Origin of the sequence: Saccharospirillum alexandrii (assembly GCF_043641555.1) — a bacterium.
In the GTDB taxonomy this organism is placed as follows: Bacteria; Pseudomonadota; Gammaproteobacteria; order Pseudomonadales; family Natronospirillaceae; genus Saccharospirillum; species Saccharospirillum alexandrii_A.
The window spans coordinates 976,706-1,091,408 of the sequence record NZ_JBHZRJ010000001.1; the positions used below are offsets into that span (position 1 = coordinate 976,706).

General features: G+C 51.9%; 104 protein-coding genes, 1 tRNA gene, 1 pseudogene and 1 riboswitch (2 of these 107 cut by a window edge). Of the genes and pseudogenes, 50 read left to right on the forward strand and 56 right to left on the reverse strand.

The window, feature by feature from the left end; genetic code table 11:
* From hisA to hisB, 3 genes are all read right to left on the reverse strand, one after another.
* On the reverse strand, positions 1–42 hold the beginning of the coding sequence (gene hisA, locus ACHUE7_RS04205) for a 1-(5-phosphoribosyl)-5-[(5-phosphoribosylamino)methylideneamino]imidazole-4-carboxamide isomerase (RefSeq protein WP_394168887.1). The gene continues 693 nt to the left of window position 1, outside the view; 42 of the gene's 735 nt are visible here — the first part of the coding sequence; the start codon lies at positions 40–42; its stop codon lies off the left edge, out of view.
* Positions 43–75: 33 nt separating this feature from the next.
* Positions 76–726, reverse strand: a complete 651-nt coding sequence (gene hisH, locus ACHUE7_RS04210; RefSeq protein WP_394168888.1) for an imidazole glycerol phosphate synthase subunit HisH — start codon at positions 724–726, stop codon at positions 76–78.
* 76 nt (positions 727–802) lie between these two features.
* Positions 803–1,393, reverse strand: coding sequence for an imidazoleglycerol-phosphate dehydratase HisB (gene hisB, locus ACHUE7_RS04215; RefSeq protein ID WP_348476874.1), 591 nt, complete (start codon positions 1,391–1,393; stop codon positions 803–805).
* Positions 1,394–1,537: 144 nt separating this feature from the next.
* Here hisB and ACHUE7_RS04220 point away from each other — a divergent pair, with 144 nt between their 5' ends.
* Positions 1,538–1,918, forward strand: a complete 381-nt coding sequence (locus ACHUE7_RS04220) for an acetyl-CoA sensor PanZ family protein (RefSeq protein ID WP_394168889.1) — start codon at positions 1,538–1,540, stop codon at positions 1,916–1,918.
* Here ACHUE7_RS04220 and ACHUE7_RS04225 read toward each other — a convergent pair.
* On the reverse strand, positions 1,881–5,024 hold the full coding sequence (locus ACHUE7_RS04225; protein ID WP_394168890.1) for a diguanylate cyclase domain-containing protein: 3,144 nt from the start codon (positions 5,022–5,024) through the stop codon (positions 1,881–1,883). The genes ACHUE7_RS04220 and ACHUE7_RS04225 overlap by 38 nt on opposite strands.
* A 343-nt stretch (positions 5,025–5,367) precedes the next feature.
* Here ACHUE7_RS04225 and glnL point away from each other — a divergent pair, with 343 nt between their 5' ends.
* From glnL to ACHUE7_RS04240, 3 genes are all read left to right on the forward strand, one after another.
* Positions 5,368–6,447: a nitrogen regulation protein NR(II) gene (gene glnL, locus ACHUE7_RS04230; RefSeq protein WP_394168891.1), complete on the forward strand. Its 1,080-nt coding sequence runs from the start codon at positions 5,368–5,370 to the stop codon at positions 6,445–6,447.
* Entirely contained in the window at positions 6,434–7,861 is a 1,428-nt protein-coding gene (glnG, locus tag ACHUE7_RS04235) for a nitrogen regulation protein NR(I) (RefSeq protein ID WP_394168892.1), read from the forward strand. Before glnL ends, glnG begins: the two co-directional genes overlap by 14 nt.
* 191 nt (positions 7,862–8,052) lie before the next feature.
* The gene (locus ACHUE7_RS04240; RefSeq protein ID WP_394168893.1) at positions 8,053–9,276 is read left to right on the forward strand and encodes an argininosuccinate synthase; all 1,224 of its coding nucleotides are present in this window, start codon (positions 8,053–8,055) and stop codon (positions 9,274–9,276) included.
* Positions 9,277–9,339: 63 nt separating this feature from the next.
* Here the strand turns inward: ACHUE7_RS04240 and ACHUE7_RS04245 are convergent, their stop codons facing one another.
* Positions 9,340–10,500: a mechanosensitive ion channel protein MscS gene (locus tag ACHUE7_RS04245; protein ID WP_394168894.1), complete on the reverse strand. Its 1,161-nt coding sequence runs from the start codon at positions 10,498–10,500 to the stop codon at positions 9,340–9,342.
* A 72-nt stretch (positions 10,501–10,572) separates the two neighbouring features.
* The gene (locus tag ACHUE7_RS04250; RefSeq protein WP_394168895.1) at positions 10,573–13,218 is read right to left on the reverse strand and encodes an ATP-binding protein; all 2,646 of its coding nucleotides are present in this window, start codon (positions 13,216–13,218) and stop codon (positions 10,573–10,575) included.
* A gap of 241 nt (positions 13,219–13,459) precedes the next feature.
* Between ACHUE7_RS04250 and ACHUE7_RS04255 the strand changes: the two genes are divergently transcribed.
* Positions 13,460–14,155: a class I SAM-dependent methyltransferase gene (locus ACHUE7_RS04255; RefSeq protein ID WP_394168896.1), complete on the forward strand. Its 696-nt coding sequence runs from the start codon at positions 13,460–13,462 to the stop codon at positions 14,153–14,155.
* 95 nt (positions 14,156–14,250) lie between these two features.
* Here ACHUE7_RS04255 and ACHUE7_RS04260 read toward each other — a convergent pair whose 3' ends face one another.
* A complete protein-coding gene (locus ACHUE7_RS04260; protein ID WP_394168897.1) occupies positions 14,251–15,264 on the reverse strand; it encodes a D-cysteine desulfhydrase family protein in 1,014 nt (337 codons plus the stop codon).
* A 339-nt stretch (positions 15,265–15,603) separates the two neighbouring features.
* Here ACHUE7_RS04260 and leuS point away from each other — a divergent pair, with 339 nt between their 5' ends.
* Genes leuS through holA form a run of 3 tightly spaced genes read left to right on the forward strand, consistent with a single transcriptional unit; the run spans position 15,604 to position 19,689 of the window.
* Positions 15,604–18,183 carry a leucine--tRNA ligase gene (leuS, locus tag ACHUE7_RS04265; protein WP_394168898.1) on the forward strand — a complete coding sequence of 860 codons (2,580 nt, stop codon included), beginning with the start codon at positions 15,604–15,606 and terminating at the stop codon, positions 18,181–18,183.
* Positions 18,173–18,676: an LPS-assembly lipoprotein LptE gene (locus ACHUE7_RS04270; RefSeq protein WP_394168899.1), complete on the forward strand. Its 504-nt coding sequence runs from the start codon at positions 18,173–18,175 to the stop codon at positions 18,674–18,676. The genes leuS and ACHUE7_RS04270 overlap by 11 nt, the downstream gene beginning before the upstream one ends.
* On the forward strand, positions 18,673–19,689 hold the full coding sequence (holA, locus tag ACHUE7_RS04275; protein ID WP_394168900.1) for a DNA polymerase III subunit delta: 1,017 nt from the start codon (positions 18,673–18,675) through the stop codon (positions 19,687–19,689). Before ACHUE7_RS04270 ends, holA begins: the two co-directional genes overlap by 4 nt.
* A gap of 35 nt (positions 19,690–19,724) precedes the next feature.
* Here holA and ACHUE7_RS04280 read toward each other — a convergent pair whose 3' ends face one another.
* The 7 genes from ACHUE7_RS04280 to ACHUE7_RS04310 form a co-directional block, all read right to left on the reverse strand.
* On the reverse strand, positions 19,725–20,516 hold the full coding sequence (locus ACHUE7_RS04280; RefSeq protein WP_394168901.1) for an energy transducer TonB: 792 nt from the start codon (positions 20,514–20,516) through the stop codon (positions 19,725–19,727).
* 17 nt (positions 20,517–20,533) lie between these two features.
* Positions 20,534–22,357: a TonB-dependent receptor domain-containing protein gene (locus ACHUE7_RS04285; RefSeq protein WP_394168902.1), complete on the reverse strand. Its 1,824-nt coding sequence runs from the start codon at positions 22,355–22,357 to the stop codon at positions 20,534–20,536.
* A 135-nt stretch (positions 22,358–22,492) separates the two neighbouring features.
* A riboswitch (cobalamin riboswitch) is annotated at positions 22,493–22,674 on the reverse strand.
* A 107-nt stretch (positions 22,675–22,781) separates the two neighbouring features.
* Positions 22,782–23,915, reverse strand: a complete 1,134-nt coding sequence (locus tag ACHUE7_RS04290) for an acyltransferase family protein (protein ID WP_394168903.1) — start codon at positions 23,913–23,915, stop codon at positions 22,782–22,784.
* Positions 23,916–24,188: 273 nt separating this feature from the next.
* Positions 24,189–24,662: a Dps family protein gene (locus tag ACHUE7_RS04295; RefSeq protein ID WP_394168904.1), complete on the reverse strand. Its 474-nt coding sequence runs from the start codon at positions 24,660–24,662 to the stop codon at positions 24,189–24,191.
* A gap of 163 nt (positions 24,663–24,825) precedes the next feature.
* Positions 24,826–25,089 (reverse strand): hypothetical protein, encoded by a 264-nt coding sequence (locus ACHUE7_RS04300; protein WP_213679412.1) that lies wholly within the window; start codon positions 25,087–25,089, stop codon positions 24,826–24,828.
* 275 nt (positions 25,090–25,364) lie between these two features.
* On the reverse strand, positions 25,365–28,100 hold the full coding sequence (gene acnA / locus ACHUE7_RS04305) for an aconitate hydratase AcnA (protein WP_394168905.1): 2,736 nt from the start codon (positions 28,098–28,100) through the stop codon (positions 25,365–25,367).
* A 122-nt stretch (positions 28,101–28,222) separates the two neighbouring features.
* Positions 28,223–29,626, reverse strand: coding sequence for a glycosyltransferase (locus ACHUE7_RS04310; protein ID WP_394168906.1), 1,404 nt, complete (start codon positions 29,624–29,626; stop codon positions 28,223–28,225).
* Here ACHUE7_RS04310 and ACHUE7_RS04315 point away from each other — a divergent pair.
* Complete coding sequence (locus ACHUE7_RS04315) at positions 29,588–30,115, forward strand: hypothetical protein (protein WP_394168907.1); 528 nt, start codon at positions 29,588–29,590, stop codon at positions 30,113–30,115. The two genes, ACHUE7_RS04310 and ACHUE7_RS04315, sit on opposite strands and share 39 nt — an antisense overlap.
* Positions 30,116–30,203: 88 nt before the next feature.
* On the opposite strand, the gene ACHUE7_RS04320 is transcribed toward ACHUE7_RS04315, so the two are convergent.
* From ACHUE7_RS04320 to queA, 6 genes are all read right to left on the reverse strand, one after another.
* Positions 30,204–31,217 (reverse strand): tryptophan--tRNA ligase, encoded by a 1,014-nt coding sequence (locus ACHUE7_RS04320; protein WP_394168908.1) that lies wholly within the window; start codon positions 31,215–31,217, stop codon positions 30,204–30,206.
* A 141-nt stretch (positions 31,218–31,358) separates the two neighbouring features.
* Positions 31,359–32,327, reverse strand: a complete 969-nt coding sequence (gene secF, locus ACHUE7_RS04325; RefSeq protein WP_394168909.1) for a protein translocase subunit SecF — start codon at positions 32,325–32,327, stop codon at positions 31,359–31,361.
* A gap of 10 nt (positions 32,328–32,337) precedes the next feature.
* A complete protein-coding gene (gene secD / locus ACHUE7_RS04330) occupies positions 32,338–34,179 on the reverse strand; it encodes a protein translocase subunit SecD (RefSeq protein WP_348474149.1) in 1,842 nt (613 codons plus the stop codon).
* Between the two features lie 100 nt (positions 34,180–34,279).
* Positions 34,280–34,630, reverse strand: coding sequence for a preprotein translocase subunit YajC (gene yajC, locus ACHUE7_RS04335; protein ID WP_348474150.1), 351 nt, complete (start codon positions 34,628–34,630; stop codon positions 34,280–34,282).
* Positions 34,631–34,786: 156 nt separating this feature from the next.
* Positions 34,787–35,905: a tRNA guanosine(34) transglycosylase Tgt gene (gene tgt, locus ACHUE7_RS04340; RefSeq protein ID WP_394169154.1), complete on the reverse strand. Its 1,119-nt coding sequence runs from the start codon at positions 35,903–35,905 to the stop codon at positions 34,787–34,789.
* 14 nt (positions 35,906–35,919) lie between these two features.
* A complete protein-coding gene (gene queA, locus ACHUE7_RS04345) occupies positions 35,920–36,981 on the reverse strand; it encodes a tRNA preQ1(34) S-adenosylmethionine ribosyltransferase-isomerase QueA (protein WP_394168910.1) in 1,062 nt (353 codons plus the stop codon).
* Between the two features lie 144 nt (positions 36,982–37,125).
* On the opposite strand from queA, the gene pyrC reads away from it, so the two are divergent.
* The 3 genes from pyrC (at position 37,126) to ACHUE7_RS04360 (ending at position 39,755) form a co-directional block, all read left to right on the forward strand.
* Complete coding sequence (gene pyrC, locus ACHUE7_RS04350) at positions 37,126–38,163, forward strand: dihydroorotase (protein WP_394168911.1); 1,038 nt, start codon at positions 37,126–37,128, stop codon at positions 38,161–38,163.
* 99 nt (positions 38,164–38,262) lie between these two features.
* Positions 38,263–38,349, forward strand: a tRNA-Leu gene (locus ACHUE7_RS04355).
* A gap of 164 nt (positions 38,350–38,513) precedes the next feature.
* Positions 38,514–39,755, forward strand: a complete 1,242-nt coding sequence (locus ACHUE7_RS04360) for a tyrosine-type recombinase/integrase (protein ID WP_394168912.1) — start codon at positions 38,514–38,516, stop codon at positions 39,753–39,755.
* A 454-nt stretch (positions 39,756–40,209) separates the two neighbouring features.
* Here the strand turns inward: ACHUE7_RS04360 and ACHUE7_RS04365 are convergent, their stop codons facing one another.
* From ACHUE7_RS04365 to ACHUE7_RS04400, 8 genes are all read right to left on the reverse strand, one after another.
* Entirely contained in the window at positions 40,210–43,053 is a 2,844-nt protein-coding gene (locus ACHUE7_RS04365) for an ATP-binding protein (RefSeq protein ID WP_394168913.1), read from the reverse strand.
* Entirely contained in the window at positions 43,053–45,266 is a 2,214-nt protein-coding gene (locus tag ACHUE7_RS04370) for a GmrSD restriction endonuclease domain-containing protein (protein ID WP_394168914.1), read from the reverse strand. Before ACHUE7_RS04370 ends, ACHUE7_RS04365 begins: the two co-directional genes overlap by 1 nt.
* Before the next feature lie 8 nt (positions 45,267–45,274).
* Positions 45,275–48,178, reverse strand: coding sequence for a DUF1156 domain-containing protein (locus tag ACHUE7_RS04375; RefSeq protein ID WP_394169155.1), 2,904 nt, complete (start codon positions 48,176–48,178; stop codon positions 45,275–45,277).
* A gap of 2 nt (positions 48,179–48,180) precedes the next feature.
* Positions 48,181–48,984 (reverse strand): retron system putative HNH endonuclease, encoded by an 804-nt coding sequence (locus ACHUE7_RS04380; RefSeq protein ID WP_394168915.1) that lies wholly within the window; start codon positions 48,982–48,984, stop codon positions 48,181–48,183.
* Positions 48,981–50,363, reverse strand: coding sequence for an AAA family ATPase (locus ACHUE7_RS04385; protein WP_394168916.1), 1,383 nt, complete (start codon positions 50,361–50,363; stop codon positions 48,981–48,983). Before ACHUE7_RS04385 ends, ACHUE7_RS04380 begins: the two co-directional genes overlap by 4 nt.
* Positions 50,360–53,932, reverse strand: a complete 3,573-nt coding sequence (locus tag ACHUE7_RS04390) for a helicase-related protein (protein WP_394168917.1) — start codon at positions 53,930–53,932, stop codon at positions 50,360–50,362. Before ACHUE7_RS04390 ends, ACHUE7_RS04385 begins: the two co-directional genes overlap by 4 nt.
* Positions 53,929–54,879: a helix-turn-helix transcriptional regulator gene (locus ACHUE7_RS04395; protein ID WP_394168918.1), complete on the reverse strand. Its 951-nt coding sequence runs from the start codon at positions 54,877–54,879 to the stop codon at positions 53,929–53,931. Before ACHUE7_RS04395 ends, ACHUE7_RS04390 begins: the two co-directional genes overlap by 4 nt.
* A 592-nt stretch (positions 54,880–55,471) precedes the next feature.
* Positions 55,472–56,161, reverse strand: a complete 690-nt coding sequence (locus ACHUE7_RS04400; protein WP_394168919.1) for a hypothetical protein — start codon at positions 56,159–56,161, stop codon at positions 55,472–55,474.
* Positions 56,162–56,956: 795 nt separating this feature from the next.
* On the opposite strand from ACHUE7_RS04400, the gene ACHUE7_RS04405 reads away from it, so the two are divergent.
* The 3 genes from ACHUE7_RS04405 to ACHUE7_RS04415 all read left to right on the forward strand — a co-directional run bounded on the left by ACHUE7_RS04405 (position 56,957) and on the right by ACHUE7_RS04415 (position 59,932).
* The gene (locus ACHUE7_RS04405; RefSeq protein WP_394168920.1) at positions 56,957–57,916 is read left to right on the forward strand and encodes a DUF932 domain-containing protein; all 960 of its coding nucleotides are present in this window, start codon (positions 56,957–56,959) and stop codon (positions 57,914–57,916) included.
* 92 nt (positions 57,917–58,008) lie between these two features.
* Positions 58,009–59,040: a YqaJ viral recombinase family nuclease gene (locus ACHUE7_RS04410; RefSeq protein ID WP_394168921.1), complete on the forward strand. Its 1,032-nt coding sequence runs from the start codon at positions 58,009–58,011 to the stop codon at positions 59,038–59,040.
* A 13-nt stretch (positions 59,041–59,053) separates the two neighbouring features.
* Positions 59,054–59,932 carry a recombination directionality factor gene (locus ACHUE7_RS04415; protein ID WP_394168922.1) on the forward strand — a complete coding sequence of 293 codons (879 nt, stop codon included), beginning with the start codon at positions 59,054–59,056 and terminating at the stop codon, positions 59,930–59,932.
* Positions 59,933–60,161: 229 nt separating this feature from the next.
* Here the strand turns inward: ACHUE7_RS04415 and ACHUE7_RS04420 are convergent, their stop codons facing one another.
* From ACHUE7_RS04420 to ACHUE7_RS04435, 4 genes are read right to left on the reverse strand one after another with little or no spacing between them, the layout of a single operon-like run.
* Entirely contained in the window at positions 60,162–60,887 is a 726-nt protein-coding gene (locus tag ACHUE7_RS04420; protein ID WP_394168923.1) for a DUF6602 domain-containing protein, read from the reverse strand.
* Positions 60,888–61,835 (reverse strand): AAA family ATPase, encoded by a 948-nt coding sequence (locus ACHUE7_RS04425; RefSeq protein ID WP_394168924.1) that lies wholly within the window; start codon positions 61,833–61,835, stop codon positions 60,888–60,890.
* Positions 61,835–62,350 carry an HORMA-1 domain-containing protein gene (locus tag ACHUE7_RS04430; RefSeq protein ID WP_394168925.1) on the reverse strand — a complete coding sequence of 172 codons (516 nt, stop codon included), beginning with the start codon at positions 62,348–62,350 and terminating at the stop codon, positions 61,835–61,837. Before ACHUE7_RS04430 ends, ACHUE7_RS04425 begins: the two co-directional genes overlap by 1 nt.
* 5 nt (positions 62,351–62,355) lie before the next feature.
* Positions 62,356–63,321, reverse strand: coding sequence for a CBASS oligonucleotide cyclase (locus tag ACHUE7_RS04435; RefSeq protein WP_394168926.1), 966 nt, complete (start codon positions 63,319–63,321; stop codon positions 62,356–62,358).
* Positions 63,322–63,508: 187 nt separating this feature from the next.
* On the opposite strand from ACHUE7_RS04435, the gene ACHUE7_RS04440 reads away from it, so the two are divergent.
* The 3 genes from ACHUE7_RS04440 to ACHUE7_RS04450 all read left to right on the forward strand — a co-directional run bounded on the left by ACHUE7_RS04440 (position 63,509) and on the right by ACHUE7_RS04450 (position 65,651).
* On the forward strand, positions 63,509–63,832 hold the full coding sequence (locus ACHUE7_RS04440) for a helix-turn-helix domain-containing protein (RefSeq protein WP_394168927.1): 324 nt from the start codon (positions 63,509–63,511) through the stop codon (positions 63,830–63,832).
* Entirely contained in the window at positions 63,829–64,698 is an 870-nt protein-coding gene (locus ACHUE7_RS04445; protein WP_394168928.1) for an ImmA/IrrE family metallo-endopeptidase, read from the forward strand. Before ACHUE7_RS04440 ends, ACHUE7_RS04445 begins: the two co-directional genes overlap by 4 nt.
* A gap of 401 nt (positions 64,699–65,099) precedes the next feature.
* On the forward strand, positions 65,100–65,651 hold the full coding sequence (locus ACHUE7_RS04450; RefSeq protein WP_394169156.1) for an SOS response-associated peptidase family protein: 552 nt from the start codon (positions 65,100–65,102) through the stop codon (positions 65,649–65,651).
* Here the strand turns inward: ACHUE7_RS04450 and ACHUE7_RS04455 are convergent.
* The 9 genes from ACHUE7_RS04455 to merT all read right to left on the reverse strand — a co-directional run bounded on the left by ACHUE7_RS04455 (position 65,648) and on the right by merT (position 72,328).
* Positions 65,648–66,670 carry a DinB/UmuC family translesion DNA polymerase gene (locus ACHUE7_RS04455; RefSeq protein ID WP_394169157.1) on the reverse strand — a complete coding sequence of 341 codons (1,023 nt, stop codon included), beginning with the start codon at positions 66,668–66,670 and terminating at the stop codon, positions 65,648–65,650. The genes ACHUE7_RS04450 and ACHUE7_RS04455 overlap by 4 nt on opposite strands.
* Positions 66,671–66,715: 45 nt before the next feature.
* Complete coding sequence (locus ACHUE7_RS04460) at positions 66,716–67,675, reverse strand: arsenic resistance protein (RefSeq protein ID WP_394168929.1); 960 nt, start codon at positions 67,673–67,675, stop codon at positions 66,716–66,718.
* Between the two features lie 15 nt (positions 67,676–67,690).
* Positions 67,691–68,014 carry a rhodanese-like domain-containing protein gene (locus ACHUE7_RS04465; protein ID WP_127557132.1) on the reverse strand — a complete coding sequence of 108 codons (324 nt, stop codon included), beginning with the start codon at positions 68,012–68,014 and terminating at the stop codon, positions 67,691–67,693.
* A gap of 96 nt (positions 68,015–68,110) precedes the next feature.
* Entirely contained in the window at positions 68,111–69,469 is a 1,359-nt protein-coding gene (locus tag ACHUE7_RS04470) for a dihydrolipoyl dehydrogenase family protein (protein WP_394168930.1), read from the reverse strand.
* 169 nt (positions 69,470–69,638) lie between these two features.
* Positions 69,639–69,884 carry a mercury resistance system transport protein MerF gene (gene merF / locus ACHUE7_RS04475; protein WP_394168931.1) on the reverse strand — a complete coding sequence of 82 codons (246 nt, stop codon included), beginning with the start codon at positions 69,882–69,884 and terminating at the stop codon, positions 69,639–69,641.
* Positions 69,885–70,001: 117 nt separating this feature from the next.
* The gene (locus ACHUE7_RS04480; RefSeq protein WP_127557138.1) at positions 70,002–70,211 is read right to left on the reverse strand and encodes a hypothetical protein; all 210 of its coding nucleotides are present in this window, start codon (positions 70,209–70,211) and stop codon (positions 70,002–70,004) included.
* Between the two features lie 35 nt (positions 70,212–70,246).
* Positions 70,247–71,650, reverse strand: a complete 1,404-nt coding sequence (merA, locus tag ACHUE7_RS04485) for a mercury(II) reductase (protein ID WP_394168932.1) — start codon at positions 71,648–71,650, stop codon at positions 70,247–70,249.
* 5 nt (positions 71,651–71,655) lie between these two features.
* On the reverse strand, positions 71,656–71,952 hold the full coding sequence (merP, locus tag ACHUE7_RS04490) for a mercury resistance system periplasmic binding protein MerP (protein WP_394168933.1): 297 nt from the start codon (positions 71,950–71,952) through the stop codon (positions 71,656–71,658).
* A 25-nt stretch (positions 71,953–71,977) separates the two neighbouring features.
* Positions 71,978–72,328 (reverse strand): mercuric ion transporter MerT, encoded by a 351-nt coding sequence (gene merT, locus ACHUE7_RS04495; protein ID WP_127557144.1) that lies wholly within the window; start codon positions 72,326–72,328, stop codon positions 71,978–71,980.
* A 73-nt stretch (positions 72,329–72,401) separates the two neighbouring features.
* Here merT and merR point away from each other — a divergent pair, with 73 nt between their 5' ends.
* From merR to ACHUE7_RS04540, 9 genes are all read left to right on the forward strand, one after another.
* Positions 72,402–72,839, forward strand: coding sequence for an Hg(II)-responsive transcriptional regulator (merR, locus tag ACHUE7_RS04500; RefSeq protein ID WP_127557146.1), 438 nt, complete (start codon positions 72,402–72,404; stop codon positions 72,837–72,839).
* Between the two features lie 1,435 nt (positions 72,840–74,274).
* Positions 74,275–75,570, forward strand: a complete 1,296-nt coding sequence (locus tag ACHUE7_RS04505) for a peptidoglycan DD-metalloendopeptidase family protein (protein ID WP_394168934.1) — start codon at positions 74,275–74,277, stop codon at positions 75,568–75,570.
* Between the two features lie 85 nt (positions 75,571–75,655).
* Positions 75,656–76,600 (forward strand): cation diffusion facilitator family transporter, encoded by a 945-nt coding sequence (locus ACHUE7_RS04510; RefSeq protein WP_220432553.1) that lies wholly within the window; start codon positions 75,656–75,658, stop codon positions 76,598–76,600.
* A 180-nt stretch (positions 76,601–76,780) separates the two neighbouring features.
* Positions 76,781–77,200 (forward strand): copper chaperone PCu(A)C, encoded by a 420-nt coding sequence (locus ACHUE7_RS04515; RefSeq protein WP_281276799.1) that lies wholly within the window; start codon positions 76,781–76,783, stop codon positions 77,198–77,200.
* A gap of 45 nt (positions 77,201–77,245) precedes the next feature.
* Positions 77,246–78,085: a cytochrome c oxidase assembly protein gene (locus ACHUE7_RS04520; protein WP_394168935.1), complete on the forward strand. Its 840-nt coding sequence runs from the start codon at positions 77,246–77,248 to the stop codon at positions 78,083–78,085.
* Positions 78,086–78,217: 132 nt separating this feature from the next.
* Positions 78,218–78,706 (forward strand): SCO family protein, encoded by a 489-nt coding sequence (locus ACHUE7_RS04525; protein ID WP_220432554.1) that lies wholly within the window; start codon positions 78,218–78,220, stop codon positions 78,704–78,706.
* 125 nt (positions 78,707–78,831) lie between these two features.
* Positions 78,832–79,263, forward strand: a complete 432-nt coding sequence (locus ACHUE7_RS04530; RefSeq protein ID WP_342775637.1) for a disulfide bond formation protein B — start codon at positions 78,832–78,834, stop codon at positions 79,261–79,263.
* Positions 79,260–79,928 carry a DsbA family protein gene (locus ACHUE7_RS04535; protein WP_127557157.1) on the forward strand — a complete coding sequence of 223 codons (669 nt, stop codon included), beginning with the start codon at positions 79,260–79,262 and terminating at the stop codon, positions 79,926–79,928. Before ACHUE7_RS04530 ends, ACHUE7_RS04535 begins: the two co-directional genes overlap by 4 nt.
* A 168-nt stretch (positions 79,929–80,096) precedes the next feature.
* Positions 80,097–80,447, forward strand: a complete 351-nt coding sequence (locus ACHUE7_RS04540) for a DUF3703 domain-containing protein (protein ID WP_127557159.1) — start codon at positions 80,097–80,099, stop codon at positions 80,445–80,447.
* An 871-nt stretch (positions 80,448–81,318) separates the two neighbouring features.
* On the opposite strand, the gene ACHUE7_RS04545 is transcribed toward ACHUE7_RS04540, so the two are convergent.
* Positions 81,319–82,215: a cation efflux transmembrane domain-containing protein gene (locus ACHUE7_RS04545; protein WP_127557161.1), complete on the reverse strand. Its 897-nt coding sequence runs from the start codon at positions 82,213–82,215 to the stop codon at positions 81,319–81,321.
* Between the two features lie 96 nt (positions 82,216–82,311).
* Here ACHUE7_RS04545 and cadR point away from each other — a divergent pair, with 96 nt between their 5' ends.
* On the forward strand, positions 82,312–82,719 hold the full coding sequence (gene cadR / locus ACHUE7_RS04550) for a Cd(II)/Pb(II)-responsive transcriptional regulator (RefSeq protein WP_127557163.1): 408 nt from the start codon (positions 82,312–82,314) through the stop codon (positions 82,717–82,719).
* 258 nt (positions 82,720–82,977) lie between these two features.
* On the opposite strand, the gene ACHUE7_RS04555 is transcribed toward cadR, so the two are convergent.
* The 3 genes from ACHUE7_RS04555 to ACHUE7_RS04565 form a co-directional block, all read right to left on the reverse strand.
* Positions 82,978–83,526, reverse strand: a complete 549-nt coding sequence (locus tag ACHUE7_RS04555; protein ID WP_281276791.1) for a DsbE family thiol:disulfide interchange protein — start codon at positions 83,524–83,526, stop codon at positions 82,978–82,980.
* Positions 83,527–83,562: 36 nt separating this feature from the next.
* Positions 83,563–84,291, reverse strand: a complete 729-nt coding sequence (locus ACHUE7_RS04560) for a cytochrome c biogenesis CcdA family protein (protein WP_127557165.1) — start codon at positions 84,289–84,291, stop codon at positions 83,563–83,565.
* Positions 84,292–84,360: 69 nt separating this feature from the next.
* Complete coding sequence (locus ACHUE7_RS04565; protein WP_127557167.1) at positions 84,361–85,152, reverse strand: hypothetical protein; 792 nt, start codon at positions 85,150–85,152, stop codon at positions 84,361–84,363.
* A 628-nt stretch (positions 85,153–85,780) separates the two neighbouring features.
* Here ACHUE7_RS04565 and ACHUE7_RS04570 point away from each other — a divergent pair.
* The 14 genes from ACHUE7_RS04570 (at position 85,781) to ACHUE7_RS04635 (ending at position 95,671) form a co-directional block, all read left to right on the forward strand.
* Positions 85,781–88,237 (forward strand): heavy metal translocating P-type ATPase, encoded by a 2,457-nt coding sequence (locus tag ACHUE7_RS04570; RefSeq protein WP_394168936.1) that lies wholly within the window; start codon positions 85,781–85,783, stop codon positions 88,235–88,237.
* Positions 88,238–88,558: 321 nt separating this feature from the next.
* Positions 88,559–89,200 (forward strand): TVP38/TMEM64 family protein, encoded by a 642-nt coding sequence (locus tag ACHUE7_RS04575; RefSeq protein WP_394168937.1) that lies wholly within the window; start codon positions 88,559–88,561, stop codon positions 89,198–89,200.
* 80 nt (positions 89,201–89,280) lie between these two features.
* Positions 89,281–89,685, forward strand: a complete 405-nt coding sequence (locus ACHUE7_RS04580; RefSeq protein WP_394168938.1) for a heavy metal-responsive transcriptional regulator — start codon at positions 89,281–89,283, stop codon at positions 89,683–89,685.
* A gap of 56 nt (positions 89,686–89,741) precedes the next feature.
* On the forward strand, positions 89,742–90,251 hold the full coding sequence (locus ACHUE7_RS04585; protein ID WP_127557175.1) for a protein-disulfide reductase DsbD domain-containing protein: 510 nt from the start codon (positions 89,742–89,744) through the stop codon (positions 90,249–90,251).
* A 162-nt stretch (positions 90,252–90,413) separates the two neighbouring features.
* Positions 90,414–90,599: an urease accessory protein UreH domain-containing protein gene (locus tag ACHUE7_RS04590; RefSeq protein WP_394168939.1), complete on the forward strand. Its 186-nt coding sequence runs from the start codon at positions 90,414–90,416 to the stop codon at positions 90,597–90,599.
* On the forward strand, positions 90,596–90,874 hold the full coding sequence (locus ACHUE7_RS04595) for an urease accessory protein UreH domain-containing protein (protein WP_394169158.1): 279 nt from the start codon (positions 90,596–90,598) through the stop codon (positions 90,872–90,874). The genes ACHUE7_RS04590 and ACHUE7_RS04595 overlap by 4 nt, the downstream gene beginning before the upstream one ends.
* Positions 90,875–91,203: 329 nt before the next feature.
* Positions 91,204–91,461, forward strand: coding sequence for a hypothetical protein (locus ACHUE7_RS04600; RefSeq protein ID WP_394168940.1), 258 nt, complete (start codon positions 91,204–91,206; stop codon positions 91,459–91,461).
* A 49-nt stretch (positions 91,462–91,510) separates the two neighbouring features.
* Entirely contained in the window at positions 91,511–92,200 is a 690-nt protein-coding gene (locus tag ACHUE7_RS04605) for an SCO family protein (protein WP_394168941.1), read from the forward strand.
* A 55-nt stretch (positions 92,201–92,255) separates the two neighbouring features.
* Positions 92,256–92,696 carry a DUF411 domain-containing protein gene (locus tag ACHUE7_RS04610; protein ID WP_394168942.1) on the forward strand — a complete coding sequence of 147 codons (441 nt, stop codon included), beginning with the start codon at positions 92,256–92,258 and terminating at the stop codon, positions 92,694–92,696.
* 49 nt (positions 92,697–92,745) lie between these two features.
* Positions 92,746–93,267: a TlpA family protein disulfide reductase gene (locus ACHUE7_RS04615; protein ID WP_246026280.1), complete on the forward strand. Its 522-nt coding sequence runs from the start codon at positions 92,746–92,748 to the stop codon at positions 93,265–93,267.
* A gap of 73 nt (positions 93,268–93,340) precedes the next feature.
* The gene (locus ACHUE7_RS04620; RefSeq protein WP_394168943.1) at positions 93,341–93,619 is read left to right on the forward strand and encodes a hypothetical protein; all 279 of its coding nucleotides are present in this window, start codon (positions 93,341–93,343) and stop codon (positions 93,617–93,619) included.
* Between the two features lie 5 nt (positions 93,620–93,624).
* The gene (locus tag ACHUE7_RS04625; RefSeq protein ID WP_394168944.1) at positions 93,625–94,368 is read left to right on the forward strand and encodes a cytochrome c biogenesis CcdA family protein; all 744 of its coding nucleotides are present in this window, start codon (positions 93,625–93,627) and stop codon (positions 94,366–94,368) included.
* Positions 94,369–94,387: 19 nt separating this feature from the next.
* Positions 94,388–95,212, forward strand: a complete 825-nt coding sequence (locus tag ACHUE7_RS04630; RefSeq protein ID WP_394168945.1) for a WD40/YVTN/BNR-like repeat-containing protein — start codon at positions 94,388–94,390, stop codon at positions 95,210–95,212.
* Between the two features lie 15 nt (positions 95,213–95,227).
* Positions 95,228–95,671, forward strand: coding sequence for a c-type cytochrome (locus tag ACHUE7_RS04635; RefSeq protein WP_127557193.1), 444 nt, complete (start codon positions 95,228–95,230; stop codon positions 95,669–95,671).
* A gap of 365 nt (positions 95,672–96,036) precedes the next feature.
* On the opposite strand, the pseudogene ACHUE7_RS04640 reads toward ACHUE7_RS04635, so the two are convergent.
* The 5 genes and pseudogenes from ACHUE7_RS04640 to umuD form a co-directional block, all read right to left on the reverse strand.
* Positions 96,037–96,860: pseudogene (locus ACHUE7_RS04640) on the reverse strand (IS66 family transposase); the annotation flags it as partial.
* 530 nt (positions 96,861–97,390) lie between these two features.
* A complete protein-coding gene (locus ACHUE7_RS04645; protein ID WP_394168946.1) occupies positions 97,391–99,553 on the reverse strand; it encodes a tyrosine-type recombinase/integrase in 2,163 nt (720 codons plus the stop codon).
* The gene (locus ACHUE7_RS04650; protein WP_394168947.1) at positions 99,550–100,572 is read right to left on the reverse strand and encodes a tyrosine-type recombinase/integrase; all 1,023 of its coding nucleotides are present in this window, start codon (positions 100,570–100,572) and stop codon (positions 99,550–99,552) included. The genes ACHUE7_RS04645 and ACHUE7_RS04650 overlap by 4 nt, the downstream gene beginning before the upstream one ends.
* A gap of 55 nt (positions 100,573–100,627) precedes the next feature.
* Positions 100,628–100,843: a Y-family DNA polymerase gene (locus tag ACHUE7_RS04655; protein WP_463558204.1), complete on the reverse strand. Its 216-nt coding sequence runs from the start codon at positions 100,841–100,843 to the stop codon at positions 100,628–100,630.
* 26 nt (positions 100,844–100,869) lie between these two features.
* Entirely contained in the window at positions 100,870–101,307 is a 438-nt protein-coding gene (gene umuD, locus ACHUE7_RS04660; protein ID WP_394168948.1) for a translesion error-prone DNA polymerase V autoproteolytic subunit, read from the reverse strand.
* Positions 101,308–101,560: 253 nt separating this feature from the next.
* Between umuD and ACHUE7_RS04665 the strand changes: the two genes are divergently transcribed.
* Entirely contained in the window at positions 101,561–101,836 is a 276-nt protein-coding gene (locus tag ACHUE7_RS04665; RefSeq protein ID WP_394168949.1) for a transposase, read from the forward strand.
* A 411-nt stretch (positions 101,837–102,247) separates the two neighbouring features.
* Positions 102,248–103,198 carry a hypothetical protein gene (locus ACHUE7_RS04670; protein WP_394168950.1) on the forward strand — a complete coding sequence of 317 codons (951 nt, stop codon included), beginning with the start codon at positions 102,248–102,250 and terminating at the stop codon, positions 103,196–103,198.
* A 609-nt stretch (positions 103,199–103,807) separates the two neighbouring features.
* Here ACHUE7_RS04670 and ACHUE7_RS04675 read toward each other — a convergent pair.
* The 5 genes from ACHUE7_RS04675 to ACHUE7_RS04695 form a co-directional block, all read right to left on the reverse strand.
* Positions 103,808–104,704, reverse strand: a complete 897-nt coding sequence (locus ACHUE7_RS04675) for a protein rep (protein ID WP_394168951.1) — start codon at positions 104,702–104,704, stop codon at positions 103,808–103,810.
* A gap of 217 nt (positions 104,705–104,921) precedes the next feature.
* Complete coding sequence (locus ACHUE7_RS04680) at positions 104,922–105,101, reverse strand: AlpA family phage regulatory protein (protein ID WP_394168952.1); 180 nt, start codon at positions 105,099–105,101, stop codon at positions 104,922–104,924.
* A 194-nt stretch (positions 105,102–105,295) separates the two neighbouring features.
* A complete protein-coding gene (locus tag ACHUE7_RS04685) occupies positions 105,296–106,033 on the reverse strand; it encodes a YagK/YfjJ domain-containing protein (RefSeq protein ID WP_394168953.1) in 738 nt (245 codons plus the stop codon).
* Between the two features lie 83 nt (positions 106,034–106,116).
* Positions 106,117–106,335 carry an AlpA family transcriptional regulator gene (locus ACHUE7_RS04690; RefSeq protein WP_394168954.1) on the reverse strand — a complete coding sequence of 73 codons (219 nt, stop codon included), beginning with the start codon at positions 106,333–106,335 and terminating at the stop codon, positions 106,117–106,119.
* A gap of 93 nt (positions 106,336–106,428) precedes the next feature.
* Positions 106,429–107,646: a helix-turn-helix domain-containing protein gene (locus ACHUE7_RS04695; RefSeq protein ID WP_394168955.1), complete on the reverse strand. Its 1,218-nt coding sequence runs from the start codon at positions 107,644–107,646 to the stop codon at positions 106,429–106,431.
* Between the two features lie 238 nt (positions 107,647–107,884).
* Between ACHUE7_RS04695 and ACHUE7_RS04700 the strand changes: the two genes are divergently transcribed.
* Positions 107,885–108,490, forward strand: coding sequence for a hypothetical protein (locus ACHUE7_RS04700; RefSeq protein WP_394168956.1), 606 nt, complete (start codon positions 107,885–107,887; stop codon positions 108,488–108,490).
* A gap of 1,215 nt (positions 108,491–109,705) precedes the next feature.
* Positions 109,706–110,038, forward strand: a complete 333-nt coding sequence (locus tag ACHUE7_RS04705) for a hypothetical protein (protein ID WP_394168957.1) — start codon at positions 109,706–109,708, stop codon at positions 110,036–110,038.
* Between the two features lie 45 nt (positions 110,039–110,083).
* Here the strand turns inward: ACHUE7_RS04705 and ACHUE7_RS04710 are convergent, their stop codons facing one another.
* A complete protein-coding gene (locus ACHUE7_RS04710) occupies positions 110,084–111,010 on the reverse strand; it encodes a LysR family transcriptional regulator (protein ID WP_394168958.1) in 927 nt (308 codons plus the stop codon).
* Positions 111,011–111,166: 156 nt separating this feature from the next.
* On the opposite strand from ACHUE7_RS04710, the gene ACHUE7_RS04715 reads away from it, so the two are divergent.
* The 4 genes in view from ACHUE7_RS04715 to ACHUE7_RS04730 are tightly spaced (at most 2 nt apart) and all read left to right on the forward strand, a layout consistent with a single transcriptional unit that may run on beyond the window.
* Positions 111,167–112,501 carry an aminotransferase family protein gene (locus ACHUE7_RS04715; RefSeq protein ID WP_394168959.1) on the forward strand — a complete coding sequence of 445 codons (1,335 nt, stop codon included), beginning with the start codon at positions 111,167–111,169 and terminating at the stop codon, positions 112,499–112,501.
* A 2-nt stretch (positions 112,502–112,503) separates the two neighbouring features.
* Positions 112,504–113,199, forward strand: a complete 696-nt coding sequence (locus ACHUE7_RS04720; protein ID WP_394168960.1) for a CoA transferase subunit A — start codon at positions 112,504–112,506, stop codon at positions 113,197–113,199.
* On the forward strand, positions 113,186–113,833 hold the full coding sequence (locus tag ACHUE7_RS04725; RefSeq protein ID WP_394168961.1) for a 3-oxoacid CoA-transferase subunit B: 648 nt from the start codon (positions 113,186–113,188) through the stop codon (positions 113,831–113,833). Before ACHUE7_RS04720 ends, ACHUE7_RS04725 begins: the two co-directional genes overlap by 14 nt.
* Positions 113,830–114,703, forward strand: the 5' portion of a protein-coding gene (locus ACHUE7_RS04730) for an ArgE/DapE family deacylase (RefSeq protein WP_394168962.1). Its footprint extends 401 nt past the window's final position; only the first 874 of its 1,275 coding nucleotides appear in the window; the start codon lies at positions 113,830–113,832; its stop codon lies off the right edge, out of view. Before ACHUE7_RS04725 ends, ACHUE7_RS04730 begins: the two co-directional genes overlap by 4 nt.

Below are 114,703 nucleotides of genomic sequence, written 5' to 3' on the forward strand. Positions count from 1 at the left end.
GCACTGGCCGTCTTTGAGGTCGATGGCGGGGATGATCAGCATTGAGGGTGTCTCCAGGTGTACTGGGGCAGCCGCTTAGCGGCGGCCATCCCAGTCGACAAAGTTTTTCAGCAGGGTCAGTCCGGCCGGAAAGCTTTTTTCCGGGTGGAACTGGGTGGCAAAGAGATTGTCCCGGTAAATCATCGCGGCAAAGGTGGCATCGTAGGTGCAATTGGCCGCCGTGTATTCCGGGTGGGCTTCCACGTAGTAGCTGTGTACGAAATAGAAGCGATCGCCGTTGTTAATGCCTTGAAGCAAGGGGTGGTCGATTTGCAAATCTACGGTGTTCCAGCCCATGTGCGGCACTTTCAGGGCCAGGCCGCGCTCGTCGGACGCGGTGGTACTGAAACGGCGCACCTCGCCATCGAAATGGCCCAGGCAGTCGACGCCTCCGTTCTCGTGGCTGCGGGCCATCAGCGCTTGCATGCCGACACAAATGCCAAGAAAGGGCTTGCCGCTGTTTACCGCATCGGCGACCACGGTGTCGACACCCTGGCGGCGAATTTCCGCCATACAGTCGCGAATGGCGCCGACGCCGGGCAACAGAATATGGTCGGCTTCGGCGATGCGGTCTTTGTCGGAGGTGACTTCGATTTGGGTGTTCGGGGCGACGTGTTCCAGCGCCTTGGCGACGGAGTGCAGGTTGCCCATGCCGTAATCAATGATGGTCAGCAGTGTGCGACTCACGGAAGTATCCTGTTCTGGCTGAGGTTTGCATCAGGCGCCCGCTGTGGGCGCCGTTGGAGCGACCTTCCGGCGGGTATCAGAGCACGCCCTTGGTGGACGGAGTGATGCCAGCCATGCGTTCGTCCGGCGTTAGTGCCATGCGCAGGGCTCGGCCGAAGGCCTTGAACACCGTTTCGATCTGGTGGTGCGAATTATGGCCCTTCAGATTGTCGATGTGCAGCGTGACCCAGGAGTGGTTGACGAAGCCCTGGAAGAACTCATAAAACAGGTCGACGTCGAAGCCGCCGACGCTGCCACGCGTAAATGGCAGGTTGTATTCGAGGCCCGGACGACCGGAGAAATCGATCACGACCCGCGACAGGGCTTCATCGAGCGGCACATAACTGTGGCCGTAGCGGGTGATGCCTTTTTTGTCGCCAACGGCTTTCGCGAAGGCCTGGCCCAGGGTGATGCCGATGTCTTCAACGCTGTGGTGGTCGTCGATGTGGTTGTCGCCGCGGCAGACGATGTCGAGATCGATCAGGCCATGCCGGGCTATCTGGTCCATCATGTGGTCCAGAAAGGGCATGCCGGTGTCGAACTGGGCTGTGCCGGTACCGTCCAGATTGATACTGACCTTGATCTGGGTTTCGGTGGTGTTGCGTTCAACCGTCGCTTGGCGACTCATAGTACGACTCTCTGTTCTTGGTGATTCGAGTGATGGTTCGGGCAACGCATACGGGTGGTTGCAGTAAAGTAAACGGCCTGAAACCCGGTTGCGCAGGCGCATTATATCGGTATGCTGCGCCTCAAACCACCCGGACCGACGCCAATGCCTGTAACGCTGGATTTGCTGTCCCGAACACCGCTCTCAGACTTGCCAGAAACCGATGCGCCAGATTTGGCCCGTCTGGCGCAGGACATGCGTGCCTGCCCCTGCTATCAGTCTGCCTGGATTGCCTGGCAGGCCAGTGCCCCGGGCGTGAGGCTCCATGCCGCCCGGTTTAACGGGCGCATCGTCGGCGTTGCGTTTGTTGAGGGTGATTGTGTGTTGAGCCTGGGGGTTCGGGCGCTGACTCGCGGGCGAGGGGTTGGGCGGCGAATGGTGTCGGTGCTGGCGCAGCAGTACCCACTGCGCCTCTCGGCGCAGATCCATCCTGAGCTTGCGACCTTTGTCAGTGCCTGTTTGACGTCGCTGGCAGATCGGAAATAACAGCCTGGTTTTTACCGCGTGACTTGGCCTCGTACATGGCATGGTCGGCCAGGTTGAGCAACTGATCGACCAGTTTCGGCGCCTGCTCGCCGGTGACTTCAATGATCCCCACTGAACATCCCAGTTGCTGGCCTTCGGGCCAGGTGAATTCCTGTCCGGTAAAACGTCGCAGGAAAGCCTGGCAGCGAGCCGGAGTCGAGAAATCCTCAAGAATGCGCTGGGCCAGTTGCTGAACCGCCTGGCCTTCTTCATTAGGGAATAGAATGACGAATTCGTCTCCGCCCAGTCGCGCTGCCAGATCCTCGGTGCGGGTGTGCTCTTTCAATACCTGCGCAAAGCCGCGCAATACCTGATCACCCAGTACGTGGCCATAGTTGTCATTCAGGTATTTGAAATTATCCAGATCCAGAAATGCCAGTGAGAACCGGTAGCTGGCATTGCGGCGACCACGGGCCAGCTCTTCTTCCAGGCGAGGGTACAGGGCCTGCCGGTTCATCAGGCCGGTCAGCATGTCGGTAGAGGAGAGGTGATGCAGTTCTTTTTCGTGCGCCAGCCGTTGAATGGCGGCCGCCAGTTGCCCCGCCAGCATGGAGGCGGTGCGCAGCACGGATTCTTCAAAACCGGACGGGTTTCGGGTCATCAGAATCATGTCGCCAAAATCGTGGTGGGGCAGGGCGATGCGGAAGATGCAGACGTAGCCGCTGTCCATGCCTTCAAGATCGAGATTGTGCATACGGATCAGCAATCGCCCGCGCGTCAACCGTTGCAAAGACAGCGCCTGATGCAGCCGCTCAACGTCCAGGACGGCCAGCCCCCGGGTAACCAGGGTGGCCTCCATAAAGGGTTGCTGGGTCAGTTCGATGGCGACGTAGTCGCAATCGAGATGGGCCTTCAGTTGCTGACACAGGGTTTCGACCAGTTCCAGAGTATCGGTTGCTGCATTGGTTTGAGCACTGAGGTGTGACAGCAGGCGGGTGTCCCGCACCCGCTGTTGTATCTGTTCGAGCTCGCTTTCAAGATCGGCGGCTCGTAACACGGACATCACATCAATGTTGCTGTCGGTCAGCGGCTGGGTAACCGCTTCCCGGGTTTGCATCCATTGAATCTGATAGGCCGGTTTCAAGCTGGAGGGCAAGTTGTCGGGCCCCGCGGCATACCAGGCCAGATTCACCAGGGTATCCGGCAAATCCGGTTGAGCCTCCAGCGATGCTTTCAATTCCGCAATCAGGGTGGTTACGCCCTCGTAGTCGGCTTCTGCCCGGGCGAAATGCAGTTTCAGGCAGATGAGCAAAACCTGCCCCCGTGCCGAGCGTTGTTCTGGCCGCTGCCGATAATCCTGCAAGGTATGCTGGGCGAGAACGCTGTGCCCCAGATAGAACCGGTACAGTGCCTGTTGCAGCATAAGGTCATCGAGCGTGTAAAAAGGAATGGTCACGAACCCGCGAATGCGACACAAACGAATGGCAGTAGTGAGCAGCCGCAAGCTTTCCGGAACATTGCCGCTGATCAGATAAGCCCAGGACAGGTTATGCAACGTGACCGCAATTTCATTGTAGTGAGCGACCGTTTGCAATTTGTGCAGGGTGTATAAAAAGGTGTCTCTGGCTTCCTCTATTCGGCCCAGCCGCATCTGAATAATACCCAGGCCGTTGTAAAGAGGGGCTTCATGCCGAGGCGATGCCATCCGGCTGCAACGGCTCAGCGCCAGCTCCAGCAGGCGATGTGCCCGCTGAAACCGGTGTGCTTTGGTTTGCAGCAACGCCATGGCTTCAGTCAGCTTGACGGTGGCGATGTCGTTCTTCTGGGCTCTGGCCTGGCTGAGGCCCGTTAAAATGGCGCGCCGCAGAAAGAATCGCTCCCGATCTGTCATGGAGCCTTCCCAGGCTATCTGGGCCGTGCGCAGGGCGTAGCCATAGTCGTCCTGGTCCAGCATCGGCAGCAGGGCTTCGAGCCGGTGCATTACCGTGGCAGGCGGCCGTTCGTGAAACATGCTGCTGATCATGACCTGCATCAGCAGCCATTCGCGTTCGCGCAATAGCCAGGGGGCGTCTTTGGTCGTAATTTGTTCCAGCGCCGTCTGGGCGTGTGTGGCCATTTGCCGGGCTGTGCTTAGCCGGTGTTTGGTCAGCGCACACCAGCCGAGGCGCAGGTAAGCATCGAACATCTGGTCGTAAAGATGCTCCTGCCGGGCTTCTTCGAGCAGTTCCGTCAACAGGGTAATGGCCCCGTTATGCTGGTCTTTGTAGTACTGGGCCTCAGCTTCGATCAGACGCAGAGTGCTGCGATGTTCGGATAGCAGCAGTATTTGCCGTTCATCCAGCATCAGCCCGATTTTATCGCAAAGCAGGTGGGTTTCTGTATGGCACTGCAAGGCGTGGTTTCTCAGTGCATCCTGAATCAGCCGCGGAATGCTCTGGGCACTGAGTGGCTGCGGCTCTGGCCAGGGTAACGAGTCGGCGTTCAGTTCGGGCGACAGGTCTATCAGCCAGTTGGGCGGGTCAATGTCGTCGTCGGCGCTGCGCTGGGTGCTGTGCCAGTCCGGATCATGGGAGGCCATCAGATCGGTATCGGTTGAGGTGAGCAACAATACTCGACCGTTCAACTGCTGTTGTACGGTTCTAACCAGACGCTGCAGACTGAAACTGGCAAAATGGAAATGCGTAAGCGCCACAACAATGGGGCGCGTTTGCGACAGGGCAGCCAGCAAGCACAGAATGTCGTCCTGAAAGGCGATGGTTTTCTGAATGACGTGGTCTTTCAGTTGCAGCGGATGGCGCTGAATAAAATGATCGTCGAGCAATTGCTGCCAGGTATTGAGATTGGGGCCATAAACACCCTGTTCCTGAAGCCAGTGCCCGCAGTCGGCAATGCCCAGCCGGTCGTAGCCATCCTGAATGATGTCGACTAGCGGGTAATAGCCATTCAGCTGACTGTCGGACGTCAGTTGATAGCGAACACACTCAGCGGGCAGGTCTGCCATAAACGCATCCACCAGGCTGCTGAAGCGGCGGCCATCGGCATCGGCGAAGAGCAGGCACTGTCCCTGGCCTTTTAACGTCTGCTGCCATGCATTGTCCAGCAGCCTAAGCGGGTAGGTCTGATTCATAGTCCTTCACGATCTTGCAGCGTTTCGTCAGTATAAACCAAAAGTTCAGGTCATCATGCAGACGAATTGGCAACTTTGCGTATTTAAGGTCGTAACTGTGGACCTGAATCACAAACCCGGCAATGCACCATAATAGTGCTAATATGACGCCAGTGGTTCCGTTATGGTGCAATGATGCCAAAGTAAGCCCCGTAATCGTGCATTTCGGGCCTTAAATGACTGGCCTGCTTCTTGCGTATGCCATTTAAAGAACCACAGGGCAGGCCACGGCGGACTCACCGCTGACCCCATTCAGGGTCTGTTTGCTGACTTCCATTGCAACCCGGTGCACAGGAAACCTCATGTGACTGACACGCATTTTTTTCGCCAGTTGGTCGATCACCAATTCACGGCTGTCATTCAGCTGGACGACACGCTGGTTGTCGAGCACGTTAACCCTTCTGCTGAATTGTTGCTGGTGCGCTCGGGAAAGCAAATCATTGGTCAGGCGTTTTACAGTCTTTTTGTTAACCCGGCCGAGATCCGGGAGATGATGATGTCGGCCGTCTCCGGCGGCACGACGTTGTCCGTGCGCTCTGCGCAGTGGCAGCTGGCGCATCGGGATACTCTGACACTGGATTACATGGTCACGCCGTATATGGATGGCGATGAGCTGCATTTGATTGTCGAGATGTTGCCCGCCGACCGGGCGATGCGCATCAGCCGCGACGAGGGTCTGATTCAACAAACTGAGACCACCCGGCATCTGGTCCGCGGCGTGGCTCACGAAATCAAGAACCCACTGGGCGGCATTCGGGGCGCGGCGCAACTGCTGGCCAGTGAATTGCCCAATGCCGACCTTAAAGAGTATACCCAGGTCATTATTGAGGAAGCCGACCGGTTGCGCGATCTGGTAGATCGGATGCTCGGCAGCCACAAGGTGCCCACTCTGTCAGAAGTTAACATCCATCAGATCGTCGAGCGTGTCTACGCGCTGCTACGGGTTGAATGCGGCGACAAAATCAGGTTAAGCCGCGATTACGACCCCAGCCTGCCCGACTTCAAGGCCGACGAGGCGCAGTTGATACAGGCCGTGTTGAACATTGCCCGCAACGCGGTTCAGGCGTTGATTGAGAATAACGTTGAAGCGCCGGCCATTGAGTTTAAAACCCGGGCCGTGCGTCAGTTCACCATCCGTCAGAACCGGTACCGGTTACTGGTTAAGCTCGACATCATTGATAACGGCCCGGGCATTGCACCGGAAATGATGGAAAAGATTTTCTACCCAATGATTTCAGGCCGACCCACCGGTACGGGTCTGGGTCTGTCGATCGCTCAGCAAATCATTAATTTTCACAACGGCGTCATCGAGTGTGACAGCAGTCCCGGTGCCACCGTCTTTAGTGTCTATTTACCGTTGGAGGGGCTCAATGGCCAATCATAATTGCGTCTGGATCGTCGACGACGACCGCTCCATACGCTGGGTACTGGAACGTGCCTTCGAAAAGGAAGGTATAGAGTGCCGCAGCTTTGAATCCGGCGAGGCCCTGTTGCGCAAGCTGGATCAGGACCCACCCGATGCCATTGTCAGTGATGTCCGTATGGAGGGCATCGACGGCCTGGAGTTGCTCAGCCGAATTCATGACAATCACCCGCATTTGCCGGTCATCATCATGACGGCGCATTCAGATCTCGAAAGCGCGGTTGCCTCGTTTCAGGGCGGTGCCTTCGAATACCTGCCCAAGCCGTTCGATGTTGACGATGCGGTCTCCCTGGCGCTGCGTGCGATCGAGCATACCCGTCAGAAACAGAAAACCTCCGAACCTGCGGTGGCACCCCCCAATACCGAGATTATTGGCGAAGCACCTGCGATGCAGGAAGTGTTTCGGGCCATTGGCCGGTTGTCGCAGTCCAACATCACGGTGCTGATCAATGGTGAGTCCGGTACTGGCAAAGAGCTGGTGGCGCATGCTTTGCACCGTCACAGTCCACGCCGGGAAAACCCGTTCATAGCCCTGAACATGGCGGCTATTCCTCGTGACCTGATGGAATCTGAGCTCTTCGGTCACGAAAAAGGGTCGTTCACCGGCGCGCAGGGGCAGCGTCGCGGACGTTTCGAACAGGCAGACGGCGGTACGCTGTTTCTCGATGAAATCGGCGATATGCCGGCCGAGACCCAAACCCGGTTGCTGCGAGTGCTGGCCGACGGCGAGTTTTACCGCGTTGGCGGACACACCTCGGTACGGGTGGATGTTCGCATCATCGCGGCGACGCACCAGAATCTGGAGACTCTGGTGAAAGAAGGTCGCTTTCGCGAAGACTTGTTCCATCGGTTGAACGTTATCCGTATCCACTTGCCGCGCCTGGCCGACCGGCGTGAAGATATTCCCCGGCTGCTTGAATTTTTCCTCCACAAGGCAGCCGACGAATTGGGCGTGGAAACCAAAACGTTACGACCGGAGACCGAGGCTTATTTGTCTCGCCTGGCCTGGCCGGGCAATGTGCGCCAACTGGAGAACATCTGCCGCTGGATCACGGTGATGGCTTCTGGCCGGGAAGTGCTGGTGTCGGATTTGCCGCCGGAGCTGATGGACGAAGCCCAGACGCCAGTCACCAGCGAGAACTGGGAGCAGGCTCTGCGCAATTGGGCCGACCGAGAGCTGGCCCGTGGCGAGCACCGGCTCCTGGACATCGCAGTACCGAACTTCGAACGCATCATGATAGAAACCGCACTGAAGCACACCGCTGGCCGACGTCGGGATGCAGCTGAGCTGCTGGGCTGGGGCAGAAACACCCTGACTCGCAAGATCAAGGAGCTGGGCATGGAGCTGGAAACGGTGGCCGAGGACGAAGAGTAACCCGGGTTCCGGAGTTCAAATAGACGCCATAGCCATAAGGCCTCGCAGAATGGCAGAGCTGCTCCTGCGGGGTCGCCGTGGATACCCGGTAGCTGTTGCAGACTCGTGCCTCCCACTAGCATGGCATCTCCCGAGTCAAAGGCGTAAAATTCCAATCAGCCTAAAAACCCGCCAACTCGTTGGGAGACAAGATGTCAGATATTAAAAAAGTGGTGCTGGCCTATTCCGGTGGCCTGGACACCTCGGTCATTGCCAAATGGATCACCGAAACCTATAACTGCGAAGTGGTGACCTTCACGGCCGACCTCGGCCAGGGCGAAGAAGTTGAGCCGGCTCGTGCCAAGGCCAAAGCCCTCGGTATTCAGGAAATCTACATCGAAGATCTGCGCGAAGAGTTTGTTCGTGACTTTGTGTTCCCGATGTTCCGTGCCAATACCGTTTATGAAGGCGAATACCTGCTGGGCACCTCTATCGCCCGCCCGCTCATCGCCAAGCGTCTGATCGAAATCGCCAATGAAACCGGTGCCGACGCCATCGCTCACGGCGCTACCGGCAAGGGTAACGACCAGGTTCGGTTCGAGCTGGGTGCTTATGCGTTGAAGCCGGGCGTGAAAGTGATTGCGCCCTGGCGTGAATGGGATCTGACCTCGCGCGAGAAGCTGATGGCGTATTGCGAAGACCACCAAATTCCGGTCGACTTCAACAAGAAGGGTAAGAAATCACCCTATTCCATGGATGCCAACCTGCTGCACATCTCCTACGAGGGCGGCATTCTGGAAGACCCCTGGGCCGAAGCAGAAGAAGAGATGTGGCGCTGGTCAGTCAGCCCTGAAGCGGCACCGGATACACCGACTTATCTGGAGCTGACCTACGACAAAGGCGATATCGTTGCCATTGACGGCAAACCGACGTCACCGGCCGATGTGTTGGCGTACCTGAATAAGGTGGGCGGCGAGAACGGCATTGGCCGTCTGGATCTGGTCGAAAACCGTTATGTTGGCATGAAGTCTCGCGGCTGCTATGAAACACCGGGCGGTACCATCATGCTCAAGGCGCACCGTGCCATCGAATCGATCACGCTCGACCGTGAAGTCGCGCACCTGAAAGATGAGCTGATGCCGAAATACGCCGAAGTGATCTACAACGGTTACTGGTGGAGCCCGGAGCGTCTGATGATGCAGAAGATGATCGATGCCTCTCAGGAGCGGGTGAACGGCAAGGTTCGCCTGAAGCTGTACAAGGGCAACGTCATTGTCGCCGGTCGTCAGTCTGAAGACAGCCTGTTCGATGAAAGCATTGCCACCTTTGAAGACGATGCCGGTGCATACGATCAGAAAGACGCCGAAGGCTTTATTAAGCTGAACGCCTTGCGCATGCGCATTGCCGCAAGCAAAGGTCGCAGCCCGCTTAAGTAACACGGGGCACAAAAAAAACCGGGCTTTTAGCCCGGTTTTTTTATGGGTTGTGCAATCAGTGCCTCAGTTCGGGTTGCCATCCAGGTAAATGTCGGTGTCCCGGTTGAACAGGGCGCCGATCCAGATAAAGAACACCCACACCAGTGCTCCAAACGGCAGATACCCAAAATAACCAAGCAACGGCATTTCTGAGAAGATATGGATCACGTTGACGAAGGGAATGTCGTATATCCAGTAGTTCGGGTTGGTTGGGTAGCCGATGTCCGGGTGTTCGCTGCCGAAGTTCCACATTTCCCAGAGAAAACCGTTGAACATCGACGCCAGTGCGATCAGCACACCGGGTGCCCAGTTTCCCTGGGTCAGCGCCGTGAAGGGCGACCAGAGTGATTGCCGCAACAAAACGCCAATAATAACCGCCAGCGGACCGATCCAAATGCCCCAGAACATCAGGCGCGGAAAGAACACCAGGGCACCGATGATCAGGCAGCCCAGGATAATCAGCAGGTTTCCTGACAGCGGGATGGATAGGCCATTCTGGTAACGTGCGACCAGCTTGGGAAAGGAGTTCAGCAAGTTAAACCATTCGAAGATGGCCGGCCAGACAGTGGTGTAGGCGATCAGAAACAATACTACGATCACGCTGTGGGGCAGGGCGGCCATGTGACCGTTGGGGTAATACCAGTTGCTCAGTACAAAATAGTCGTAATACTCGAAATACCCCCAGCCAACCACGGAAATTACGGCGCTGAAAATCAGCAGGGACGGCTTGGTCGCCATCAGTGATTTGCCGTTGTTGCGGTGGTACACAATGCCATCGAGCATGACGATGAAGCCCCACCACATCGGGGAGAAGGCGTAGTAGACCAGGTCGCCCAGCCAGACCGGCCGGGCCCACATGACCCACCAGAAACACAGCATGAGGGCGGCACCGACCCAGAACCACCAGGGCAGTGGCTTTTTCGCCGGTTGTGGGGCGGGTGTGGCACCCTGAAAGCCAAACAGCTTTGGAAATAAAAGCAGTAATGTCACCAGAACGGCCAGCGCGGCGACAACCAGGAAGTAGAGCAGCGAAAAACCCGGTGCTGGCGAGGTTTGTATGGGTGGGAAAATACCAAAGCCGGGTGGCAAATGTGTGCTCGGGTAGGCAAACCAGGCGGCTACCAGAGGAATCAGCAGCGTCAGCAAGATAGGCCAGAGCAGAGCCCATTTATTGGTCGGGTTCATATCGGTGTCGGTTCCTTGTGTTCGTTTTTGGTTATTGTTTCGGGCAAGTTCCCTGACATGCGGTTTCGACTGCTAACGACCACCCCGGCTGTTCAGGGAAGACTGCTCGGTCCATTTGAGAATCATGTTCTCCAGTTGTGTCAGTTTGATGGGCTTGAGCAACACGTCATTCATGCCGGCTTCCAGGCAGTTGTTGATATCGCGCTGCGACGTGTTGGCCGTAAAGGCGATAACCGGGTTATTGAACTGGCGCTGTCGCAGTGTTCGGGTTGTCTCCAGGCCATCCATTACCGGCATCTGCATGTCCATCAACACCATATCGGGTTGCCGGTACAGTACGTGGTTTAAGCCTTCTTCCGCCGATTCAAACCCGCTGGCACTGACGCCCAGCCGGGTCAGCATCCCCAGTAGCACCTTGAGGTTCACCGGGTTGTCATCAATGGCAACAATATACAGCCGGCGCAACATCAGTGGGTGTTCGGCGGGGGCGGGGGCAGTGGCTGCCTGACCCAGCAGTCGCCGAAAGGTGACCTGTGTGCAGGGCAAAAGCTCCAGGCTAACCGGTGGTGTCCACAGCGGCAGGTCAGTCGGTACCCGGTTTACCAGCCAGTGGACTTTGGGGTGTTCGCTGAACCGGTTCGAGAGGTCGGGGTCGGGTTGATCGGCAACCAGAATCCAGTGATCTGCATCTTCTGGCAAGGGTGTTTTCATCGCCGCAGAATGCGTGAGGCTGTGTTGCAGAGCGATGCCGAGCCGATGCAGGCTGTTGTCGATCAGTTTTTTCAGATCCACATCATCACAGACCAGCCCCACCCGAACGGGCAGCATGGTTATCGGCTCGGGCTCGCCCTGCATTGGCAGGGTAAACTGGAAGTCGCTGCCCAGCTCCGGCTGGCTGAAGACGGTCAGCTTGCCACCCATCAGCGTTACCAGCTTGGAGGCGATTTGCAAACCCAGGCCCGTCCCGCCGTATTTGCGCGAAATGGTTGCATCGGCCTGGGTAAAGGCCGAAAAAACCGACTCGATTTTATTCTGGGCGATACCAATGCCGGTGTCAGTGACATGGAAAGTCAGGACGTTCGCATCCGGCTGAGAGACCGATAATTCAATGGAACCCTGTCCGGTGAATTTGAACGCATTGCTGAGCAGGTTGGCCAGAATTTGCTTCAACCGATTGACATCGCCGGTAACGCGATGAGGCACCCTGGGGTCTATATCGACCAGAAAACGTACCTGCTGCCGGTCGAACGCGTCTTTATAAATGGTACAGAGCTCATCCAGCGCTTCATCGAGGTCGAAGGGCTCCTCAACCAGTTCGAGCTGGTCGGCGTTCATTTTGGCCAGATCAAGAATGTCGTTGATCAGGAACACCAGAAAATTAGACGACGCATGGATGGCTTCCAGGTGACGGCTGGTTTCAGCAGGCATTTGCTGCTGACCCATCAATTCCACCGACCCCTGAATGGCGTTTAACGGGGTGCGCAATTCGTGACTGACATTGGCCAGAAAGCGTTCTTTGGTGTTCAGGGCATCATTGGCCGCCTGCAGCGCTTCCTGTGTGGCCAGCAGGCCGGCTTCCTTTTCCTTGTAGACCAGTCCCACCTGGTGGCTGATAACCAGTGACAGCAGAATAACTTCCATCGAGACGGCAAACATGCCCAGGTGTTCAAGAAATAAAGTATCGGCAACGGGCAAGCTGGACGCGCCAATGGAAATCAGGGCGGGAATGGCAAAGGCCGCGTTGGCAACCAGGTAATATCGCGCGGTTCTGTTGCCCTGCAGTACGCGGGTAAGGCCTGCTGTGAAGCCATAAATGGCAAACAGGCCTACACCTAAGCGGTCGATCTCCATCGACAGTTCGGGTCGAAGCAGCGCCACCACGAAGCCCAGCACAAAAAGGATGATCAGACCACTGCCAATGCGGTACAACCAGTGTGACGTATTGGGCTTGATGTTCAGCAGCACCATCACAAAAGCGATGTAGGCTGTGTTTGAAATAAGAATGGGGAAGCTGGTCAGGTAGAACTGGTGAATGCTGAGCAGATCACTGAACACCAGCAAGGAGGCGCCGGTAAAAAAGAAATTGCCGGTAATAAACAGGGCGTACAATAAGTCGGCCGCCCGGCTACGGCTGGTACCCAGCACAAAATAGTAAATACCCAGCGCCAGGAAAATCCCCTGGCAAATAAGGGTCAGTGCGTTACCCACCTTGATGCTTTGCTGGTACTCTCCCTGCGCGAAGACCGTTGGTTGTGGTTGCGCCACATAGAACGGGCTGTCCATTCGGGTAACGATTTGGTATTGGCCAGGTTCGAATACCTGATCGCGACCATGGCGCAGAAAGTAAGGGTTGTCCTGCTCCGATTCGATACCGCCAACCAGCCGGTTAATCAGCTCACCGCTGCTGCGATCAAAGACCCAATGTTCAAAATTGGCAATAACCGAGGAATTGCGAAAGTCGATAACCTGACGCGTCGTTTCATCAAAAGAGAGGTCAATCACATGCCAGTGATGACCGCCTTTTAACGAAATGCCCGTTTGCGACACGATTTGTGGCTGGCTCTGCTGGCGCGATTGAATGGACGGAGACCAGTCTGATGGTTGCTGCATCCAATAGCTGTCGATCTCGACAATGTCGGCGTATGCCTGGCTCGGCCAGACCAGCATCAACAACGGCAAGCTGGCAAAAAGCAATCCACAGGCGAGTCGATAAAGCACAGTGCTCGGTTCCCTTGATCAGTCTTATCGTTGGCCCGGCGCCCGCAGGCGGTTTAGTCAGGGCTGTTTTGTATTGTTCTAAGGTCTATCATTCGCCTGACAGGTCGATGAAGGTTGGCTGCCCGGTCTACAGACCCGTGCTGCCTGTCACATTCATCGCAGGCTCTACCATTGCTCCAAGAATAACTGATAGCATGAATGGCTGCGACCAACAAATAGGAACAAATAAGAAAGTGACCGGATGACCACCGACGTGCCCGAGAATCTGCCTGCTACACAGGCTGTGACTAATGGCTCGCCTTGCCCGTCATGCCCGTTGTGCCGTGCGCCCGACAGTCAGTGGTGGCACCGTCGCAAACATCGGGAATACTGGTGTTGCCCGGCGTGCCGGCTGGTGTTCGTTGGCGCGGACCAGCAGATATCACCGGCCGCTGAAAAGGCAGAATACGACAAACACCGGAACGACATCAGTGACTCCGGATATCGAACATTCCTGACCCGCCCCTGGCGCGCAGTGTGCGATAGGGTGCCCACCGGTTCCCGTGGTCTGGACTTCGGCTGCGGCCCTGGTCCGGCGCTAGCCAGCATGTTTGAAGAAGCGGGTTACCGTGTCGCCTTATACGATCTCTTCTATTACCCTGACAGTTCAGTTCTGACCGGTCATTATCACTTTATCTGTCTCACCGAGGTGATCGAGCATCTCGCTAACCCAGCCGACGTATTGTCTGACTTGTGGCGTCAATTGGAAGCGGGCGGCTGGTTGGTCATTCAAACGCAGAGGGTGCGCGACCGCGAAGCCTTTGCGCATTGGCGCTATGTCGATGATCCGACTCACATCGCCTTTTATGCAGAGGCGACTTTTGCCTGGTTGGCTGAGTATTTGGGGGCGCAGCACTGGGAGCTGGCTGATCGCGACGTTGTTGCGATTCAGAAGTGAGGTGTGCTGTTTGCATAAGCAACAGCGGATGTTAGTTGATAAACCAGTGCTTCATGCCCGGAACCTATTGTCGCCCGCTGGTCTGTTGAACTCTCTTACGGGGCCTTTGCGTCCTCAAACAACGCAGTTTCATACCCAAATAACGCTGGTGCGCCGCCGGTATGGATGAACAGAACCTTGTCGTTGGGCCCATAGGTACCGTTTTGGTAGCTATCGAACAGGCCGTGCATGGCTTTGCCGGTGTAAACGGGATCCAGTAATAAGCCTTCTGTTTCCGCGGTGACCCGCACGGCGTGGATCATGCCTTCGGTCGCTATGCCATAGCCCGGGCCGACGTAGCGGCCGTCTGTGTGAATACGCTCGGCCAGAGTAGCATGGGACAGCCCCAGACGATCAAACAGCGGTCGGGTCAGATTCAGTACCAGGTTGGCCTGGTCTTCGCTGGTACGGCTGACGCAGAAGCCCCGCACCTGAGCCGACAGATCAAAGAGGGCCGCGCCGGCGAGGAGTCCAGCCTGGGTGCCTGCGCTGCCCGTTGCCAGAATAATGTGGTCAAACTCGGTGTCCTGCTGATACTGCCAGTCGGCAATTTCGCGGGCGCATTGAACGTAACCGAGGGCGCCGGTGGTATTGGAGCCGCCAACCGGTATGCAATAAGGGGTGTAACCTTCCCCGGCAAGCGCTGCAGCGCGCTGATGCATCAGCTCAATGCCATCCTGGCCCGGCTTGGCCAGGGTGAGGGTGGCGCCGAAAAGTCGGTTCAACAGCACATTACCGCTGTGTTGATACAGTGATTCCGGGGTGCCGGCTACCGGTTCCAGTATCAGCTCGCAGTTCAAGCCCAGCCGAGCCGCCGCAGCCGCAGTCTGTCGGGCATGGTTGCTTTGCAATCCACCGACCGTCAGCACGGTATCCGCCCCCGTTTCCAGCGCTTCAGCCAACAGGTATTCCAGCTTGCGCGTTTTATTGCCGCCAAACCCGAGCCCGGTGCAGTCGTCGCGCTTTACCCAAAGATTCCGGGTGCCCAGCAACTCGCCCAGCCGGGGCAGGTAATCGATGGGGGTGGGGGCCTGTGCCAGGGGGAGTTTTGGAATGTTGCTGAAAGCCATAATCCGTCCAGAGTGACTGTTGAAGCACCCTGGCCACGAACATTAACGTCCCGGGTGCGCTATCGTCCTTGGTCTCCAGTGGTTCACGCGGGACTCTGAAGCAAGGCGTTGAATAGGACTACTGTTACCGATTTTGGCATCAAGGGCAAACGAACCTGATAACGAGTGCACATTCCTGGTGAGAATAGAGCTGCCAGGGTGCGGAAATCCGGTCGAAAACCCGTCGCTGGTCGGGTATCCTAGCGGTGCGAGCCGGGTCTGACGCCCGTCTCTGCAGAATTACTCCCTTTTATCATTCGTATTGTTCACTCACCAATCACCGCAAACAACAGGATTCCGATGGACGCGACCTATACCCCGGCCACCATTGAGCAGCAGGTGCAGGACACCTGGAACGAGAAGCAGGTCTTCAAAGCCCGGGTCGAACCCGGCAAAGAGAAATTCTACTGCCTATCGATGCTACCTTACCCCAGTGGTCGCCTGCACATGGGGCACGTTCGCAACTACACCATCGGTGATGTGATCAGCCGCTACCAGCGCATGCTCGGCAAGAACGTCATGCAGCCAATGGGCTGGGATGCCTTCGGCATGCCCGCCGAAAACGCCGCTATTCAGAACGGTGTTGCACCGGCCAAATGGACCTTTGAGAACATCGACTACATGCGCAACCAGCTCAAGATGCTGGGTTTCGCCTACGACTGGGACCGGGAAGTCACCACCTGCACGCCCGAGTATTACCGCTGGGAGCAGTGGTTCTTTACCCGCCTGGTGGAGAAGGGTCTTGCGTACAAGAAAACCTCGCCGGTGAACTGGTGCCCCGTCGATCAGACCGTGCTTGCCAATGAACAGGTGCATGATGGCTGCTGCTGGCGCTGTGATACCCCGGTTGAACGCAAGGAGATGGATCAATGGTTCATCAAGACCACAGCCTACGCCGAGGAATTGCTGGAAGAACTCGATAACCTGCCGGGCTGGCCCGATGAAGTGAAGGCCATGCAGCGCAACTGGATCGGTCGTTCTCAGGGTGTCACGCTTAAGTTTGGCCTGAAAGGCAGTGACGAGACGCTCGAAGTCTATACCACCCGTCCGGATACGCTGATGGGCGTTACCTACATGGCGGTGGCGGCCCAGCACCCGCTTGCGGCTGAAGCGGCCAAAACCAGCGACGAACTGGCAAGCTTTATTCTCGAATGCAAGAACATGACCACCAGCGAGGCCGATATGGCCACGATGGAGAAGAAAGGCTGCGATACGGGCTTGGTTGCGATCCACCCGTTAACCGGCGAAGAAGTCCCCATCTGGTCGGCCAACTTCGTGTTGATGGATTACGGCAGCGGCGCCGTTATGGCGGTGCCCGGGCACGACCAGCGCGACTGGGAGTTTGCCAGCAAATACGGGTTGCAAAAGAAACAGGTGGTCAAGCCCGAACCTGGCAGCGAAAGCCAGTGCGATCTGACTGAGGAGGCTTTTACTGAAAAAGGCATTCTGGTCAACTCTGGTGACTACGACGGGCTTAATTTCACTGAGGCGTTCGAGCGCATCGCCGGCGACCTGGAAGCCCAGGGCAAAGGCAAGGTGACCGTGAATTTCCGCCTGCGTGACTGGGGTGTGAGCCGGCAACGCTACTGGGGCACGCCGGTACCCATGGTGTACGTCGATGGCGAGGTCAAACCTTCGGAGACCTTTCCGGTCGAACTGCCATACGATGTCGTGTTCGACGGCGCCAACTCGCCGATCAAGAACAATCCAGAGTTCGAAAACACGACCTGGCAGGGCAAGCCCGCCAAACGCGACACGGACACTTTCGATACCTTTATGGAGTCTAGCTGGTATTACGCCCGTTACTGCACACCGGAATACGATGGCGGCATGCTAGAGCCTGAAGAAGCCAATTACTGGCTGCCGGTCGACCAGTACATTGGCGGTATCGAACACGCCACCATGCACCTGATGTACTCGCGGTTCTTTCACAAAGCCATGCGCGATGAAGGCCTGGTGAACTCCAGCGAACCCTTCACCAACCTGCTGTGCCAGGGCATGGTGCTGGCGGATACGTGGTACAAGGAAACCGACAGCGGCCGGGTCTGGGTATCACCGACCGCAGTCGATGTTCAGCGTGACGAGAAAGGCAAGGTGCTGGGAGGCGTTGAAGCTTCGACTGGAGATGCCGTGGTGTATGCCGGCATGGCGAAAATGTCCAAGTCGAAAAACAACGGCAAAGACCCGCAGCAGGCAATTGAACAGTATGGTGCCGATACGGTGCGTTTGTTCTCCATGTTCGCTGCACCGCCGGACCAAACTCTGGAGTGGACCGAGTCGGGCGTGCAGGGTGCCCAGAAGTTTTTGCAGCGGTTGTGGCGAGCGGTGCATGCCTTGCTCGAAGCCGGTGACTGCGACGCCTTGAGTGGTCAGGCGCTGAACGATGACCAGAAAGCCCTGCGCCGTAAAACGCACGAGACCATTGTGGGTGTCACCAGCGACTTTGGTGAGCGCAAAACCTTCAACACCGCCATCGCCAAGGTCATGGAACTGCTCAACAGCGTAAACCGTTTTGAAGCGCAGACGGCACTCGACCGCGCTGTCGTCCGGGAAGCGCTGGATACCGCTGTTCTGGTGCTTGCGCCCATCGCCCCGCACGTTACCCAGGTGTTGTGGCAGGCACTTGGACACGACGGCCTGGTCATCGATGCTGCCTGGCCGCAAGCGGATGAGTCGGCGCTGGTCAAAGACTCGTTGCTGTATGTGGTTCAGGTGAACGGCAAAGTGCGCAGCCGCATTGAAGTGCCTGCCAGTGCTGACAAGGCACTGATTGAAAGCACCGCTTTGGCGGATGAGAACGTCGTGCGCTTCACCGAAGGCGTGACAGTACGCAAGGTCATTGTTGTACCCAACAAGCTGGTGAACATCGTTGCCAACTAACGCTGGTATCTATCGAATTGGGCTGTGGCGAAGCCTGATCGTTGGCCTGTTGCTGAGCCTTCTGGTCGGCTGTGGCTACCAGTTGAAAGGGCAGTTCCGGTTGGCGGAAGGTTTGAACCCCCTGGTCTGGCAATCCCAGACCGATTCCGACGGGCTGTACCAGACGCTGCGCGGTACCTTTGCCTTGTATGGTCTGGTGCTGCAAACCGGCCCGGCCGATACGCTATTACGACTGCACCGTGAAACCTATTCAGAAGTCAGCCTGGATGAAACCATCATCCTTACGCTTGAAATCGAGTGGAGCCTGGTCAACCAGTATGACCGGGCAGTCATTAGCCGGCGGATCAGCCGAGTCGAATCGCGCTTAACGGAAGACGATGATGAGGCGCGTGAACAACGTCGCCAGATTCTACGCAACCGGATTGCCTTGCTGGTGCTGGACCAACTGGAAGCCGTGACCGACGATGACCTGTTGCCGGAGGCCGATGAGTGAAGCTCTCTCCCCAACAACTGGCCAAGCAGCTGACGCAACCTCTGCCGGCGATTATCTGGCTCAGTGGTGATGAACCCTTGCTGGTGCTTGAAGCCAGTGATCAGGTGCGAGCAGCGGCTCGCCAGGTGGGTATTACCGAACGTCAGGTGTTTCATGCCGATGCCCAGTTCGACTGGAATCAGTTGTACGAAGCGAACCAGGCCATGTCACTGTTCGGCGACCGCCAATTGCTAGAGCTGAGGCTGAGCGCCAAACTCAACGACGCGGGCCGAAAAGCTCTGGTGGCCTACGCCGAGAACGCGAACCCGGATAATCTGTTGTTGGTGGTGTCCGACAAGATCGAAGCGGCGCAAAGCAAGGCGAAGTGGTTTGCCGGTGTTACCGACGCGGCCTGGTGGGTTCCCATCTGGCCTGTTGAGCGGCATCAGTTGCCGGCCTGGTTGCGGGCCCGTCTGCAACAGCACGGTCTGCAGATAGATGACGATGCGCTGGCGTTATTGTCCGACCGGGTAGATGGCAATTTGCTGGCTGCTCGCCAGGAGATCGACAAACTCTTACTGGTGAGCGACGGCACCTCACTGACCCTGGAGACCGTTATACAGGCGGTATCGGACAGCGCCCGATTCACCATTTTCGATCTGGCCGATGCCGTGCTCAGTGGGGATCTGGCTCGCAGCCAACGAGTGTTGTCGGGTCTTTCAGCAGAGGGCATTGAACCGCCGATTGTGTTGTGGGTGTTGGCGCGCGAACTGCGGCATCTGGTGCAACTGGCCGAAGCCCAGGCCATGGGCCAACCGATGCCCGCTGTATTCAAACGATTGCGCATTTTCGATAAGCGACAGGGGCCGTATCAGGTAGCCTTGCGGCGTGGCGATGCGGGCCTGTGGCAGCGGTGTCTGATTCTATGCGGCGATATCGATGCGACCATCAAAGGGCGTGCCGCAGGTGACCCCTGGCACAAACTCAGCGCGCTGGTGTGTGAGATAGCGCAGCCCGGGGTGGTGCCGGTTTAAGTGTCTTTTGATTTGCAATAGCTGAATGAATACAGCTAGTCCAGTTGGAAACTGATAGTCAGTTCCAGTTGACTGTTTGAGTGCGCGCAACAATATCGACTGCTGGCACTGATGTCTGCCAATGCGGCCAGTGCTGCATCATCAAAGATTGATCGTTGTGCGGGTGTAAGAATCTCTGCGGTAAAAGCTCCGTCGGATTGCATTTCGATCGTGACCTCTACTGAATCTTCCCAACCACGCCGACGTGCTACAGGTGGGTAGTGCAGGTGTTCAGCCAGCGCCTGTTTAAACCAGACTTTTATGTCGCGTTGAAGCTGTTGCGTATCGACATTGTCAGTGGCCTGTTCTGAGGTATTCGAATCAGTCGCAAACTGTTTGCGATCATGGAGTGAAACCCGGGAGTTGACTGCCGTTTCAATGGGCTTAACCTGTTCCTGTTCCTGTTCCTGTTCCTGTTCCTGTTCCTGTTCCTGTTCCTGTTCCTGTTCCTGTTCCTGTTCGGCCGGTGGCTCAACCTGCGTAACCTGGTCTGGTTTTTCTACTGTAACGGGACTGACATCGGTTTCAAGGGGAGTGTCTATTGCCGGGGTTATCGGATTTGGAGCTATCGGCTCACTGGGTATAGGCGGCTGTTTTTGTTCGATTTTCACCTGATCGGGTGTGCTAGGGGCATTTTCGCCGTTGGCAAGCTGAGCAGTCTGCAAATCCAGTGAAATCGTGTTTTTTGTAATGGGTTCATAGATAGGTGTCTGGCCAGGTAACCAGCTAATCAGTGCTGCATGAGCCATCACAGATAGGGTGATGGCTACTGGCCAGACGGGTCTCATGAGTCCTTCACAAACACCTAGAAATGGTACTCAGCCGATACCTTGAAGGTACGGCCGGAGGTGTTGTAGTAGGAATCAGTAAAGCTGTCGTAGTTAGTGACGTAGTCTTCATCCAGTGCATTATCAACTCGGGCGCTCAAGGTACTGCCTTCGTTCCATTGGTAACGTGTTCCCAAACCCAGGATCGCATAATCACCCAGTGCAACATCACCATTAATCCGACCCGCCTCAGATTGCAGGTCGGTATTAAACAGCCACTGCCCATACTGGTATGCAAGTGCTGCAAAAGCAGTCCATTCCGGTCGATTGTTTAACCGCTCGTCATCCCCATCGCGTGCATCGGTCAGGGTCGTGTTAAACCTGAGGTTAAAGGCTCCTATTTGCTGGGCAAAGTCCAACTCCAGACCAAGAATGCGAGCTTCGTCGATGTTGGCAGCAGTAAAGGTGTTCGGGTCAGAGCCAATCAGATTGGTGGTATCGATACGGTAACCACTGACGCGCCATTCGCCACCCTGGGTAAACTGCCGAAGAGCCAGTTCAAAACTCCGCGATTCCTCGGGTTCCACGTTTTCATCGCCATAGTTCGGAAAGTACAATTCATTGAAACTTGGCGCCCTGAACGCTGTGCCAGCGGTACCAACAATCTCCAATGTATCGGTAATCAGGTAGGAGGTACCCAGGGTTCCTGTTGTATAGGTGTCGTAGGCGCTGTTGTTGTCGAATCGCAGACTGCCCTGCAGGCCGAGGTCGCCTGCGTAGGTTGACAGGCTTGCGAACACACCGGTGTTAGTGCGTTCGGTTTTGTCGTAGTCGGTGGTCGATTCCAGTTCAACCGTATCAACATCAATACCGACAGCGGCCGATACATCGCCAATGGTGCGTTCAGCCAGTGCTGTGGCGGTATAGCCTGTAGTTTTAAACTGGGTGTCGTTGGCGGAGTCATCTCCATCACTGTTGACGCTGTCGTCTACATACCGGCCCAGGCGAGAGCTCAGGTGGGTATTGGACGAAACGTCGTAATCGAGTGACAGGGAAGAATTGGAGAGATCGGTCTGTGTTTGCCAGTCAATGTCACTACTGCACGGGGTCTGTGTGAACCCGGCATAACAAGCAGAGTCATAGTCTGCAGTGCTGCTCGACTGAACATGATTGATTCCCAGCAGCAAGTCATCGCTTATTCGAGTATCTACAGAGAGGTTGCCCGAAAACTGGTTGAATCCATCATCATCTCTGTTCGAGTCAGACTCCAGAGTGGTGCTATCAAAACCGTCGGTGCCGGTGTAGAAAATGTCGGCTGCAGCGCGCGTTTTCTCGGTCGAGAAATCAAAGCCTGCGCCGAGTTTGTGGTAATTATGGCTGCCATAGCTACCAGAGACATAAACGTCGTCCTGTGAGGCATCAGGCGACTTGGTAAAGACCTGTATCACCCCGCCAATACCATTTGCTCCGTAAAGGCTGGAAACGGGGCCCCGGACTACTTCAATACGTTCGATATTGGACAAAGAAATGCCGGCAAAAGAGGTTTGTCCGGTGCTGGCACTGACCTGGGGGACGCCGTCGATGAGTACCACAACCTGACTGCTGGTCGTTCCTCTCAGTAAGACGTTGCTGGTAGAGCCAAGGCTGCCAGTGCTGACCAGACTGACGCCGGACAAGCGGCTGAGCAAGGTGCCGAGGTCACTGTCCTGATAGTGTTTCAGGTCTTCTTCGGTCAGTACCGTTACTGCAGACTGCGTCTGAGTAATTGGCACTGCGTATCGGTTGGCGGTGATCACAACGTCTTCAGCGACAGCCATGGTTGGCAGTAGCAAGACAGAGGCGGTTAACATAAAACGGTTCATTGAGGTTCCTTTCGTCATTCATATTGGATGAATAAACGAAGGGACAAGTCTAGCGGCTGACAAACGGAAACACGCACAATTGACTCTATGGTCTGACCGGATGACAGAAATCCACTTTGTTGCCCTCCGCAACAACAGGGTATTCAGTCAAAGGCCGGTCTCCGGGCTTAAGGATGCTAGAGGGTACAACTGACCCTCTATGACGTGGCGCCTTCCCGCTCGCGCAGTGGCTGAGTGCCTTGTCCATCCTGTTACCGTTGCGGGGGCAGCATCAGATTTTCACTGATTTCCCGTACACCAATAACTGTCTGTTTGGTGGCGGCATCATAGAGGGCTTTCTATGAGCAGGCAAGCCGCACCGACCCAACTGATGGCGCTGACCCTGCGTGATCAATGGTGATGCTTTAGGCTTGGTTGTGAAGGCTTAACTCTGGCCCAGATTCGATGACGGTTCTCGGGCTTGAGCCCAATGCCGAAACCGGGCTCGCCAGGGCTTTTCAATGAAAGTGTAAGTGCCATAGGAAAGGCCGATCACTACCGCCAGTGCCACCAGGTTTATCAAGCTGGCATAGGGGGTCTTAAATACCTGCAACCAACCCATGCCAGCCCGGTAAATCTCACTGGTGGGCATGCGCAGCACATACTCCGCGAGATTGTCGATTACGATAAAGACCAATGCATGGGTCATGTAGATTGAATACGACAGAGTGCCGATAAACAGCAGAGGCGCCGTAGTCAGCAAGGCACTGAACAGGCCCTCAGCCTGAACAGTGAAGACATAAATCATCAGGGCAAAGCTGGCGAAGGTTGCGAGTTGAATAACTTTGGCGTCATGAGACTGCCAGACCAGAACCAGGGTGACCAGCACCACCAGGCTCTCCAGTGAATGGCTGGTTATAGGTTTGAGCGTTAGCCGCTGCCCTTGTGTTTGAGTGAATACGAAGGCTCCCAGAAAGAACCCTCCCACGCAACGGGGGAACCCAAAATGATCTGCGCTGAGCAGCGAGGTTCCGGTCTGCACGTAGAGCAAGCCATATGAGAACAGGCTGACCAGCAGGTACAGTAGCGGTTTACGATCCTTGGGTGTGATGCCGATAAACGCGAAGAATACCAGGTAAGTGAAAAACTCCACACTGATGCTCCAGGCAGGGTAGTTCCAACTGAGTGTTTGGGTAGCGCCCATGCCGTTGATCAAAAGAAGATTGGCGAAAAAGTTGGACAGGCTGTTTTTATCAAAAGGGTCGCCGCCAAGGCCCATTTCAAAATGGGCATACCCTTTAAGCAGAATGTAAGGCAGCCACATCAGGAGCATAAACAGATGTAACGGGTACAGCCGGCCAAAACGCAACAGAGTGAAGGTTCTGAAACTTAAGCCCTGATCGATCTTTTCCGCATAGGCCAGCGCCATTACAAAGCCGGATAAGATAAAGAAAAAATCGACAAAGATGGAAGCCTGCTCAACCAGAGGTGGATAAGCCGCGACCACGAAGCTTGAGTGGATCAACGCAACCATGAGTGCAGCCAGGCCGCGTAACGATTCCAGAGACGGGTATTGCATGAGCTCACTCCTTTGAACACAACGATCCAAACCACAAAGAAAGACACCCTCAAGAAGGGGCCTTGTACGGTAGTGACAGGTTGGAACAGGCAGCTTCAGATCATAAGCAGAAGGGGTTTAGTGAGGCATCAACTCTGAGCCAGCTCCATGGCTTCCAGCGTGTATAGATATCAGCTTGTTTGAGCCTGATCAAGGTAAAAATAGAAAACCCGGACAGTGCTGCCCGGGTTTTTGGTTCAATGCTCCCGAGAATCGGGGGCATAGAGCATGGTGTTACTCGCCCAGATAGGACCGGTACATCCAAACATCCTTTTCCTGCTCGCGGATGTAGTCGCCCATCAGGGCTGCGGTGCCTTCATCGCTGGCTTCCTGCGCCAGAGAAAGCAGGGCACGCTGTTTTCCGATCATGGCCTGGTAAGACTCCAGAATGTGACCGACGGCGGCACGCCCGTCGCGAACCCGCGTTTGTTCTTTGATCGTCGCGCTTTCCAGGTACTTGCTGTAGCTGTGGACGGGCTCGTGGCCCAGTGTCTGGATGCGCTCTGCCACTTCATCGATCTTGGTCAGCAGGTTGGTGTATAGCTCTTCGAACTTGACGTGCAACTCAAAGAAGTTCTCGCCTTTGATGTTCCAGTGAAAGCCCCGGGCGTTCATGTAGAACACCTGGTAGTTCGCCAGTAATTCGTTCAAACCGGACGCCAATTTTTCTGCACTGGCCGTGTTCAATCCAATTGCGTTGGTACTCATGGGCACCTCCTTCTGTTAAGAATGTTCAGGACAAGTGTCTTACACAGATGTAGTGAGGGCGAATGAAAGGAGTTAAACCCTCTAATAGTTTAATAATATCAAAGGAGTGTTGTCGATTATTCTGAGCTATAGGATGAGTGATTCAGGTGGGGTTGCCGGAAAATCAGGCCCGGTCCTGGCCAGCCTGTGTGCGGGGTTCGTCGTAGATGAGGGCGCTGCCGATGCGGTGTTTGCCATGAAGTTCGGCAATGGCGTCATCGAGCAGGATCAGGTATTTGAGGTCTATCGGGTGAATATCGACACCCCGGCGCTGGCACTGGGCGGCAGCGTAGGCGTGCTTGATCACCATAAAAGGCGTGTGATCACGCTCGCGCAGGTGCACGGCGAGTTGGTGTTTTTCCTGCTCTGTGAGTCCGTCTATAAACATGAAGGTTCTGTCGACACCGTAATCGTAAAAAGCAGGGTATTATGTATGACGCTGGATGCCTAACTCTGTGATGCAGTCGAGGGTCAAAGTGTGATATGTCTCTAAAAACAGCTTATTTTCGTCAAAAATATGACCTGTTGGCCGCACCTTTCAAATAAACCTGGGGAAACGTCAAATTTTAGACTCATGTCGGTGTCGGAAATACCGAATGCATGGATGACCCGGGCTGAGCAGTCCAGCCCGGGTCATCCATGCATCAGCCTATGCTGCTGGTGTTAATTGGCCAGGTCACGCAGCACGAAGTGCAGAATGCCGCCATGGCGGTAGTAGTCCCACTCGACGGCCGTGTCGATGCGAACCCTGGCTGCAAAGCTGCGTTGCTTGCCTTGCGTGTCGGTCACGTGGACGGTTACTTGCTCTGGCTCCCCTTGCAATGCGTCGACTGAAAACTGCTCCTCACCGGTTAGGTCCAGGCTTTCAACCGACTCACCGTCCATGAACTGCAAGGGCAGTACCCCAAAGCCAACCAGGTTGGAGCGGTGGATGCGCTCGTAACTTTGCGCAATAACGACTTTAACACCCAGCAGGTTGGTACCTTTGGCCGCCCAATCGCGGGAGGAGCCGGTGCCATATTCCTTGCCGGCCAAGACCACCAGAGGGGTGCTTTCCTGCTGGTAGCGCATGGCTGCGTCGTAGATGCTGATGGTCTCATCGCTGGGCAGGTGTCTGGTCCAGCTGCCTTCGGTTCCCGGAGCCATTTGATTGCGCAGCCGAACGTTGGCAAAGGTGCCCCGCAGCATCACTTCATGATTGCCGCGGCGTGAGCCGTAGCTGTTGAAATCTTCCGTGCTGACACCTTGCTCCTGCAGGTAACGCCCAGCCGGGCTGTCGGGTTTGATGGCACCGGCGGGCGAAATGTGGTCTGTGGTGATCGAGTCGCCAACTTTTACCAGGCACCGGGCTTTGTTTACGGCGCCGGGCGCGCTGGGAGTCTTCGACATACCATCAAAGTAGGGAGGTTGTTTAACGTAGGTGGAATCCGGCCAGCTGTATATTTCATCCTGTGGGACCGGCAGATCCTGCCAGGCCTGGGTACCGGCAAAGACGTCTTCATACTTTTCCTGATACAGGCCCGACCCCAGCGCAGCTTGCACGGTTTCTGCGATATCGTGCTGGCTTGGCCAGACATCTTTCAGATAGACCGGCTGGCCATCCTTTCCGGTGCCGAGCGGTTCGCGGGTAAGGTCTACCGTCATTGAGCCTGCCAGGGCGTAGGCGACTACCAAAGGCGGTGATGCGAGGTAATTGGTGGGTACGTCCTGATGGATACGCCCTTCGAAGTTACGGTTGCCGGACAGCACCGACGAAACTTTCAGGCTACCCGCCCTGATTGCGTTTTGAATGGCCGGGTGCAGCGGCCCCGAGTTGCCAATGCAGGTAGTACAGCCAAAGCCGACGATGTTGAATCCCAGTGCATTCAGCGGCTTCATCACGCCGGCTTTTTCCAAATAGGCAGGTACAACCTGAGACCCGGGCGCCAGTGATGTTTTTACCCAGGGTTTAACTGTCAGGCCCCGTTCATATGCCTTTTTAGCGACCAGGCCGGCAGCGACCATTACCGCCGGGTTGGAGGTATTGGTGCAACTGGTGATGGCGGCGATGACTACCGCTCCATGTTTAAGCAGGTGTTTTTCGCCCTCTATTTCATATTCCACCGCGCCGCGATCGTGCAAATTAAGGCTATCGACTGCCGTTTGGCCACCTTCACCTTCGAAGCGACCCTGCTCCGGTGCTTTGTCGGTCGTGATGGTGTCGGCCTCTGCTTGCAGTATCTGATCAAAGGCTTTGCTGGCATCGCTGAGGGCGATTTTGTCCTGCGGGCGTTTGGGACCAGCGATGCTGGGTACCACGGTGCCCAGGTCGAGTGTGAGGGTATCGCTGTAGTCAGCTTCGGCGGCACCGGTATCACGCCACAGGCCCTGGGTTTTGGCGTAGGCTTCCACCCGATCCCGGACGGACTTGTCACGACCAGAGAGTTCCAGGTAGCGCACGGTTTCCCGGTCGATCGGGAAAATGCCGCAGGTGGCGCCGTATTCGGGGGCCATGTTGGCAATTGTGGCACGGTCGGCCAATGGCAGGTTGTCGAGGCCATCGCCATAGAATTCAACGAACTTACCAACCACGCCTTTTTGGCGCAGCATCTGGGTTACGGTTAATACCAGGTCGGTGGCCGTAGTGCCCTCAGGCATCTGGCCGGTGAATTTGAAGCCGATGACTTCGGGTATCAGCATGGTGATGGCCTGGCCCAACATGGCAGCTTCGGCTTCAATACCACCCACACCCCAGCCCAGCACACCCAGGCCGTTGATCATGGTAGTGTGCGAGTCGGTCCCGACCAGGGTATCGGGCAGGGCCCAGGTTGCGCCGTCTTTTTCTTCAGTCATCACCACATCGGCCAGGTACTCAAGGTTTACCTGGTGCACGATGCCTGTGCCCGGGGGCACCACGCGGAAGTTGGAAAACGCCTGCTGACCCCAACGAAGGAACTGATAACGTTCCCCATTGCGTTCGAACTCGCGCTCGGTATTTTTGGCCAGTGAATCGGTTTCGCCGTAGTAATCGACCATAACAGAGTGGTCGATGACCAGGTCGACCTGGCTGCGCGGGTTGATCAGCGCCGGGTCTCCCCCCAGTTCGCGCATGGCGGCGCGCATGGCCGCCAAATCAACCACTGCCGGTACACCGGTAAAATCCTGCAGCACGACGCGCGCCGGTGAGAAGCCTACCTGGTAGCTGGGTTCCGCTTTGGCATCCCACCGACACAAGGCTTTGATGTCGTCTGCTGTAACATTCTTGCCATCTTCCTTGCGCAACAGGTTTTCCAGCAGAATTTTCAGTGAAAAGGGCAGGCGGGCGATGTCAAAATCGTTCGCCAGCGCATTGAGGTTATAGAACTGATAGTGCTGATCGCCGACAGTGAGCGTATCCCGGGCGTTAAATGAGTCGGTCATGGCACCTCCAGAGTAAAACGGATTAATAACAGGCTCTAACCTTGGCACAGTCGGGCGGGATTTCCAGTGCCAGAGCGATTGAGTTTGGCTATTTGGTCTCAGTGCCCTGACCGTTGCGTGCGTTAAATGCGGTTTTTAGCTTCAATCCAACGGCTCATATACTCCGTTGCCCGGTGTTGCGATTGCCAGAGTATGCGCCCCCAGAGGTTGCGATGGCGTATATCGGTCAGGTTGTTTTGCAGGTGGTCTAATGCCTCGATAAACCCCGGAGCGTGGTCGTCTCTCAGAAAGCCGTTTTCCAGTGCCTGTAACCCATAAGCTTGTACCGACTTCCAGCTTTCCGCATTGCGATACAACTGAACCAGGGTGTCGGCGATGCGGTCGGGGTCATCGCTGAGCGGGTAGCCGAGCGCGTCATCTGCAACCATCGATTCAGCGCCGAAGGGCGTGGTGACGGTGGGGGTGCCGGTTAACCAGCCTTCCAGAATTTTGCCTTTCTGACCGGCGCCAAAGCGCAATGGGGCCACATTCAGGCGGTATCGAGACAGCGTCTCCAGTGCATCGTCGCACCGGCCTTTGATAACGAACCCCTGTTTGGGGGCATGCCACTGCTGAACGGTGTGGTCGGCGTAGGCACCGTAGACATGGCATTCAACACTGGGCAGCTGGCGTCTGACGAGTGGCCAGATGGTCTGCTTGAACCACAGGGCCGCATCCTTGTTGGGGGCGTGCTTGAACCCGCCGATCATCATCAGGTGCTGGCGGTCTTCATAGCCACGCCATTCGCGAGCATCCGGCAATGCGGGAATCAGAAAGGGAAGATACAGCAGGTGCTCGGCCGGGAGTTTAAACACCGACTGCAACAACTCTATTTCAACCTCGGAGATCATCAATACCCGGTCGCACCGTGCCATGGCGGCCAGCTCGCGCTCTGCTGTGGCGGTAAACAGATCGGCCGGCGGAAAGGGTGGCTGGGTGTTCTGCCGGTCGTGCTGGCGTACGGCGTGCTGTCGGGCCTCGCGCAGGGTGTGAAAGTCGCTGGTGTCGAGCAGGGTGGCGGCATTGGGGCAGTGTTGCCGCACTCGCCAGCCAAATTGTTCTTCCATCACAAACCGGTCGTAGATCACCAGTTGGGGCCCCAGCGAAGCAAGCCAGGTGTCGAAATGGCTGTCGTTAACGGCGATGGGGTGTGCCTGGTACCCGAGTTTCGAGAGGCTCTGTTGAAACGGAGAGGGCTCGGCTGGGCTGGCAATGTGTACCTGGTAACCGGCTTCTCGACACAGATCCAGAACGTCCAGCGTGCGGCGCCCAGCCGCGGTTGACGCGGGCTCTGGCCAGTTTTTGGCAATGAGCAGGGCGGTCTTACTTGAGAAACTACTTGAAGTACTGGTCATCTGTTGTGACAAACGCTCACCAACAAAAACGGAATCGCGAGGGTAAACGCGGTACAACCCTACGTCCAGCTCCGCGTAAGGATGGAGGTCGTTATGAAACGTCTCTATTACCTCACGGATGACATCGAGCACGCCGAACACATTGCCATGGAATTGGCCCACTACCCGTTGCACCACACCTATGTTCAGGTACTCAGCCAGGACGAAGTAGGGTTGTCTGTGCATCAGTTAAAGAGTGCTTCCTACCTGGCCCGCCAGGACATTCTGCACCGGGGCAGCCAGGGGCTTGTTCTGGGTCTGGTGCTTGGCCTGTTAACGCTGATGTTTATCAGCAGCCTCGGGCTGGCACCGGCCGATATGAGCGGCCAGTTAGCACTGGTGCTGTTGTTTGGTCTGTTGCTGGGCTGGGCGGGCTGTCTGATCGGGTTGAACCAGGAGAACCATCATCTGGCGGGTTTTCACGACGACATTGAGCGTGGCCGCACTCTGTTGATGATCGATGTGGCCCCCGCAGAAGTCAGCGAGGTGAAGGCCATCATCGGCCATGTGGCTCAGCGTGATCACACGGGCAAGTCAGCCTTGCCCGTTTATGCAGGAGAATCGAGGAGCCTGGCGCTCTAGCAGGTTGTTTCAACAGCCTGCTAGGGGTGTGATGCCCGGTTTGGCGGTTTACCTGTTGCCAGGGCCAGCCTTGCCGGACACCGGGCCATCAACCCGCGATAGGGCCAATCCCCACTTTCTTGCGCACATCGGCCATCAGGGGGGCTGAATAGTCGCGTGCCTTTTCCGCACCCCGGGCCAGTATGGCATCCAGTTGAGCCGGGTCGTCCATCAACTGATTGTAGGTGTCGCGCTTGTCTTTGAGTTCTTCGTTGAGCAGTTCAAACAGCACTTTCTTCATCTCGCCCCAGGCAATGCCGTTGGCATACTGGGTACGCATGTCGGCGACTTGGTCTGGCGAAGCAAAGGCTGAATAGATATCGAACAGTGCCGAATCGTTCGGGTCTTTGGGTTCGCCCGGTTCCAGCAGGTTGGTCTTGATCTTGTTGATCAGCTTACGAAACTTCTTCTCGCCTTCGAACAACGGAATGGTGTTGTTGTAGCTCTTCGACATCTTGCGACCGTCGAGGCCCGGCAGAATCATGCCGGATTCTTCAATGACCGCTTCTGGCAATGAAAAGGTATCGCCATAGAGGTAGTTAAAGCGCTGGGCGATGTCGCGGGCCATTTCGATGTGTTGGGTCTGGTCTTTGCCGACGGGGATTTTTTCGCCGTTGAACATCAGGATATCGGCCGCCATCAGAATCGGGTAGCTGAACAGACCCATGGTGATGCCCCGGTCCGGGTCGGCGTTATCGTCGTTGATGTTATCCTGCACCGCCGCCTTGTAAGCGTGTGCCCGGTTCATCAGGCCTTTGGCGGTAACGGTGGTCAGCACCCAGGTCAGCTCGGTAACTTCGGGCACATCAGTCTGGCGGTAGAAGGTCACCCTTTCCGGGTCCAGGCCGCAGGCCAGCCAGGTGGCGGCAATGGCCCGCACGGATTCTCTTACCCGCTCGGGTTCCTGGCATTTGATCAGGGCGTGGTAATCCGCCAGAAACAGGAAGGATTCGGTGTTGGCATCGCGGCTGGCTTCAATGGCGGGGCGAATGGCGCCCGCGTAGTTGCCCAGGTGCGGAATGCCTGTGGTGGTAATGCCGGTCAGTACGCGCGTCTTGCTCATGGGTGTCTTCAGTCGCCTTTGGGTGGCCGTTATCGGTGGTTATGGGAGAAAACGATAAGACTGGGAACCTTACCGAAACCGGTGGGGAAAATCGAGTTGGTGCGGTGAAAGCGCCCTCCTGGAACGAGGGCGCTGCAGACCTCAGCTTTTTTCTTTGCTGGTTTCGTCTCCGTCGACATCGGTCAGCCAGGCAGGAATGTCTTCCTCTTCCGGGTCGTCCGATTTTTCCGGTGGCATCAGATCCTGTTTGGTCAGATCCAGGGCCATCAGTACGTTGGCGGAAACATAAACCGAAGAATAGGTACCTACCAGAACACCGACAGACAGCGCCATGGCGAAACCGAAAATCAGCTCTCCACCGAAGATGCCCAGAGCAACCAGTACCAGCAAGGTCGTTAATGACGTGATCAGGGTACGGCCCAGGGTCTGGGTCAGCGACAGGTTGATCAGATAGTCGGTTTCATCGCGCCTTACCATGCGGAAGTTTTCCCGAATACGGTCGGCCACAACAATGGTGTCGTTCAGGGAATAACCGATGACCGCAAGAATCGCCGCCAGCACGGTAAGGTCGAACGCCATCTGTGTGATGGAGAAGAAACCGAGCACGATCACAACGTCGTGAACCAGGGCTGCCACAGCGCCGACCGCAAACTTGAACTGAAAGCGCAGTGCGATGTAAACCATCACCACACCCAGCGCGACCAGCATGCCAATGCCGCCGTTTTCACGCAGTTCTTCACCCACCTGGGGGCCGACAAACTCGTTCCGGCGCAGTTCTACGTCATTACGGGTTTCCGACAGCAAGGCGAGCACTTCGTCACCCAGGCGCGGGTTGTTGTCTTCCTGCATGCGGATCAGCACATCGGTGTTGTTGCCGAAATACTGCACCACCACGTCCCGGTAACCGGCTCCGTTCAAGGTATTGCGAATGACCTCGACATCGGCAGGTTCCTCATAACCGACTTCTATCTGGGCACCGCCGGTAAAATCGAGACCGAAATTCAGCCCCCGAACGGCCAGTGACCCCAGTGAAACAAGTATCAGCACCAGTGAAGCAACCGCCAGTGTCTTGCGGTGGCCCATAAAATTAAGCACTTTCAAATCAGACATAACGGGCTCCTTAAATGGGCAGCTTCTTCACCACCCGACCACCAAAGGTCAGGTTGGCCAGAGCACGCGTCAGCATGATGGCAGTGAACATGGAGGTAACAATGCCGACCGAGAGCGTGATCGCAAAGCCCTTAACCGGACCCGTGCCGATGGCAAACAAAATGACCGCCACAATCAGGGTGGTCAGGTTGGCATCGAAAATGGTCGAGAAAGCACTTTTGTAGCCGCCGTCTATTGCCGCCTGCGGGGAGCGCCCGTCAGCAATTTCTTCACGTATTCGGCTGAAAATCAGCACGTTGGCATCCACCGCCATACCGACCGTCAGTACGATGCCGGCAATGCCGGGCAGAGTCAGGGTCGCTCCCATCATCGACATGACCGCAACAATGAGCACCAGGTTGGCACTCAGTGCGACAGCCGCGAAGATGCCGAACACCTTGTAGAAACCGAGCATGAACAGAATCACCAGCGCAAAGCCGATGATGACCGACTGGGTGCCCATGCGAATGTTCTCGGCACCGAGGCTTGGGCCTACCGTCCGCTCTTCCACAAACTGCATGGGAGCGGCCAGTGCGCCTGCTCTTAACAGCAGGGCCAGGTCTGAGGCTTCCTGGGCGTTGTCGAGTCCGGTAATCACAAAGCTGTTGGAAAACGCACCGCGAATGGTGGCCAGTGAAATGATTTCACGCTCTTCGACCGAGTCGTAAATCGGCACGGGCTCGCCATCGACCTCTTCGTACCCTTCGAGAATGGATTTCTGCTCAATAAAGAGCACGCCCATAGGTACGCCGATGGAGCGACGGGTCGTCTGACCCATACGGGAGCCGCCGTCGCCATCGAGGTTCACCGACACCTGAGGCAAGCCGTTCTCATCATAGGAGGTGCGGGCATCGGTCACGTTATCGCCGGTGACGATGACATCGGTCTCCAGCATGGCGGTACGGTTGCTGTCGCGGAACGGGTACACCTCGCCCTGGCCATCGCGTGACTCGAGGCGAAATTCAAGGTTGGCGGCCTTGCCGATGATGTTCTTGGCCTGGGCTGTGTCCTGTACGCCGGGCAGCTCCACCACAATGCGGTTGCGGCCCTGGCGCTGAACCAGCGGTTCGGCCACACCCAGTTCGTTCACCCGGTTATTCAGGGTGGTCTGGTTCTGGCTGACGGCATAGTCTTCCAGTTCAGCGATGCGTTCGTCAGTCAGCGTCAGGATCAGGCCAGGCAGCCCGCGTGATTCGATGTCCGAGCGCTGGAATTCAGGCAGGTTGCGGCGTAGCCAGGTGTCGGCTTCGCTTCTGAAATCCTCATCGGCCAGCAGCACCTGGATGGAGCCGTCATCGAGCACATCGACGCCGCGGTAGCGGATGTTTTCATCGCGGAAGGTGGTGCGAATGTTGGCGGCGTAGCTGGCGAGCCGGCTCTCCAGGAAACGATCCATATCGACTTCCAGCAGGAAATGCACACCGCCGGAGAGATCGAGGCCCAGCGACATGGGCTGAGCGCCAAGAGCCAGCAGCCAGTTGGGCGTCGTGGGTGCCAGATTGAGCGCCACAATGTAGTTGCCGCCGAGGCCACGTTGAATAGCGGCTTTGGCAGCTAACTGGTCTTCGTTGCTGTTCAGGCGAATCAGCAGTGACTGACCATTAATTTCAGCGCCAAAGTGATCGATATTGGCGTCATCGAGCAGGCGTTCGGTGCGTTGTACGGTGGTATCGTTCATCTGCACGCCGGCTTCGGCGCCCTGAATCTGGATGGCCGGGTCGGCCGGAAACAGGTTGGGCAGGCTGTAGAGCACGCCTAACACCAGTACTGACAGGATAATGGCGTATTTCCACAGGGGGTATTTGTTCAGCATGAGGCCTTCCTGAGCTGGGTAGACCCGGCCATCAGGTCTGAATGCCTGAGCCGGGGCTACAAGTCGGTCGCGTCCGGGACGAGACCTGACGATGGGTCGATCAGATCGCTTTCAGCGTTCCCTTGGGCAGGGTTGCTGAAATAGCCGTTTTCTGGAAGGTCAGTTCAACATTGTTGGCGACTTCGACTGTGATGTAGTCGTCAGTTACCTTGGTGACCTTGCCGGTAATGCCAGCAGCCGTTACGACTTCATCGCCCTTGCTCAGTGAGGAGATCAGGTTTTTATGCTCTTTGGCGCGCTTGCTTTGCGGGCGCCATACCATCAACCAGAAAATCAGGAAGAAGATGCCGAGCATGATCGGCAATTGCCAGGGGCTGGGCTGACCAGCCGCCGGGGCCGCCAGTGAAAGTGCCGGGGTCATGGCCAGCAGAGCGGCGGACAGTTTTTTCATGGTAATACTCCAAATGGTTTATAAGTGTTGTAACGGTATTCGAATGACCAAAGGCGCCTTCGGATAGCCAGATTCAGTTCTGAGTGACGTTATGGGGGCACCTGAGACGGCCACAAGGCCTGTGCAGTGCCATTCCCATTCAATGCACCGGGTCGTTCAGTCTGCCAGTACCGGTGTTTCCAGGCCGCGGCGCTGGTAGAAGTCATCCACAAAGGCCGACAATTTACCCGCTTCAATGGCCGCACGCAAACCAGCCATCAGCCGCTGGTAATAGCGCAGGTTGTGCAGGGTATTGAGCTGCGCACCCAGCATCTCGCCGCACTTGTCGAGGTGGTGCAGGTAGCCCCGGCTGAAATTCAGGCAGGTGTAGCAGTCGCAGTCGGCATCCAGCGGGCTGGTATCGTGCCGGTGCCGGGCGTTGCGGATCTTGATGACGCCATCGGTGGTGAACAGGTGACCATTACGGCCATTGCGGGTCGGCATCACGCAGTCGAACATATCGACGCCCCGGCGCACGCCTTCCACCAGGTCTTCCGGCGTACCAACACCCATTAAATAGCGCGGCTTGTGTTCCGGCATTGATGGGGTGACGTGCTCCAGAATGCGCATCATGTCTTCTTTGGATTCGCCAACGCTGAGGCCGCCAATGGCATAGCCGTCGAAATCGATCTCGGTCAGCCCGCGCAGGCTGACATCGCGCAGGTCTTCGAACATGCCGCCCTGAATAATGCCAAACAGCGCCGATGGGCTGTCGCCATGGGCCTGTTTGGAGCGCTTTGCCCAGCGCAGGCTGAGTTCCATCGATTTTTTGGCCTCGGCGTGGGTGGCCGGGTGCGGGGTGCACTCGTCAAAAATCATCACCACATCGGAGCCCAGGGCGCGCTGTACTTCCATGCTGCGTTCTGGCGTCAGCTCGACCTTGGCGCCATCGACCGGTGAGCGAAAGGTAACACCCGCTTCGGTGATCTTGCGCATCTTGCCCAGTGAAAACACCTGAAAGCCGCCGGAGTCGGTCAGCATCGGCTTTTTCCAGCCGGTAAAGTCGTGCAGGTCACCATGTTCTTCAATGACCTGGGTGCCAGGGCGCAGCATTAAATGGAAGGTGTTGCCTAGAATGATGTGCGCGCCGGTTTCTTCTACCTGCTGGGGCGTCATGCCTTTCACGGTGCCGTAGGTACCAACCGGCATGAAAGCGGGGGTTTGTACCTCGCCCCGGGGAAACTTCAGGGTGCCGCGCCGTGCTTTACCGTCGGTTTTGGCAAGGTCGAATGTCATAAAACAGGTGCGGCTCATGCGTCGGTCTCTTGGTTGGTGGGTGCAGACAGGGGTTTGCGGGTAATGAACATGGCATCGCCATAACTGAAGAAGCGGTAGCGTTCATCGATGGCGGCCTGATAAGCCGCCAGCACCGCTTCTTTACCGGCAAAGGCGCTGATTAGCATGATCAGGGTCGACTGCGGCAAGTGAAAGTTGGTGATCATGGCATCGACGACCCGGAAGTCGTACCCCGGGTAAATGAAAATGTTGGTGTCGCCGGTAAAGGGTTGCAGGGTGCCAGATCGGGCGGCGGTTTCCAGCGAGCGCACGCTGGTGGTACCGACGGCGATCACCCGGTTACCCCGAGCTTTGGTGGCCGCGGCCGCCTCTACGACGTTGGGCGGTACTTCGATCCATTCGGCGTGCATGACGTGGTCTTCAATGCGCTCGGCTTTAACCGGCTGGAAGGTACCCGCGCCTACATGCAAGGTGACGAAGGCAGTCTGCACACCCTTGGCATGCAAGGCGTCCAGCAGGGCTGCATCGAAGTGCAGGCCGGCGGTCGGGGCTGCCACCGCACCCTTGCGCTCAGCGTAAACGGTCTGGTAACGCTCGCGATCGCTCTCGGCATCTTCACGTTCCAGGTAGGGCGGAAGGGGCATGTGACCGTGCAATTCAAGCAAGTCCACCAGGGGCTCGGGGTTCTGGCAGCTTACCCTGAACAGGTTTTCCTCGCGGCCGGTGACCTCCAGTTCAATGCCGCCTTCCATCGTCAGCCGGGTGCCAGGCTTACAGCTTTTGTTTGCCCGCACGTGTGCCAGAGCCGAGCTGTCACCGGTCATGCGCTCGATCAGCACTTCGACCTTGCCGCCGCTGTCTTTCTGGCCAAACAGCCGGGCCGGTATGACCCGGGTGTTGTTGAACACCAGCAGATCACCGGGTTCGATCAGCCCGAGAATGTCCGGGAACTGGCGGTGGGAGACCTGGCCTGTGGGGCCATCGAGTTGCAGCAACCGGCTGCCCGTGCGCTGTTCGGCCGGGTAGCGGGCAATTAAGTCATCTGGCAGGGTAAAATCGAAATCGCTGACGTTCATGGCCGGATGCGGGGCACCTGTTGATAAAAGGGCCGCTATTCTAGCTGAAAGGGCGGTCGGGCTCTATGGTCGGCGTCGGTTGTGTAAGACGGGATGTTAGCCTGTTAGACTATGGCCTCCGCATTTCCAGGCTCAGGATTCAGCATGAACGACTTATTACTGCGCACGCCCGACGACTGGCACCTGCATTTTCGCGACGGCGACATGCTGATTGAAACCGTTCCGGCTACGGCCCGGTGTTTTCAGCGGGCTATTGTCATGCCGAACCTCACCCCGCCAGTCACCACAGCCGAACAGGCGCTAGCCTACCGGGAGCGCATTCTGGCCGCACGGCCCGCCGGTAACCGCTTTGAACCGCTGATGACGCTGTATTTGACCGATACCACCAGTGCTGACGACATTCGGGCCGCCAAGTCCGCTGGCGTGGTTGCCGCGAAACTGTACCCGGCCGGCGCCACCACCAATTCCAGTGCCGCGGTTAGCGCGCTGAGCCGCCTCGACCCGGTGTTTGAAGCCCTGGCGGAGCAGGGCCTGCTGTTGCTGGTGCACGGCGAAGTAACCCACCCGGATATCGACATCTTCGACCGGGAAAAGGCCTTTATTGACCAGCACTTGGCCGGCATCGTAGAGCGCCACCCCTCATTGAAAGTGGTGTTCGAACACATCACCACCGCCGACGCGGCCGAGTTTGTCAGCCAGGGCCCGGACACCCTGGCTGCCACCGTCACGCCCCAGCATTTGTTGCTGAACCGCAACGATTTACTGGTTGGCGGCATACGGCCCCACAACTATTGTCTGCCGGTGCTGAAGCGTCGCAGTCACCAGGAAGCGCTGCGCGCCGCCGTTGCCAGTGGCTCACCCAAGTTCTTTTTGGGGACCGACTCGGCTCCGCATGAACAGCACAGGAAAGAATCGGCCTGTGGCTGTGCCGGCTGCTACAGCGCCTGGTCGGCCCTGGAGCTCTATGCTCAGGTGTTTGAGGAGATGGGTGTGCTTGAACGACTGGAAGGTTTCGCCAGCGAGCACGGACCCGATTTCTACGGCTTGCCGCGCAACGAAGGCACGGTGCGTCTGGTGCGCGAAAGTTGGACGGTGCCGGAGCGCATTACTCTGGGGCATGGCGAAGCCATTGTGCCGTTTTACGCTGGCGAAACCATCAACTGGCGCCTGCGCCCGGCCTGAATACCAACCCGGAAAGCGGCAGAGACGGGTGAATAGCGCAGAAACATCGCCTCAAACCATTGACGCGAAAGGAATTTTCGCTAGAATGCCTCCCACTCAGCCAGAGTGGCGAAATTGGTAGACGCAGGGGATTCAAAATCCCCCGGTGGCAACACTGTGCCGGTTCGAGTCCGGCCTCTGGTACCAAATCAACGTCTACGGAGTTCCGTAAACGTCCTCAAAGCCCCGTATATCGGGGCTTTTTTGTATCTGCAAAGTCCACGCTGTTCCATAGAGATTTATTCACTTCTCCACCTAAGTGGTGCTACAGTTGGTGCTACACCGGTTCGATTATTGGTTGGTAGCACCAAATGGCTCTGACAGACAAGCAAATCAAGGGTTTCCAGCCCGCTGAAAAAGATCAATGGGTATCAGACGAGCATGGCCTGCGGCTTTTGATAAAGCCCAATGGCGCTAAGTACTGGCGCTTGAAGTATCGCTTTGCCGGTAAACAAAAGACGCTCGCAATAGGAGTCTACCCCAAGGTCACATTGAAACAGGCCCGACTGCAGGTGCTTGATGCGAAGCAAAAGATCGCTACAGGCATAGATCCCTCTCAAGAACGCATACAGGTCAAGCTAGGCATAGGGCAGGCCAACGAAAACACACTTGAGCGAGTTGCCTTGGAATGGTGGAACCACCAAAAGGGAACCTGGACGGAGCACCATGCCGACCGGGTCTGGAAGCGACTGGACGACAACATCTTGAGTAAAATCGGCGGCCTTCCTATTGCTGAGGTAAACCCGGACCAGATCATCGCCAACATCCGTAAAGTGGAAGAACGTAATGCCTTGGATGTTTCAGAGCGTGTTCTTCAGGACGTTCGTCGTGTATGCCGCTATGCCGTCCAGGTGGGCATTCTAAAGGTCAACCCAGCCTCAGAGTTGAGTGGTGTGCTTAAAGCCAGGAAGCGAAGCCACAGACCTTCTATGCCTCTGAAAGAGATGCCCAAGTTCTTGAATGAGCTCGAAGACTATACTAAGCATGGTCGGCTACTGACCAAGCTAGCGTTAGAGTTATTGGTTCTAACCTTTGTAAGGCCAGGGGAGCTGCGCGGAGCTGAATGGGAAGAGTTTGACCTAGAGCAAAGGCTTTGGCGGATACCTGGCAAGCGAATGAAGATGGGGACCGACCATATTGTCCCTCTCTCTAATCAGGCACTGGCAGTTATTGAACAGGTTGAGCCGATCTCTGGCCAATATCGGCTTTTATTCCCATCTGAACGTGAGCGTTCGAGGGCGATGTCTGAGAATACCCTGGGCAAGGCGCTCCGGGTGCTGGGCTATGATGGCACAGTACAAGGTAAATCCAAGACAACGCCTCATGGTTTTAGAGCTACAGCCTCATCGGCGCTGAACGAGACCGGATTCAATCCGGATGCCATTGAGCGCCAGCTATCGCACATGGAGCGCAACGGCGTGCGGGCAGCCTATACCCATCACGCACAATACCTTGATGAACGTAAGGATATGATGCAAAAGTGGGCGGACTATATGGATTTGTTGAAAGCCAAGAAGAAACTAGTTCCTTTTAATATTAATAATAATCATTAGCATTTAGTGATAATAATCAATATTACTTATGATAGACTCGTTATCTTTGTTACCAATGCAAAGGTAAAGACGAGCGTAGTGGAGAACGAAGAAGATTTAAGCCTCTGGCGAACCCATCTTTGCTGCCTGGTTTGCATTTATCGATGGTAGGCCTGCACTACTTTCGACTAACTAGAACTGCATTGCGAGGCAGGTGCTGACGTATTGCAAGCTCCCGCCAGATAGAGTCTGTGATAAAGTGCGAGGGTGTTGTAAAGTGTCAAACAAGCAACAATGATCATAAATTCTAATAAATGAGCAAAATTAAATCGTTTTGAACTCTATGCGCACCTAAAAAAGTGCTCACCCACTTACCGATTTGGTAGGTGAGTAAGCGCGATGAACTGTTGTCATATGGCATACAATAGCGGTGTCAGGTGGATTAATCCTCATCTAACCCATTTAACAACATAAACTATTCATCAAACTCTGAGGAACTGAACTTCAACACATTACAGTTCTCTTTTACTGTTCGCTGTAATGACTCATCAAAACCGTCCTCCTTGCGAGCCTCAATCTCTACAGAGATAGTTACATCAACCCCAAGCTGGGCCGTAAATTGTTGTACGACTTCATCCATAATGGTTGCGAAGTCCATTTTCCCCTTTACGGCATCAAGGCTAATGGTTCCGTAGAAGTGGGTTTTAGGCGAACCAGAAGAGCTAGCAGGCACGGCTCCAATGGTTTTCGTAAGTTCATTGCTGTCAGCAGAATAGCTATCTGGATAAGCTGTAATACTGGTTCCCGGAAGGTTTGGTTCGATGCCTCCTGGTTGTGATGCTGGCTGATCAGACTCGCGCAGCTTCTGTGCATATTTGGCAGCCGCTTCTCGCTCGATGAGGATGGAGGACTCATCCAACGGAGCAATTGAGCTTTTACCAAAGCTGAATCCCAGGTAGCGACCGTCCTCTTTACCGGAGGCAAAACCAAAAAAATCCTCGGTTTCCACGCCCTGCCTAATAGCATTGCGAAACACTTCGTCGTTAATCAGCCTTGGAAGGTACAGGTAATGACATGTGTCCTGCCAAACTTTCAATGCACTGACTTCTGTTGTACTGTTTTTCAAGTACCAGTCCGCCAGTATTTTTCGCAGATGAATGGGAGACCATTCGTACACCATCCACTCCTCTTCCTTGAGCTTTTCTTCTATATTTTGAATGAGGTTAGGTGAAGTCGGCGAAACGGATACTACTTCCCATTTAAGCAACGGCCGGTTTTTCACAAAATCCTCAACAGGAGCCAGGAGCCACTTCCAGGTTTCTCGAATAAGCTGAGTAAGCGATTGTTCTGCTACGTCACGACTACGCTTGGCTTGATTCAGGTGTGACAGATCCTGATTGAGCGCACCACTCTCAATATCTACAACGATTGAACGCCAAGCCAGGAAAATCCGGCCTTGCTCCTTCAATCGGCTGACAACGTCAAAATCCGGCGCTAGGAAAATCAAACGATTCTGCTTCTGGCGCGGTTGCTCACCACGGTTGCGCAAAATCATTTCTGCTTCGCCAATGGCCTGGTTAGTCTCAGTGCGGCTATAACCAGCCTGAGTGGGCAAAATGACTAGGCGAGGGCCAGTGCCGTAGTCATCTGGAACATCCACTGAAGGTGTGAAGACATGAATGCCGCCGAAGTGGTGACTTTTACCAAACGACCGACTAACCCGCTCTTTTAACATGGGAATCAAGTCATCACGCTCACTGATATTTTGTTTGCGGCTTTCCATCTCCCGCCGCAGGTTGGGCTTGGTATCCAGCCAATAGCGGTCCTGTTCGGCGTATAGGTAGTGCAAACGATCCCGCAGCCGCTTTAGTACATCCTCGAAAACACCTATTGTCTGACCCGGTTGCACAGTACCCAGTAACACCCGCTCGGCTTGAATGCCGCGTATCATCTGTTCCTGACTGGAAGGAGCGCTTCCTAAAAAAATACAACGTGCAGTGCGCCGAGCAGCCTGGACGCCACCGAACAAAGTTTGGTGGCCGTCAATGTCAGCGGGGATAGAACGTTGGCCATCCACTTCCTTTTCAATAACCGGCTCCCAGCCCTGTGGCAGATAGTGAATGCTCTTGTTGCGCACATTGGTGTCTTCCAGTGGCAACGAACCAGGCATGATAAGCGCGTCCCGATTGTCGGAGTTCCACAGGCGATGTATCACGATGGCCATGTACTGAAGTACACCACGGGTTCGCTGGAATTTGTCCAGTGTGGACCAGTCCTCATAAAGTCTATCGAACACTTCAGGGTGTATCGGGTAAGAGGAGCAAAGACGTTCAAAGTATTCGTTCGATTGGGTCTCAACCGGGAACTTGTCAGCATGCTGCCGGTAAAAGTCCGAAAATTGTCTACTTATGCCTTCGACCTCGGCACGTTCACCGGAGCTTTCGAATAGCCGACGGCGCACGATTTCGAAAGCCTCACGCGAGCCCACGGGCTTCCACACAGACTCCACACGGGCGAAGTATGTCTCCAGCGATTCCAGAGCGCGTTGGCCCATGGTACCGCCCACCTCTAACTCAGATTCTGGTAAGGAGGCTAGTAAAATTGCATTGGGCACGGCCTTGAGTGCTTCGGTGAGGGCCTGAATAAAACTGATGTTGCTGTCGAAGGTGCCAGCTATATATTGCTTGCCCAGCTCTAGCTGCCGGGTAAAGGCCACCAACTCGTCGATCAGAATGACGCAGGGCGCGGCGCGGTTTAACAGTTCTTTAAGAACTTCCTTACCCGGTGATGTACCGTCGGTATCACTGTTAGCGACCAGGGCAAAACCTTCCTCGCCTAGCAACTGCCAGGCTAGTTCGCCCCAAAGGGTATTTACAGTTGTAGAGCCGTAGGTACGAGCTTGGCTGGGCGATAGGCGTATACCATCAATCACCGCCATACGCGCTCGGGGTAGCTCACTGATGCCAGCTTCATCTAACACTGGAGGAATGCCCATCAATTTATCGGTACTGACTTCACGGCTGGCAAGGTGGTAGACGGCCAGCATGGTATGTGTTTTGCCACCACCGAAAGCTGTTTGAAGCTGAACAACTGGATCACCACCATGACCTGCCAGACGCTGGGCGACGGAGATGAGCAAAAGGCGCATCCCCTCAGTAATATAGGTTCGTGAGAAAAATTTCTCTGCGTTCTGATACTCATCAGGCGCAGATCCACCGGAGACTTGTGAAATGTCGGCGGCAAATTCAGATTGTTTGAAGGAGCCTTCCAGAACATCTTTGTGTGGTCGGGCGATTTCTCGCCAGGGTTTCAGGCTCATTATACTGTTACCTCCGCATTCATAAGCTCGGCGTTACTGTACCAATTGATAAAATCAAGAAGCTCATCCGTGTCGTATAAGTGCCACACGAGCGCCGGATTACCAAGTTTCAGTGCTGGTGTATTTTTTCTGTTCAGGTTCGAGTTTCTTGGAGTATGGGGCTCATAGCTTCTCACGGGTTCAATTTCCGCCCCTTCTAGATCAACAGGTTGAGTCCATAGGGTAATTGTGGTTTTACCGCGCTCGTAGGCTATCTCTTTACCATCAGCCGTGCGAAAGCCAGCTATATATTTTGTCGGCGGAGCTATGGGTACCAAAATTTCTTCCATGAGCGCCTGGGTTGTCAAAGGTAAGTTTTCCGCATTTCTTGAAGACGGTTGCGATACTATCTCCTCTGTTCTCGTGAGCCCTACATCTACAGATTCCACTGTTGAAACCGTAGTCCGATCGATAACTTCTACCCTGGCGCTTGGCGTCTGATAGTTTTGATGTTCATCTTCTTGCTTCTCGTTTCGTCCGTCTAAGGCTTCAGCTTGCTCGTTCGCTCCGTCAAGTAGATGCTGGAACTTTTCTAGAATCAGTTCCTTCCGGGCTTCAATAAAAGCTTCATAGTTCGAGAACTCCCATAGTTGGGAGTGGCGCGGAATTAGATGCATATCGAGGTAAGACTCTGATTTATCAGCAAACCAGTCTGATGGGAAGGTATCGTTCTTCGCCTGAAAACCATTCTCATCTTTTGAAAGAAGCATGCAATTGGCAATCTGATCTCTTACTGCCGCAGGATACCGCATTAGCGACTGCCGCCCGGTTTCCGGATTGGCGTCCTTAACATCTTTAAGGCGGGACTGGGGGAAAATGTGATCTATCTGAGGCAGGTTACCTTCATAGGTTGGCGCATAATCAAACTGGCGATACCAGAGATTGAATATCAAATGGATCGTCTTAGATCCATAGCTCGCACCTAAAAGAGTATCTGCGGAAACATCCAGGTTACGGCCGTCATCATGGATCACGCCGAATATTTCCTTCACATCAAACTTGCCTTCTTCCTTAATCCCCCTTACGCACTTATCAATTAGTCCATCAGGCCGACCACTAAACGCACCACTTAGCAGTGTGCGTAGGAAATAAGTGTCCAATCGTCGTACGCTGGTCCACTTATCTGGAAAATGGTAGCGGAAGTAAATGACAGGAATCATACCGAGGTAGGAGGGCAGAGCATGATCGGTCCGTATGAACGTTTTACCATACAGAAAGTCTCGCACATCTTTGATTGCCGCCGAAATGTAGTCCCACTTATCAATAATTTGCTGGCGAGTTTCCTCATCCCGAAATTTCTTCACATCGTAAGCGGCACCCTTACCTAACAATACCAAGCATGTCTTCAGAATGAAGTCTCGCGTGAATTTGTACCCTGTGGCGTTTAGCTCGGAGAGCAGCACCTCCATGGCGTCATCAGCATCGTCCCAAGAGGCTGTCAACAGGGAAAACAAAAGATCGGATTTCCCCAATTTGGTACCGCCAGAGTTGGCCCGTATGAAAATTTCTACAACATCATCCTCCTGATAAAGGTCCGGATCATCGACACTGTCTAACTCCTGGTAGCTAACAGCTTCCTGCGCCACAAAAACCTGATGTACTTTCCAAACGTTGCGCATCAACTGCCGACGCTGATCATCCGATAGAGGCAGCTTTGCTAGCGCTTCAAGTTCAACAGCTACATCGTTGGGCATTGAATTGCTAAGAACAAGCTTTTTGAAGTTGACCCAGGGAAAGATAGCTTTGGATGGCAATAAAAATCTGAACTTGTAGCGCATCTCTTCGGCGGAAGTTGGTTGTCCACTGAACACATTAAAGTACAGTTCTTTCTTGTTGTAGCTACCTTTTAGCCCAATAAACAAGCTTTGGAGCCGTTGCTGCCCATCCAGTACTAGAAGCTTCGTCCGCTTGTCCTCCGGCACCTGGTACTGAGAGAGTTTCAGTCCATCCGAGTAGCAGTCGATAAACTTACGGCGTCTGATGGTGGAGTTAGTTCTCCAAACAAGAAGTGTACTAATAGGGTACTCACGCATGATCGAGTCAAACAACTTCTCTATCTGTTCGGTATCCCACACAAATGGCCGCTGAATGTTGGGCAACCAGAAGCCGCCGTCATACTCTTCATTGTTTAGGTAATTGACGACTTTTCGAATCGAGACGATTTTATTCTTCATGCCAGCTCCTAAAAATCTAGACCTTGCTGTTCTCTTGCATGACCGATGTCATGTGAGGCTACAACGATGGCGGGCCAGGAGGCAATTAACTCGTTATATGCTCGGGCTTCTTCGGCCCATTTCTTGCGCTCGCACAAGGTGTATAAGTGATAAGCCAGTTGACGGATGGCTTCACCTTTCTCCGGCATTTTTGCGAGCAGCTCGCCGGCAGCGGACTCACCGCTGTTGTTCAGCCGACGAATCATCTGATGGCAGGCTTCCCATACAGGCGTTCGGTCGTCTTTGGAGGGATCCCACTCGGACTCGTAATCGTTCCAACGTAGCAGGCGTACCTTGCCGCCGCCGGACTCGGCCACGCCGGCTGCTTTAACACCATCGACACTCGTACCCTTTGCACGAGCAAGAGTGTCTGCCTCGCCGAATTGGCCATGGCTCCAGCCGTATTGCTCAAACCAGCTTGAACAGAACTGAGTGTCAGCATCGAAACTGCCTGAGTCTGGGCTTAGATACTCGGTGATAGCGCGGTTGATCAACACCAGTGCATCGTGCACGCTCATGCTTGTGCCGTCTTGGTTCAGTACCGCCTCGTATTTGGAGTAGATTGCCATACCGGGACCGATTGCAGACTGAGCCAAATCTACCGGGGCGATGGGGGTTTGGCCGGTTTGACCTCCGATCATCGTTTCTAAGGCTTCAGGCATTTCATCCCGCAACTGGCGTTGGAAGTCGCGGCGAGAGATTGAATCGGCGTTTGATTCACGTTTGCGGCAGACCAGTACGATTGAGGACGCTAGAGCGTTGGTTCCTGAGCCAATCATACGGTTGGCCATTTCAGTTCGCATTGGCCAAGTGCCATCTATTGAAAAGCCTGCCTTTATCACTGCCTCAAGAAATGTTACCCACCCGGTGCTTGTAGTGCTGCCCTCTTTGGTTTCTGATTGCTTGAAAGCGTAATAGATGGAAACTGGGAATGCAGGATGTGCTTGAACAGCAAGATTGTGAATGGCACGAGTCATTCCATCCATAAAAAAGGTTTCGGCTTTCTCTTTGCTTTTGTGTCTGTACGGAGTGGCTACCAGTTCTTCAGCTTTAGGAACAGCCATGGTAGCGAACAACGCTGGATAAACCTTGCGCAATGAACGGCGCATCCAAACATAAAAGAAGTCCGACAAATCAGCATATCCAATATTGTCGTAATAAGGAGGGTCAGTTGAGATCAGTTTATTCTGACTAACAGTCTGCGTGGCTGCGTCATTCTGACCAGCATACCCTTCTGCAGAAGCAGGAAGCTTACCAACAACCTTGCTAGTCCAGTCAACATTGTTGATCCAGTTCCCGCTGGACCGCGAAAAAGGATTACCCTCTGCGAAGTCCCATGTCATAGGAATCGCCTGTCGCCCAAAGGTGTTTCGTAATGCTTCCATCTTCGGGCTAGAGTCCCAAGAACAGATCGTTGACCCTCTATCAGCGCTCCGACTTATTGCAAAGACAAGGTAAGCAACTATCGCTTCCCCATAAGCTGTAGTTCCTGATCCACCTTGTGCGAGGCCTAGATCGTTGTCTGGAAGGCCGAAGGCCTTAGCGTCAGAAATGACCTTTTCTCGGGCTTCCAGCACTAGATCGGAGAGAGTTGCTAACGTCACTAATTGGCGAGGGGTGAAAATATCGCCATATGTCTCCAGGCCATATGGAGGAGTCCATAATGCTCTGGGGTCAGGTGCTATAGGAGTGTCAGGCTTCCAATGCGGTTGGGCACTTTTTGCAACAGATTCAATTTCTTCGGTTGGAGCTAGGTAAACTCGACTACGTTTACCTTCTGCCACGATAGCCATGAGACGAGTACCCATCCGCTTAGCCTTTCCTTCTCCTTTAATGTGTTTTCCATCCATTGGAGACCCTGATAGTAAGCAGAAAAAATTTGCTCCTCTCGAAGTTTTTGTGCCATTTTTCGCCTCCTCAGGTGGAGTGCCTAACTTAATCTCAAAGCGATACTTATCACCCTCAACAACAGGTTCAATATATACACCCTTTTCCTTTTTGCTGGACAGCACAAAGCTGGACGCTAGTGGCACTTCCACATGGCTAAATGCTGGATTTGGACTCTTCACTGTTCTGGTCCACAGCCAGGCAATCACTGTCAGCTCTTCGTCTTCATAGGCTTTCAGATCAGGCCTTTTAACAACCATCTCATTGGTGATTCGAACTTTAGGATATAGGTGACCAATACGTTTGAAAGCTTCTTCTCGCATCCAGTGACCGTAGCGGCGGACATCTTCAGCCAATCCCTTGGCACCAGCCCAGTCTTCCATCATAGTCTGCTGCCTTTCGCCATCAGGCGGCGGACCCACTGGAGCTTTCCCGGAAAATTTGGGCGGGATCTCAATCATTGCCTTATTGATCATCACCGCCACTGGGTTTAAGTCGCTGGCGTAGCTTTTTAGCCCCAAACGTTGGGCCTCCAAAGGAATGGCTCCACCACCGGCAAAGGGGTCGTGGAAAGCGGGTAACTTATTAGGATTAAATAGCTCTGTCGCCTGTGGATGGTTGCGATTCAGGTGGCAGGTTTCACGCCAACTTTTCCAGATGGCCTCTCGGGCTCGGTTAAGAACTTCCTCATTGTTGGTATTTTCCCACTTCACCAGGTCGCGGGTTATCTGGAACAGTTTCTCCCGCTTGATTTCAGCCTCTTTTTTGTTGACGCCATACCCCAGTTCCCGCTGATAGCCCGGATCATTCACCAGCTGTGCAAACAATACAGCACGAGCCGCTGCCAATGGACGACGTGCCCACCACAGGTGGAGAGTACTAGGGTGGCCATGCCGAATGGACTTCTCGCGAGCAGCAGCGATGTTTATGTCATCCAGCGGAAGCGCAACTTCGATCAGTTTTTTTGGAGATTTTATTTGCTGCATGTTCAACCTTGAAATCCTGTGTCATTTAAGTACTGCTCAGCTGTAGTACCTAGGCAAAAACGAATAGTCGTAAAAAAAACTGGCCATTGCTGTCGAAAGTAGCGATTGGCTAATTCGTTGAGACTCTGCTCATGATTATTGCCTTGTTCACGCAATTTCTTTTTATTTCGTTCAATATTCCAAATTACTCTTAGACGTGCTTCACAAAGGCGGTCACAGTTTAAATTCAACATGTCGATGGTGTTTTGAACCAGTGAGCGAGTGTTTGGGTGCTGATTGTTCTCAATCTCAATGACATTGCATTGTTCATCATCCGGTAGCAGCCTTCCGGTACTCCTCTCTAAAAAGAATAGCCGCGGGAAGGCAGGTATTTCTTTGGGATTAATAATCCACCCTTCACATTGTTCATGGAGACTGCCGGACTGAATCATCTTGTCCTTGTAGGCATCGCAGCTCAGATTTTCTTCAAGCGGTTCCATCGTGTAGGGCCGAGCTTGATGACGCTGAGAACCACCCATGCATACTGCCAACATATTCTCCCAGTCTAGAGTCCAGTTATGTGCCACAGATTTGTCAGATTTTGGATGGAAGTGTTCAACCCTGCATCTGAGTGGTCCATTACTGTGAATTCCGACTTCGCAAAATGAACATAGGCCACCTTGTTCCTGACTCAGCCTATGTCGCACGATGTTATAAGCTATCCTGCCCTCTCCATCATCACGCATTTGTTTCCATGTGCTTAAGGGGTGTTTTCTCCGGAATTCTGTTAACTCTTGCGGCTCGCCTAAGATTGTTACACGCTTCACTTACCCAGCTCCCATTTGCGATTTTCTATTTGAAGATCCGCATCTAGCAGCGCAGGCTCATAGCCCTGATATCGTTCATCTAGCAAGTTTCTTAGCTCTACCGCACGAGGGCTACTCCATTGGTCCCGATCAACCAAAGAAAGATATTCCTTTAATTCCTTTGTAGCCCGGACTGCTGGGGGGCGGATTTCCTCTAGCCCAAGAACTTGCTTAAGCAGGCGCTCTGGTTCAGCTCCTTCGGTTCCAGGCGGAGCCCCATGGACCTTATTGTCTCGCAGAATTCGAATGTAATCAGACGGTACAGTTGTAAGCACTTGAGGGCTGTGTGTTGTTACAATAAATTGGATTTTCGGGAACGCTTCCCGAAACTGTCCAAGTACAACTTGTTGCCAGCGTGGGTGCAGGTGCATATCTACTTCGTCAATCATAATAACACCTGGAGTTTTTTGGGCCGCTTCCACTCCTAAATGGGGATTAAGTTTGATGCACCGGTATGCAATATCGCCCACCATAGCTAACATGCTGCGAATCCCGTCACTGAGCTGTTCGGCATCAAGAATACCATGGTCATCGTGATGTAAAATTAGAGACTTCTCGCGACTTACGCTATATTCAAGTGAATACCAGCCTGTCATAGGTTGGAGGAATGAATCAGTGGCCCTTTGTACTACTCGTATTCGGTCATGTGCTGCTTCTAATTCATTTAGATTGGAGCGTCCTTCCAGTTTGTTAATCTGCTGTTCACGCAGACTCTCGAAAGCCCAAGTGAACCACTCTTTAAAGTGCTTGTAAGAGGATGCTGGGTCAAGGCAATTTAAGTATGCGAAAGTGCGTATATAGAAATTTGGATCTCTAGTGTCATCTTTACCTTTCAGGTTATGCCTCAATTGTTTTTGTGCCCAGAGCCTTCCTGTGCCGTAATAGCCGAAAACCGGAAGTTCTTGACTTTGTGCTTTGTCATCACGAACTTTAGCTTGAATTTTGGACGCCCACTTTTTTAGCTTAGCAGTGTCTCCATCGTCTTTCGTTTTCGTTGCTCTAGCTTCTTTATCACGGTATCGAATCCACTTGGATGTCTCGCCATTCCCAAAATCTCCAGTGGCTTCAATTTTAGCAGGTAGTTGGCGTGCCATATCACTGCTTGACATGCGTTTCATTCTAACGTCGTTGATGGCAATAGCGTTACCTGGGTCATTAAAGGTCGATCTTGCTAAATCAAAACTGCTGACAAACGGCCACAATGCAATCCGGATGGCATCAAGCAGTGTTGACTTACCTTGACCATTCTCTGCCACTAGAACGGTAAGGTTCTCGTTGAGATCAATCTCAATATCTGAAAAACAGCGGAAGTTTTCTAAACGCAGTTTATCGATTCTCATGCGCCTGGCTCCAAGGGTATTGCTTTTGATATCAGAAATTTTAGTTCATAGTTAACAGAAGGAACACCAAAGTCGGGCTCAGTTGTAAATGGGTTTTTCACGTAGAACGGGCCTTCATAGCTGTTGCCGTCCACAATCACGATGGCGAGCCAGAACTTGTCGGCCTGATTTAGGGCGTACAGAATCTCATTACGGCTGACTGTGATGGTTTCCTGGCCTTTAGCACGGCCTTTGACTTCGATATGCCGGTCTGGCAGCAATGAGCCGTCTGAATTCGCCGGGAGCCTAGACGTAATGTCCCAGCCGCACTTCTCGGCGGAGACATCTTTGACTGTGTGACCCAAAGCCTGCTCATGATCTGTAACTGCTTTCATAGCTACCTGTTCGATACGAGCCCGAGCCTGTGCATCGACGGTGAAAGGGGTTTCGCCATTGCGCATGGCCAGCAAGCCTTGAGGAATGACCAGAGCACCGCCGATCACGACCGGGGTGCTGGACACCACGCTTTTCATTGCATCTAGTTCACTTTTTCGCTGGTTCAGGCGAGCTGTAAGCTCTTCCGCTCTACGTCGGAAATTCTCTGGTTGAAGGCGTGGTTGCTTGCCAGCTGCTACATCCTCGTCCAACTTTATAGCCTGGCCCGAAAGGTAGTTAATTTCTTTGACTAGCCGCTCATGAACTGCAGCATGGATTTTGTCAGCCTGTAGTTCCCGCCGGGTTTTCACTTCGTTGTAGTGCTCTGGCACAAGATTTTGAGAGGCGTGATTGAGAGCGAGACCCTCTAGGTTTCCAGTTATCCATGGAGCATTTAGAATATCCTGCACCACATTGAGATCTGATGCATCAATAGGCTGCAAGTCGAGATGAGGTGCCCACCCCCCATGGAAAGCTTCACCATGCTGGTCGATTTCCACAAACTGTAACCGACGAGAGGCGACGATTGATTTTCCGCTGTCTTTGTCTCCGCCGTCGCTCATGCCCTCGCGAATGGTGTGATCCACCATAAAGAGAATCTTCGGCTTAGTGCCCTCGTCATTCGGATCTACGAGCACTGCACCTTGCTTGAGTTTGCTGCGGTGCGCCTGAAGAATCAGGTCGGTTGCAGCGTGCATCAACGGGTGACTAGGGTGGATTAAATCGGCCATGGGCTTGCCCGGCACTCGGACAAGCTGCTTTTCGAAACAGATTCTTTCGTACTTCTTAAGCACGGGAGTACGGCTTTCGCCAATAATGCGGTCCCGTTCACGTATTGCTGCCGGTACATGACGGACCTCGTAACGGCCTGCTTCTCTGGATCGCATTTCTCCGCTCAGAGTTTGGAAGGCTTCAGTGAAGAAGGCGCGGATGAAGTAAGGCTGGAGCTTGCGGGCTTCGGCCTTTTCCATCTCCTCCTTCACAGCGTATAGGTCTTCCAGAGACATGTGCTGCTCTACAAGGGCATTACGGCGTATTATTTCCTTCAGATGCTCTGTGTCCAGTGCTCCGTCAATCACTTGGTTGAGTTTGTCTTTCACCTCGGGCGATTCGCCATAGCGAATAGCTTCGATTAGCAGTTCTTTAAGGGATTTGTTCTCGAAGGCTTCTCCCAGAATATCGAACACCTTGCCGCCTAGAGCCTGTTTCTCGATTTCTAGCTTGTCGAACAGCTTTTGGAATACATCGCCTTCCCGAGTCTCATTGGCGACCAGGTTCCACAGGTGACAGACTTCGGTTTGTCCGATTCGGTGAATCCGGCCAAAGCGCTGCTCCAACCGATTTGGGTTCCAAGGCAGGTCGTAATTGACCATGAGACTGGCGTTTTGCAGGTTCACACCTTCACCGGCGGCATCCGTTGCCACCAGTACTAACAGGTCAGGATTGTTGCGGAATTCTTCCTGGGCCCTGCGTCTAGCGTCGCGGTTGGTGCCACCATGAATGGTAAGGACAGCGCTAGGATCACCTAGTAGTCCGCCAATGCGTTGAACAAGGTAATTTAGTGTGTCTTTGTGTTCGGTAAATATGATGAGCTTGCGGCGGCTACCACCGGATGTGTACATCTCTGGTCGGTCTTGCAACAGGTGGGAAAGCTCTTCCCACTTTTTGTCGTTGCCAGACTGCACCACGGTCATAGCCTGATATTCCAGGTCTTGCAGAATTACGATTTCCGCTTCCAGTTCCGGAATGGTCTCAGCAGCAGTGGCTTGATCCACTACTTGGTCCACTACCATTTCATACTCTTCGGCACTGAGCTCTTCATCCATCTCATCAATGTTGTCAGGCACATCAATTTGCTTGGTGATCTGATATTCGCCCAGAGTTTCTGCTACGCTGTTCTGCCTAGTTTTTTGAAGGCCCTCACCTCGTGCGACCAATTTCATTTCGTCCAAGCGTGTTTCCAGGCGCTTGCGTCGACGCTTCAGCGACTGATAAATAGCTTCTGGACTGGAGGCCAGCCGGCGTTGCAGCATGGTCAAAGCAAATCCAACGTTACCCTTCCGCTTACCATCGAGATTGTCTGCCCGATTCATTTCGTTCCGGACATAGTTGGTGACCTCCGCATAAAGCTCGGCTTCGGCATCAGACAGTTCATAGTTTGCGGTGTATGCTCGTCGTTCTGGGAAAAGTGGTTTTCCGTCGAACTTTAGTAGTTCTTCTTTGACCATACGACGCATCATGTCGGAGACATCGACCTTGTGTGCACCTTCACGGAACTTGCCGTAGAAGCGGTCGCCATCCAAAAGGGACAGCCAGATCTGGAAGTCCTCTTCCTTGCCGTTGTGTGGCGTTGCAGTCATCAGGAGAAAATGACGAGTTATTGAGCCGAGCATTTCGCCGAGTTGGAACCGTTTGGTTTTGTTGACTTTATTGCCAAAGTAATTTGCTGAGAGCTTGTGTGCTTCGTCGACAATGATCAGGTCCCACTCAGTATTCTTGAGTTTTTCCTGGAAATCTTCGTTGCGAGATAGCTGGTCTAACCGGCATATAAGTTGGTCAGCTTCATCAAAGAAGTTACCAGAGGCACATTGTTCCTGCTTTTCACGGCTAAAAATCTCGAAGGCGACTCCAAACTTCTCCAGCATTTCGTCTTGCCATTGTTCGGTTAGACCGCCAGGTGAAACGATCAGGATTCGCTTGGCATCTGCGCGCATAAGCAGTTCACGGATCAGCAAACCTGCCATAATGGTTTTGCCGGCACCTGGGTCGTCTGCCAGCACAAAACGCAGGGGCTGCCGGGGTAACATGTGCTCGTAGACTGCTGAAATTTGGTGCGGTAACGGTTCGACGTTGGAGGTGTGTACGGCCATCATGGGGTCGAACAGTGCTGCTTGGGTGATTCGGTAGGCTTCCAGGCCGAGCTTGAAGTCAGCGCCCGGAGCATCAAAAGCCCACGGGCGGCCTGCTTCTGCCAGTTCCAGGCGAGCTTCGTCGGAACGAAAAAGCATCTGCTCGTTCAGGTGGCCCTGACTGTCCTTGTAGTAAATCGTGAGCGCATGCTCACCCACCATTTCAGTTTGTATAACCCGGACAACTTCGTTGCCCTGCACGCCGCGAATCTGGGCGTCTTTTTTGATGTCTTCAAGTTTGATCATTCAGCATCACTCCATTCCATGGTTGTCAGTACGGCTTCACCATGACCGCCTGTTGCTGTGTCCGTGATTCGCTTAAAGCCGGGCGCAATGACCAGGTTTTCCACACCATATAAAGTTTGATGATTTTTAAGCCAGAGATGGTACTCGGACCCGTTCAGTTCGTGGTTCTCTGAACAATCAATATTCCAGCGACGCAGGACGTAGCCAGCAACAGCGGCGCGCACCTGAACTTTTAGTATTCCCTTGTGCATGCCGTATTCATGCTGGATGGTTTCTGGGTGCTTGAGCTGTGGGTGGGGGACCAGGTGCATTTCCACGATGCGGTTCCACTGTATATCAGCTTCTTTGCTCTCGTAATTGCCCAGAAGTTTGTCTTTCACTAAACGCGGCTTGGTAATGCGATTAATGACGAAATCGGTAAATCGTTCCCGTTTTCGGTCGAACGCCCGGACATGCCACCGAAGGCCGTTGTCCACCAAAGCAAAGGGGGCGATCTCTCGGCTAGTTGGTCCGCTGGAGAGAGATCGATACTGAACATGCAGTACTTTCTTTCGATGAATCGCCTGGCTAACAGCCGCTAGAACATCAATTTGCGGAGGATTGAGTTGGGTGGGCGACTCTGCTGTAATCAGCGGGCGATGAGTGCCAACATAATCATCACCCAAACCCTGGCTGAGTGCAGCTAATACCTGGTTTTGAGAGCAACTGAATAGAGGCGTGAACCCCTGGGTAGGATTGTAGATTTTAGCTTTGGTGTCGTACTCAAGGTTGTTAGGCGCCAATTCCTTGTACAGCGAAAGATCTCTAGTTGCCGCAGCCGCCTTGACTCCAAACCGGTTAGACAGATCAGCACGGGACACCGCCCCGAGGAAACGGAGTTTGAAGTCGATGTGAAACAGGCGTTCTTTTTGAGCCTGGCTGATGTTTTCCAATTGGGTACTGGCCATGTGAGCACCTACAGAATATCTATTGCTAAGTTAACATGCTGGCAGATACTGTGCCACATAAGACCGAATTTGAACACTAGTCATCATCAAAATGAGGTTGACCAGCTCCCTTTTTAATGTTTTGAGGGTTTGAGTTGACAATAGCAGTTGTATATTGAACGAGGTGGGCTAGCTGAGAGTGGCTCATAGTGAGAATTTTTGCCTGGCAACGCGATTTTGACGAATCCACGGTAAGAGGAGGAAAATTCTGCGGTCTACCGCTTCGGGCCTAATGCTTGGCGCAAGTTAGTCTTTTTTTTGCAACTGCGGTCGAGAATTGGCAAAATCCATTGACGTTCTCGGCTGAACGTAAGCGAGTCAGTCTAGTTGTCTGAAAATGATCTGGAGGAGAAGATCTCCATTTTGAAGCTTACTGATCTTGTTCCTCGTAATTCCATATGGAACCAGCAAGGCCCTGAAGGTTCAAGCTTAATAGAAAAAACGAGATTGGGGCTACCCCTGAAGCCTCCAAATTCAAATTATCCATATTAAATAGTCAATGAATAGTGCGTTTTTAAACTTGCTATGCTAGCGGCCTAAATTTATGGCAATATCAATTCTCTTGATCGAATATTACTCTGCAAGATCTTCTGCTATAGCTTTCAAAGGAATCATAAATGTATTTAAAGTATAGTTTTGCATTCGACGCGTTCGCTACCCACTTGTTATCTGTTATTCCAAGACTGTATTCCCCGTATCTTCTTTGAATAATTACTTCTTGCAATCTATTTGGCAGGCTGTTTATCTCGCAGCCGTTATGAACATAAGAATTTCTTAATTGTGACAAATCGTTTAGTAACAGTTTGTCTGCTCGACTCTGGAAAATACCAATGTTCAAATTTTTTTTAGAGTGATTTTCAACACTTTCAATAAAGCTTTTTCTTGGCTCCTTTTTGAACTTTATTTTTCCTTTCTTGGTTTCAAAAAATTTGAAAATTTCTTGTATGCTACTTTCATACGTGGCGAATATGGATACAAGTACGCCACCCCAGATAGTGTGGGATAGGTATTCTAAGCCATCCTCTTCAGGTTGAGCTAACTCTCCTTCCATTTCTCCTTTCTCTACAGGATCTTCAATCGTTGGTATTTTTGCTTTAAGTCTCTGAATCTTCTGCGCATGCGTAAACTCTAGAAATTCTTCGATTTCATTTATGTAGTCCCGCATTGTCTTGAATCGATAGTCGATACTGGGGAAGCCATCCATTTTTTCCATTACGTGATCAAATATGTCTTCAAATTCCATACTAGACTCCAAATTCTCCAATGCATCGATACATGACTTTTTTCGATTTAACCTGAATTTTATTTGATAATGCTTTATGCAGTCATTAATATCACTTCTCATTGAATGTATTAGTTTCGTGAACTCTCGTTTTTATTCTCGCTTACTGTTCTTGAAATATTTTACTTAGGACAAGCTTAAGATCTTTGCCAGTATGTTCCTTAATAAGTGAATTATTAGATATTTTACCTCAATCATTGCCTAGCAGCACCTCATCGATTCAACGGATTAATAAGAATATATCACTAATATGAACCCGGTGTCCTTACATCGGTTTATTCACTTTTTAATAGGTGTATGCATATGGAGCAGGAATGTCCACGTTGCCAATCCACACACATTGGCACAAACGACTATGGCCGAAAGTCGGCAGGAGTCATCGGCACAGTAGCAGGTTCCATCGGTGGCTTCACAGCTGTTGTTGTAGGCGCTCGCACTGGTGCACAAGTAGGATTAATCATAGGGCCGCTTGGAGGCGCCTTAGGTGGGCTATCTGGTGCTGTCATCGGCGGCCTAATCGGGGGCGTTACCGGCGCTTCCGCAGGCTCAGCCCTGGGCAAGGTGGTTGACGACAGAATCCTTGATAACTATCGGTGCCTGAGCTGCAACTATCACTTCCGAGGTCCCGAGCCGGAGCCCATTACCTACACGCACTAGTCCTATCCCTTTAATCACTTTCTAACTTGATAGCATCGCTGGCTTGGGGGCTTAAATGGCCTCCTAGCTGGCGATGTCCATTTATCGAGGTATTTCATTATGGCGCACTTAGTTGAAACCATGGCCTACACAGGCAAAACCCCCTGGCATGGCCTGGGCAATTCACTGTCACCCAATCAACCACTGGAGGTCTGGGCTGATCAGGCGGGCATGAACTGGCAGATCAAGGAATCCGATGTCTGCTTCATTGCCGGCAACAGCGGGTACCTAGGCGAAATACACCCCTTCTCCGATAACAAAGTGCTCTATCGGTCCGACAGCAAGGAGCCACTCTCCGTTGTCAGCCAGCGCTATAAGGTTGTTCAGCCTGGTGAGATCCTGGAGTTCTATCGGGATCTTACCGAAAAGTCCGGATTTGAGCTGGAGACGGCGGGCGTGCTCAAAGGTGGCCGAAAGCTCTGGGCACTGGCCAGGACAGGGCAATCCGGCAACCTCAGAGGCGTCGATCAAACCGATGGCTACGTTCTGCTGGCCACTGCGTGCGACGGTTCCATGGCCACGACCGCTCAGTTCACGAGTGTTCGAGTGGTCTGCAACAACACTCTGGCCATCGCCCTTAAAGACAAAGCCGCCTCAGTGAAGGTGCGCCACAACACTCAGTTTGACGCCCAGCAGGTCAAGCAACAGTTGGGGATCTCGGTGTCTGCCTGGGATGACTACATGTATCAGTTGAAGGCACTCAGCGAGCGGAAGGTGAATGCACGGGATGTCACTGCCTTTCTGGAGGCTGTCTACAGCGATGTAGCTGAAGGCAACCGCACAACCGTCAGCGAACGGGCGCTTTCACGCTCTCTGGAGCTCTTTGAGGGCCGGGGCATGGGTGCTGAGCTAGTCACATCCAAGAACACCGCTTACGGGCTCTTGAACGCCGTTACGGAGTACGTTGACCACGAGCAACGGGCCAGGAACTCGGACTACCGTCTGGACTCAGCCTGGTTTGGGAAAGGTGCATCGACCAAGCAGAAAGCCCTGGACCAAGCCCTGAAACTGGTCGCGTGATCACCAACAACACCCGCTCAACGACCCAAAAACCATTATAAGCCCGCCGAGACGCAGTCCGGCGGGTTTTATTTTGTCTGGAGATTACCGTTATGACGACATCAACCTCAAAAGACCGTCTGTACCGACCACAATCCCGGCGCGCTGCCGTGCGCCTGGTTTCTACCAAGAACATGAGCCGAAACGCCTGGCTATCGGTTCGCAAACAAGGCATTGGTGGCAGTGACGCGGCGGCGGCCATGGGCCTCAGTCCCTACCAGTCTGCCCTGGAGCTCTGGATGAACAAGACTGGCCGGACTCCCAACGGGGAGAGCGAACGCGTTCTTGGCCGACGAGCCCCCATGTACTGGGGAAATGTGCTGGAGCCCATCATTGCCGAGCAGTACAGCAAGCTCACAGGGCGCAAGGTGCGCCGCGTGAACTCAGTACTGCAGCACCCGGATGAAGATAAGCGCTGGATGCTGGCCAACCTCGATTTTGCCATTGTCGGTAGTGAAGACACTCATATCCTGGAGTGCAAGACCGCTGGTGAATTCGGGGCCAAACACTGGCGCGACGGCGTCCCGGACTACGTGCAGTGCCAAGTGCAGCACCAGCTTGCCGTCACCGGCAAACAAGCAGCAGATGTGTGCGTGTTGATCTGCGGTCAGGAACTGCAGATTCACCGCATTGAGCGGGATGACGAACTGATCGCCGCGATCATCGTAATGGAACGGGACTTCTGGCAACACGTTCTGTACGACACACCGCCGGAGCCGGACGGCTCTGAATCAGCCGCTGAAGCACTGCAACGTCTCTACCCCTACGACAATGGCTCTACCCTCGACTGGCGTGATAATCCGGAAACTAACGGGCAGTTCACCCGTCTGGTTGAAACACGCTCCAAGCTGGAGACGCTCAACCACTATGAGGCCATGCTCAAACAAGCCCTACAGATGCAACTGGGGGAAGCTACCAAGGCAAATCTCGATGAGGGGCACGTAACCTGGCGGCGTAGCAAGGACAGCACCAGCTTGAACACCAGCAAGCTGCTGGAGAAGCAACCGGAACTGCTTAAGCAGTACCCGAAAACTTGCAAGGGTTCACGCCGGTTCCTGATTCACACTAAAGACATCACCCACTAAGCAGGAGGCCGTCATGATTAAAGGTCTGGCAATATCACCGCCCACTATCGGGCGTATATCCATTGGTAGGATGGTTGAGCACAATGGCAATCGCCTGCCCCAAAAGGACGATCAGTTCACCATCACTACCCAGATCCAGGGTAAGGAAGGCTGGTTGATTCACCCGGTAGATGCTGAGTTGCGTGAGCAGGGCAAGAAGCTTCGCACCATTCCGGTCCGGTTGCTGTTCAATGACCCTGCCTTGAACCTACGGGCTGATTACACCTTCTTTGACCGCAAGACGGGTCGGCCAGTGTGTATTGGTGATGGTCAGCAGTGTCGAAGGCTGACTAATGAGGGGATGGAGTCACTGCCCTGCCCAGGTCCATTGCAGTGTGAGTTCGGGAAGGGCGGGCTCTGCAAACCCTATGGCCGGCTGAATGTTCGGATTGGTGACGATGATGAAACAGGTACTTACATCTTCCGCACCACGGGCTTTAATAGCATCCGGACGCTGGCAGCCCGCCTACAATACTTCAGTGCCGTCTCAGGGAATCTCTTGGCTTGTATGCCATTGGCCATGAAGCTCAGGGGGAAGAGCACGACTCAGAGCTACCGTACACCCATCTACTATGCCGACATTACGACCCGCGAAGGCATGACACTCAGTGAAACGATAAAGGAGGCCCATGAGCTGCAAGTTCAGCGCCAGGCTATCGGGTTTGAACAGCAAGCACTGGACAATGCTGCTCAGCAAGGATTTGCCAATGCGGTATACGAAGATGATGAGGAGGATCTGGTGGACATCATTGAAGAATACTTCAACGTACTGCCTAAGGATGATCTGAAGAGCAAGCCGGTCAGTGTATCCAAACTTAAGGAAACCTTGGCGGCTTCGAGGAAGGCGTCTTGATTGATTAAAAGTGGCCCACATGGGCCACTAATATTATCAGCTTTAATTTTTTAATTTGGCTATAGGTCTATTAGCATAGATGCCAGCATAGTGCACTAATTACCAACCCGATTTTTGACAAATATTTGGAATTCTGTACTTCATTAGCGGCATAAAATATGAAATTTTTCTCGCTATGGATCCTTACATTTAAAGCAAATCAAGAGTATGACTTTCCAAGAAAACCGAGCTAGCGCGCAAGCCACTGACCGTATGCTTCTATGTCTATCATCGGTACTGTCCCACTGAACTGCAGTTTCGATATTAAATTAAATAGAAAGGCCGTTGCTGCTTTGTTACCTTTTACATAGTGATAGTCATTAGTAGTATCATCGAAGTAGAAATGACCATGAGCAGCCACACACCCTACGTTTAGTTTCCCATCTCCCTGATTCGCATTTAGTACACGATCTAAAGATTCCCCCATCGGTGGGCTCCATTGGCTCTCAAAAGTAAGCAATCCTCCGAGGATAGGAATAAGAGACTTAGAAGGGTAGGTTCCTCCCGCATGAGGAATCGGCAAACTAGTTCGATGTAATCGTCGGACGCTAGCAACTTTCTCCTGTGCGTATTTCACGATATCCGCGTCAGCCGTTTGCTTAGCCTCGAAAACAGCATAAACACTCTCCGCAGGGATGATCGTTTCATCTTCGTAGGTGAATATAAATGGAGAGTACTGCCGATCAAATATCACAACGTCGATCTGCTGACTGAAGTTCCCCTGGCTGTCTACTACATGAGCTTTGGCGGCTTGATATCGTTTCGGTAGATACGCATCCAGCATGCTAATCCAAACAGATTCACTCGCATCGCCTTTCGTTCCAGGATGACCGAATGATTTGCGAGTAGTAGCTAGGCGATGCTGTATATCATCATGCAATGATGAAAGTAACTGAGGGAGTGACCATCGAGTCATTTAATCTTTCCTCGCGACTAGGTCATTGAAAGGCGGTGTTGGTATTATTGTCATAGCCAACTCGATGGCTCGGGATGCTTTAATAGGTCCATGGGGATATGCATCCAAGACTATTGCAGGAAGAAGACGTTGCGTGAGGTCTGAGTATGTGTATCCGTACGGCCGTTTTGCTTGTTCACCCGTGACCTCGACTAAGGCCAATAGATCATCGTTGCTAAAGCCCGTCTCGTTCAAGCACTGTCGAAGGACCTCCAATCGCTGTATTTCGTTGGGGCGCTCGAACGCCAAAATATCAGCCGCGCGTCGGCGAATAGCTGGATCCAGAGCGTTCAGACGGTTCGTGCACATCAGCACTACGGCCGGTAAATGACTATTGGCAAGGCGATCAATGCCACGTATAAACGCATTCACACCTGCGCGGTCTTCGTGGTGCATTTGGTCGGCTTCCCTGGATTGTGCAAGTGCATCGGCCTCATCGACTAGCAAGATCACGCCGCCACGTGCTCTTGCGCCCATTGAAGATTTGAACTTGTTGGCCTCTTGGAAAGCATGTTCGAATGCTGCGGAGACCAGTTGAGTCATTTCGCCGACACGCCCCTGCCCGCGAGATGAAAGACTTAGCGGTAGCAGAGTGATATCGATATCTTCTTGCCGAGCCACCATGTCCCCAATCGTTTCAGCGAGTTCCGTTTTCCCGGAACCGACATCACCTGAGAGAACGACCAGCGGCGGTCGATTTAGCACAGCGTCGAGAAGTCCTGTTGCATGGGCATGATTCTGTTCCTGCCATTTCTGGAGACCTGCTGGATTGATCAGAACACTTAGAACATTGCTCAGGCGCCGAATCTTTTCGTCCATACCAACCAGTCGAGCAAGTCGACTTTGTGAGTCGGTATCGGGAAGAATGGTGGGGCGTTCGAAAAGCCCTGGTGTGCTGTTGGTAGTCATCAATAACTCCTGACAGTAGCGCGGCCCAATGCTCGGCCGCCAGATGAGTACGTCTTGTCGTCGGCGAAATAGCCTCCGCTAACCAAGGGCTCGGGTGCGCCCGTGCGTTGAACGGGCAGTTGCTTTTTGATCGCGGTTCGCTCCTCCTGATTTAGATGGTCCCAAGCAGAGTTGTAAGTGAGATAGCTGTAGAAGAACGCCCCTACAACGTTGGCCCCCGGCCGCACTCGACCTGGATCGTCATCCAATCCATCACCGACCAGCTCACATGCCTGATAACGCAGGGTTGGCTCAATCCAGTCACCATTACGCTTGAAGCCGTAAGTGACCGTGCCAAGATAACCTTGCCGTAGTAATTCCGTGATTTCGCCTTCGAGCAAAGCAATGTGGGCATCGTCTGGCGCACCGTAGAATCGCTGCATCCGCTTCAGATCGGCTGCTACCTTCGCCCCCAAGTGCCGGGCATGCGTCAAAGTGAATGTCTTGGTCTCGGTAGCGGTATAGGAATAACTCATGGTATTCACCCCTGGAAAGCGGAGCCGAAGACCTTCTGCCAATAACGCACGGTCAGCTCCTTGGTTGGTGCCCTAAGGGCGGCATCAATAGCATCGCCAGCGTCTAGCGCTGCATCTATGATCGCTTCTGCATTCTGGGAGGTATAGAGCTTTGCCACGTTGTTTGAGGCGTTGATTGGGTCGAGGATTTGCACACGATCTGTGCACGGAGCCACCGTCGATGCGCCGTAGTAGTCTTCGAATACGATCTGTTCTCTCAAGTTGCTCTCAGCGATATAGGTGAAGAACGACTGTAGCGCTTCAGGGTAATCGGAGATATCGGTACCGTTGTCGACTAGTTTGGCCAGGATCATTTCGATCATGAACGACTTGAAGCGGAATCCTTCCTGTTCCTGCTTCATGCGCCGTGCCCAATACTTGACCAGGCGCACGACCTGAGCGAAATGCGTGGGCTGTGCCTGCTTACGATTACGTGCAAACTCCAGGTGCAGCGGAATGCTAGTTTCCAGAAATGAGCCATCGTCCTGGCTAATGAGATTGCCGCGCCAATCGGGCAATCCTGCGTACAGCACGGGAACGAAGTCCACGTTCAACCCGGTTCCACGGAAATTCACCGATACAGAGTAAGTTTGAGGTTGTACCTGCTCAGGACTGAAGTTTGGGAATGCTTTACGAAGCTTTTCGGTAAGGTAGTTCAGAAGGGCCTGGAGATCATGAGGTGCATCGGAGCCACTGATATAAACGGCCATGTCGATATCGTTGAGTGAGCGCAGGGCCGTACCTTTGGCCAAACTACCTGATAACTGGATCTTTTTCAGCGCAAAGTCTGGATAGTCATTCAGATAGCCCTCCAGCTTATCGCGGAGTCGGCGCGCTTGTGCCCGAAACTCATCAGCCTTATCTTTGGGTAGGTTGACGCGCTCTTCGGCAAAGCGGACGATATCACGGTGATCGATGTGGTCTCTGGACATATGAACATGCTCCTACTGTAGTCAGGTAGGGCTGTCCGATTAGGTCACCTTGAGCGCGTTCAGAAAGCCCGAAAAGTTCGATATAGCGAACTTAATGACATTCTAAAGCGAATTCCTTGATTGTCAAACAAAAAGTTCGGAGTCGTGGTATTATTTGGATTCACATGACTTAATAGGAGGCGAGATTATGGCCACCCGTCTCGGGGAAAAGCTGCGCGAGTTAAGAAAGGAGCGCAAGCTTACCCTTGAAAAGCTGGCAATTACTGCTGGCTTAAGTAAGAGCTATCTCTGGGAACTTGAGAATCGTGAGTCCCAGCGGCCTTCCGCGGAAAAGCTCACTGCACTAGCCGACGCGTTGGGAGTGACTGTATCTTATTTCTTTGAGGAGGATGTTCGCGCTCCGGAAGAGCGACACTTGGATGAAGCGTTCTTTCGGGGCTATCAAAAGCTTGAACCAGAAGCCAAGGATCAGCTTCGTAAGATCCTCGACACATTCAAGAAGACTTCATGACAGGAGACATATGGACGCCACAGCGCGCGGCCAACCGCCTTGTCAGGGTCGTCGAGACCGTCAGCCAGGCCCATGGCATTAACCGGTTCCCTGTGGATGTGCCGCTGCTAGCGCTGGAGTGCGCTAACATTTTCAAATGGACAGACCCGATAACAAAAGTCCAAGCGGCGGCTATTAAGGGCTTTGATGGAGCCTTATTTCCAGGGGAAGGGCGGAAGGAATGGTTGCTCCTCTACAATGATGCAGTGACCTCTTCAGGTCGTGTGCGCTTTACTCAAGCTCATGAACTCGGGCACTACATACTGCATCGGATGAAGAGAGAATCTTTTCAATGCAGTGATGCAGACATGCTGAACTGGTCTCAAGATGATCGCGACATCGAAGCCCAGGCAGACTTGTTTGCCTCGTACCTTCTGATGCCTCTAGACGACTACCGCAAACAGGTCCCCACGCAAGTCGACGTAGACATCCTCAGCGCTTGCGCAGAGCGCTACGGTGTGTCACTGACGGCGGCTATCTTGAAGTGGTTGCAATACACTGATGTAAAAGCTGTTTTGGTGATGTCCAACGATGGCTTTATCAATTGGGCTTGGTCAAGCCAGTCTGCGGCACGAGCAGGTGCATTCTTCCGGACTCGTGGCAATGTTATTTCTCTGCCAGAAGGTTCATTAGCAGCTAACCAGGAAGTTATGCATGATCGACAAGGCACTAAAATTCCCGCAAATATTTGGTTTCCGCATGCCGATCCGCATATTCCACTACGTGAGATGAAGGTAAACGCAACACAATACGATGCTACATTGAGTCTTTTGTGCCTGCCTCGATCAGCTGAGGTTTGGCCGCCATTTCACAACGACGAGGAATAATGAATCGTAGCTTATTCGAGCTACGTCCATCCGTCAGAACATTGTTTGAAACGATGATTATGGATCGGTACTGCCGATACTCTTGCGGTTTTTAGCAATGGTAAAGCACGGGCTGGTATGCAAAGCCTTGTTACACTACATATCAACAAGCTTGGATTCTGGAAACTACGGAGTGAAACGTGATGTGCGGCGCAATCTACAACGTTAACGATCACCCTGCCTTACCCGGGATCCTTTCTGAGGCGGGCTACACCCGGGAAGAGATAGAAAAGATCCTGGGCACTGTCGTTAATCCAAAGCGCGAGTTGCGACCTACTGACCGGGTTCTAAGCATGGTACCCACTAAGGAAGGCCATCAGGTCATGTCCGCTGTGTGATGGCTGAAGCTCGACAAAGATACACTGCAGCCCGATACCCAATGGGCTTCATTCAATTGCCAGTCGCGCCGAATTCTGACATCAAAAATGCACACCATCCCGCCGCGTAGTTATCGGGCGATCGTGTTCGCACGTGCTTTCTTCGAGTGGCAGCCGATCTACCCCGGAGGGCGGCTCTACACGGCGCTGACTCCAGATGAACAGAAAAAACCACCACGGCCCATTGCCAAACACCGTTACCTGATTCACGACCCGGGCAAAATTATGATGCTCGGGGCCATGTGCAAGCACTGGATCGGGCCCGATGGGCAGCCGTTGGTGTCAACCGGGGTTATTACCTTGCCACCCCACCCTGACTTCCTGGACATCCACTACAAGTCGTTTCCTCTGGAGTTGCAACAGAACGAACTCAGCAGGTGGTTGGACAAGGGTATCCCGCATGAAGAATTCGAACCGATGTTTAATCTCACTGATTACAGGCGATCACTGGAGGCGGTTCCAGTAAATGAACCAGCGTTCGAACCTGTCGGAGATCCAGTTCCACTAGTACCAGGTGCTAAGACAAGCAATGGTTAATCCAATCGCGCCCTTGGTACCTCAGTGAAACGTGTGGTGAACCGGGGAGAGAGTCGATCCTGGCGCATATTCGTAGGCCCCGTCTTTGTACCTTCACTGGCGAAAGTTATCGCTCCACGACATTCACTATTCAGTCGGTCGACCAGGCTCAGCAGTGCCTGCCGCTTGGGTTGGTTACTCTCACCCTGAAACAGATCCGGCTGCCGGGCTGTCAATGGGTAAAGGTCCGTCAGCAGAACACCCGCTTTGGCGTACCTGAACCCATCTCGCCATATGTGGTCCAGTAATCGGTCGGCTCGGTTTAGCAGCACACTGGTATCGTCCGTTGGCCAGGGTAATTGCTCGCTTATGCTATTGGAGTAGAAAGGATCACCGGAGAACGGACTGGTTCTAATGAAGATGCTGTATTGCCCGGCCACCATCGATTGGGCGCGTAACCGCTGGCATGCATTGGCGGTATAACGAACCAAGGCCTCCCGCAAAGCGCTGCGGTCGGTAACCCGCTGGCCAAAGGAACGGGAGCACATAATCTGCTGTTGCTCTGGCTGGGCGGTCTCCAGCTCTATACAAGACTCCCCGTTGAGTTCACGGACCGTTCTGGCCAAAACCACTGAGAATTGAGAGTGAATCTGGTTCGGGTCGGACTGCGCCAGGTCCAACGCTGTGTGTACACCCATCTCCCTCAGTCGCTTGACCAGTCGGGGGCCGACACCCCAGACATCGCTCACATCCGTTAGCGCCAACAGTTTCTTTTGCCGCTGGGGGTCAGTCAGGTCGACCACCCCCCGGGTGCCCCGGTACCTTTTGGCAGCCCGGTTTGCCAGTTTTGCCAGTGTCTTGGTTGAGCTGGCCCCTACGCAGACAGGGAGCCCGACGTTCCGGTAGATGGTCTCCCTTATTTGCCGGCACACCGGCTCGACAGAGTCGATACCCGTTAGGTCCGCAAAGGCTTCATCGATGCTATAGACCTCAACCCGGGGTACCAGCGATTCAATTGTCTCCATGACCCGGGCCGACATATCGCCGTTTATGTGGAATAGAAAGTCAAACAATGTTTCAGGGGTCTATGAAGGCTCTGGTATCAATTTACTCGGTACCCAATGCAGGAAGGCCACCATCCCGAACAACTCCACCAACGACTGGAAGACGATAACCACTACGGCGACGTGCCAGGCCTCTGGAAGCGCCAGGGCGATGGGTAATACCACGAACGAGTTGCGCGTACCGAAGCTGAAGGTCAAGGCCCTTGCCGACGGCATAGGCAGTCGGAAAAGTTTGGCTAGGGTCTTGCCGAGAAAGGCTGCAAAAACTAGGTAGGCGATGAAAATCAATAGAACCTGAATCAATACGCCGCTGAGACTTGTGACCGTGGTTACCTGTGAAGCGGCGATTACAAAGACAACCAGTGCCAGTAACGGCACGGGAAGTACAGCCAGGCACTGCACCAGCTGTCTGGCGCGAGCACTTCGATGGCCTAGTCGTTCGGTTACCCAAGCCAGAACTAAGGGCGTCAAAATCAACCCGACGAAGGCGCCGATCAGGTGGCTGCTGAGCGCCGTTTCAAACTGATCCGTGCCGAGGAAAAGCCAAAGATAGAAAGGTAAGGCAAACAACTGGACCACCAAAAGCACGGGCGTGACAGCGATGGCCAGCGCGGCCTCCCCCCTGCCTAGATGCGTAAAGCTGATAAACCAGTCAGTACAAGGCACCAGCAACACCAGCATCACCCCCGCCTGTACCGCAAATGACAACGGCAGCAATGCAACAAAGATCCCCACTATAAGGGGAATAATCACAAAGTTACCAAGTAACAGTGCACTCAGAAAGCGCAAGTCCTTCAACGCTTCTCTGATTCTTGATAACGGGGTTTGAATGAAGGTCGCGTACAGCAGTACACCAAGTAACGGCCATAGCAAGGGTTCAAGCCAGGCCGAGACACCCGGCAGACCCATGCCGAGACCCATGCCCGCCAGAATGAACGAGAGATAAATCCAGGATTGCTGGCGTTCCATCCAGTCGCGCATGGATCTGTACCCGTCTCAGTGTTCCAGTGACAAGCCTGCGGCCTGCCACGCCTTTTTCCCGCCGATGTAATGGTAGACTTCGGTATAGCCGAGACTGTCCAAGCGTTTGGCGGCTCGGCCGGCGCGTTTGCAGTTATCGCTCGCACAGTACACGACGAGGGTCGCCTGCTTGTCGGGTAGTCGGCGGGGCGCCTCTTCCATGATGTCGTCGGAAACGATATTGATGGCCCTTGGCAAGTGCATCTTGGCGAACGCATCGGCGGGCAAAGTATCTATCAGGATAAAATCTAGGCCTCGGGACTGCCAATCGAGCAGGGTTGTGGTATCAATCGTTAACATGGTGAAACTCCTCCATATGACGTGGGACCACTTTTTACAATAAACGCGGTCCCACCCCACAGTGGTCGGGCAAAAATGTTACATACCTTAGGTACTTCACTCAGGCAGCATTGATTCGATGTCAGAAGCAGCGGAAGGGTAGGCGAAAGTGGCGTGTCGGATCGCATCGACACCGAGCCCGTTGCGCATGGCGAAGCCGAACAGATTAATGACTTCAGCCGCCTCGGGGCCGACCAGATGTGCACCTAGGATACGCTGGCTACCCTCTTCCACTAGTATCTTGTAGGCGTAGCAGGGTTCGTTGACGCGCCGTGCGGTGAACCAACCCGGCACTTTTTCGTGCTTGACCTTAAACTTAAGGCCTTGTCGCTTCGCGTCGGCCTCCAGCAGGCCGACTCGCGCGAGTGGCGGCAGGGTAAAGGCGACGCTAGGGATTCCGGTATAGTCCACGGTAGCCTCCTTGTTCCCGAGTAGGTTGTCGACAACCGCGTGGGCCTCTAATGCGGCCACCGGAGTCAAGGGCAAGGGGCCACCGGCAGCGTCACCAACTGCGTACACCGCCGGGTTGGAGGAACTGCGAAAGGTTTTGTCCAGCTTGAGTTTGCCGTGTTCGTGGGTGATGTTGGCGGCATCAAGATCCAGTGCTTCGAGTGCTGGCTTGCGACCGCCGCTGTGTATCACGAGATCGGTAGCGATATCGAAGCGTCCTTCCGGCCCATGAACCTGAACCTCGAAGCCATCGTTGAAATTGCGCACCGCCTTGACTTCGTGACCAAGTCGCACGTCTACGCCTAGAGCGCGGGTGCGTTCGACCAGCAGCGCGACCAAATCCGGATCGAAGCCAGCCAGCGGTTGCTCGCTCCGGTTCAGAATCGTGACGTCAACACCGGCACGGGCTGCAATATGGGCAAATTCGAAGCCGATATAGCCACCGCCGACTAATACGATTCGGTGCGGCAGTTGATCCAGTTCAAGAAAATCGTCGCTTTTTATCAGATGCTCGGCGCCTTCGATGGGTAAGCGATGCGGCTCAGCACCGGTGGCAATGACGATGTGTCTCGCCGTCAACGTTGTGTCGCCGACTTCCACGGTGTTGTGTCCGGTGAAACGGGCGCGGCCATGCCAGGCATCAATGCCTTGTTTGTTGTACGCCTGTTCGCGCTTTGCCGGCACCGGCTCTGTGAACGAGCGCTTATGGCGTTGCAGTGCGGCCCAGTCGATGCGAGTTTCGCCATCCAAAGTGTCGATGGCGCTCATGCGCTGGAAACCATCGATCACCTCGGCTGCAGCGATCAACATCTTTTTCGGGTCGCAGCCACGAAGCGCACAGGTACCTCCGAATGGACGGTGGTCGATGACCGCCACCGACCAGCCAGCCTTGCGGCAGTTAAACGCGGTCACGCTAGCCGCTGTGCCGGTGCCAATAACGATCAGGTCATAGTTTTTGTCGGTCATGGTTAATGCCTCCATAACTGGCACATTGAGTTACCTTGACACACCAGCAAAGTATTCATCATTGCTCCGGTGAACCAGACGCCGGTGCACCTCTCCAGCGCCATGCTATTGATCAAAGATCTCGTTCTGGTGATCATCACTACCTATGGTTAGACTCTTCAGTGGTTCATTAGGTTGACCCCTCATCGGATGGAGTGTCGCAGTAAACATCGTACTGTTTTTTGCGCCATAGGGCGTAGACGGTCAAGCAAATGAAAATGGCCAGTGCAGGTAACAACACGTAATCCAGATAACCAGTAAGTGCCGCCAGGCCAACGGCACCGAGCAGTATGACCAGAATGGGCGTGAAGCAGCACAGGGCAACGATAACCGTCCCAATCAGACTAGCTCGTAACAGCGTTTTGGGGTTTCTCATGTTGCGGTTCTCTATCAGAAGTAGATTGTGCGGTCATGGGGTCCCTGCTGGTATCGTGCAAAAGCTGTTCTAGCGACAGCACCAATAGACAGGTCGGGTTATGGTTAAAGTGATCGTTCATTTTTTAAGGTATTTGATCAGAGCTACAATACCCAGGCACAGTAAGGTGATCAGTAGCAGTGGCATAATCATCATTGGCAACATCATAATCCAGCCCATGCCAGACATCATGGGGCTACAGAGTTCCCAGAAGCCAGTTCCTGAAGCCGCGAAGGCGGCACCCGGAAACAGAATTAACAAGGCAAACAACGTTGTCAGTATTTTCATGGCGATCTCCTCTCATCATTTTTTGACGTAGCTGTTCATCCTGCACAACACGACAACTGCTTCACATCCTTGGTGAAGGTCTGGGCACAGAGCTTGAGGCCTTCTACCATGGTCAGATAAGGAAACAGTTCGTCAGCCACTTCCTGCACGGTCATCCCAGCCCTGATCGCCATTACGGCGGTCTGGATCAGTTCACCTGCCTCGGCCGTCACTGCCTGCACGCCCAGTAACCGGCCCGAATCGCGTTCGGCTACCATCTTGATAAAACCATGGGTGTCGAAGTTGACCAGCGACCGGGGCACGTTTTCCAAGTCGAGCACGCGAGTATCAACACTGTAGTCCAGCCTGAGCGCTTCAGCCTCGGTGAGACCCACGGTTGCCACCTGAGGGTCGGTAAACATCACACCAGGCATGGCGCTGAGATCCAGAGTTGCCTCACCGCCGGTCATATTGGTGCCCGCTCGACTCCCGCCGGCTGCCGCCACGTACACGAACTCAGGCTGATCAGTACAGTCACCGGCGGCGTAGATGCCCGGCACTGTCGTTTGCAAGTATTTATCCACCAGGACCGCCCCTTTGGCGATCTCCACGTCAATCTGATTGAGGTTCAGCGTCTCGGTGTTGGGTGTGCGCCCGGTGGCTACCAGCAGTTGATCGGCCCGCAAGGTTCCTGTTGTGGTCGCCAGCACGAATTCATTATCCGTGTAGTCCACCCGGCTTGCTTGAGTCTGGTTGAGCACTTCGATGCCTTCGCGGCGTAAGGCGGCTTCAACCGCGTCGCCAATTGCCGGGTCCTCGCTCGACAGCAGTCGGCTGCGTGCCAGTACCGTAACCTGGCTGCCCAGCCGGGCAAAAGCCTGGGCCAACTCCAGCGCCACGTATCCAGCCCCAATCACCGCCATCCGTTCAGGCACAGTCTCCAATGTCAGCGCACTGGTAGAGGACAGATAAGGCGTATCAGCCAGCCCCGGTATAGGCGGCTGTGTCGGGCGGGCGCCAGTGCCGATAAAGGCGCGATCGAAGTGAACGATCTGTTCGTCACCTTCGTTTAGCGTAACCACCAACTGATGAGCATCAATAAATCGGGCCTCTCCGTGCAGGAGAGTGATGTTCGGATGATCGCGCAAAATTCCCTCGTATTTGGCATCCCGCAGCTCGTCGACACGCGCCTGTTGTTGCCGAAGCAACGCCGCCCGATCCACGACGGGCGTTTGGGCGCTCAGGCCTCCATCGAAAGGACTCTCCTTGCGCAGATGGGCAATATGTGCGGCACGAATAAGAATCTTCGAGGGCACACAACCGATATTCACACAGGTGCCACCGACGGTACCGCGCTCAATCAGGGTAATTCGGGCACCGCGCTCGGCAGCTTTTAGTGCGGCGGCCATGGCCGCGCCACCGCTGCCGATCACAGCAATGTGCAGGTTGCTATCACTCATAAACGTTACTCCTGTGTCGACTGGTTTTGGCTTAGCGTGGACGGATAACCGGCGTTTGTGGTGGCTTGAGTCAGCGCTTCGACAGAGGTTTTCGCATCATCGAAGGTGACCGTAGCGTCACGCTCTTTGTAACGGACATCGACAGAGATCACTCCCTCGACCCTATTAAGAGCGGCTTTGACTGTGAATGGACAGGCTACACAGGTCATACCGGGAACTGCCAGGGTGACCGTTTGTTGCGCCGCCAAAGCGGGCAAACCGAATAGCAGGAGCAGCGCCGTCATCATTAGTACTTTTTTCATGGGGTCTTTCCTCTTAAAAGATATCTTAATAGAACAGCGGTAAGACAAAGGGGAACGCCAGCGCGATCAGAATAAGCAGCGAGACAATCCAAAAAGCGATTCTGTATGCCGCACGCACTTGTGACACCGCGCAAACATCACCCGGTTGGCAGGCCTCCACAGGCCGGTATATCCGGCGCCAGGCAAAGACCATTGCCAGCAACGCAGCACCAATAAACCAGGGTCTATAGGGTTCCAGGGCCGTCAGATTGCCGATCCAGGCGCCTGAAATGCCCAGCGTGATTAAAATCAGAGGCCCCAGGCAGCAGGCGGAAGCGAGAACCGCTGCAACGCCCCCTGCGGCCAGCGAAGCGCGACCAGATTTGGATTCTGACATTACATTTGCTCCTTTAAGGACTTAGATGACTGCGGTAAGGTTACCCCCGTAGTCAGCTACGGAATCAAGTCCAATGTCTAAAAAAAATCGTCCAATGACCATCGGTGCCCTGGCGAAAGCCGCCAATATCGGAGTGGAAACCATCCGATATTACCAACGCAGAGGGTTGGTAACAGAACCCGAAAAGCCCTTTGGCAGCATACGTCACTATGAAGAACAGGCTCTGGAGCGCCTTCACTTCATTAGAACGGCCAAATGGCTGGGCTTCAGTTTGGATGAAATAGGAGGATTGTTGATATTGCAGGATGGAACTCACTGCGACGAAGCACGAACACTGGGTGAACAGAAATTGACCAGTGTGCGGCAGAAAATCCTGAGCCTGCAGCGGATTGAGCGAGCACTGGATGAGCTGGTGCATGAATGCCGCGTCCAGCAAGGTAGCGTCTATTGTCCCCTTATCACCTCACTCCATGACGGACTTGAAAAATTTTCGCCGGAGGAAAGACCTTAAGAGTACTCGATTAAAGCAGATTCGCCTCCGCCTTCTTTTTGCGTAGAGTTCTTAATGGGGCTGTAAAGCCAAGGGCAAGTTAGTAAGCGAATAGAAGGTTCGTGAAACAATCGAAGCAAAATCTGGATATTCTACTACTGGCAGGCTTTGTTACTTGAATGGCTTAGCGCTCTAGGTGTCATGGGTTTTGATAAACTGCTCCAGTTCAGCATTGAGCTCGGAAACACTGGTAAAAACCCGCAGCATAGCACTCGTCATTCCAGTTGAGAAAATCACACCTCTAAACCATTGAACCAAGATGTTTTTTTGGCGTGGAAATTAGGAGAATACGAGGGCGTGATGCGACTCAGTCTCCAACCACCTTGGTTCAAAGCGCGCTGAGATTGTCATAATAATACGATGGACTCTTTCAGGGTCTTGCGTCGATCGACCATCTTCAAGATGCACAAGACTAATTCTATGTTTGTCTTGCTTGATTCCTTTCAAGTGCCCATTCAAGCCAGGATATTGAAGGCCGCAAATAGACTGGTTGTACTGTTCCGCTTGTAATTATGAGCCCGACTGCCTATTCGACTTGGACAATCGGTAAGCCAGGTTGTGTGCGTTCCAAAGCCTGAACCTGAGTTTTCTCATCAACACTGAGAATAACGGCACTCTCTGGACGGATCATGTATAACACTACGATATCGACGACTTTATCAACGAACTCTGGATTATTGTTGACTTTGAAAGTTTTGAGTCGGTTTGGGCGTAAATCGGCGGCGTTCCAGAACTGTCGAACCTGCGAAGTCGTTACAACGGTTTAACACTTGCCTGTGCAATAGGAGCGGATAGTGGCCATGGTCGCCTCCTCCTGAGTCACAAAGAATTCATCTTAGCTCAATAGCGCTCCAACCAATTAATGTTGAATGGAAAATCAAGTCAGGTAGCGTTCGCATGCTGACAACCAGACCGTTGAGCTGTTGATGCCGGATTCATAACCATAATAAGACGATCAGGATGCGAAAAACATGCAGAAGGTAGTGGTCTGAAGCAATTCTGGTGCTCCAATTTAGTTCATACTTATTTCCGTGTATGTAAAGAGTGAGTTCCGTGTAAGTAAAGAGTGAGCCTAAAGAACTATTTTTAGATAAGCTACGGGACTTCATTGTGCTTATAGGTATTTGCTCAATACCACACCATAATTGAGTATGTGTCGACTAAAGGTGTTGAAGCAATGAAAAAAGACACTAGGAATACGCACTGCCTCTTAACAGGGAGCTGTGGGATTCTAACGATTGCTGACTTCAATTTTTTGTAAAGACCGATATAACGTAGTGTGCTTTAAAGACCAAGAGCAATCATATTTTACCAAATACATACATATATGCAGACAGGTGAACTGTTGTTCGAGCCAATAAGTGTAGTAGAAAAATCACACAGTAAGCGATGTATCATGTTAAATAAGTTAATGTATAAATCCCGAAGACCTTCCTTGTGGCATACTATTTGCCTCGCTCTGTTAACCTCGGTAATACTTGCTGTCGCTTTATGGCCTTCACCAGGTCAATCCGTAGTCGTTGAGATTCCAGCTAGGCTGGAATTTAAAAGCTCTGAACCTCTGCCGTCGGCAAAGAATGAATCTACAAGAGAAGTCACTATCGAAGTCCAACCAGGTGATTCACTCTCCAATGTTTTTGAGCGAGCTGGTGCGGGCGTTAGTATTCTCTACCAGTTGTTGGCTGACGAAAGCATAAACACACTGCTTGAGCAAATATTTCCCGGGCAAACATTCAAATTCACCTACCAGTCTGAAAATACGCTGAACAATGTAACATTTAGTCAGTCAGATTTGTCCAGGTATCGTATAGACATCAACGAAGAAGGGTTTGGGATTGAGTCAATTGTCGAAGATCCCGAAGTTTATACCCGCTTTACCCAAGCGACCATAGACTCATCGTTCTATCTCGCCGGAACCAATGCTGGTCTCAGTGATGGCTTGATTATGGAACTCGCCACGCTGCTTGGCTGGGACATAGACTTTGCAAAGGACATTCGCGCTGGCGATCGTTTTTCGGTGATCTATGAGGAGCACTATTTGAACGGTAAGAAACTCAGGGACGGCCCCATTTTGGCGGTTCGCTTCCACACGCAAGGCCGGGAAGTGACGGCATTGCGCTACACCGACGCTAGCGGCAATACCGAATACTACTCGCCTGGCGGCAGTAGTGTTCAAAAAGCTTTTTTGCGAAACCCCATGAATGTATTCCGCGTTTCTTCACGCTTTGATCCCAATCGACGTCATCCAGTCTTGAACACCATTCGTGCCCACAAGGGTACAGACTATGCAGCTCCTCGCGGGACTCCGATTAAGGCCACGGGAGAAGGTAAGATTATCCATGCTGGTCGCAATGGAGGGTATGGTATTGCGGTAATCCTGCAGCATGGTAGTGGAATTCGTACGCTATATGCCCACATGAGCAGTCTCGCCGAGGGCTCCCGTTCAGGTAATCGAGTTAAGCAGGGCCAAATTATTGGCTATGTCGGCGCTACGGGCATGGTTACTGGCCCTCACTTACACTACGAGTTTCAAGTTAACGGTGTTCATCAAAATCCTCAGACAGTAGAGTTGCCGACAGCAAATCCGTTAAATGAAGATGAGCTGAGATCGTTCGAGATATTTGCTGCTAATTTGAACGGGCAGTTGGATGCTTTTGACATGGACTATGTTGCGAGCGGATACGGAAAGTAGAGTCGACCTAGTGAGTAGGATTGGCGACTCCAACCACGTATTTTTAGGTCGGGCAACGAAAACAAATTTACTAGGGGGCGCTAAATTGACTGGACACAGTGACAATCACAGCCACAGCCACAGCCACAGCCACAACCATGGGACAGGCAAGGCATTGGTATTTGCCCTGCTATTCACTACTGGCTTCGCGGCAGTCGAGGTGGTGGGTGGCTTGCTGGCTGATTCGCTAGCACTCCTTTCTGATGCTGGTCACATGTTAACGGATTCATTGTCGCTGGGGGTGGGTGCCTTCGCCGCATGGCTCGCGAATAAGCCTACTTCACGCAAACACTCATTTGGCTTGCAACGCGCGGAAGTACTTGGCGCACTATTCAACGTTGTATTCATGTTTGCCGTTGTTTTCTACATCGCTTATGAGGCCATCAACCGTTTTATCGATACGCCAGAGGTTAACGGCGGACTGGTCCTGGTTATTGGAAGCCTTGGTTTTCTGGTAAATGTGATCGTTGCTTGGGTGTTAATGCGGGGCGAGCAGACAATGAATGTGCGCGGTGCACTGCTGCACGTTTTCGGTGACTTGTTAGGTTCAGTGGCGGCCATAGGCGCCGGTTTGACCATCTACTTGGGAGGGCCGGCTATGATTGACCCGCTTCTCTCATTGTTCGTTTGCTTTCTGATTCTTATATCGGCCAGTCGCTTGTTGCGTGAGGTGGTAAGGGTGTTGATGGAAGCGGTGCCGACTGGTATCAATTCTTCGGCGGTCGCAAATGCGATAACGGAAGTTGAAGGAGTAAAAGCGATTCACGACATGCACATTTGGAGTTTGTCCTCAAACAGTCATGCGCTTGCAGCCCATATCGACTTGGATTCCATGAAACAGTGGGAGAGCATTCTTCCACAGTTACAAACGTTACTCAGAGACCAGTTCAGCATTGCCCACAGTACCTTGCAACCGGAAGACGCCGCTGTTCGGGATGCATGTGATGCAGATCCTGATTGCGGTAGTCAGAGCTCGAAAAAAGTTGTCTAGTTACAAACCTCGGCCTTATTGACCGTCCTGAGGACTTGACCTTCTTGACACTGTCTATTCTGCTGGGAGAGTATCGTGTGTTTAAATTCTATTAGTGAGGGCGAAGCCATGCCTAAGATCTCAGGACTGAGCAAGAGGTATATTCATGTCTTGATATGGTCCATTGTTTTTGTGTGGGGGATGCCTGCGTGGGCGCACGACTACAGCACAGGAAGTCTAAGAATTATTCACCCTTGGTCGAATGCCAGCCCACCTGGAGCGCCAGGAGTAGGTTACATGGTCATTTTGAATGAAGGCAGTCAGCCGGATAAGCTAGTATCAGTGAGTGCCGACTTCGCCCAAGTGTCAGCCCACAAGACAACAGTTAAAGATGGCATGGTCCAAATGACTCCTATGACTGATGGTGTTGAAATCCCCGCTAACGCGAGCGTTAGCTTCGAACCAGGGGGGCTGCACCTGATGTTGATGAATCTCTCCACTCCGCTTCGATCCGGCGAAGAGCGTCCAATCACGCTGGAATTTGAGAAGGCGGGATCAATATCAGTCAATTTCAAAGTCATGGGTATGGGCGATGGAGAGGCCATGGATCATGGTAATTGACCAATTCTCACCCACTCTGTCAATCACCGCCAACGAGGGTTTCCCGTGCCAGAGTATTTAATGTACCTCCTGCCGTATGAGTTCTCCTGGCTCGCGGTTGTATTCTTTGGCGGGACTGGCTTGTTGTTTGTTCGCGGCCAGCGAGTGTTGGCGCAGGCTGGAACGCCATTGCCAGGTTGGCGGATTGCGCTGTTTTGGCTTGGGTTCGTATTGGCCTATTCAGTCATGCATACGCAATTTGACTATTTTGCTCAGTTCATGTTCTTTATTCATCGCATTCAGCATTTGGTGCTGCATCACTTGGCGGCCATACTTTTGATGGCATCGAACCCTTGGAAGGTATTATCTGCCGGTTTTCCCGAGGGAAGAACGAAGCATATTGTCGCACGGGCACTTAGCTCTCGTGTGATTCAGATCCCTTATCGTATCATTCAGTTCCCACCACTGGCAGGATTCATTTTTGTAGGCCTGATTTTTTTCTGGCTGATGCCCGAGGTCCATTTTAAAGCGATGCTGAGTCAACCCCTGTACTTGGTCATGAATTGGTCGATGTTCCTGGATGGAATCCTGTTCTGGTGGTTAATTTTAGATCCTAGGTCACCGGTCAGGGCCAAGACTCTCAGCTTCGGAAAACGTATCATAGTGATTTGGTTTGTGACGGTGCCCCAACTGGGGCTTGGTGCCTATATTGTTACGAGCCCGGCAAATCTTTACGATATTTACGATCTCTGCGGTCGGGCTTGGCCCATCGCGCCTCATGATGATCAGGTACTGGGAGGAGTTCTTACCTGGATTCCACCCGGCATGATGGGTGTATTGGTTATGGTGGTGTTGCTCAGGCGGATGTTACATCAATCCGAGCAAACTAAAGTGCGACCCGCATAGACATTATAGAAAAGTAGGGAGTATACGGTGATAAGAGTTATTTCATGGGTAGCGCCAATACTACTGGCCTTGATGGTTGCATCCTGCAGCAACAATGATGTCGCTTGGAAAGGGTCCGACATAAGAGGAGTTATGCCGGATCTATCGTTCGAGTTGATATCGGAGTCAGGCCTGGACGTCAATCAGGAGACTTTTCTCGGCAAGGCTACGCTAATGTTTTTCGGCTTTACAAATTGCCCCGACATATGTCCCGGAACATTGCAAGGGCTGGCAAGCGCCATTGAGGCGTTGCCAGAGGAGCGCCAAGATGAGGTTCAGGTCTTGTTTGTAAGCGTTGATCCAAGCCGCGACACACCGGATAGACTTAAAGCCTACACCGACTTTTTCGGCCCTCAGGTTACCGGCTTGACAGGTACCGATGACCAGCTTTCCGCCTTGGTCAAGCGGATGAGGGCTACCTACGGCTATGGTGAAGCCGATGAAAATGGTAATTACGCCGTATCCCACAGCTCGGCGATTTACGGCTTCAATGCTGACGGTGAAGCTCAAGTTCTTCTTAGGGGAAACCAGCCGATTTCTGATCTGACTCATGATATTCAACTGTTACTACAGGCTTCTTAAAGAGGCATGGCACCATGCAGGTAAAATTGGTACCGACCTTGTAATCGTCGCTTTCGTACCGGTACCAGTTGGTGCATTTCAATCCTGAACACTTAAGACATCTATCATGAGATGCATACCCAATGATGAACGATAGTGATGTAAGTGGATGGTGGCTACTTCTCGCGGCCTGGCTCCTGGCGGCGATCGCTTCAATTTCGGCCATCTATATCGGTGAAGTTCTGGGTCAGTCTCCTTGTGTACTTTGCTGGTTCCAGCGGACCTCTATGTTCCCGCTGGCTGTAGTGTTGGCGGTAGCTTGCTTTAATTCAGATTTGACTGTGTGGCGATATGCACTTCCTCTTGCAGTCATTGGAGCCCTGTTTGCTTTGTCACACTCACTGCTTTATGCCGGAGTCATCCCTCAATCCATTCAGCCCTGTAGTGCTACAGGTCCATCCTGTTCGGGTGCCGGAATGACAATTTTAGGCGGGTTGCCACTTCCATACCTGGCGTTCGCTATCTTCACAGCCATAATAATTTTGCTTTTGTTAATCCGTAGGAGAATGCTCCCATGAACCGTCGTGCTATCGTCGTCGCAATAGGTATGGTAATGATTGTAGCTTTCGGAGCTACAGTCTTTTTCAAACGGCAATCTCAACAATCCGCAGCAACTGCTGAAAAACCTGTAGCCTCAGCGCTAGCAGTTGAAAATGAACAGGATCTGGTGCGGTTTCATTCGCCTACTTTTGGGCCTGCCGACGCACCTGTAACAATTGTTGAATTTTTCGACCCTTCCTGTGAGGCGTGTCGGGCTTTCTACCCAATTGTTAAGCAGATACTGTCGGAATACCCAGATCAGGTGCGGTTGGTCTTGCGATATACTCTTTTTCACCAAGGCTCTGAAGAAGTCTCACGCATTTTAGAAGCAGCTCGCATTCAAAACGTCTATCAACCAGTGCTTGAAGCAGTGCTGGAGGCACAGCCTGCCTGGCATGATGCCCCTCAAGTTACAAAAGCTTGGGAGGCTGCGGAAGCATCTGGTCTGGACATAGCCAGAGCTCGCGAAGACATGCAATCTGCACGAATAGATGCCATCCTTGAGCAAGACATGCTGGACGTAAGAGCCTTTGGGGTACAAGGTACACCTACTTTCTTCGTGAATGGCCGTCAACTGACCGAATTTGGTTCTGAGCCATTACTCCGTCTCGTACAGAAGCATCTCCCCGACAGACAGAACTAATGTGTGGAAGCTTGAAGCGGTGAACCTCCTCCTGACAACGGAGAGATTAGAGATTGCGGAAACGTTGTTCCGTAACATTTGGGGTCGCTTACTTGGCAGCCTGGTTTAAGATTTGGATAGGCAGAACACTGTGATAGCGTTGCTGGCCAAAGAAAGGGAGCTAAATTTATGAATAGTGAACTAAAAAAATACTATAGAGATGAGCTGTCAGCGGCCGCCAATTTCGAAGCATTGTGTGATTACAGTACAGCCTTCAAGCATCTCGAACGGGCGCATATCCTGAGCCAGAGGTTCACCTTAGCACATGCCGCCACTCACTTAAGGATGCTGAGGCTTGGTTGGCGAACGCGCGATATCCGTGAGACAGTGGGGCAAATAACCCGAACTGTTGCTGCTTTGTTGTTTTCCAAAATCTGGGTTCCAGTCGGCAATACGGGCCGGGCAAATGTAAGTGCACTTAAACCGATGCCCATTCCGGAAGACTTGGCTGATGTGCTGAAGAAAGCAAATAGCAGATGAACTAAACTTGAAATACATTGTCTAACATCGCTTTACATTTTTGACGGAGTAGTGTTTCCAGAATTTCCTGTTAGTCTATTTCACTGATAAAGTGACACCAGCCATTATATAGAATATATGCTAGGGGCAATGACTGTTATCCTCTTGGAATAGCTTCAAAAATAGCTCTCATCTGGAATGCAGTTCAGTATTTGACTAGATTGCCGAAGCCATTATTAGAAGAAGAATTTCTAGTGAGCGCGTAAACCAATTTCTGGGCTTACCGTTTTCCAGGCGAAGGCTTTAATCCATAAAAGAGAATCACAAAAAAGACCGTGGGTAGCAATCTCTCCTAATTCTTTGTTAGTCAGGAATTGATAGGCATGTGCTCAATAGATTCATGCGCTCAGAATTGATACACAACATTCTGCTCGAAGTGCTTTCCCGAGCGAGTAGAATGAATTCGGGGGCAATTGCGATGTCAGTAGAGTTTTCAGTCAGCCTATTCCAGTCTCACCAATTGTGACCAAGGTAGTCCAAAACATGATAGCAGGATACTCGGTTAATCAGTTCTTCGTGGTGCCGTCGAGGACAAAATCTCAGATGATGTCCTCCACTTTGTAACGGTTCTCACAGATCATATTGGCCAGTGCAACTGAGGCCACGGCTGCAATTCGAATGAAGTCTAACGCTGGAGCCTTTACTATTCGCTCAAGGGGGACTCGGTGCTCCTCACACACCCACGGTATAAAAGTGGGGAATCCATAACAGACTGCCCGTTTGTCAATAATTGTTAAATTAGCCACTTGGCAGATTTAGTTGTCATTTGCAGTAGCCCGAATATGGTCGATAACACGTACAATGAGTGACCTTCGCCAGTAATGGGTATTAATTAACCCTTCAGTGCCAGGATACGCCTGGCTCCGTTGAGTACGACGAGACCTGCGATGGTACCGATTATCAGATCCGGGTAGTTGGAGCCGGTCAACGCGACCAGAGCTCCGGCGGTGATCACCCCTAAATTGATCACCACGTCGTTGGCCGAGAATATCCAACTCGCCTTCATATGTGCCCCACCTTCACGATGTTTGAATATAAGCAACAGACAACTGGTATTGGCAATTAATGCGACAAGTGCGATAAGCATCATAACCAGTGATTCAGGATCACTGCCGTATAAAAAACGTCTCACCACCTCTGCGAGTACGCCTACAGCTAGTATCAATTGGAGTACGCCTGCAAGATGCGCGGCACGTGCCTGCAGAGTAACACTACGCCCAACTGCATAAAGGGCAAGCCCGTACACTGCTGCATCGGCAAAATTGTCCAGGGACTCTCCAATCAAACCTGCAGACTGGGCGGCTAGACCGGCACTCATCTCCACGATGAACAGAAGTGCATTGATACCAAGCAACCAGCGCAGGGTGCCGGACTCTTGGGTGGCAGAGGTTGCCGAGGATACGGTAGCTTTGACTGTTTCCGGGTCGGCGGCTGAGGTATTCTTCAGAGAGGCTCCCAACCCCAAGGAAGTTAACTTCGCAGTGATAGTGGCAGCCTTTCCATCGTGCACGACCTCCAGCTGGCGATTCGACAAGTCGAAGGCCAACGCCTGAACCTCTTCAAAGCCGTTCAAGGCGAGGCGGATCATTCGTTCCTCTGATGGGCAGTCCATCTTTGGAACGGTATAGACACTGACCCACTTCCCCGAGGCTTGGGAAGGGTCATTCTTATCGGATTCTGCTCGGAGTGGCTCATCGTTGCCACAGTGGTCATTACAGGGCTTGCTCATAATAGTGTTCTATTCGTTAGATATGATGCTACCATTAGAAACCATATAGTAACTATAAGGTCAATAGGGTTGAGAGACTTTTGAAGGGGGATCCTGATGCGAATTGGTCAGCTGGCAAAATCTATAGGGGTTGATACACAGACAATCCGCTACTATGAACACCAAGGCTTGCTACCGTCGCCTGATCGGCAGGAAAACGGATATCGTGTGTATACAGACAAGCATGCCCAGCAATTGGCCTTCATACGTAGCTGCAGAATGCTGGACTTGTCACTAGCAGAGATCTCCGAACTTCAGAGCTATCAAGATGACCCTCATCAACCGTGTACCGCTGTAAATGATTTGCTAGATGTTCACATATGTCAGGTAAGGTCACAGATAACTGCGCTACAAGCACTTGAGAAGCAGCTCGTCTCACTGAGGGCGAACTGCAATAGCGACCGAGAAGTTGAGGCGTGTGGAGTTCTTGCTGGAATTAGCGAGGGAAGCGTGCATCAGCGCTGATGTTTGAAGCATCAACGAGAACACATATTAGGGTTCTATCTTGCCTCGTTTAACGTATACCTAGTCAAACTGAATAGGAGCCAATAGATACTATGCACGGTCTCGACATAATCCCAATTTTTTTGGCGTCAACGTTTGTAGCTTCGATAGTTGATTGTCATGCCAAATTGATGTTTTTCTCAGTGTGGTGAATAGCCTTTCCTTAAACACGATTCAATACTCGCATGGGATACGATAGGTCTGGAGGATAGAGTCAAATTAAAACTGCCTGCCATCGGAGTACCGATTGGCCAGGGGACGAAACTTTTCCTGCCAAACGCTTTCATTGACAACGCCGACATGGCGAAGGCGAACTATACCATCTTGGTCGATAAGAAATGTCTCAGGTGCTCCATAGACACCAAGGTCCAGGCCCAGACTTCCATGCTGGTCAAAAATAGTGGCCTGATAAGGGTTCCCCAAGTCTTGCAACCACTTTTTTGCAGCACTCAGATCGTCTTTGTAATCCAGTCCAATTATCCGAACACCGCGGTCCGCCAGCGCCATTAAATACGAATGCTCATCCAGACAGGCGGGGCACCAGGTACCCCATACATTGAGTAAGCTAATCTGACCTTTAAAAATGTCTTGGTTCAAATATTCTCCAGGTTGTTCAAGCCAGGGAAGCTCAAAGTTCGGTACAGGCTTTCCAACTAGAGCTGAGGGTCTTTCTTGGTTGTCCAACGAAAAGCTGTTCCAAAACAGAATAGCCAAGCCTAGAATTACCACAAGAGGAAGAAAAAACACAACTTTTCTCATTGCTTTCATGCTCTCCATTGCCTGCTTAATGACAGGCGTACGTGTTTATCCGATTTTTCCGAGTGCCGGAAACCAGTTCAGCATCCAAGAAGCCATCAATGTCAACTTACCAGTAATCATTGCAACCCCCATCAAGATCATGATCAGGCCAGCGGCAATATGCAAATACCGACTGAATCGGCCCAATGCTCGTAGACGTTTTTTGAAAGACTCCATAAAGATCGAAACAATCAAGAAGGGAAGTGCCAGCCCCAGAGAGTAGACACTTAACAGCAAGACACCTTGTTGTGGATCTCCCGACAGTGAGCTCATGGCCAGAATAGTTGCCAGAATAGGACCTATGCATGGAGTCCAGCCGATTGCAAACGATATGCCCAGTAGAAATGCAGTTGTCGGATTGCTGGATCGTGGTGTCAGGTGCAGCCGGAACTCACGTTGCAAAACGTTGATCCTGATCAGGCCGGTCATGAAAACACCGAGCACAATGATCAGACTGCCGCCAATAAGCGTAGCCTCGTACCGGTACTGCTGAAGCATGCCACCCACAACGGTGATACTGGCGCCTAGAGATATAAAAACAATTGTAAAGCCCAGTATGAAAAACACGCTGAGTAGCAAATGAGGCCAGCTTTCTTGTTGGTTCTGCGGGTTGGATTGACCTGTTGCAGTAACAAACGACAAGTACCCCGGTACCAATGGCAATGTACAGGGTGACAAAAATGAAATCAGTCCTCCCAGAAAGGCGCCGAGTAATCCGATATTCGCTATATCCATTCCGTTGTATCCCGTTTAGATTTCTTCATAAAGTTACATGCCTAAATATTTTTTGAGCCAATCGGGGCGTCATTGGTGGCTTTTCCGATGTCTTCGGTACCAGAAAAAACCAAACGTCAGGCCGGATACTATTACACTTCCACTGACCAAAACGTCAGGGATATTGAGATTCAATGGAACCGAAGAATGGTTGGTTGAAATTTCTTCGGTAGTGATATCATGGGTGTCATAAACCAGGGTATTGGCTAAGCTAACCAAGTTGACTGGCTGAAATTCCAGGCCATTAAATTGGGCTCTGAGTTGCCCTTCCCTGTCAATCACATAGGTCACCCGATCCTGCTCAGTCTGAACGTCTGGACTTACCTTCATGACATCTAGCAGATCAACTAGTCGATTTGTGGTACCGGGTGCTTGGCCATTAATAGGGAGACCTTTCCAGTTAATCGGGTTAAGACCGAACCGCTCTATAAAGCTAGAAGTCAGCACATTATCTCTTTCGATCATTTCGGTGCTTGTTATCAGGGTGATGAAGCGCACCTGATCGATCATATGGGCTGAGTTAACCATCTTTTGGAGCTTAGAGATTAGTGTCATGTGCCCGGCGCAATCGGCCTGGCAATCCTTGTCGGCAATATTCAGAATACTGATTTTGCGATCTATAACGGCTTGGCGGACATTCTCTTCTAAGAAGAACGGTAACGGCAATGACGCATCAGTCTGATCTATAAATTCTACATTGGGTTCTTTTGAGCGCAGTTCAGTTTCTACAGCTTCAAGTGAATGTGAAAAGGCAGCTCTCGGAAATGATTGCCCAAATAGTATTAGTGTTAGCGCAGCTACCACAGCAAATAATGATCTCATCAGTTTTCCTGCTATCTTCGAATGACCATAACCACGACATCGGTTTACCAGAAACATGTGATCCGGAACAACCGATAGGCGCGGGATTAACCTAAATCAGCCTGTATTATTGCGGTTCAACTTTGGCGGGTAACGGTCAGGAGGAGATGGCAGCAGAAACTGAAAGGGTTGAATATAGAGTCTCTGTACAGCCGACGTAAGAGTGACAATATACGTACATGACGAGAACAGCATTGTCGATGCGCTACATATTGGCAAATCGCAGGTGATGGGTTGGTTTTCAAGTTGAGTGCAAGTCTTACTTTGTTCGAATATTTCCGAACTGCCGACCGGCGCGTCATTTATACCCATAGTCTTTACATTGCCAGTCGATAGTACTGACAGACTCAAGAGCAGGCTCAAGACGGCAAGGTAAGCCAGCGGGCATAGTAAAGAAGCAGGTTTCATGGCGCAGAATTAAAGCATCAACTACCTGAGCATTCAAGCGATGTCATTTTGCTGATGTTTCGAGTGAACTAAAGGACTTGACCTTATAGTCTACTTAAAGGTTACCCTCGTGTTGTTAGTTAAGGCACACTTAGTTTTCAAACGGTGGTTTAGGTACTTGATGCAAATCCAAGAGGACACAATGGAAGAACTCATTGAAATTGGAGTCCAAGGCATGTCGTGCGGATCCTGCGTGGCTCGGGTGGAAAAAGCACTGGGTAGCCTGCCGGGTGTCGAGTCCGCACAGGTTAACCTCGCCACTCAAAAGGCCACCCTTAGGTCGGAAAATGGAGTCGACCTAACAGGTGTGGTATCCGCTCTGGAAGAAGCCGGTTACAAGGCGCATAGCGATGAGGTGAAGGTACCAATAGGGGGTATGAGTTGTGGCTCCTGTGTTTCCCGTATCGAAAAATCTTTAAAGGAATTACCGGGCGTGACCGGTGTCAGTGTTAACCTAGCAAGGCAAAAGGGAACCGTTTGGTTTTTGCCTACCGTCGTGTCGATAGCACGAATTCACCGCGCCATTGAAGAGGCCGGATACCAGACTCAGGGTATAGCCCACGACGATTCTTCTGAAAAACCGGATAGCGCAGGCATTCTTTTGCGTAATCAGGTTGTGATAGCGGCTCTGTTTACCTTCCCCGTTGTTGTAATCGCTATGGGCAAAATGCTACCCCTATTGGATGCATTGTTTACCAGTGTGATGCCTCACCGGGGCTGGATGGCCGTTGAATGGGTTTTGACCACGCCGGTAGTCTTCTATGCGGGTGCCCGCTTTTACCGAGCCGGCGCTGCCGAACTGAAGCACCTGAATCCGGGTATGAACAGCCTGGTAATGATTGGTGTCAGTGCCGCCTATTTGTACTCGGTGGCCGCCTTGCTGGTACCGGACTTTTTCCCGGTTGGAACGGCGGAAAGCTATTTTGAAGCAGCAGCGGTAATCGTCACGCTGATTCTACTTGGACGCTACTTTGAGCACATTGCCAAAGGTCGCACCTCTGAAGCGATAAAAAAGCTGCTGCAATTACAGTCCAAGATGGCACATGTATTACGCAATGAACAGATCGTGGACATATCTGCGGATGAGCTCGTCGCCGGTGACCTCATCCTGGTTCGCCCGGGCGAGCGTATTCCTGTTGATGGTGTGGTTGTAGAAGGTGAGTCGTACGTTGACGAGTCAATGATCAGTGGCGAACCGATGCCAGTAAGAAAACTAACAAAAGCCGAGGTTATCGGCGGTACCATCAACAAAAACGGCGCCCTGACTTATCGGGCTACGCGCGTGGGTTCAGACACATTGCTGTCCAAGATCATCAGGATGGTAGAGTCTGCACAGTCAGAGAAGCCACCTATTCAGCAGTTAGCCGACAAGATCGCCGGTATCTTTGTTCCAATCGTCATGCTCATTGCCGCCGCAACCTTCGTTGCGTGGTTAGTCATGGGGCCAGAACCGGCTTTGTCATTTGCTTTTGTTACCACGGTCAGTGTGCTGTTGATCGCCTGCCCTTGTGCGATGGGATTGGCGACCCCGACGGCTATCATGGTGGCTACCGGTAGAGGTGCCGAAATGGGTGTGTTGTTGCGCAAGGGTGCGGCGCTGGAAACGCTCGCCAGAATGGACACTATTGTGCTCGACAAGACGGGCACCTTAACTAAAGGGCGGCCCGAGCTGACGGACTTTGTTGTGCTGAAAGGTCAGGAAGCCGAAGTGTTGGGTTGGGTAGCGGCCGTCGAGGGACAGAGTGAGCATCCGATTGCCGAAGCAATAGTACGGGCCGCTCATGAGAGAGGGCTGACGGTACCTACGGCCAGCCAGGTTAAAGCCATGCCCGGTTACGGTATTTCGGCGGAAGTTGACGGTCATAAACTGTCTATTGGTGCAGATCGGTACATGAGCTTATTGGGGATCGACCTAAACGACACTCTCAATCAGAGAGAGGCCTTGGCCGGCCAGGCCAAGAGCCCACTGTATGCAGCGGTTGATGGCCATCTGACCGCGATAATCGCCGTTGCCGATCCGGTAAAAGAGGAGGCTGTTGAAGCTATACGGTCACTTCGGACCAAGGGCCTGAATATCACGATGCTAACCGGAGACAACAGTGGCACAGCCAATGCCATCGCCCGTCAGGTGGGCATTGAGCATGTATTGGCCGAAGTACTGCCAGATCAGAAGGCCGATGAAATCAAACGGTTGCAAAATGAGTGTCGCCGTGTTGTTTTCGTTGGTGATGGTATCAATGATTCACCGGCGCTGGCTCAAGCTGATGTTGGTATCGCCATGGGCACCGGAACAGATATAGCGATTGAAGTCGGCGACGTCGTATTGATGCGTGGTGACCTTAACGGTATTAATGATGCCATTGCCTTATCCCGGCGCACTCGTCGAACCATTCTCACAAATTTTGCTTGGGCCTACGGATACAATGTGGCGTTAATCCCTGTGGCTGCCGGTGTACTCTACCCAATAACAGGCTTTTTACTTAGTCCAGTACTAGCCGCCGCTGCCATGAGTATATCCAGTGTGTTTGTATTGACCAATTCGCTGCGCTTGCGACGATTTCAGCCCAGTTTCTCCAAAAAACATTTGGGTGCCAATTAACATGATCACTACCAAGACCGTAGTTAAATATTAGTCGAGTAACTTAGAGAGTAATTATGAGGTTCGAAATATGATGACAATGATGGATGGAGGGACTTGTGGCTGGGCCATGATGGCTGGTATGGGATTTATCTCAATATTGCTGATTACGATGCTCGTATTGGGTATTGCTGCCTTGGCCAAATATCTCTTTAAAAGAAGTTAAAATGACCATTAGACTCATCACATTCACAAAGGTATACAAGCTTTGAAGTCCACTAACGTTTGTTTTCAAGTGCAATGATCAGAGACCAGAGGTTTTGGACTAAGTTGCTAACGGGAATGGCAGCGCTGGTGGCGCTTATCATTATTTACTGGCTACTTCATAGCAGCGGCATGATCGCTATACTGACCAGCAAAAGCGAACTTCGGTATCTGATAAGTCAACTTGGATGGTTGGGGCCTGTTGTGATCGTCGCACTAATGATGTTAGCGATTGTTATGAGCCCTATTCCTAGCGGCCCCATAGCCATGGTTGCGGGAGCGGTTTATGGACCTGTACCAGGTACCATTTATGTCGTACTTGGTGCTGAAGCCGGTGCCATTATCGCTTTTAGTCTTTCAAGGTTCTTTGGCTATCAGGTTGTGCAGCGGTTGCCACATGCACAGACGTTAATGACATGGTTGCATCGGGATCGATCCCAGGCTGGACTGATGATTATCGTTTTCGCCTCTCGACTGGTACCGTTTATTTCCTTTGATGCAGTCAGCTACGCTGCTGGTTTAACTCCATTAGCTTTTTGGCGCTTTGTGATTGCTACGTTAGCGGGTGTCATTCCTATGGCCTTTGTGATTACCTATTTTGGCGAGGCTTTGATATCAACAAACTCACAGGGTATGGCTGTGCTATTGATCTTAATCACGGGAATTACATTGCTTCCTCTGTTGGCAAAAGTCATACAGCTGTATTGGCGGGGCAAGTGAACCGCTTGAGGACCCTTTGAAACGGGTCTAAGCCTCCTGCTGTGTAGCCATAATTCAATAACCCAATGGGAGAACTGAACATGAAAGGTCTTACTATAGGCGAGCTTTCAAGGTTGACAGGCCTAGCCAGTCAAGCTATTAGGTATTACGAAAAAGAAAAGCTTATGCCAGCACCAGAGAGAACCGACTCGAATTACCGTATCTACAGCGAAGATGCCGTCGCACGACTTCATTTCATACTCAATGCGAAACAGTGGGGGTTCACACTAGATGAAATACGAGAGCTACTAATACTTCAGGACGCTAACGGTAGTCGTGCAGAAGCCAAGCGAATTGCAACTGAGAAACTTAAGAGAATTCAGGCTCAGATCGAAAAGCTGACTCGGATTAGGGGAGTGTTGGAGAAAACTCTTACTGAGTGTTCAGGAGAGGGGCCCATGTTGGAAGGATGTCCGATTGTAGAGACAATTGCGGACTCTGAATGATTAACAAAGGAAAGTTGAAGAATCTTTATCAGTTAATCCACTCGGAATAATGACTTATGAAATTGACCGTGATTTTTCTATTTCTGTTGCCGCCTTTGTGTTTCGCCGACAATACGTTCTCTCAGCGCATCGAATTAAACTTGAGTTTACCCCAGAATAATACCAGAAGTCAGACATTTCTACCCTCAGAATTGGCGTTTCAACCCAGTGCGTGGCTAGAAGACGAACGGCTATACATAAGTTTCACCAATGCTGAAGGCTACTACCTCCATCGCCATCAGTTTTCTGTTACTACCGAGCAACAGAGTGTTCACATCGGGCCACTATTTATACCTGCCGGGACGAATATCATTCATGAAACACTGGGAGAAATGGAAGTATTTTATAATTCAGTGTTGTTGAGCGCACCAATTTACAGCGAAAGTAATATCGTCAATCTACTGAGTGTTCAGGTCTCGTATCAAGGGTGTTCCGATAAGGGCCTGTGTTACATGCCTCAGACCGCTACTTTGAATGCTAGTGTTCGTTTGCAGTCTGAGCCACTACTTCTCGACATCACACACTGATTCGACCGGCTTAGTATTGATGCCAATGTGAATATTGATTTTCTCTATCCTGGTATTCCGCCACTACTTGCCGCTTCTATACTCAGTTTTATGGAGGGTGCTCAATGCGTTGGTATGTGTGGAGTCATAAAGAGCGCGTTGTCATAGTCTATACCGCAGTCGATGCGAAGACCTCGTCACATTTCTACGTTAAGGCTAGGTTACAGTGGCGGTCGTATAGTCAGTTATATGTCCAGTGGCGCATCCGCAGCCCTGGTAGCCAAAGTATTGAACCAAGCATTATATGAGGCCGCGCTGGTTCTCCGGCCATTGGTGGCAGTATTATTGATTATAATAGGATTGTCATAGCGGACTGGTGGCGTGGCATGAGTAGAATCGAAGCGCTAGGGCGCTGTATTTGGCGCTTAGTGGAGCCATTAGGGAGGCGGCTTGTTCCTGTAACAAATACTTACAGAGCGATTGCTTTAGGGTCTATTTGGGGGGCTATCATGTGGTCTGGTTCACACTATGTTCGGCTGAATCATGGCGGCTGCAGAGCCTCTAACTGCAGCCGAATTGATGGGGCTTTTGGGCTAGGGACGTTGCCAACAGTGCTTGGGACAGGCATTGCGGCACAAAGGTAGTGTAATTGGTGCAACTCAAATGGGTACGGAGCGTTGCTGGTTCGGCTATTGTAATCTTAGCTGCTTGGCAAGATTTCTATTCAGTGCCTAAGTACTAGATGATAATAGCATCCTTAATGCACGAGCTATAAGCGAATGCCTGGTTTATGGCAGCTATTCTCAACTAAAGCGACATCCTCATGTGTCAATTAAGTGTCAATTAGACTACAACCGCTTGACCTTAAAGCCTACTTGAAGGGTACTTTTATCCAGAGAAAGAGACCTTTAGCAAGTAGGTAGGTCTGTCAGAAAGTTTGTCTATTGGTTGTTAATAAATGAGGAAAGCGGTTATGAACAAACATAAAATCATTTACTCATTCGTTGCCACTTTAAGTGTCTTTAGTTCTGGGTTTCTTTGGGCCGATCAAAGCATGCAGGAAGGAAGCCGAAATGAAAGCTCTGCACACGGAGAAATGATGCAGCAAAATGGAATGGGTATGATGGATATGATGGACGAAATGGAATCAATGATGGAAAAATGCAATTCCATGATGGGAATGATGCAACAACATCACGACTCAATGGATTCCGAAAAAGTGGAAAACTGAGCGATCATTAATGTCTAGTAGGTAAATTGAAAGAATGATAAAGCGGCCGATGAAGAGTTTTGTACCTTTGCTCCTTTTGTTGATGCTGAACCTGCCGGTCTCGGCGCACTCGCTCAATGATGCCGAAGCAGTAATCAAGGAAAAGGAGCGATATGCCCAGTTTGTTGATCGAGTAGCACCGCCGTTCACACTCTTTGACACTCAGGGGAACCCTGTCTCAAAATTAGACCTTGCTGGTAAGGTTGTGGTGCTAAATTTTCTATACACACGTTGTGCCGATGCCTGTCCTCTACACATGAATTTGATTGCCCAGCTACAGGACCGCGTCTCGGAACAGGGGCTTTCCGGGCAGGTTGATTTCATTACCATTGCTACGGATACTGAAAGCAATGTAGATCTCACTGTTGACAACATGAATGCCTACGGGCGCAACTTTGATCTGGCGCCGTCTAATTGGCGATTTTTATACCGTGATGCCAGTGGTGATCCGGAATTGACCCGCTCGTTGGCCGAGGACTATGGTTTAAAGTTTTCCAGTGTCAGTGAAGGGGTGCAGATGCATGGCCTGGTGACTCATGTTGTAGATCAGGAAGGTTGGTTGAAAGCACGCTTTCACGGCCTGGAGTTTAAGCCAGGGAACCTTGTGTCCTATCTGGAAGTGTTAGTGAAAGGCCCCAGTGCACTGAATGACAGTACCTGGGATGAAGTACATACTTATTTTGAAAATATGTTCAAATAGTGAGTGTCTGCGTTTACGTGTAGATACTGCTTTAGGTCGTTCCATTGGAGAACTTATGAAAATCATGAAATTTCTGGCGGTTTCCTTGATGTTGTTGTATGCCGCATCCAGTTTCGCATCGCAAACTGCGGCGAAGCTATATAAAAACCCAAACTGTGGGTGCTGCGGTCAATATGCAGAGTATCTGGAGCGCAATGGTTTTGATGTAGAAGTGATTAATACAGAAGATCTTACTGCAATCAAATTGGAGCATGACGTCCCGGAGGAGATGTTCGGATGTCATACGACACTGATCGAAACTTACCTGTTTGAAGGACACATCCCGGTTGATATCGTCAATACCGTTTTGGAAGAAAAACCTTTCATACGCGGTCTCAGCGTCCCTGGTATGCCGGCAGGTTCTCCAGGTATGGGCGGAAACAAGCGCGGTTCCATCGATGTCTATGCCCTTAATTTTGGACCCATGACATCAAGCACTATTTACACCTCGTTCTAATTACCGTGCGGGGGAGGCAAAAATGAGAATTAATTCGATACGACGGTCTATGATGACATTAGTTCTGGTCGCGACTTTGCTCCCTTTAAGCACGGTAGCAGAGCCTCCGGCCAGGACTGGCCCTGGCGGCTTGCTATTGTGGGAAACCCCTCAAGATATTGCGGCTGTCACTTTCGAGGATGGGAGTGGTAATGCACTCAGTCTGTCTGACTTTTCGGGGAAGTACGTGTTACTGAACTTGTGGGCTACCTGGTGTGGCCCATGCCGCGAAGAAATGCCAACTCTGGACGCGCTTCAATCCGAACTTGGGGGATCAAACTTTGATGTACTGGCGCTTTCCCTGGATCGTCAGGGGGCGGGCGTAGTGACCGAATTCTATAGAGAAATAGGTATCGAGAATCTTGGTGTCTATGTTGACGATTCCGGTATGGCGGGCAACAAACTGAGAGCGGTCGGTATTCCAACGACATTGCTGCTTAACACCGAGGGCCAAGAAATAGGGCGATTGGTGGGGACTGCTGAATGGAACAGTGATGAAATGATCAAGTTCCTAGCAGATATACTCTCCTAAATAGGGGGAAAGACTAATGAATTGCTGTGACAATGAGCCCAAAGATGGCCATAAACAATCTCGAAGAGCACGGATGTTCAATAATCCACGCCGTCTCCTTCTGATAGCCGCCGTTGCCATTGGCGCCGGTTTGCTATTCGGATGGGAGCAGTTGGTCCTGTTTGGTATTGCCCCAATTTTGATTAGCCTGCTTCCTTGTCTGGTTATGTGCGGCCTTGGGGTGTGTATGATGTGCAAAAACAAAAAGTCTGAAAACAAAACAGAGGACGGTGTAAGCCTGGTCGATACAAGGGCCGCTTCCAATCCGGGGTCAAGTGATTCTATCGTATCTTCAGCCAATGTTAAATTTTAATACTAATGATTGAAATTGCTAACATCAGCCTGATAGCCGCCTTTTTGGCCGGACTGATTTCGTTTATATCTCCGTGCGTATTACCTTTGGTTCCCGGTTACCTGTCATTCGTGGCAGGCCGACCATTGGAAGAAATAAGAACTGCACAAACGCTGGACCGATTCCTGACAATGGGCCGGGCAACCTGGTTTGTTCTTGGTTTTTCTACGATATTTCTCATGCTGGGGGCAAGTGCGACTGCGATTGGCGGGCTATTACTTACCTACCGGCAAGAAACCAACCTACTTGGCGGGCTCATTGTTATTGTGTTTGGCTTATTCATGACTGGGCTGGTACCTATTCCCAGGTTGCAGCGGGAGTGGCGATTTTTCCACAAAATACCGCAGCGAGCAGGCCGACCACTGGCATCTTATCTGTTGGGTGTCGCTTTTGCCTTCGGCTGGACACCCTGTATTGGGCCAATACTGGGGGCCATTTTGACCCTGGGTGCCTCCTCGGCAAATATGGCGGGCGCATTGTCTTTGCTTGGAGTCTATTCGCTGGGTCTGGGTGTTCCTTTTCTACTAAGCGCTCTTTCGATTAACTCCTTATTAAACAAAGGAGCAGTCTTTCGCCGCTGGGGTCGAACACTGAATGTTATCGCCGGCGCCATTATGATTATTATGGGCGTTTTGATAATTACCGGGCAGTTGTCAGCTTTTTCATATTGGCTTTTGGCGACATTCCCGGTCCTGGGTACAATCGGATAACTGGCATGAGAGCATAACTATGACTGCAATTCACACAAGTAAACAGTACCTGTTAGCGTTAATTTTGATGACTGCGTTAAGCATGGCGGTTGAAGCAGAGCCAAGCAGTCAGGTACTGCCAACATTGTGGTATGATTCCGCTGGGGATCAACTATACAAAGTGTCCGACAACCGATTGTTTAAAAGCAAGACTTCAACGATTGACTGGCAGGAAATAGAAATACCTTTCGGTCTGACGGGCTCTGAATTGACCTCAATTGTTACATCCACAGAGAATGCCCAGAGTGTCTATGTTGCTGGTTTGGGTTTGGGCGTATGGCGCAGATCAGATGAAGGGAATGCCTGGGAAAGCTTGGATGGTGACCTACCTTCGAAGGACATCATGGCTCTGGCCATACATCGGGACCAGCCCGAAACTCTGTATGTTGTACTTGTACAAGATGGCATATACCGCACACAGAATGCAGGGAAAACCTGGACAAAAATGGACAGTGGTCCGGTAAAACCCATTCTTCGATTGATGCATTCAAACATGGAGGGAAGTATGGAGACAGGCTGGCTATATGCTGTTTCTGATGATGCCGTTCGAATCTCCATGGACTGTTTTTGTGGTTGGCGTCTTACTGGAATTATGAATATTGGAGCAGTCTACGATACTGTCTTTGATCCACAAAACCCCACGCAAGTATACGCTGCTACAGATACTGGTATTTGGTCCAGTTCCAATGGTGGTCAGGAATGGGAGCTGGGTAGCGATGCCGTTTCTATTGCTATTGCCTTTGTTCCTTCGTTGGGATTAGTTGGGCTCGACAGTAGCGGTAGCGTTTCTCGGTATATTGATTAGAAGGCTGCCAGGTCAATGTACAGCTTATTTTATAGAATCATTTTAGTTGCCTTGCTAGTGATGGCTGGTAATGGCATGGTTTACGGTAATTCTTTGGTGATTGAAGAAGGCCGGAGTGAAGGTCGTGCTGTATATGAGGCATATTGCGCAGGGTGTCATGGGCTTTCGGGTCAGGGACAAGCCGACTGGAACCAAAAAAATCAGCAAGGTGAATTGCCGGCTCCACCGCACGACCCTGAAGGCCATACTTGGAAGCATTCAGACAAAATGCTCTATAACATAGTAGCTAAAGGTTGGCGTGACCCATGGAATGATTCCAATCGGTTGACCATGCCTGCTTTTGAAAACATCTTGACACCTAGTGAGATCCGCAATGTAGTCAACTATCTCAAAACATTTTGGAATGCTGATCAGCGCCAACACCAGGAAAGCGAAAGTTTGACAGCTCCATTTCCTTAGGTGGTTGCCTGTATAAGGTAAGCGTCTAGCCGCACCATCTGTAGCGTACGTTCACAGTCCTTGACCCTGTTGTTTTCTTTAATTAGATATATCGATGCGAACTGTGAACGAACGACACGCGTTTTGCGCCGGGTATCTTAAAGCCTGCTCTGAAAATGGCCTGACCAAGTTTTCCTAATATCAGCAATACGGCGTGAATATCAAAAGCCTCTATTACTGACGATTATATAACCGACCCTTGGGCCTCGGTTGCCAGGCCCGTCGCGCTGGTACCGGCGTCAGTCCAAACGCCTCCTGCTAATACATCGGCCGACGCGTTGTTTTTTAGTCTTCACACTGGCTGGTCATTGGTAAGCGTTCGGCCATCACACCTTGTCAGATGATGACCAGTTGTGTGGTAGCAGTTCATTGATCGCACTCGCCTGCTGGGTTGGCAGCGGGGTGAGCACGTTTTCAGGTACGCATAAGGCTCGTGCCCATTCAGCTTCGCTGTCTGATCAGGCTCATGATTGCCACCGCACGTTGGTCACGGCGACCAGCCAGTTCGACCGGCCCAGTGCCCATGGACGTACTTGGTTTTCCACTCGATTGTTATCGATCGGCACTTTGCCATCATACAGGTAACGGATTAACGTTGCCCATTGCTTCAGGCTATAGTCCAATGCCTTGGCAATGGCCGAGCCCTCCGGTACCAACTGGCGCTGTCCGATCATCCAGTGGTGTAAGGCATCCAGTGTAGGTTTGGCGTGTTCCTGTCGTCGTTGCAGTCGCTGCTCAGCGCTCATGTCTTTGAGGTCCCGCTCCACATCATACGGACGTTGGATATACGACAGCGTCTGAGCTGCTAAGTGGCTCGTTTTTCTCGCATACAGATCGAAGAACTTGCGACGTGCATGGCGATTTCCGTGACGCCGGCGGCAAAGCTGGCCTTGTAGCCACCGAAGTCGTTGCATACCAGTTTTCCAGTCCAGACACCGAGGAACGCCACACCGCAGGCACCCACCCAGTCCGCCAGGGTTGAGCGGTCGATGATAAAACTCGCATGGGCAAAGGTCTTCTCTTGCCGGTACTGCTGCAAGAGATCGGCGTGCTTGGCGATCAACACCTGGGCCAGTAACCCGGTCGCCGGGATGCCTTTATCGATGAAGTGGCCTGCCAAATCTGATCCATCCCTATCATGACAGCAACGTTCGCAACCAGGGCAGACACCACACGGCCGCTGATAGGGGCTAGTGCACGACAGCGTTACCCCGAACGCCGGGCAGTTCGATCCGCAGCATCGGTGAGCAACTCGACTGGGTCGTTGGCAAGGCCAGTGGAATAAAGTTAGGAACTCTATCTGCATCAGACGAGACATTGTCCGTTGTACGTCGCCATTTATGAACTAGGTTCGCGTTGAGTCCATAGGTAGGTGCGATGTTTGCCAGGGAAGCGCCGGGCTGGTTACAGGCTTCGACAATCTAGGCTTAAAACGCCTGAGAATACACTCTCCGTTTCTTAGGTTCAGGTCTGGAGCTAAATATGAACATATCGATGTCTATTTAAAAACAGCTGAACACCATTGATTGTGGTAGGCTGGTAATTTCAGATGGTTTCACCACAGGACGCTTACGGTTAAAGCGACTCACGACTAATGTAACAGTGGGACTTGCTACCACTACAAACAGCGGAAGATTGGTCGCTACATTTTTTAGCATTGTCAGGCCAATCGATCACGAATTATGAACGCCCTTTTTCAGCAACAATTTCACTTGGGGTTCGACCATCCAGAGTTGGCACGGTATCAAGCTTCCGAATGAGTCCGTCCAGTTTCGCCAGATCGCCTTCCACTATTTCCCGCTCATCCGCAGTCAGCGGAACCGTTTCCAAATACCGTTTAATGGACGTTTTGCTTTCCAATGCCTGGGCCTTTGCGCTGGCTTTCGGCAAATTAAAATCACACCCAGCGCAGGCCATGCGATGTGGGCAACTGCTCCAAAAGGGATTCGAACAATACGAGTCGCCCAAGTCATAGAAGGTGTAGGGGTCATCTGAATGGCGCGCAATGATGTCGTGGTCGATCAGGACTGAAACCATATGCGCCATTTGATCGGCTTTAACAAAGGATGCCGCCAGCTTGGTAGGCCGAATTCGAATGTAGTGCAAGGTTGAGCTCGGCGAGCTATGCCCCGACCACTGCATCAGCTCGATCAGTGACATGCCTTGAGGTACACTGGCTAGTGCTGTTACCGCGGATGCACGCCCTCTGTGGCTGGTGATTCGCCCGCGACTGTCCTCCAGTGGCACACCCGCCTTGGCGCATAGCATTGGAATGATGGTGCTATTGATGGCACTTGACCCTATGCGCTTGCCCCGAAACTGGAACAAGTAGCTAACCTTATTCCCAGTTCGCTCATCAAGCAAGGCAGCTTGGTCGGCAGGCCTATCCTCCAGCCAGGCGTCAATGCGCTCCTTCACAACCATTCCTACAGGTTTGACAAACGCTTTGAATGTCTTGCTGGCAGGAATATCTAGATAGCAAAGGGTTCCTGCTGGGACGATAGTTCCATCCTCGTGCACCACTTCATGCGTTTGTGGATGGGCGCACCCTTTGTCCAATCGTATAATTTCATTATTACGCAGGCCAGCGTGCGTCCACAACACGGCAATGGCTTGTACCATCGATAGGGGGTAGTGAATTTCTGAAAGCAAATCCTTACGCTCAATATTTAGGCTCGCCCATATCAACTTGAGCCATGTCGAGTCATCAATAACGCGTGGGTTGATACCCGAGCTAAACGTCACGGATCGTGGCGTAGCCAAGTGATGTCGGGGACTGAACTTCAAACGTCCCCAGCCCCACAGCTCGAAGTCTGAAAAAAAACGCCGCAAGGCATGCAAAAAGTTACGTTTTGAGTTGGCAGCAATAGGCTGGCCAAGCCCTTTGAGCTGTGTTCCCTTCGCTGACTCCAAAGCCCACTCACCAACCGTCATCCGGTCAATAGCGGCAATAAACGCAGCGCAAGTGGACATGCTCCAATCGGTAGGCGCCGCAACTTCTGGTTGCTCACGCGCTAGCCAGCCACCAGTCCTTAAGATAAAACTGTAATTACTTTCACGTGTGCGAGGGCGTAAGGTGGAGGTGTCTCGCCATCGACGACACCACATCGTCCAAGTAGGGTCGATACCTTCGATGCTTTTTTCCCGCCAGCAGGTGTATCCCCGCATGCGCAGAGGTTTTGCCAAAACACCCATGGCAGCCAGTCCGTGAGACACTTTCCCAACCGATTTTGCGACACCTAGACTTCGATTTCTTTGGCCCTTCAGTAGCAGTTCTTCAGTGAAGGTCTCCAACCGCGGATCACCATTTTCCAACATCAGGGTGCCCAGCACGCACGAAAGAAATTGTTCAAGATTGCGCGCGGCGTAGCCTAGCGACCTCAACGCTTGACTCAAGCGTGCATGCTCATGTCTGAACACTTCATGGCCGAATATATGAGAAGCATATATCGCTGGTTGCCGGAATTTTTCGATACGCTGTGGGGTCTTAAACCCGCCAATGTGGTAGGCAACGGAAGCGAGGAACGGTTGTGATCCAGTTCGCTTACTGAGCAACGTCAACCACTGTGACTCAGACCAACACCAGTAAGATTGACCAGTTTTGCTGACATTCCAGAGAATGGCTGCCACGGAACAAATTGCTAATCGCTTGGAAACGCCGCTGTGGTCCACTATATCAACCAGGGGGGCCAGCAACTTAGGTATCTCTGATTGGAGGTAGCGCCAGTCTGAACGGTGAAAGTGATTCGAAAGTATGGTCAGCTCCCGATTCGATAGAATGCTCTGACGTTCGTACTGGCTCGTGTCGAATGGAACATAGGGGATTATGGAGGGCGTGCTCATTGCAATACCTCAGATCCAAAGAGTTCACAAAACACCCGAGCATCGAGACTGCCAATCGAATGAGCCATCTTTGCAGTTAGATCAGCGCCCGACAGGTGCAAGTAAACTAAGGTGGTCTTGGGATCTCGATGACCAGCATATGCGGTCAATTCATGGAGCTTCCAGCCAGCACGAGCCAGGTGGGTAAGCCGAAGGTGGCGAAAGGTGTGAGTGCTCAGGTGCAACAGTTTCGCTTCCTTGGCCCATCCTTCAACCGTTTTGCTCCACGTCCAGCGGGTCAGTGACGAGCCTCGATTACGATCTGATTCTGATCGAAACAACGAGCCATGCAACCAGCCTGCGTTCCGAAGAGCATACAGATGCGCTACTAATACCGGTGCAATTTCAGGGCTGTAACACACGACGCGGCTGCGTTTGCCTTTGGTCGTCTCCGCTCGCACCGAGACTAGCCGATGTGCAACGTCTAAATCCTCAATTCGTAAGGCCACCAACTCGGCACGACGAAGTGCCCCAAAATACGCCAACGACAGCATAAGTCGATCACGTATAGACGACCTGGCCGCGATACTGAGAAAGTGTCGCCACTGCTCATCGGTAGGGATGTTTGGCAACTTTATCAATCGTGGGAGCAAACCCCTGACAAACCCTCCATGTTCAGGCACTTGGCGAAGCCGGCCATGCTCTCCACGAGGTATAGGGTTGTGGTTGCAAAGGCCCTGAAATACCAGGTAATCGTACCATAACCGGATGGCAGTAAGTCGTTGGTGTACGGTTGAATTAGCCACTGCACTATTTGTACCAGGTAGCTGCTCACGAATGTATAGCGTGACTTTCTCGAATGTCGCAAACTCAGGTTTCAGGCCATTCTTTTCGCAATACAACAAGTAATGAGCAAGGGCGCGACTATAGGCGTCTAGGGTGGCTGTCGCACGCCCCAGATTAGCCAACAGCTCCAACCATGCATGAACACTGGGATAACGGCTTAACACTTGTTTGTGCAGTGGGGTGGTGGCAGCCATATGCGCCTCCTGAGTGTCAACGCATTCATATTAGTTCAAAAGCATTCCAACTAACTTAATACAGTGCATAGTTCGAGCTGAACACCGTTACCTGGTTCCGCTGCACCAGATCCCGAATCTTGAACATCGGCGCCCCCATGGGGATACCCAGCGCCTTGGCTTCGGCTGATCGGGCAATGACACAGCCGTCATTATTGGACAGCACCACCACTGGCCTCGCTCTCAGGCGAGGTTGGAACAGCTGTTCGCATGAGGCATACATTGAATTCACGTCAATGAGCGCGATTACCGTCGGTTTCAGACACCACCCCCTAACATGGGTTTGACCACAAAGGTAACGACACCGAAGATTTCGAGCTGCTGATCCCCGCTCAGTTCGATGTCCGGGTGGTCATCGCTCATGGCAATCAGTTTCATGCAGGGGCTGGTCTGAAGACGCTTAACCAGGAAGTCGCCATCTACGGCCGCAACAACTATGTGGCCATGAATAGCTTCAATGGACCGGTCCACCACCAGGTAGTCGCCGGGCGCAATACCGCCCTTCACCATAGATTGACCCTCTGCCCGGAGCACATAGGTAGAGGCGGGACGCCTTATCATCAGCTCGTTGAAGTCCAACTGGCTGTCCAAATGATCCCGAGCCGGGCTCGGGAAACCCGCATGAACTGGGTCCGCATAGAGGGGGACGATGCTGGGAAGCGGGTTATCAGCTAAGTCTAGTAGTACTGCTTTCATGATACTCTACTGTATAAATAACCAGTATTCTAAGCAAGGTTAGCCAGAGAGCAAGGCTAACTGTATTCCCTGTACGGACAATAAGTATTCCTGTAGGAGGCGATCGAGCTACGGTAGGCTCTATGGTCAGCATTTGGGCGTTGTTCTTGGGCTCTAATAAAGTTGTTAACGAATGTTGCTGCGACAAGCCGCTTACAGCGGTGGCCTGAGTCGGAACCCTGCCGGTCAAGTTGGATCGTCGGCAGGATGCCTTATGCATTGTCTATGCAACGCACTGCTGAGCCATACCGAGAGTGTAGTGGCCATACTGGCCCGATATACACACTGCATCGCGGTTTTCAGCAATGGCCGGATCCTGAGTATGGATGAAGAGCGAGTTCGGCGACGTTACGGGGCCTATCTGGATGTTAGCTTCAAGGTAATGAGGCTGGCGCAAGAGGGCCTCACACACCGCTATCTACAGCATGTACTCCACCATGTGTTGATGAGCTTCCGCCAATTTGATTTCCTGAGTAACAGCCATCGTTAAGGTAGAATGAATCAGATTCAGACTCGCCCTAAGCCGACCCAGGGAACGGTATGATGTAACAATTAAGCGAGCCGGAGCGGTGCCCTAGCTGTCTCACTGTGAGATTGCGAGTTAAGAGGGCGTATTGGGTTCGATTGCGGTCTGACACTAGCATATCCTCGAAAAGTCGCTAGTCTGAAAAAAGACAGAGGAGTCGGCCATTTGCAGAGAATTGTACGGCCTATCCGGTAAACGTGGCATATCTTCATTAGATTGGCAGCCACGAAGACTCCGCATTAAAGGTACTTTTATTAAAAACACGCCAGAAGGTAAGTGAGTTAGCCCAACAGACATTTTCCATAGCTCTGCACACGGAAGCTACCTACACAGGTTTTAGGAGTGGCAGTCGGAGTTTTTCTTAGGAGAAGAAAAATGAAAGTCATTAGCTTGTCAATTATAATCATCGGGATGGCACTTGCTTCAGGTTGTACCGCACTGCAACCGAAATCTACAGCTGAAAAACTTTCAGGTTACACGTACATTCCGGTAGATCCGTTTGCAGTGCGGACCAATCCAGGTAATGCCTGCGGCGATATAGACATAACAACTCTAGCCAAGTCTGTTGATGTCGGACAGGTGAGATACAAAGACTTATTAGAAGCGCTCCCTGACAATGCTGTTCGAGTATCCATTCAACAATATTCAGCATCAGGCCAAGTGAGCTATGGAGTAGGAAGCATTAACAGTGAAGCAGATTCCTATAAGTTAACTGTGGATTATATAAACACTGACACTGTAAACGTTAAGTTCTGGTTGACCAAGTATGCTATTGAACAAGATTCGCAAAAAATAGTTTCAGTTCCAATGTCAGTATCAACTGATAACAGCAATTTCATTCCGGGATCAATAACTTTCGATGTTCAACGTATTGGAGTTGGAGAACCTGTGGCTCCAACAGATAAATCTGAAGAGTTTAATCTTCCTGTTTATATAGGAGTAGGATTAAGGGTTACAGCAGTGATCGAGTCATTTGAAGGCGCCTCATCAATTACGGGTCTTGGTTCACTCGCCACAGAAGCGGAAGCATCTGGTTTGAATGGTTTCTTAGTCACTCAAACGCTTGGAATAAATGGACAGGGAATCGCAGCGGCACTGCCAATACAGAGCGAACTCAACCCGACAACGGCGCAAAATGCAATAGTTGCTGTTGGTTCAATCAAATCGCTATTATACGAGGACGGTACCATAGTCGCTCCACGAGTAGTCGGATTATATCTACCTTTTCCCGGCGGAGAACCCTTAGTCAATGCGATCCTTTCAGAGCTATCCAAGGAGCGAGTAATCTGGGAGCGTCCGTGCGTTGTGGATGTCGACAGATCATAGAGCTCTCCAACATCGGTTCCAGAGTAACCGACTTTATGTAGCTTTGTGATTTCAAAGCCGTGTTTATGCCGAACGCTATTTGATAGGAAGAATCGACTGAGCGACAATCTCCAGGAAGCTATCAATAGATACCGTATGTATTTCCAGGAAAAACTTGCTGGATTACGAAATGCAGAGTTCGGTGAATCTACTGGCCCGGATATTTCACCAAACAACGTATTCCGATAGCAAAACGGCTTTGGGAAGTTAATAATAAGGTTGCGACATCATTTATTTTAAACCATCAAAGCTGCAACGGAATGCTACCACATGACTTTCCCCCCTTCCCCTTTAAAACGTCGTAAGGTTGATATAGCCTTTACCGGCGGTGACCTATTGCTAGATGCTGGGCTGATCTTTTTTTTTGAGAAGTTGACAACAAGATCGGCCTGTCGCGCCAACTGGACGTGAGGACCCCAATGACACTTAAAATGATGCAAACATTTTTCAGGAATTTCTACAAGCTTTGCGAAAATCGCTGGGTCACCGTTAAAGGCTTCCTCCCCCACATTCGAACGTATGGCATATTTGAAGTATCTCCACCTGGTGGCGGTGACTGTTTATTCCGACTTAGTAGGGCAAGTCCCCTTCGTCAATGTGGAAGATTTCGTCCAGCACAATGTCGTCAGCGATATCACCGAGCTGAATATTCCTTCCAGTTCCTGCTTGCAAACGAAGATTGCGAAGCTCGCCATAGAGCTCCACTTTACGCAGTGACCTCGTTTCCCGAGAGATGGCAGCCAACCAATCATAGCTTATTGGACCCACTACCGGTTTCGTCGAATACCTTACCGTATTGATGACGTTTTCTCTGACCGCTGCATAGCCCAGCTTTTGAGGTGGTCGAATGCACGTTGCATGGACGTCCGGAATGTAACCCACACCCAGGCAGCGCTGCCATAGCTCCTGCCAGGCTTCTATGGATACGTAGTTATTGCCCTGCGACATGGATGGTCTGACCATCAGTAAGCAGTGGTAGTGAGGGTGTGCATACGCTATGTCTGAAGCTTGGTGAGTCACCTCAGTAAAGCGAACAGCGCCGAGTACGTTCTGGACCCAAAACGCCTGGCGTCTCAATCGCTGGAATCCAATGGACATACGTTCCAGGGCAGCTCTGAGCTCAGTGACATGGCAGTTCTGTTGGGTCAAGGTGAGGTAGATCCAGTGCTGGCCATTCAAAGTCGGGTAGTTGTCGAACAGCTTGTGAAAGATGGCGGTGTACTTACACGATCTGCGCCATTGGCAGATTGGGCAGAGCCGATGTCTGCAGAAGCTGCCTTTTGTGATTATCCTGCTGGAGAATGGGTCTTTATCGTACGTTAGCCTATCCGCGCAATCATGTATTCTCAGACCCTCATATTTGGTTGTTGAGTGCACTACTAGTTCGTCGGCTATGGCACGCGCTGAGCTTTTGAGTTCATTCTGCTTTTGGATGAGCTCCATTTCATAGTGTTGATGGATGAGCATAGGGTATCCCTCCGTGTGGACGATGGCTGTGAGGTATTTATTTGGCAGTTGGGCTTGAAGAGTGCTTTAGGGAGCATTCTGGCAAGTGAATTGCCTGGGAAATGAGCGTTTTGAGATGGATGATGATTGAGCTTGGGATTGTTGAGATGTTACTAATAAACAGATAATTAGTGGGCTAGGGCTCAAGGCGCGTCGATTCAGCAGTGGGACTCTGAAGCTATCCTCGGGCTGAAAAGAGCTCTTCAACCCAACCGTTTATTTCGCTTTCCACCCAATAAACTGCCCAGCCACTTCGTGGCACTGGGCGAGGGGATACGGCTTGTTCTAAGTGTTTATATATCCTTGAGCGGGCTAGGCCGGTTTTCTTAATGACTTCTTTTAGTCTGATAATACGCATTTTAGATCACCTGAATCGTAGTGTTCAGAGAATCTGGTGACCCTGTTGGAAATGATTGGATCTAAGTGGACATGGAGGATTTTATCTTAGCTAAGTAAGTTAATAGTATTCCTAATTTTCTTCGCTGAGTAGAGTCCTCGTTTAGCCCTCAGCGTATTTGTGTATCCAAAATCATTGTCCTTGCGAGAAATTTCTTACTTGCTGCTGCTAAATTGGTGACTTATTGACCCAAAACTTTTTGTAGACACTTTGGCAAAATAACTGGCTGTATAGAATAGTTCATCATATTCCTCACCTCGCTTTATTAAAGTCGTACTGTTATCAGGGAAGGATGCTAACCCATCTTTGTGTATGCTAACCTCCCCTAAGGCACTAGCCCATGACGTTCTTATCAGACCGATGAGGCAATCTGAGTCTAATGAATCGACGCTTAACTTACTGACCTTTGAGAAGTCTAGTAGAAGTATGCACTGGTAATATGGATGGCAATCCAGTCCCAACTCCCGTATACAGAAGTAATGAATTATATTGGTCTCTTTTACCCCTCTTTCCCTGGTATGATTCGGACTACATTTAAGTTGAGTTTTAAGTGATGTTAGAAATTTGCCAAATACCTGTGGGTCAAATAATTCGGTTTTTCCAGCGAATGGAAATGGGAACTTCAATTTCAGTCGTATCGCTATTACCTCTGGGTATGCTTTAAGTGCCTGCTTTATGGTGTTATCAATACTTCTCAATCGATTGTAAACGAATGGGCCATATCGCCGCATGATGGGCATTCCATTGTACTCATATTCATGAATGATGCTTTGGTTTGACTGCGAGGAGTGACTTTTTAGGTATTGTACCTCTATCATTAGATTGTCCTTGTCACTAATTGAGCAGACACAGCCGCACTCGGGAATCTTCCAAGTTCTTAAGGTTCCTTTCATGCTGGTTTTTGTCTGTCTGTGTTAAGTATTTAGTATTTTACGGGTGAGCTCTATACGACTTTTCTAGGCGATAGTCCGAACGACTATTCCTCTGTATGAAAAGCAATAGGCTGTAGAGCCTTCTCGTCACGAATCTTCACCTTATCTTCAATCCATCCAATAATCTCTGAGTCGATCCACCCAACTGACCGGCCTCCAAGTGGGACAGGTTTTGGAAATGTACCTGCGTCGATACTTTTATAGACAGTTGATCGAGCTAGGCCAGTTTGTTCCATGACATCTTTTAGTCTGAGAATGCGCATTTTTGATCTCCTAAAACGCAGTGTTCAGAAGATCAGGAGACTCTGTAAGAAATGATAGGACCTATATGTATCTGTAGGATAATAAGATTCCGATTATTCTTTTGATATCATTTCTAACTTTACAACCTTACGATCACTCATGTCAGAAGGCAGTATTCGATACACGTCTTTTCGTGGATCCAATGTTTTTTTTATTGAGCCTGGGATTTTGTATATGCACTTTTCAGCCAAGCTATGTGATAGCTCTTCCAAGTCTGCACATAATCGATAGAACATTAGTGCTTTGCTCGAATCATTTCTATTTGGTACTTCTTGTGTATTGAGTAGTAGTATCACAAACTCTGAATGAGATATATCCTCTTGAATTCGCCATAGGCTGGTTGTGAAAATTTTGGCCTTATTGATAAGTAGCTTAGCAGCATAACGTTCTATTCCACATTGAACATAGCGCCTGGATGTTATGTTTTTCATCGTGTTAAGTGCATTCTGTTCCCATGACCCTGGGCTAATTTTGGTTCTCTTAAGACCAATTTTCTCTTTTGCCGCATCATCAGCAGAAGAAAGCCTATCATGAGGATTTGGGAAGCCAAACGTGCTTAATATTTGTTCAGTCTCCGAGCTTCCATTTATTGAAAGAAGTAATTGCTCGGCGACAATGCCAGTGCCAAAAAAGAGTTCGTGTTTGAAGTTCAGATAGTGTATTGAATTTACTCTCCCTAAAAAATCACCTTGCACAAGACCTGGAATTGATTCTTGAATAAAGTCACAAGCTCTCAATTGTTGCAAACGCCTTGTCATCTGCAGTTTAGGCACTCCACTTAACTGACTTAGCTTTGAATGGCTGCTAGTAACGACACCGGTTTCGTCTGCCTCTGACGCTAACACTAGTGCTAGCAACAAAAGCGAATTTTTCAAGGAAGTTTTCTTTGGATGTCTAAGTCTTGCGTGGATGATATCTAAACAAATGATTCCAAGTGGGCAGTTAAAATTTTTTAAAGTTGTGGAATTTTCGCTCCAACCATTAGGTTTTATAAACCAATTTTTTCTTGGCCTTCCAAAAATCCCTTGTTCCAAGTGAACATTTACTAATCCAGCTTCTTCTAACCTTTTAAGCGATCTGGAGGAAGCCTCTTTAGTGAATCCCAGTATTTCCCCTGTTTGAGCAGCCGTTTGCTTTAGACGAGTCCAGCTGTAAGTTGCATCTTCCTTGGGCTTTAAAATTCCAGCTAGCAGTATGAAGAACAGCTTTTCGTCTGCTCCAATATTTGGAATTATTGATCTAAGTATTGATATTTCGGGGGAAAACTGCATTTTAATACCTATTAAAAGACAGAATAAACGTTATTCAGATATTTATATACCTATTAAAACACAGAAAAAAAGAGATGTAAAAAGTAACTATCCACCTTTGTTTGCATTTATATGATATTTTTTATAAGGTTTTATTTAGTCTACTATCTTGAAATTTAATAATTTAAATAACGTTTTTGTTACGTAATTTAATATGCTGGATGTATCGCATTGTAATAGTTGATAGGAATCGTTAATCGTGAATAATGATAGTGGTTTTCACAAATATGCATCTCCAATGCAAATTGGAAGGCTCAATATTGAACCTGGTACATTAGACACTGGGAAAATTCGTAAATGGTTGCATGGCGCTGATAAAGCTAAGTGCCTATGGATGCATAAATACATATGGGCAAGAGTATCCGACGGGGGCGTTACAGCTGTTCCGCATGGATGGACTGAAATCGACTATCAGCAGTTTATTGAGTGGATATTATGTGGAGAGGGTTATCATTTTAGAAAATTAGATTTAACTAATAATAGGATGTCTATAAATACAGCTCGCTTACACGGCGCTGATTTGTTTTCAAGAGCGAGGAATGCATGGAATCAAAAACTCAACAGAGCAAAAAAAATTGAGCAGACTGCGAATACAATAAATGTTACTTCTGCTACTAAGAAAAGGCTCGGGTCTCTAGCCTCTCAGCATGGACTGACTGAACAAGAATTCTTAGAGATTCTAATAGACCTGATGATGGAACGCCGAGAAGTAATCAAGGATCTCGGGCAGCAACGCAAGCGAGCGAAAAGAGCCGCCCTTGCAACAGATCTTGGCTTGATTGACAATTTGAAGGGTCAGAAGTGAACAGTCTTTCAGCCATCTTCGGGCACCTCTCTTGATCCATCTCAGCTCTTCGGTGCATCAAGCGGCATTGCTAGCAATGGGTACCTGGATCATAAATCGCTGGCAGAAGAAAGCGTTCCACGGGGGTACAAAACGGCCGTTTTTTCAACTTGAGCGGGCCACAGCAGAGCAGTCTGTTGCCGGTTCAATAGGTGATGCTCGATTTGACTGGGCTTTGAGCTTGCCAGTGGATGACGCCAGTGTTGGGGGGGGGGGGGAACGAACTCAGTCAGACCCTGATCTTCAATTACCAGCTCTTTATAACACGGATAGCCATGTGGTTGGGATTCCCACCTACAGGGTGACGCTATACATCTGATCATCTCGGAATAGACCGGTAAGGTTGTCAAGATCAATGGAACCGAGGGAACTACAAGATCAACACTGAATCTCAAGATAACTGTATAGGTAACCAGTTTTGTTAATGTGATAGCGATGGTTGGAGGTGAGCAAATTGAACACGTTTTGCAATGCAGTAAGTAGTTTTAGTGTCATTTTGTGGGTGATATAGATGAGCCATTTTAGGATTCTGTTGTTTTTACTGTAAATTTTGATTAATAAAACGTCCATCTCAAGTGAAAAGTTTAGATAGGATACCGAAAATAGAAGCTAGCTTGTACTGGTGCTATCATTGGTGCTATAAAATGTTTATTAAACCTTAAATGGTCTTTATTTAAGGGATATAGTTTGTTTTATGAGTCCGGCCTCTGGTACCAAATATTAAAAAAGCCCTGATCATCTAAAAGTGATCGGGGCTTTTTTTGTGCCTTCGGTGCTACAGCCGGACTCGAACCGGCACTGTGCCGTCCAGTGCGCTGGCCCGGTCGGTCCAGCCTCTGGTACCAAATATTGAAAAAGCCCTGATCACCGAAAGTGATCGGGGCTTTTTTTATGCTCTATGGATCTGCATTGACAGAGACTGGACGGTTTTTGAGTCGGTGCGATCTGACAAACACCATTAATACGAGCAGACACCCGAAACGGTCGAATCTGTCGTGGTGCGTTAAGTGTTAACGGTCAGTCTATTGAGAGTCATCGTCAGGATACAAGCACTAGTGGGAGTCAAACAGCGATGTTGCTTATGGCGCATAGGCCGTTGACCAGTAAACGAGGTGCATGCCAATATTCAGATCTTTTTTTTAGAATACTGATTACATTAATCACAGGGAGATCGCAGTGAAGTATAGACAGCTAGTTGGAATGGCTCCTCTGCTATTGGTTCTGGTGTGTTCGGCAGATACAAGTAATCCTGACGATGTTGCCAGGGCGTTTATGGATCACGTTCAGAAAAGCGAGTTTGATATGGCTGTTCTGCATGTGTTGCCCGAAGACAGAAGTGAGTTTGAGAGTTTAGAAGAAGAACTGTCCAGAATGCCTCCCTTACCGAAAAAAATAGAGGTTGTGGTTGAGGTGAGTGGTAACCGGGGGCAGTTTACGATCCCTAACTGGAGTGATCAGGCGAGGGTCGATCTGGTGTTCAGCGATGATCGGTGGTGGATATCCGAGTAACGTCTTAACCGATTGTGAAAACCGGTTGCTCTGAACTGGCTCCGCTCAGCTTTTCAGTCTCTCGGCCACCAGGTGGTCCGGCAGTTCCGGTAGCATTTCCTTAAGCAATCCGATCAACCGGTTATTGGCCCAGTTCTGTTTGTAAACCAAACCAAAACGGTAATGAAAGGCCGGCTTGAAGGGTTTGATCAGTAGGTCATCGCGCGTCGCCTGGTGGTCGTACGCGGTAATGGGGTTGATCAGTGTGATGCCCACGCCATTGGCAACCAGCGAACAAATGGAGGCTATATTGGCTTCTGTTTTACCTGCGATGCGAATGTTTTTTTCCGAAAGGTGCAACAGTAGCTGGTCGGCAGCGAGATTAGGCTGGTTGGGAATGACCAGGTGCTGACCTTTTAAATCTTCTGTCGTGATGATGCTTGCCTTGGCCAGGCTGTGGTTTCTGGGCATCAGGCAGACGGCTTCAGTTGAGATCAATTCGTCGACCACCAGTGCCTGGCTGGTGACTGGCAGGGTAACAAACCCAACATCGAAATAACCCGCTTCAACCGCCCGAACCACTTCCGGGCTGGGCATAATGTCCAGGTAGACGCTGTATTTCGGGTTGTCACTCAGAATACGGGCAATGGTTTTAGGTACATACGCGAAACCAAGGGCCGGTGCACAGGCAATGCGTATCCGTGAAGCACCAAACTCACGTAACGCCACAATGCTGTGCTTCATATTGTCCAGATTACTCAGTAACCCCAGTATCTCTCCATAAAGCTCATCGGCTTCGGGCAGTGCGACCAGCCGCTTCTTGTGGCGCATGAATAGCGTAATGCCAATGTTTTCTTCCAGCTGCGCGAGAGATCGGCTGACGCCAGACTGGGTTATGCCCAGGTCTCGAGCCGTTCTGGTGGCCGTGCCGGTTTCGTAAAGAGTTTTGAAAATCAGCAAAGATTTCAAAGAGTTAAGGTTTATATCACTCATAACGCCAGCGCTCAGTCGCGGTTTTTTAGACAGTAACATGACTATAAGTCATCAAATAATGAAAAAACATTATGCGTTGAAATAAATTTTTAGCTGTTCCTATAATGCGGAATCGTTCAAAAAAACACCGCTTTGTGCAGAAGGAACATCGACTCAATGTCCAGCAACGCTTTGTTTTACCTGACCAGCAATGACATGCCGCTGGTCAGCCACGCCGACGGCATTTATATCTGGGATACCACAGGGCGTCGTTACATTGATGGCTGCTCTGGCGCCATCACCTGCAATATTGGTCACAACCACCCCACCGTAAAACGCGCCATGGTCGCTCAGCTCGACGAGATCGCCTTCAGTTACCGTACCCAATTTGAAAGCCAGGTCGCGCTCGATCTGGCCAGCTCTATGGTGGAACTGACAGACGGCGATCTGCAGAAAGTCTTTTTTGTCGGCAGCGGCTCAGAGGCGGTTGAGAGCGCAATCAAACTCGCGATTCAGTATTTCGTAGCCGAGGGTCAGCCTGAGCGCAGCAAATTCGTATCGCTTCGACCGTCATATCATGGCAGCACTCTGGGCGCTCTGGGGCTCACCGGCTATGAACCCCTGGAAGCGCCCTATCGTTCCATCACCATTGGCTCAGTCAAGGTGCCATCGCCGGACCTCTACCGTTACCGGGAAGCCAGTGTGGAAGAACACATTACAGCGGTGCTTGAGCAAACCGAAAGTGCCATGCTCGCCGCAGGACCTGACACTATCGCTGCCATTGCTGTAGAACCGGTAGGTGGCGCGAGCACCGGTGGTCGTATGCTGACCCGCTCGTATATGGAAGGGGTGCGCGCCCTGTGCGACCGGTATGGCTGCCTGCTGATTATGGATGAAGTGCTCTGTGGCATGGGACGCACCGGTGCCTGGTTCGCCTACCAGCATTACGGCGTGACGCCCGATATTCTGGCACTGGCCAAGGGGCTCGGGTCTGGCTATTACCCCATCGCTGCGATGATGGCGCGGCAGGAACTGGTCGACTCTGTTGGCCGCCGTGGTGGCTTTATGCATGGCCATACCTATGCCGGGAACCCGCTGGCCTGTGCCACCGGACAGGCAGTAATTGAGGTGATGAAATCGGAAAACCTGGTCAGCAATGCCGCTGAACAGGGTGTTTATTTGCGACAGCAACTCGAAAAACTGGCCAGTAAATACCCCAGCATTGGCAATGTACGGGGCATCGGCTTATTGCAGGGTGTTGAACTGGTACAAGACCCTGCGACCCAACAACCTTTCCCGGCTTCGTTTAATGCCTTTGACAAACTCACGGCGGTGGCAAAGGCACGCGGCCTGTTGATTTATCCGCGACGCTGTCTCAACGGCTTGGAAGGAGACCATGTATTAATCACCCCGCCATTAACGGTAACCGCATCGGACATCGACGACATTGTTGAGTTGTTCGACCAGAGCCTGGCTGACTTTGAACAGCTGGTTCGCGAGCAGGCAGCCTGAAGATGAAAAAGAACCGCACTCTGGAAAACGCTATTGCGGCTATTCCTTCGGGTGCCGTGATTATGGTCGGTGGTTTTGGCAACCCGGGCACCCCCTTCAGTCTGATCCGCGAGTTAGTGAGGCAGGGGCAAACTGACCTCACGTTAATCAAGAACGATGCCAATGAGGCCGGGCATGGTGTGAGCCGGTTGATCGAAAATGGCCAGGTAAAAAAGCTGATCACCACGCACATTGGATTGAACAAGGGCGTGATTGACCGGATGAACCGGGGCGACGTTGAGGTGCAGTTTCATCCCCAGGGCATGCTGGCGGAAAAGATTCGCACCGCAGGGGCCGGCAGCTTTGGTTTTCTGACTGATATCGGCATCGATTCCGAGATTACCCGACCTGAAGACTTGCTCGACTGGCAGGGCAAAACGTACAAGGTGGAAATGGCGCTGTCGGCCGATTTTGCATTGCTTCATGCCGCGCGCGCCGACTGGCTGGGCAACCTGGTGTACCAGGGCTCGGCTATTAACTTCAGCCCGCTGATGGCCATGGCGGCGAACCATGTCATCGTCGAGACGCCGAATCTGGGTGCGCCGGGCTGTTTTAAACCGGAGCAGGTGCACACACCGGGTGCCTTTGTCGACAGCGTGGTACCGCTGGCATCACTCACCTCAGACTATGGGATTCTGGAACATCATGTCCGTCGTTGAACGCATTTTACGCCGGGCTGTGATGGAGATCGCACCCGGCAGCATCCTTAATCTCGGTATTGGTTTGCCGACGCAAGTCATGCATTACCTGCCGGATGACTTCGATGTTCAGATTCATTCTGAAAATGGCATTCTCGGTGCCTGGAAGCAAGCGGCGCCGGAACACATGGACCCTTTTCTCATTGATGCCGCTGGGGCTTACGTTTCGCTGCGCGAAGGCGCGAGTCTGTTCGACAGCGCTGTGTCCTTCGCGATGATTCGCCGTGCCCGGCTGGACCTTACCATGATTGGTGCCTTCGAAGTTGATGCGCACGGCAACCTCGCCAACTGGAAAATTCCGGGCAAGTTTTCGCCGGGTATTGGTGGCGCTATGGAGTTAGCACAGAAGACCCAGCGCATCGTCGTGCTCACCACCCATACCGACAAACACGGCAACCCGAAAATTCTGAAAACCTGCCGTTTGCCACTGACCGCCAAGGCCTGCGTCAGCCGGATCATTTCAGACCTGGCCGTGATGGACGTGACCGACCAGGGGCTGGTGGTACGCGAAAAACTGATTGAGATCAGCGATGCCGACTTGCAGGCGCTGACTGAGGCCGAGCTGACTTTTGCCACTGAAGGAGGCGCGGCATGAGCCTGACAGAGCGCGAAAGCGACCTGCTGACCAGTGCCGATGCCGTCTTCCCGGATGCCCTGGCCTTTGTTGAAGACATGGTAAAAACCTATGCCGTTCTGGGTCAGGAGCAGGCGGTGCTGAACTGTGTTGAAAGCCAGATGGCCGACCTCGGCCTGCCCGTCACCCGAGTTGGTATGCACAAGGCGCAGTTGGCAGAGCATCCGCTTTATGCACCCGTGCTCTGGGATCACGAGAGTAAATACAACCTGGTTTCCTGTTTAAACCCCAAGGCACCCGGTAAAACTCTGGTGTTTAACGGCCACCTGGATGTCGTTCCCGCCGACCCCTTTGATATGTGGACCCTGGCGCCTAATAAACCCTGGCGACACGATGGCTGGTTGTATGGACGCGGCGCTGGCGACATGCAAGCCGGTGTGGCGGCGATGATTTACGCCGTACATGCTATTAACCAGGCTGGCTACCAGGTGACCTCCCCGCTCACCGTGCAAACCGTCGTTGAAGAAGAGTGTTCGGGTAACGGTGCGTTGGCCTGCTTGCACCAGGGCTATGGCGGTGATTTTGTGCTGATTCCCGAGCCTTTTGGCCCAACCCTCTATTCCGGCCAGGTCGGTGTGCTCTGGTTCAAGCTCGGTGTGCGTGGCAAGCCTGTGCATGTTCAGGCCGCTGGCACAGGCATTAACGCCATCGAAAAACTGCAACGGCTGATTCCCTGGCTGCAGGACCTGGAATCTGAGCTTAACGAACAGCATCGAACAGGCCCATACCGGGAAATCGACCATCCCTTTAACCTGAACATTGGCGCCATTGCCGGCGGTAACTGGCCATCCAGCGTGCCGGCGTTTGCCGAAATGGAAGGCCGCATTGGTT

Excerpts from the sequence above, each read along its gene's own strand:
- ACHUE7_RS04610 (WP_394168942.1), top strand. The coding sequence starts at position 92,256 with ATGAAAATCATGAAATTTCTGGCGGTTTCCTTGATGTTGTTGTATGCC.
- ACHUE7_RS04360 (WP_394168912.1), top strand. The coding sequence starts at position 38,514 with ATGGCTCTGACAGACAAGCAAATCAAGGGTTTCCAGCCCGCTGAAAAA.
- ACHUE7_RS04645 (WP_394168946.1), bottom strand. The coding sequence starts at position 99,553 with ATGAGCACGCCCTCCATAATCCCCTATGTTCCATTCGACACGAGCCAG.
- ACHUE7_RS04365 (WP_394168913.1), bottom strand. The coding sequence starts at position 43,053 with ATGAGCCTGAAACCCTGGCGAGAAATCGCCCGACCACACAAAGATGTT.
- ACHUE7_RS04555 (WP_281276791.1), bottom strand. The coding sequence starts at position 83,526 with ATGAAAGCAATGAGAAAAGTTGTGTTTTTTCTTCCTCTTGTGGTAATT.
- ACHUE7_RS04290 (WP_394168903.1), bottom strand. The coding sequence starts at position 23,915 with ATGCAATACCCGTCTCTGGAATCGTTACGCGGCCTGGCTGCACTCATG.
- ACHUE7_RS04680 (WP_394168952.1), bottom strand. The coding sequence starts at position 105,101 with ATGCGTATTATCAGACTAAAAGAAGTCATTAAGAAAACCGGCCTAGCC.
- glnG (WP_394168892.1), top strand. The coding sequence starts at position 6,434 with ATGGCCAATCATAATTGCGTCTGGATCGTCGACGACGACCGCTCCATA.
- ACHUE7_RS04315 (WP_394168907.1), top strand. The coding sequence starts at position 29,588 with ATGAAACGTCTCTATTACCTCACGGATGACATCGAGCACGCCGAACAC.
- ACHUE7_RS04445 (WP_394168928.1), top strand. The coding sequence starts at position 63,829 with ATGACAGGAGACATATGGACGCCACAGCGCGCGGCCAACCGCCTTGTC.
- yajC (WP_348474150.1), bottom strand. The coding sequence starts at position 34,630 with ATGAAAAAACTGTCCGCCGCTCTGCTGGCCATGACCCCGGCACTTTCA.
- ACHUE7_RS04455 (WP_394169157.1), bottom strand. The coding sequence starts at position 66,670 with ATGTCGGCCCGGGTCATGGAGACAATTGAATCGCTGGTACCCCGGGTT.
- hisB (WP_348476874.1), bottom strand. The coding sequence starts at position 1,393 with ATGAGTCGCCAAGCGACGGTTGAACGCAACACCACCGAAACCCAGATC.
- ACHUE7_RS04670 (WP_394168950.1), top strand. The coding sequence starts at position 102,248 with ATGAAAGTCATTAGCTTGTCAATTATAATCATCGGGATGGCACTTGCT.
- ACHUE7_RS04575 (WP_394168937.1), top strand. The coding sequence starts at position 88,559 with ATGGCAGCGCTGGTGGCGCTTATCATTATTTACTGGCTACTTCATAGC.
- ACHUE7_RS04260 (WP_394168897.1), bottom strand. The coding sequence starts at position 15,264 with ATGGCTTTCAGCAACATTCCAAAACTCCCCCTGGCACAGGCCCCCACC.
- ACHUE7_RS04420 (WP_394168923.1), bottom strand. The coding sequence starts at position 60,887 with ATGACTCGATGGTCACTCCCTCAGTTACTTTCATCATTGCATGATGAT.
- ACHUE7_RS04560 (WP_127557165.1), bottom strand. The coding sequence starts at position 84,291 with ATGGATATAGCGAATATCGGATTACTCGGCGCCTTTCTGGGAGGACTG.
- ACHUE7_RS04605 (WP_394168941.1), top strand. The coding sequence starts at position 91,511 with ATGAAGAGTTTTGTACCTTTGCTCCTTTTGTTGATGCTGAACCTGCCG.
- ACHUE7_RS04635 (WP_127557193.1), top strand. The coding sequence starts at position 95,228 with ATGTACAGCTTATTTTATAGAATCATTTTAGTTGCCTTGCTAGTGATG.
- ACHUE7_RS04395 (WP_394168918.1), bottom strand. The coding sequence starts at position 54,879 with ATGGCCAGTACCCAATTGGAAAACATCAGCCAGGCTCAAAAAGAACGC.
- ACHUE7_RS04725 (WP_394168961.1), top strand. The coding sequence starts at position 113,186 with ATGTCCGTCGTTGAACGCATTTTACGCCGGGCTGTGATGGAGATCGCA.
- ACHUE7_RS04650 (WP_394168947.1), bottom strand. The coding sequence starts at position 100,572 with ATGGCTGCCACCACCCCACTGCACAAACAAGTGTTAAGCCGTTATCCC.
- ACHUE7_RS04675 (WP_394168951.1), bottom strand. The coding sequence starts at position 104,704 with ATGCTCATCCATCAACACTATGAAATGGAGCTCATCCAAAAGCAGAAT.
- ACHUE7_RS04470 (WP_394168930.1), bottom strand. The coding sequence starts at position 69,469 with ATGACCGACAAAAACTATGACCTGATCGTTATTGGCACCGGCACAGCG.
- ACHUE7_RS04440 (WP_394168927.1), top strand. The coding sequence starts at position 63,509 with ATGGCCACCCGTCTCGGGGAAAAGCTGCGCGAGTTAAGAAAGGAGCGC.
- ACHUE7_RS04300 (WP_213679412.1), bottom strand. The coding sequence starts at position 25,089 with ATGTTTATAGACGGACTCACAGAGCAGGAAAAACACCAACTCGCCGTG.
- ACHUE7_RS04480 (WP_127557138.1), bottom strand. The coding sequence starts at position 70,211 with ATGAAAATACTGACAACGTTGTTTGCCTTGTTAATTCTGTTTCCGGGT.
- ACHUE7_RS04255 (WP_394168896.1), top strand. The coding sequence starts at position 13,460 with ATGACCACCGACGTGCCCGAGAATCTGCCTGCTACACAGGCTGTGACT.
- ACHUE7_RS04280 (WP_394168901.1), bottom strand. The coding sequence starts at position 20,516 with ATGAGACCCGTCTGGCCAGTAGCCATCACCCTATCTGTGATGGCTCAT.
- ACHUE7_RS04685 (WP_394168953.1), bottom strand. The coding sequence starts at position 106,033 with ATGAAAGGAACCTTAAGAACTTGGAAGATTCCCGAGTGCGGCTGTGTC.
- ACHUE7_RS04695 (WP_394168955.1), bottom strand. The coding sequence starts at position 107,646 with ATGCAGTTTTCCCCCGAAATATCAATACTTAGATCAATAATTCCAAAT.
- ACHUE7_RS04590 (WP_394168939.1), top strand. The coding sequence starts at position 90,414 with ATGCGAAGACCTCGTCACATTTCTACGTTAAGGCTAGGTTACAGTGGC.
- ACHUE7_RS04435 (WP_394168926.1), bottom strand. The coding sequence starts at position 63,321 with ATGTCCAGAGACCACATCGATCACCGTGATATCGTCCGCTTTGCCGAA.
- ACHUE7_RS04715 (WP_394168959.1), top strand. The coding sequence starts at position 111,167 with ATGTCCAGCAACGCTTTGTTTTACCTGACCAGCAATGACATGCCGCTG.
- ACHUE7_RS04615 (WP_246026280.1), top strand. The coding sequence starts at position 92,746 with ATGATGACATTAGTTCTGGTCGCGACTTTGCTCCCTTTAAGCACGGTA.
- ACHUE7_RS04220 (WP_394168889.1), top strand. The coding sequence starts at position 1,538 with ATGCCTGTAACGCTGGATTTGCTGTCCCGAACACCGCTCTCAGACTTG.
- ACHUE7_RS04620 (WP_394168943.1), top strand. The coding sequence starts at position 93,341 with ATGTTCAATAATCCACGCCGTCTCCTTCTGATAGCCGCCGTTGCCATT.
- tgt (WP_394169154.1), bottom strand. The coding sequence starts at position 35,905 with ATGACATTCGACCTTGCCAAAACCGACGGTAAAGCACGGCGCGGCACC.
- ACHUE7_RS04535 (WP_127557157.1), top strand. The coding sequence starts at position 79,260 with ATGAACCGTCGTGCTATCGTCGTCGCAATAGGTATGGTAATGATTGTA.
- ACHUE7_RS04580 (WP_394168938.1), top strand. The coding sequence starts at position 89,281 with ATGAAAGGTCTTACTATAGGCGAGCTTTCAAGGTTGACAGGCCTAGCC.
- pyrC (WP_394168911.1), top strand. The coding sequence starts at position 37,126 with ATGAACGACTTATTACTGCGCACGCCCGACGACTGGCACCTGCATTTT.
- ACHUE7_RS04565 (WP_127557167.1), bottom strand. The coding sequence starts at position 85,152 with ATGAGATCATTATTTGCTGTGGTAGCTGCGCTAACACTAATACTATTT.
- merP (WP_394168933.1), bottom strand. The coding sequence starts at position 71,952 with ATGAAAAAAGTACTAATGATGACGGCGCTGCTCCTGCTATTCGGTTTG.
- queA (WP_394168910.1), bottom strand. The coding sequence starts at position 36,981 with ATGAACGTCAGCGATTTCGATTTTACCCTGCCAGATGACTTAATTGCC.
- ACHUE7_RS04410 (WP_394168921.1), top strand. The coding sequence starts at position 58,009 with ATGACGACATCAACCTCAAAAGACCGTCTGTACCGACCACAATCCCGG.
- secF (WP_394168909.1), bottom strand. The coding sequence starts at position 32,327 with ATGTCTGATTTGAAAGTGCTTAATTTTATGGGCCACCGCAAGACACTG.
- ACHUE7_RS04370 (WP_394168914.1), bottom strand. The coding sequence starts at position 45,266 with ATGAAGAATAAAATCGTCTCGATTCGAAAAGTCGTCAATTACCTAAAC.
- ACHUE7_RS04515 (WP_281276799.1), top strand. The coding sequence starts at position 76,781 with ATGCCTGCGTGGGCGCACGACTACAGCACAGGAAGTCTAAGAATTATT.
- leuS (WP_394168898.1), top strand. The coding sequence starts at position 15,604 with ATGGACGCGACCTATACCCCGGCCACCATTGAGCAGCAGGTGCAGGAC.
- ACHUE7_RS04245 (WP_394168894.1), bottom strand. The coding sequence starts at position 10,500 with ATGAACCCGACCAATAAATGGGCTCTGCTCTGGCCTATCTTGCTGACG.
- ACHUE7_RS04525 (WP_220432554.1), top strand. The coding sequence starts at position 78,218 with ATGCCGGATCTATCGTTCGAGTTGATATCGGAGTCAGGCCTGGACGTC.
- ACHUE7_RS04240 (WP_394168893.1), top strand. The coding sequence starts at position 8,053 with ATGTCAGATATTAAAAAAGTGGTGCTGGCCTATTCCGGTGGCCTGGAC.
- secD (WP_348474149.1), bottom strand. The coding sequence starts at position 34,179 with ATGCTGAACAAATACCCCCTGTGGAAATACGCCATTATCCTGTCAGTA.
- ACHUE7_RS04570 (WP_394168936.1), top strand. The coding sequence starts at position 85,781 with ATGGAAGAACTCATTGAAATTGGAGTCCAAGGCATGTCGTGCGGATCC.
- ACHUE7_RS04415 (WP_394168922.1), top strand. The coding sequence starts at position 59,054 with ATGATTAAAGGTCTGGCAATATCACCGCCCACTATCGGGCGTATATCC.
- ACHUE7_RS04465 (WP_127557132.1), bottom strand. The coding sequence starts at position 68,014 with ATGTTAACGATTGATACCACAACCCTGCTCGATTGGCAGTCCCGAGGC.
- ACHUE7_RS04690 (WP_394168954.1), bottom strand. The coding sequence starts at position 106,335 with ATGCGCATTCTCAGACTAAAAGATGTCATGGAACAAACTGGCCTAGCT.
- merT (WP_127557144.1), bottom strand. The coding sequence starts at position 72,328 with ATGTCAGAATCCAAATCTGGTCGCGCTTCGCTGGCCGCAGGGGGCGTT.
- merR (WP_127557146.1), top strand. The coding sequence starts at position 72,402 with ATGTCTAAAAAAAATCGTCCAATGACCATCGGTGCCCTGGCGAAAGCC.
- ACHUE7_RS04385 (WP_394168916.1), bottom strand. The coding sequence starts at position 50,363 with ATGAGAATCGATAAACTGCGTTTAGAAAACTTCCGCTGTTTTTCAGAT.
- ACHUE7_RS04225 (WP_394168890.1), bottom strand. The coding sequence starts at position 5,024 with ATGAATCAGACCTACCCGCTTAGGCTGCTGGACAATGCATGGCAGCAG.
- ACHUE7_RS04430 (WP_394168925.1), bottom strand. The coding sequence starts at position 62,350 with ATGAGTTATTCCTATACCGCTACCGAGACCAAGACATTCACTTTGACG.
- ACHUE7_RS04320 (WP_394168908.1), bottom strand. The coding sequence starts at position 31,217 with ATGAGCAAGACGCGCGTACTGACCGGCATTACCACCACAGGCATTCCG.
- merF (WP_394168931.1), bottom strand. The coding sequence starts at position 69,884 with ATGAGAAACCCCAAAACGCTGTTACGAGCTAGTCTGATTGGGACGGTT.
- ACHUE7_RS04285 (WP_394168902.1), bottom strand. The coding sequence starts at position 22,357 with ATGAACCGTTTTATGTTAACCGCCTCTGTCTTGCTACTGCCAACCATG.
- ACHUE7_RS04540 (WP_127557159.1), top strand. The coding sequence starts at position 80,097 with ATGAATAGTGAACTAAAAAAATACTATAGAGATGAGCTGTCAGCGGCC.
- ACHUE7_RS04600 (WP_394168940.1), top strand. The coding sequence starts at position 91,204 with ATGAACAAACATAAAATCATTTACTCATTCGTTGCCACTTTAAGTGTC.
- merA (WP_394168932.1), bottom strand. The coding sequence starts at position 71,650 with ATGAGTGATAGCAACCTGCACATTGCTGTGATCGGCAGCGGTGGCGCG.
- ACHUE7_RS04720 (WP_394168960.1), top strand. The coding sequence starts at position 112,504 with ATGAAAAAGAACCGCACTCTGGAAAACGCTATTGCGGCTATTCCTTCG.
- ACHUE7_RS04425 (WP_394168924.1), bottom strand. The coding sequence starts at position 61,835 with ATGACTACCAACAGCACACCAGGGCTTTTCGAACGCCCCACCATTCTT.
- ACHUE7_RS04625 (WP_394168944.1), top strand. The coding sequence starts at position 93,625 with ATGATTGAAATTGCTAACATCAGCCTGATAGCCGCCTTTTTGGCCGGA.
- ACHUE7_RS04390 (WP_394168917.1), bottom strand. The coding sequence starts at position 53,932 with ATGATCAAACTTGAAGACATCAAAAAAGACGCCCAGATTCGCGGCGTG.
- ACHUE7_RS04665 (WP_394168949.1), top strand. The coding sequence starts at position 101,561 with ATGCATTGTCTATGCAACGCACTGCTGAGCCATACCGAGAGTGTAGTG.
- cadR (WP_127557163.1), top strand. The coding sequence starts at position 82,312 with ATGCGAATTGGTCAGCTGGCAAAATCTATAGGGGTTGATACACAGACA.
- ACHUE7_RS04460 (WP_394168929.1), bottom strand. The coding sequence starts at position 67,675 with ATGCGCGACTGGATGGAACGCCAGCAATCCTGGATTTATCTCTCGTTC.
- ACHUE7_RS04405 (WP_394168920.1), top strand. The coding sequence starts at position 56,957 with ATGGCGCACTTAGTTGAAACCATGGCCTACACAGGCAAAACCCCCTGG.
- ACHUE7_RS04630 (WP_394168945.1), top strand. The coding sequence starts at position 94,388 with ATGACTGCAATTCACACAAGTAAACAGTACCTGTTAGCGTTAATTTTG.
- ACHUE7_RS04530 (WP_342775637.1), top strand. The coding sequence starts at position 78,832 with ATGAACGATAGTGATGTAAGTGGATGGTGGCTACTTCTCGCGGCCTGG.
- ACHUE7_RS04545 (WP_127557161.1), bottom strand. The coding sequence starts at position 82,215 with ATGAGCAAGCCCTGTAATGACCACTGTGGCAACGATGAGCCACTCCGA.
- ACHUE7_RS04400 (WP_394168919.1), bottom strand. The coding sequence starts at position 56,161 with ATGGAATTTGAAGACATATTTGATCACGTAATGGAAAAAATGGATGGC.
- ACHUE7_RS04585 (WP_127557175.1), top strand. The coding sequence starts at position 89,742 with ATGAAATTGACCGTGATTTTTCTATTTCTGTTGCCGCCTTTGTGTTTC.
- acnA (WP_394168905.1), bottom strand. The coding sequence starts at position 28,100 with ATGACCGACTCATTTAACGCCCGGGATACGCTCACTGTCGGCGATCAG.
- ACHUE7_RS04505 (WP_394168934.1), top strand. The coding sequence starts at position 74,275 with ATGTTAAATAAGTTAATGTATAAATCCCGAAGACCTTCCTTGTGGCAT.
- ACHUE7_RS04710 (WP_394168958.1), bottom strand. The coding sequence starts at position 111,010 with ATGAGTGATATAAACCTTAACTCTTTGAAATCTTTGCTGATTTTCAAA.
- umuD (WP_394168948.1), bottom strand. The coding sequence starts at position 101,307 with ATGAAAGCAGTACTACTAGACTTAGCTGATAACCCGCTTCCCAGCATC.
- ACHUE7_RS04295 (WP_394168904.1), bottom strand. The coding sequence starts at position 24,662 with ATGAGTACCAACGCAATTGGATTGAACACGGCCAGTGCAGAAAAATTG.
- ACHUE7_RS04375 (WP_394169155.1), bottom strand. The coding sequence starts at position 48,178 with ATGCAGCAAATAAAATCTCCAAAAAAACTGATCGAAGTTGCGCTTCCG.